Below are 113,508 nucleotides of genomic sequence, written 5' to 3'. Positions count from 1 at the left end.
GCACTACCTCACCCCCGATCTGTGTGACGCTTATCCAGACCTGGTACAGGTTGTCGAACCGATGTTCAGCAATTTTGGCGGACGCGATTCGTTTGGCGGCCAGATCGTCACCCTCAAGTGCTTCGAAGACAACTCGCTGGTCAAGGAGCAGGTTGCGCTGGACGGTAAAGGCAAGGTGCTGGTGGTCGACGGTGGCGGCTCGCTGCGTTGCGCAATGCTGGGTGACATGGTGGCCGATAAAGCGTCGAAGAATGGCTGGGAAGGCGTGCTGATCTACGGCTGTGTACGCGACGTGGACATGCTGGCCCAGACCGACCTGGGTGTGCAGGCGCTGGCCAGTCACCCGAAAAAAAGCGAGAAACGCGGCGTCGGTGAGCTCAATGTGCCGGTGACGTTCGGCGGTGTGACCTTCAAACCGGGCGATTACCTGTATGCCGACAACAATGGCGTGATCATTTCTCCTTCTCCTCTGACCATGCCGGAATAAGCGACGTATCAATGTTCGATGAAGCAAACGCGCAGTGGGGGCTGGTTCATGCCCTCGTGTTGGACGGTAAAGGCGGAGCGCGTTTCATTGCTCGAACCGAACTTCAGGATCTTCAGTTGCAGCCGCAGGAAAGCCTGTGGCTGCACTGGGATCGCAGTCATCCGCAAACCCACACATGGCTGCGCACTGCCAGCGGGCTGAGCGAGTTTGCCTGCAACCTGTTGCTTGAAGAAAACACCCGGCCCCGGTTGCTGGCCTTGCCGGATCAGGAACTGCTGCTGTTCCTGCGTGGTGTGAACCTCAACCCTGGTGCCGAGCCGGAAGACATGGTGTCGGTGCGTATTTTCGCTGCGGCCCAGCGGGTCATCTCGCTGCGGCTGCGTCCTCTGCGTGCGACGGAAGAGCTGATAGAGCTGCTGGGTCAGGGCAAGGGGCCAAAAACGGCCTCGGAGTTGATTCTTTACCTGGCTCAATACCTGACCGACAAGGTTCAGGATCTGGTCGGCGAGTTGACTGAATCGGTCGATGAGGAAGAAGAAAAGACAGATGCCGACGAATGGTACAGCCCTGAGCACGGCAAGCTGTTGCACATTCGCCGTCGCGCAGCCGGACTGCGTCGTTTTCTGGGGCCGCAGCGCGATATCTACGGCCAGCTTTCGCGCATCAAACTCACGTGGTTCTGTGACGATGATGCCGACTACTGGAATGAGCTGAACAACAGTCTGACCCGTTACCTTGAAGAGCTCGAACTGACCCGAGAGCGAGTCGGGCTGCTGCTTGAGTCCGAAGACCGGCGTCTGCGCGAGCACATGAACCGCACCATGTATCGCTTCGGCATCATCACCGGAATCTTCCTGCCCATGAGCTTTCTGACCGGTCTGCTGGGCATCAATGTTGGCGGTATTCCGGGGGCGGAAAACCCTTACGGTTTTCTGGTTGCGTGCGGCCTGATCGTCTCGCTGGCGGCGGGGCAGTGGTGGCTGTTCAGGCGATTGCGTTGGGTGTAAGGCGTGCATTCTAAAGATTTTTTCATGCTGCACGTGTGACTCGTCCTGAATGTGTCACGTCTTTGACTGACATTGCGTGAGGTGCCTGATGCACGATCCGTTCGAAGAATCTTTACGTGACATGCTTAAATCTTCATCCTCCAGCCGGGATGACGATGCATGTCTGGGGCGAGTCCTGAAAACCGCCAACCGCCAGGTCGGTGCAGGCGTGTTGTTCGGGCTTCTGGGCCGTTGGTCCGAGGCGATGATGATCGCACTCAATAACGGCTCCGCCCATGTCGCTCCCGTTTCCCGTCGCACCGTGAACGGTGCCCGTTCTACCGATAAGGCTGATTGAGCATGGAATTGAACCTCTGGACGCAGAGTCTTCTTGCTGCAATGACTGCATTGTGGACCAAAGTTGCAAACTTCATCCCGAATCTGTTCGGCGCGCTTGTCGTGGTGCTGCTGGGTTTCGCCGTGGCCAAGCTGCTGGACGCGCTGCTGTCCAAACTGCTCGCCAAACTGGGGCTGGACCGACTGGTCGGTGGCACCGGCCTGACCAAGATCATGGGGCGCGCCGGCGTCAAAGTGCCCATTTCCACGCTGATCGGCAAGATCGTTTATTGGTTCGTGCTGTTGATCTTCCTGGTTTCGGCGGCCGAGTCGCTGGGCCTGCAACGTGTTTCCGCGACACTGGACATGCTTGCGCTGTATTTACCCAAGGTCTTTGGCGCAGCGCTGGTACTGCTGGTGGGCGTGCTGCTGGCACAACTGGTCAACGGTCTGGTGCGCGGTGCAGCCGAGAGCGTGGGTGTCGATTACTCTGCAGGCCTTGGGCGAATCGCTCAAGGACTGGTCATTATCATCAGTATTTCTGTTGCGATCAGTCAGCTTGAGGTCAAAACCGACCTGCTGAACCATGTGATTGTGATTGCTTTGATTACCGTTGGTCTGGCAGTTGCCTTGGCATTGGGGCTTGGAAGCCGCGAAATCGCGGGTCAGATCATTGCCGGAATTTACGTGCGTGAGCTCTATCAGGTAGGCCAACAGGTGCAGATAGGCGACACCGAAGGCCAGATTGAGGAAATCGGTACGGTCAAAACGACCTTGCTGACAGACGAGGGGGAGTTGGTGTCTTTTTCCAACCGCATCCTTCTCGAGCAGAGAGTAAGCAGCCGTTAGGCGGCTAACCTGCTAACCTATGCCGCCCAGTTGCCGGAACGGGCCGTGGCGGACATTGACCTGACTGTCGGCAAGATTCGTTTTGAATAAACCTCAACCGCTTTCGACGCGCTACGAACCCCGCGATCTCTCTGATGAGGAGTTGGTTGCGCGCGCCCACGTTGAGCTGTTCAACGTGACCCGGGCGTATGAAGAATTGATGCGTCGTTACCAAAGAACACTTTTTAACGTCTGTGCACGTTATTTGGGGAACGATCGCGATGCTGACGATGTCTGTCAGGAGGTGATGCTTAAGGTCTTGTATGGCTTGAAGAATTTCGAGGGAAAGTCGAAGTTCAAAACCTGGCTCTACAGCATCACCTACAACGAGTGCATCACTCAGTACAGGAAGGAACGGCGTAAGCGTCGCTTGATGGACGCTTTGAGTCTGGATCCGCTCGAGGAAGCGTCGGAAGAAAAGACGCCAAAACCTGAGGAGCGGGGCGGTCTCGATCGCTGGCTTGTGCACGTGAACCCGATCGATCGGGAGATTCTGGTACTGCGATTCGTCGCCGAACTCGAATTCCAGGAGATCGCAGACATTATGCACATGGGCTTGAGCGCAACGAAAATGCGTTACAAGCGGGCGCTGGACAAATTACGAGAGAAATTTGCGGGTATCGCCGAAACTTAACGGCGAGCAAATATCTCTAACGAACTGGCAAGGTCTGGTAGACTTGCCGACGAGTTGTCCCCGGTTATGCGGGACTGCTTTATAATCATCAGATGGGGATTTAACGGATGAAACTGAAAAACACCTTGGGCTTGGCCATTGGTACTATTGTTGCCGCAACTTCTTTCGGCGCACTGGCTCAAGGCCAAGGCGCAGTCGAAATCGAAGGCTTCGCCAAGAAAGAATATTACGACAGCGCTCGTAACTTCAAAAACGACGGCAACCTGTTCGGCGGCTCCGTTGGCTACTTCCTGACCGATGATGTTGAACTGCGTCTGGGCTACGACGAAGTTCACAACGTCCGTAGCGACAGCGGCAAGAACATCAAGGGCTCCAACACTGCTCTGGACGCTCTGTACCACTTCAACAACCCAGGCGACATGCTGCGCCCTTACGTATCTGCCGGTTTCTCTGACCAGAGCATTGGCCAGGACGCTCGTGGCGGCCGTAACGGCTCCACCTTCGCCAACGTTGGCGGCGGCGCGAAGCTGTACTTCACTGACAACTTCTACGCCCGTGCAGGCGTTGAAGCTCAGTACAACATCGACCAGGGCGACACCGAGTGGGCTCCTAGCGTCGGTATCGGCGTAAACTTCGGCGGCGGCAGCAAGAAAGTTGAAGCCGCTCCGGTTGCTCCAGTTGCTGAAGTCTGCTCCGACAGCGACAACGACGGCGTGTGCGACAACGTCGACAAGTGCCCAGACACCCCAGCCAACGTAACCGTTGACGCTGATGGCTGCCCGGCAGTTGCTGAAGTGGTTCGTGTTGAGCTGGACGTGAAGTTCGATTTCGACAAATCCGTAGTCAAGCCTAACAGCTACGGCGACATCAAGAACCTCGCTGACTTCATGCAGCAGTACCCACAGACCACCACCACTGTTGAAGGTCACACTGACTCCGTCGGTCCTGACGCTTACAACCAGAAACTGTCCGAGCGTCGTGCAAACGCCGTTAAGCAAGTTCTGGTCAACCAGTATGGCGTTGGTGCTAGCCGCGTAAACTCGGTTGGTTATGGCGAATCCCGTCCAGTTGCTGACAACGCAACTGAGTCTGGCCGCGCAGTTAACCGTCGCGTAGAAGCAGAAGTAGAAGCTCAAGCTAAGTAATTAGCCGCTCCTACTGAAAAGCCCGGCTCAGGCCGGGCTTTTCTTTGCCTGCGTTTTGAGGATAAATAGCCGCTTTCATCCTGCCGAGCCCCCGCCATGCCCTTCGCTGACACGCTCCTTGCGTTTGCCTTTGCAGCGACTCTGCTCACGCTGACGCCTGGCCTCGACACTGCCCTGATCCTGAGAACTGCGACGGTAGAAGGCAAGCAGCAGGCGTTTCGCGCAGTCTTGGGCATCAATGCAGGCTGCCTGTTGTGGGGCGCAGCGGTAGCGTTCGGGCTGGGCGCGTTGATCGCGGTGTCGGAACTGGCCTACAACATCTTGAAATATTGCGGCGCGGCTTATCTGGCCTGGCTCGGATTGAACATGCTGCTTCGACCTCGAACATCGTTGTCATCGGTTCAGGCAAGCGAAAGACCGGGCGCCAATTGGTTTCTGAAAGGAATGATGGGCAATGTCCTGAATCCCAAGATGGGTGTTTTCTACGTCTCGTTTCTGCCGCAATTCATTCCACAGGGTCAGCCGCTGATTGCCTGGACGTTTGGCCTGGTCAGCATTCACATCGTCATCGGATTGCTCTGGTCGATGATTCTGATCGCCGCAACCCACCCGCTGGCCGCAGTACTGCGACGCGAGAAGGTGATTGCCTGGATGGATCGTGCGACCGGTATGATCTTTGTGTTGTTCGCTGCACGCCTGGCACTCAGCAGGCGTTAAGCGCGTGTCAGCCAACCTGCTGCTGCAGATCGCTGAGCAGGGCTTGATGGGGCTGACTGCACGCTGCCACTTTGCCTATCACCAGAATGGCCGGACTCTTGAGTTCAAACGCTGTCGCGTCGAGTTGCATGTTCGCCAGGGTGCTGCGGCATTCGCGTTGCCATGGTAGTGATGCGTTTTCGATCATGGCCACGGGCATGTCCGCGCTCATGCCGCCTGCCAGCAGGTTTTCGCGAATGTCCGGCAGTTTCGCCACGCCCATATACACCACCAGCGTCGTGCCGCTGTGTGCCAGCGCCTGCCAGTCGAGACTGCTGTCGTCCTGCGTATGGGCGGTGACCAGCGTTACACCACGGCTGATGCCGCGCAGTGTCAGCGAAATTCCGCACTGCGTAGCGCCCGCCAGACCCGCCGTGATGCCGTTGACCAGTTCCACGTCTACGCCGCGTTCCTGCAACCACTCGGCCTCTTCGCCGCCCCGACCAAAAATGCACGGGTCGCCGCCTTTGAGGCGCACCACGCATTTGCCTTGACGCACGTAGCGCAGCATCAGGCGATGGATAAACGCCTGTGGCGTCGAGCGACAGCCGCCGCGCTTGCCAACCGGGATGATCCGCGCCGCGGGACAGTGTTCCAGCACGGCGGTGTTGACCAGATCATCGATCAACACGACGTCTGCCTCACGCAAGGCGCGTACGGCCTTGAGCGTCAGCAATTCAGGGTCACCCGGACCTGCGCCCACCAGCCAGACTTTTGCGCTCATGCTGCGTTCCTCATTCAGTGACCATCAGGGTATTGATCAATCTTTTTATTTCAGGGACGCAGGACCCGCACTGGGTTCCGCAGCCTAATTGTTTCTTGAGTTGATTCAGGTCCAGGCCGTTTTCGATGCCTTTCTCGACCGCGCTTTGCCTGACGTTCATGCAGTTGCACAAGGTCTTGTCGCGTGTCGCGCAGCCGTCCTTGCCAGGCTCGCTGCTCAGCGGCGCGAGCAGCCAGCGGCGCAGCGGCGCATCGACGCGCTCTTCCAGCCAGAGCGTTTGCAACCAGTGCTGGGCTAACGTCTCACCGGCCAGGCGAATGGCCGTGATGCGCCCGTTATCGATCCGCACCCGTTTGCCGATGGAGCGTTTCGGGTCGTCGTAGGCCAGCACCGGGCCGTCATCTACGCCTAGCAGGGTATCGATTTCGCTTAACAGACTGGCTTCGGGGGCCATCGCGCTGGCGGCACGAATCACCAGTGCCGGGCGCTCACGTCCTGCCAGGCTCAGGCTCAGGTAAGTGAACGATCCGCACAGCGTGCGCAGGCGCTCCCATTGCGGTTGCACCTCACCTTCGACCAGTGCGAAGAACTGCCACGCCAGCTCGGCTTTCTCGATTCTGACCCCGGAATGTTTGAGCTCCGGCTGTTTCGAGACTGGATCAAAAGCCGGTTGCGTCAGGACATTCACGCCGCCCTTGAGGAAGCGATCACCCCAGTGCATGGGCAGGAATGGCTGGCCGGGACGCACGCTGTCATCGCTGCTCACGGGCAAATACAGCTCACCACGACGGCTGATCAGTCTGATCAGGTCGCCACTCTGCAACGCGTGAAGCTGCAGGTCATCAGGGTGCAGGCTCAGAACCGCTTCACTGACATGGCCAAATAGCCGTGCGGCAGTGCCGGTGCGACTCATGCCGTGCCACTGGTCACGAAGGCGGCCGGTGTTGAGCGTCAGCGGGAATCGGGTGTCTCGCTGTTCCTTGGCTGCGGTGTAGGGTTCGCTCACGAATTGAGCCCGTCCCGACGCGGTCGGGAAAACGCCATTGGCGTACAAGCGTGGTGTGCCGATGCTGGCACCTAGCGGGAAAGGCCATTGCTGCGGACCGTCGCGGTCGATGAGTGCGCGGTCGATGCCGGACATGTCCAGGTCGCGCCCGGTCGTCAGGCCTTTGAATTCATCGAACAGCGCTGCCGGATTCTTGAAGTCGAACAGGGCATGGGCATCGGGCTGCAGACGCTGTTGCAGGCGCTGGGCAAAATCCACGGTGATCGCCCAGTCCGGGCGTGCCTGGCCGGGGGGCTGGATGGCTTTGCGCACGTTGGAAAGGCGTCGCTCTGAGTTGGTGACCGTGCCTTCCTTTTCACCCCAGCTTGCCGCTGGCAACAGCAGGTCGGCAAAGCGCGCGGTTTCGGTGGTCTTGAAAGCCTCTTGCAGCACCACGAACGGGCAGGTCTCAAGCGCCGCCCGGATCCTGTTCTGGTCAGGCAAGGATTGCGCGGGGTTGGTACAGGCAATCCACAGTGCCTTGATCTTGCCGCTCTGCAGTTGTTCGAACAGTTCGATAGCGGAAAGGCCGGGATTGGCCGGCAGCTCGTCAACACCCCAGTACTGCGCCACTTCAGCACGATGCTCCGGGTTGGCGGCTTCGCGATGGCCTGGCAGCAGGTTGGACAGGCTGCCGGTTTCACGCCCGCCCATGGCATTGGGCTGACCGGTGAGGGAAAAGGGGCCCGCACCGACGCGACCGATCTGGCCTGTGGCGAGATGGATGTTGATGAGTGCGCTGTTCTTGGCGCTGCCGGCAGTGGACTGGTTCAGTCCCATGCACCACAGCGACAGGAAGCTTGGCGCTTCGCCAATCCAGCGGGCGCAGGTCAGCAGTTGTTCAACCTCAATGCCGCACCGTTGCGCAACGCTTTGCGGCGGGTAATCGCGCACCAGTGCTTCCAGCGCTTCGTAGCCCTGCGTGTGCGCGGCAATAAAGGCCGAATCCACAAGGCCTTCCTTCATCAGCACATGCACTATGCCGTGGAACAGCGCGACGTCGGTGCCCAGCTGAATCGCCAGGTGCATATCTGCCAGCTCGCAGGTGTCGGTACGACGTGGATCGATGACGATGACTTTCATCTCGGGCCGACGGCTTTTGGCTTCTTCCAGGCGACGAAACAGAACCGGATGGGCGTAGGCCATGTTGCTGCCGACGATCAGCACACAATCGCTCAGCTCAATGTCTTCATAGTTGCACGGCGGCGCGTCGGCACCCAGGCTGCGTTTGTAGCCGGCTACGGCCGAGGACATGCACAGCCGCGAGTTGCTGTCGATGTTGTTGGTGCCGATTAAAGCGCGAGCCAGTTTGTTGAAGGCGTAGTAATCCTCGGTCAGCAACTGGCCGGAAATGTAGAACGCGACGCTGTCGGGGCCGTGTTCGCGGATGCTGTCGGCGAACACCGTCGCGGCGTGTTCCAGTGCGGTGTCCCAGTCGGTGATGCTACGGGCCAGGCCTTTGCTCAAACGCAATTCCGGGTACAGCGCGCGCGCGTCGATGTCGCCGGTCAGGTGCAGGCTCGATCCCTTGCTGCACAATTTGCCGAAGTTGGCCGGGTGCTGGGGATCGCCGCTCACGCCCAAAATATTCTGTCCATCGTGCTCGATCAGCACGCCGCACCCTACGCCGCAGTAGCAGCAGGTGGAGGCCGTGATCCGAGTCGGCTGCAGAGTCAGGCAAGTCATGCGCAGGCTGCCTCGGCGAGGACGGGTTCGCCGAACATCAGGTGATTGCGAATCGCGTCAATGCCTTGGCCGTCACGAATCTGTTTCAAGTACCAACTGCCATCGGTGGTGTCGCCATACAGGCAAGCGCCCACCAGCACATCATTCTTGATCACCAGCTTTTTGTAGATGCCGCTGATGGGGTCCGACAAGGTGATGCACTCTGTGCCTTCGCCGCCCAGAAAATCACCAGCCGAGAACAGGTCGATGCCCGTCACTTTCAGCTTGGTCGACGTCACCGAGCCCGGATAGCGTGCAAAACCCAGTTGCGCGAGGTGATTGGCGCAGACCCTGGCCTGTTCGAACAGAGGCGCCACAAGGCCGTAAGCGATGCCGCGATGGCTGACACATTCGCCGATGGCGTAGATACGCGGGTCATAGGTCTGCAGCGTGTCGTTGACCAGAATGCCTCGGCTGCAGGGCAGGCCCGCCTGTTCGGCCAGTTCAGTATTAGGGCGAATGCCGGCGGCCATCACCACCAGATCGGTGCCGATCACTTCGCCATTCTGGAAGCGCACCGCCTGAACCCGGCCCTGATCGTCACCCAGCAAGGCGTCGGTCTGCTCGTTGAGGCGAAAGCTCAGACCGCGCTGCTCCAGCGCCGCTTGAAGCATTCGGCCGCTGGTCTTGTCCAGTTGACGCTCAAGCAGGGTCTGCCCATTGTGAACCACGGTGACCTGCATGCCGCGCATGCTCAGGCCATTGGCCGCTTCCAGGCCCAGCAGGCCGCCACCGATGACAACAGCGCGCTTGTGTGTGGCGGCTGTTTCGATCATTTCCCGGGTGTGGCCGATGTCGCGATAACCGATCACACCGTCCAGGGTGTTACCGGGAATCGGCAGGATGAACGGGCTCGAACCGGTGGCGATCAGCAGACGGTCATAATGGGCCTGTGTGCCGTCATCCGCGATGACCAGGCGCTTGATGCGATCAATCCTGACCACGCGGCGATTGAGCAACAATTGAATACCGTTGGTTTCGTACCAGGCCAGGTCGTTGAGCACGATGTCTTCGAACGTCTGCTCGCCCGCCAGCACAGGCGACAGCAAGATACGGTTGTAGTTGGGGTGTGGTTCAGCGCCGAAGACCGTGATGTCGTAAAGGTCTTCGCTCAATTTGAGCAACTCTTCGAGTGTGCGCACTCCGGTCATGCCGTTGCCAATCATCACCAGTTTGAGTTTTTTCATCGTGCCTCCGAGTCACCCTCAAGGGATGCTCGACAAATTGCGCGCAAACAAAAAAAGGCGTCCCGTCAGTAGCCTGACGAGGACGCCTTTGTCCGGTCCCGTTCTCTCGGGAAGCGCTGCCTTCATCGTTGAGGGCGGCGCGTTATGAAACTGCTGAGAGAGACTATGCAGTGGTTGTGCCAACTCGTTCGAAGCGGTTAAAGCAGGCCGTTGAGCCAAGAGTCGGGTTCGTGCCTGCACTGCCTTGAGGCGTGTTGCACAGAAGCGGGGCGGGCCTGTTGCTCAGTGCCTCCCCATCAACCAGATCACCGCGACCAGATTAATCAGCAGCGAAACCAGCGCCAGGGTGCGCCAGACCTTCAATGGCTCGCGTTCCAGCAGCGGACGCGGGCGCGCCACCACCGGGCGTTGTTCGGCCTGCTCCAGTTCCAGCAACCACTGCTCGGCCGTCTCATAACGCTGCGCCGGATTGGCCTGCACCGCCTTGTCCAGGCTTTGACTCAGCCAGAGCGGCAGGTCGGGCCGGTAACGGCTGGCCGAAATCGGTGTGCCGAAACGACGATGCTGAAAGGCTTCGATCTCGCCATAGGGATACTGGCCGGTCAGCAGGTAATAGAGGGTCACGCCGACCGCGTACAGATCCTGTTGCGGATCCGGCTCGGCACCGCTGAAGGCTTCCGGGGCAATGTAGCTCGGTGTGCCCGGCAGGTCATCGGCATTGGCCGCAGACAGACCTGGGCAGAACGCAAGGCCGAAATCCAGCAACCGCACTTCATTGTCGTGCGCCAATAGCAGGTTTTCGGGCTTTATGTCGCGATGAATGATGTTGCGTCTATGCAGCAGGCCAGCAGCCCGCAGCACGCGTGTGGCCAGATCCTGCCATTGTGCGAGTGGCAGCGGTCCGCTGAGGGCAAAGACCTCTGCAAGGGTGCGCCCGCTGTATTCGCGCATGGCGTAGTACAGGTGCTGGCGTTCGGGCAGCGGATGCACTTCGGGAAAGAAACGGCCGGCAACCCGGCGCAGAAACCACTCTTCAAGCAGAAGCCCCTGGCCTGCACCCGGTTCGTCATGCCGGGCACTCGGCAGGGTCTTGAGCAGCCAGGGCTGGCCATGGCTATCGTGGGCGCGGTACAGGATGGATTGGCGCGACTGGGCAACCACATTGCCGATGCTCCAGCCTTCGAAGGTCTGACCGGGCTTGAGCGCTGGCGGCAACGGCCATTGTTGCAATTGAAGCAGGGCATCGCCCAGATCGTCTTCACCCAGGCTGTCGACCTGAATAAGCAGGGCGCTCGCGTTGTCTTGACTGCCGGCCAGGTGCGCGGCGCTGACCAGCGTCTTCACAGCGGCATCAAGGTTATCCTGCTCGGTCAGGATCGAGCGGATGCTGGCATCGCCCAGCGTTGCCCAGACGCCATCGCTGACCAGCAGCAAGCGCTCACCCTCACACAGTTCGCCGTCCAGATAATCCATGACCACGTACTGGTCCAGGCCCAGCGCGCGCTTGAGCACGTGCTGCATGTCGGCCTGTTCCCACACGTGGTCTTCGCTGATGCGTTTGAGCTTTCCGGACTGCCAGCGGTAGGCGCGGCAATCACCCACATGGGCGAGAGTGAAGCGTCTGCCGCGCAGTACCAGCGCACTGAGGGTGGTCAGCAAGCCGTTGGCCAGCAACCAGCGGTTCTGGGCCAGCAGCAAACGATCCAGTGACTGGGCCACGCCCCAGGTCTCCGGGGTCGCGTAATAATCCAGCGCCAGGGCCTGCAGGGTCGACTGCGCGGCCAGTGCACCATCGGCGCACTGGCTGACGCCGTCGGCAAGGGCGAACAGATAGCCTTTGCTGGCGGCCAGCGCCGGAACCGGAGTGACCAGGCGCAGCGCGTCTTGATTCTCGGCTCGCGGACCGCTGGTGCTGTACTCGGCGAAACGCAGGTGCAGCGTCATCGGCCGATCACACCCGCGCTGCGGTGACGGCAGCCGAACCCCAGGTGGTTCTCCAGCGGCGCTTGACGTTCATCAGGCCGAACCAGGCCAGTACCGCCAGGCTTGCGAACAGCCACAGGCCAAGCTGATAGTCGCCGGTGTTCTGCTTGATGCTGCCCAGGCCCGCGGCGAGCAGGAAGCCACCGATGCCGCCTGCCATACCGATCAGGCCGGTCATCACGCCGATTTCTTTGCGAAAGCGCTGTGGCACCAGTTGGAAGACCGCGCCATTGCCCGCACCCAGGCCAAGCATCGCGGCGACGAACAGGGCCAGCGCAGCCCACGAGCTTGGCAGGTTGAAGCCCACCGCTGCGATGCCGATAGCGGCGACTGCATACATGACGGTCAGGGTGCGGATGCCGCCAAACCGGTCAGCCAGTGCGCCGCCCAGTGGGCGCATCAGGCTGCCGCCGAACACGCACGCTGCGGTGTAATAGCCTGCGGTGATCGGGCTCAGTCCGTATTGGTCGTTGAAATAGCCGGGCAGGGCGCTGGCCAGGCCGATGAAGCCGCCGAAGGTCACGCTGTAGAAGAACATGAACCACCAACTGTCCCGGTCGCCCAAGGCCTTGAGGTAGTCCGCCGTGGATTTGGGTTTGCTGCGTTCCGGTGCATTGCGTGCCATCAGCGTAAAGGCGATCAGCGTCAGCACCAGCGGGATAAGCGCCAGGCCGAACACGTTGCCCCAACCGAAGCTGGCCGCCAGGACCGGTGCGATCAGTGCCGCGAGTACCGTGCCCGAGTTGCCAGCACCGGCGATGCCCATGGCCTTGCCCTGGTGCTGCGGCGGATACCATTGCGACGCCAGTGGCAGTGCGACGGCGAAAGACGCACCCGCCATGCCCAGAAACACGCCCAGCAGCAGTGCCTGCTCGTAGCTGTGAATGCCCAGTTGCCAAGCGGTGAGCAGGGCACCGATCACGATGACCTGGCCGATGATGCCGGCGGTCTTGGGAGACAGCTGATCCGCCAGCAGGCCCATGAAGAAGCGCAGGATCGCCCCGGCCAGAATCGGCGTGGCAACCATCAGGCCGCGCTGTTGAGTGGTCAGGTGCAGGTCGGCGGCGATTTGCACTGCCATCGGGCCGAGCAGATACCAGACCATGAAACTCAGGTCGAAGTAGAGAAAGGCAGCGAACAGGGTCGGTTTGTGGCCGGCCTTCCAGAAGCTTGTATCCATTTGCACACCTCATCATCTGCTAGGGAGTCAGTCGGGTTCGAGACCGCGACACAGGAATGTCCAGACGTTGTGGTGGAGTGTTCCGAGTGCCGGCGACTCCACCGGCCCCATCGCCGGGGCCAAAACGCAAAAAACGTCGCCTCTCTGTCCGCAGTGGCGAAAAGAGATGAGCGACGTCTTTGTCGTAAGGGGTGGCAACCGCCGTTGGCTACCTGTGACAGGCATAAAGCAAGAGACGGGCCATATGAAAGGTTTATTCGGTAACAAGCGCCGCAGGCCTCAAGGCAAGCGCTTGAGGTGTGAGTGGAGCAGGCATCGGCGCGCAACGGCTATTGCCGTGGCATGACCTTGAAGCGGGCATCGATTGTGTGGAGCGCCGCAAATAGGTGCGGGGCCATCGGAGCGTGCCGGCGGCTCCGAGTACCGTCTTTGCGCGAACGCGCACGCCTTGAACGCTGCAGGTGCGTCTGTTTATTTTGCTGTAGGAGCCACTATCAAGGCAGTTTTATTAAAGCATAATGATAGTGTTTTGATCGTGTTGCATGATGATCCTCATAGTAGAGTGGATGCTAGTAATGCTTAATAGTTCAGCCTGGGTGAGTCTTTAATACCGTCGCTTAACGGTAGGGAATATTTAATTTACTTTCCATCTTGTCTCTGACAGGATCCCTCTTGTCTTGCAGGACACGGCCCGTCTCCAAGGGTAAGTATGGGCATTTAGTCAGCTTGTTATAAGTGGCTTATTGCAATCATTCGAAAAGGTGCCTTAATGCACCTTACATTAATCGTGCTGTTGTTTCGGTTCATGCCGCGATGGCAGGCGTATTCAAGTGCACTTCAGCGATGTGAAAAGTTTGCATGCTGCATTGTCTTCATCTAAGCACTCGCCTGGGCGAGCGCCAATAAAGGACATCAACATGAATAACGTCACTTATCCACCTACTGTGTGGACCCGGGCCGACGCGCTCAAGGTCAACGAAAACGACCCCACCACCACTCAGCCCCTGGTCAGTCCCGACTTTCCGGTCATGAGCGATACCGTCTTTATCTGGGACACCATGCCGTTGCGCGAGCTGGACGGCACGGTCGTGTCGGTCAACGGTTGGTCCGTTATCCTGACCCTCACGGCCGACCGACACCCCACGGACCCCCAATATCTAGGGGCCAATGGCCGCTATGATATCAAACGAGACTGGGAAGATCGTCATGGGCGGGCGCGTATGTGCTACTGGTATTCGCGTACCGGCAAGGACTGGATCTTCGGCGGGCGTGTCATGGCTGAAGGCGTATCTCCCACCACCCGCGAGTGGGCGGGCACTCCGATCCTGCTTAACGACAAGGGCGATATCGACCTTTATTACACCTGCGTCACACCGGGCGCTGCCATTGCCAAAGTTCGCGGCCGTATTGTGACGTCTGACAGTGGTGTCATATTGACGGACTTTACCGTAGTTAAAACATTATTCGAGGCCGACGGGACTTATTATCAAACCGAGGCACAGAATGCCACCTGGAACTTTCGCGACCCCAGCCCCTTTATAGATCCCCATGATGGCAAGTTGTATATGGTCTTTGAAGGTAATGTCGCGGGTGAGCGCGGTAGTCACGAAGTAGGTCCCACTGAACTAGGGCCTGTGCCACCGGGTCACGAAGAGGTGGGAGGTGCCAGATTTCAAGTGGGCTGTATCGGTCTTGCTGTGGCCAAAGACCTTAATGGCGATGAGTGGGATATCCTGCCGCCGCTTGTCACGGCAGTCGGTGTCAATGACCAGACCGAACGACCCCATTATGTGTTTCAGGACAACAAATATTACTTGTTTACCATCAGCCATAAGTTCACCTATGCCGATGGCGTCACCGGCCCTGATGGCGTTTATGGTTTTGTCAGTGAGCAGTTGTTCGGCCCTTATCGGCCCATGAATGCGTCAGGTCTGGTACTGGGTAATCCACCGTCCCAGCCGTTCCAGACCTATTCGCACTGCGTCATGCCCAACGGGCTGGTGACCTCGTTCATCGACAGCGTGCCCACGACGGGTCAGGATTTCCGTATCGGCGGCACTGAAGCGCCGACAGTGAGGATTCTGTTGCGGGGCGATCGTTCGTTTGTGCAAGAGTCTTATGACTATGGCTACATACCGGCGATGAAGGACGTGGTGCTGACTCAGTAATCCGGATGCATGCAGGCGTGAACGGCAAGCGTCAGCACAACGCGGCCTGCTGGCAGGTACTGTAACTGTGGGAGGCGGCTTGCCGGCGATGGCGTCGGCGCGGTTTAACATCCAGACCGCGTCATCGTTCATCGCCAGCAAGCCGCCTCCCACGATTAGTGTTTCGTCAGTATTTTCTCAATCTACATTTTCAGCCCAGCAGTTCACTCATCGCAATGATCTGTTCGGCGACCTGAATCAGCTTCTGCTGGCGGCTCATGGCCTGACGTCGCATCAGCGTGTAAGCCTCTTCCTCGTTGCAGTCCTTCATTTTCATCAGCAGACCCTTGGCCAGTTCGATGCGCTTGCGCTCAGCCAGTTGCTGGTCCCGGGCATGCAGTTGCGCGCGCAGGGCCTGATCGCTTTCGAACCGGGCCATGGCCACGTCCAGAATCGGCTGCAGGCGCTGGGCCTGAATACCTTCGACGATGTAGGCGCTGACCCCTGACTTGATGGCCTGACGCATGACCCCGGGGTCGTGTTCGTCGGTAAACATCACGATAGGGCGGGGCTGGTCGCGGCTGACCAGGACAACCTGTTCCATGACGTCGCGGCCAGGTGATTCAGTGTCGATCAGGATGACGTCGGGACGTACTGCATCGACGCGTGCCGGCAGGTCGATGATGAAGCCCGATTCGTCGATGACCTCGAAGCCAGCCTCGATAAGCGCGGACTTCAGGCGACCGACCTTTTTCGGGGTGTCGTTTATGAGCAGGATGCGCAGCATGTTCACGTCCTCCTTCAACGACGGGCGGCAATGGGCGCAGCATCCGCCCAGGCATTGAGCCTGAAACTACGCGCATAGGCGGCCGGATCGCTGCCGTCCCAGACCTTGCCGTCGATCAACTGGCTGCTGCGCAGGGTCGAATCCGGAACCTCGATGCCCAATGCAACGGCCGCTTCACGGTACAGAGCCAATTGCTGAACCCGATTGGCGACGGCCAGGTAATCCGGGTCTTCGCGCAACAGGCCCCAGCGCCGAAACTGGGTCATGAACCACATACCGTCTGACAACCATGGGTAATTGACCTGGCCCTCATTGTGAAACCTGACCGCGTGGCGGTCCTCCCAGTGATTGCCCAGGCCATCGCTGTAATGGCCCAGCAAGCGAGGTTCGATGCAATCGAGCGAGGTGTCCAGATACTCCGCGCCGCTGAGCAGTTGCGCGGTGCTGCGCCGGTTGTGTTCGCTCTGTTCGATGAAACGGCTCGCTTCCAGCACGGCCATGACCAGCGCTCTGGCGGTGTTGGGGTTCTGCTCGACGAATTCGCGGGTGCAACCCAGCACCTTGCCCGGATGATCGGGCCAGATTGCCTGGCTGGTGGCCATGCTGAACCCCAGTTGCTGATTGACAGCGCTGGCAGCCCAGGGCTCGCCGACACAGAAGCCGTCGATACGCCCGGCCTGCAGGTGTTGGACCATCTGCGGTGGCGGCACCACCACACTGTTCACGTCGTCCAGCGGATGAATACCCTGGCTGGCGAGCCAGTAATAAAGCCACATGGCGTGATTGCCGGTCGGGAATGTCTGGGCAAAGGTCAGTTTCGGGCCGCTTTGGTGCACACGTTTGTCCAGTGCTTCAGGAGTGACCACGCCACTGTCCTGAAGGCCGCGCGACAGGTTGATGCACTGACCGTTCTGGTTGAGACCCATGAGGATCGCCATGTCTTTGGCCGGGCCGCCGCTGATGCCCAGTTCTACGGCATAGATCATCCCGTAGAGGCTGTGGGCTGCCTGGAGCTGGCCGCTGATCAGCTTGTCTCGCAGGCTCGCCCAGGAACTCTGGCGCTTGAGGTTCAGGGTCAGTCCATACGGCTGGGCGAAGCCCTGTGTAGCCGCCACGACCAGCGAAGCACAGTCGGTCAACGCCATGAAACCCACATCCAGGCTGTTCATCTCGGGCGCATCGCTGCCGGTTACCCAGTCCAGCGCATTGCTTGTTGGTTCGTTCATACCGAGTGCTTCATCAGGGACATCCAGAAAAAAGGCGTCGCCCAGCCCGTTGCACGATGCAAGGGCTGGAGCGACGCCGTTGTCCGGGCACCGCTCCTTCGTTGGAACGCGTGCCGATAATGGTTTCAAGCAAGGCATATGCCAGTGCTCGATGAGTCAGGGTAACAAGTTTTTTGCATGCCTCGCGTGCGGGCCCTTCACACGGCTATAATCGCGGCCCTGAATTCAGCTTCTCACGAGCCTAGCCCGCCCATGTATAACCTGGCCCGCCAGTTACTGTTCAAACTTTCCCCGGAAACTTCCCATGACCTGTCGCTGGACCTGATCGGTGCTGGCGGGCGGCTGGGCCTCAATGGCCTGTTGAGCAAGGCGCCGGCGAAGGTGCCGGTCAACGTGATGGGGCTTGAATTTCCCAATCCGGTGGGACTGGCGGCAGGCCTGGACAAGAATGGCGCGGCCATCGACGGCTTCGCTCAACTGGGCTTCGGCTTTGTAGAGATCGGCACGGTCACGCCGCGTCCTCAGCCAGGTAACCCCAAGCCGCGGATCTTTCGCTTGCCTCACGCAGAAGCCATCATCAACCGGATGGGCTTCAACAACCTGGGCGTCGACAATCTGGTCAGCCGTGTCAAGGCTGCGAAATACACCGGCATTCTGGGCATCAACATCGGCAAGAATTTCGACACGCCGGTCGAGCGTGCGGTGGACGATTACCTGATCTGTCTGGACAAGGTCTACGACCATGCCAGCTACGTAACGGTCAATGTCAGCTCGCCGAACACACCGGGCCTGCGCAGCCTGCAATTCGGTGATTCGCTCAAGCAGCTACTCGAGGCGCTTAGCCTGCGCCAGCAGGAGCTCACGCAGCGCCATGGCAAGCGTGTGCCACTGGCGATCAAGATCGCCCCGGACATGACCGATGAAGAAACCGTGCTGGTCGCCACTGCGCTGATCGAATCCGGCATGGATGCTGTCATCGCGACCAACACCACCCTTAGCCGCGAAGGCGTCGAAGGGCTGCCGCATGCAGACGAGGCGGGCGGTCTGTCGGGCGCTCCGGTGCGCGAGAAGAGCACTCACACCGTGAAGATACTGGCGGGTGAGTTGGCAGGTCGCATGCCGATCATCGCGGCGGGCGGTATCACCGAGGGACGTCACGCTGCAGAGAAGATCGCGGCGGGTGCGAGTCTGGTGCAGATCTATTCTGGCTTCATCTATAAGGGGCCGGCATTGATTCGCGAATCGGTGGATGCAATTGCGGCGATGCCGCGCGAGCGGGGCTGAATCGCAGGCAAAAAAAGGGGCTCCTGAAGAGCCCCTGGGCTTTTGGCCCGCCGCCCGGATGGGGCGTGCATGGTATGGGTGTAGATGGTCAGTCAATAAAGCCTTGATGATGGACTGGTCGGGGCCTGTGTCTCCAGAAGCGCCTTATCCGACCGCGTGAAGTTCGTTGAGTCTGTGGATTCCCGCAGTGCCGGTCATACCGTCCCAGTTGTCGCCGCGTCCTTCTCGCCAACCATTGATCCATGCCTGGCGTACTGACGGTAGAGTAAAAGGGCAAAGCTCACGGGATTTACCATGAACGCCGTATTGATATCCGCGTAAAAATGCTCTTTCCAACGGATCACGCTTAAGTCTTCTCATAGGGTATTGCCCTCGTCTGTTGACTGTTATATCCCTGAGACCTCATGGTGAGGTCGGGCAGAAAGGTGCCCGCTGCCGGCGTCGCGGGCCTTGGTGTCAAATCCGTTGCGGAGATGACCTGAGGTGATTTCTAACCAAAGCGCCGTGTCCTGTGAATGACCGTTTTGTCATAAGCACGTCACATTTAGGTCTGTCGAGTGATAAGCAAGGTCGGGTTTCACTACCGATTTTTGACGTAAGCCTTTTGACGCGGGCGTTTCAGGCCGAACTGAGAGCGCGTCTCAGCTGCAGGTGATGGCTGAATGTTTTAACTGCAAATTCGACGAAGGGTCGGGATGTGACTTTTTGTTTCCCACTTCGTCGGGTTGAATGTTCGTTCTTCATATAGGAAAGCTATGTGAAGACAGAAATGTATTGAAAACTGCTGCACCGACGCTGCCTTGATCACATGGCAGGTTGATGCAGCGGACCGGCACATTTAACGTGCCACGCAGGCGTACTCCAAGAAAGGCGCCTGTTTAAAATCTGGTCGGGCAATGCGTTGCCCGCCGCTGACGGCTCAGGCCCTGGAATACACATGTCGGATCGCTACGAACTTTTCCTCACTTGCCCCAAAGGTCTTGAAGGACTGCTGGCTGAAGAGGCCACGGCACTCGGCCTTGAGGACACCCGCGAACACACCTCGGCGATTCGCGGCTCGGCCGACATGGAGACCGCTTACCGGCTGTGCCTGTGGTCCCGTCTTGCCAACCGCGTGTTGCTGGTGCTCAAACGCTTCCCGATGAAGGACGCCGAAGACCTGTACCACGGCGTTCTCGACGTCGAATGGCATGATCATCTCGAGTCGGACGGCACCATTGCCGTGGAATTCAGCGGTCACGGGTCGGGCATCGACAACACCCACTTCGGTGCGCTGAAGGTCAAGGATGCGATTGTCGACAAGCTGCGCACGCCTGACGGTGAACGCCCCTCGGTGGACAAGATCAATCCCGATCTGCGCGTGCACCTGCGCCTGGATCGCGGCGAAGCGATTCTGTCACTGGACCTGTCCGGCCATAGCCTGCACCAGCGTGGTTATCGTTTGCAGCAGGGTGCTGCTCCCCTGAAAGAAAACCTTGCTGCGGCCATCCTTGTCCGTGCCGGGTGGCCGCGCATCGCAGCCGAAGGCGGCGCGCTGGCCGACCCCATGTGTGGTGTGGGCACCTTTCTGGTTGAGGCCGGCCTGATTGCTGCCGATATTGCACCGAACATCAAGCGTGAGCGCTGGGGGTTCTCTGCCTGGCTGGGCCACGTTCCGGCCCTGTGGCGCAAGCTGCATGACGAGGCGCTGGCGCGTGCCGAGGCCGGCCTTGCCAAGCCCCCTCTGTGGATTCGTGGCTACGAGGCCGACCCGCGTCTGATTCAGCCTGCGCGCAACAACATCGAGCGCGCAGGGCTGAGCGACTGGATCAAGGTCTATCAGGGCGAAGTCGCGACCTTCGAGCCGCGGCCGGATCAGAATCAGAAAGGTCTGGTCATCTGCAACCCGCCGTATGGCGAGCGTCTGGGCGACGAAGCCAGCCTGCTGTATCTCTACCAGAACCTGGGCGAGCGTCTGCGTCAGTCCTGCCTGAACTGGGAAGCCGCCGTATTCACCGGCGCGCCTGACCTGGGCAAGCGCATGGGCATTCGCAGCCACAAGCAGTATTCGTTCTGGAACGGCGCGCTTCCCTGCAAGTTGCTGCTGATCAAGGTGCTGCCGGACCAGTTCGTCACCGGCGAGCGCCGCACCCCGGAACAACGTCAGATCGAGCGCGAAACCCCGGTCGAGGCCGAGGTTGAAGTCGAGAAGAAATTCAACAAGAACGGCAACCCGATCAAGCCTGCCCCTGTGGTGGTCGAGCAGGCCCGTTTGAGCGAAGGCGGGCAGATGTTTGCCAATCGTCTGCAGAAGAACCTCAAGCTGATGGGCAAGTGGGTGCGCCGCGAGGGCATCGACTGCTATCGCGTGTACGACGCCGACATGCCCGAGTACTCGATGGCCATCGACCTGTATCACGATTGGGTGCATGTGCAGGAATACGCTGCGCCCAAGTCCATCGACCCAGAGAAAGCCTCGGCCCGTCTGTTCGACGCGCTGGCGGCCATTCCCCAGGCGCTGAACATCGACAAGAGCCGTGTGGTGATCAAGCGTCGCGAGCGTCAGAGCGGTACTCGTCAGTACGAACGCCAGAGCGCACAGGGTCAGTTCCTGGAAGTCAGCGAAGGCGGCGTCAAGCTGCTGGTCAACCTGACCGATTACCTGGACACCGGGCTGTTCCTCGATCATCGCCCGATGCGCATGCGCATCCAGCGTGAGGCCGCTGGCAAGCGCTTCCTCAACCTGTTTGCCTATACCGCAACCGCTAGCGTTCACGCGGCCAAGGGCGGTGCGCGCAGCACCACCAGCGTCGACCTGTCGCGTACTTACCTGGACTGGGCGCGTCGCAACCTGTCGCTTAATGGTTTCTCCGACAAGAACCGTCTGGAGCAGAGCGACGTTACGGTCTGGCTGCAGGCTTGTCGTGAAGAGTACGACCTGATCTTTATTGATCCGCCGACGTTCTCCAACTCCAAGCGCATGGAAGGCGTGTTCGACGTGCAGCGTGATCAGGTCGAGTTGATCGACCTGGCCATGGCGCGTCTGGCACCGGGTGGCGTGCTGTATTTCTCCAACAACTTCCGCAAGTTCGTGCTCGACGAAAACCTGGGCCAGCGTTATGCCGTGGAGGAGATCACTGCGCAGACCATCGACCAGGATTTTGCCCGCAACAGCAAGATTCACCGGGCCTGGAAGATCACTGCGCGCGCGTGATGCACGGTGTGAACAACGAATCTGTGCACTGAGTGCACAGGTTCGTTCATCACCCACTAGGCAAATTACTGGCGAATAGCTATAAACAATGCACAGCCAGCGTGGCGCAACACCCTGTTGGCGTCATGAGTTGTGTCTATGGTGGCGAAAAGGTTCAGGCTCAGGGTGCTGGGCTTCATCAGCGAGCAGGTTTCAGCGTGGCTGGTTGCGGTCCTGACGTTTGTGGTCGGTGCCGCGCTGACGCTCATGCTGGCGCTGGCTGACCATGACCATTACCAATACCAGTTGCGGCAGCGTTTCGACATCCTGGCCTCCGAGCGCTTCAGCCGTATTCAGGAGCGTCTTGACCGTCAGGTCAGCAGGCTGGACACCGTCCGCCGCTTCTTTCTTTTCTCAGAGCAGGTCGATAAAGCCGAATACGACGGCTTCGTTGCACCACTGTTGGTGGGCACTCAGGCGTATGCCTGGAACCCAAGGGTGACTCAGGCCGAGCGGGCCGGGTTCGAGCAGTCGATGCGCAGCCGGGGATTGCCTGAGTTTTCCATCCGTGAGCTTGATGAGAATGGCCTGTTGACCCCCGCAGGCGAGCGTGCCGAATACTTTCCGGTCCTGTATATCGATTCGCTGAGCAAGATCCCGCCGCCGTTGGGTTTCGATATTTATTCTGAGCCGATACGACGTCTTGCGGTGGACCGGGCGCGACAGCTCAACCACGTCGTTGCGACGCCACGCATCAAACTGCTGGCACTCGATCCTACGGACAGTCTGGGCGTGCTGTTGGTCGCCCCTGTGTTTTCCGCCAGTCCTTTACCCGATCAACCACCCGCACTCCGAGGCATGCTTACAGCGGTCATCAGCCTTGCCCAGTTGATGAGTGTCGGACCCACTGAACGGGACAATCTGGCAATCACGCTTACTGACCTGAGCGTACAGCCGACACCTGAACAGGTTTACCAGTCGTCTGTTGTCGGCATTGCCGATGGCCTTTATCAGAGTACCGTGCTGAGCTTTGGTGATCGGGATTATCTGCTGGAAGTCCGGCCCTCCAAACTGTTCCAGAAAAACAACCGGATGACCACTGACAACATCATCTTGCTCGGTGGCTTGCTGAGCCTGATGCTCAGTGCACTGCTCTACAGCCTCATTGGCCAGCGTCAGCGAGCGCTTCTGCGGGTGGATCTGCGCACGCGTGAGCTGCGTGCGAGCGAGCAGCAACTGCGGGTCGCCAATGGCCAGTTGCGCAACGTGTTGGATGCCGCGACCGAGGTGGCGATCATTGCCACCGACCTGAATGGCGTCATCAGCACGTTCAACGTGGGCGCTCAGAGAATGCTCGGTTATTCGGATAAAGAGGTGCTGGGCCGGTTCATGCTCAAGGACTTTCAGCAGCCAGCGTCAACCGCCGCCAGTGGCGACGGCGACACTGTGCTCTTGCAGGACATGCTGACGGCGGCCTCGCAGGACGGAAGCCATTCGGCACGCGAGCTGATCTTTCGACGACGTGACGGGACGACGCTGGTGGTCAGCATGCTGGTCACTGCCATGCGTGATGATCAGGGGCATTGGACCGGCTGCCTGGCCGTGTGTACGGACATGACCGAGCATCGACGGGTGCACGACGCACTGGAGGCCCAGGGACAGCTGCTGAAGAAGCTGAGTTCGCAGGTTCCGGGCGGTATCTATCAGTTCCAGCTCGATGCCGATGGCCAATCGCGTTTCAGGTACGTCAGCGCTGGCATGTGCGAGTTGTTTGAGCTGGATGAGGCGCAGCTATTGGTCGATGCTGAAATCCTGCTGCGCCGTATTCACCCGACGGATCTGCTCAGGATCAGGGGGTCGATCGTTCCCAGCGCCCAACAACTGACACCCTGGAGCGAAGAGTATCGCGTGCAGTTGCCCAAGAAAGGCTTGCGCTGGCTGCGCGCTGCCTCAACGCCTGAACAGTTGGAGGGCGGTGCTGTGTTGTGGCACGGGTTCGTGTCCGACATCTCAGACCTCAAGCGAGTCGAGCAGGAGCTGCGTGCACTGTCTGTGACCGATGTACTAACGGGAGCCTTCAATCGGCGTTATTTTCAGGATCGGTTGCAGGCCGAGCTCAAGCGTATCGACAGGAAAGGTGGGGACCTGTCGATCATCATGCTCGATATCGACCATTTCAAACGCATCAATGACCGATTCGGGCATGGTATGGGGGATCTGGTGCTCAAGGCGGTCTCGCAGCGAATCACTCAGCGCCTGCGCACCGATGACGTTTTTTGCAGGTTGGGCGGCGAAGAGTTCATGGTGCTGTGCCCTGGAACACAAGGCAGCCACGCCTATCAGTTGGCCCTGAGCCTGCGAGACGAGTTGGGTTGTGCTGATATCGAGGGCGTGGGCCGTGTGACTGCGAGCTTCGGAATTGCCAGTTGGCGCGAAGGCGAAGGGATAGACGCGATGCTGCAGCGCGCCGATTCGGGCGTTTACGCGGCCAAGCAGTCGGGCCGTGACAAGGTAGAGCCAGAGCAGGCCTGATCGGAGTCAGGCCGCTGCGCTTTGTCGCAGGCTTTGTACGTAAAGTGGCTGCACTCGCCGACGTTACGTACAGCGCGGGTCAGGTGGTGTCAGGGCTGCTGGATCGACACCGTGGTATTGCCCAGCTTGGGCTGACGGTAGAGGTCGACCAGTACCTCGTCGAGCACCGAGGATGCACCGAACGGGCGTGGATCGTTGAGAATTGCCACGACAGCCCAAGTATTGCCGTTACTGTCGCGGCTGAAGCCTGCAATGGCACGTACAGTATTGAGTGTGCCGGTCTTGATGTGCGCCTCACCCAGCAACGGAGTGCGTTTCAGGCGTTTGCGCATGGTGCCGTCCAGACCCGCTAATGGCATCGAGCTCATGAACTCGGCGGCGTATGGGCTGCGCCACGCCGCTTGTAGAATCACGGCCATTTCACGCGCGCTGACGCGTTCGGCGCGGGACAGACCTGAGCCGTTCTCCATCACCAGATGTGGCGCTGTGATGCCTTTTTTCGCCAGCCAGCCGCGAATCACCCGCTGCGCGGCCTTGGCGTCATCGCCGTCTGCGTCACTGCGAAATTCTTCACCCAGGCTGAGAAACAGCTGCTGCGCCATGGTGTTGTTGCTGTACTTGTTGATGTCGCGAATGACTTCCACAAGGTCCGGAGAAAACGCCTTGGCCAGCAGCTTGGCGTTGCCCGGCACGACATCGACACGGTCCTTGCCCTGAATGGTGCCGCCCAGCTCCTGCCAGATCGCGCGTACGGCACCTGCTGCGTAGGTCGGGTGGTCCAATAGCGACAGGTAAGTCTGGGAGTTGCAGCCATTGCCCAGTTGACCGGTCACCGTCACCTTGACGCTGCCGTCAGGCTGGGTCACCGGGTTGTAGCGCACATCGCCCGTACACTGCCTGGACGCGACAGCCTTGACCTGATTGTCGACCTGAATCGTGGCGATGGGCGGTTCGACCGACACCAGGATGCGGCCGTCATCGTTGCGGGTAATAAAGCGCAGGGCCTTGAGGTTGACCATCAGCGAGTCCGGTTTGACCAGAAACGGCTTGTTGTCGTCGTTGCCGTCATCGTTGAACACCGGCAATTGCGGTTGTACGAAATGACTGCGATCCAGCACCAGATCGCCGGTGACCTGCTGCACGCCATTGGCACGCAGGTCGCGCATCAGCAGCCAGAGCTTTTCCATGTTCAGCTTTGGGTCACCGCCGCCCTTGAGGTACAGGTTGCCGCGCAGCACGCCGTTGCTCAGGGTGCCGTCGGTGAAGAATTCGGTTTTCCACTGGTGGGTAGGGCCGAGGATTTCCAGTGCCGCGTAGGTGGTAATCAGCTTCATGGTGGAGGCCGGGTTCACCGATACGTCAGCATTGAACACAGTCGGCGTGCCGGGACCATTGAGCGGCAGCATGACCAGCGACAGTGCGTCATCGCCGAGTTTGCTGGCCTTGAGGGCCTGTTGAACCTTGGGGGACAGTGTGGTGTTGATGACGGCCGCATTGACGGTAAAGGCCATGGGAACGAGCAAAGTAGCGATCAGAAGAGAGCGAAACGGCTTGATCATGAATAAAACCCTACTGCATAAGGGGAAACAAAAATGAGGGCGTGGATGAATGCCCTCGGTAACCAGTCGCTGACTATTGGGTAACTTGAACGGTTCGGGTCACTGCCGTGGCGTAACTATAGTGAAAATTCAAAACCGTTGAAAAATCAAAACCCGTGAAAAAATGAATACAACGAACGGCGAAAACGAATAGTCGAACACGCAAAAATGAACGTGCGAAAACGCAAAGGGTGCGCAGGGGGGGCGTTGCTCTGCTGCCACCTGCGCCCAGGCGTGCGGCATTATGCCCCAAGCAGGGTCGGCATGTGATGGGGCAGGCGTCAGGAAAACGCTATTTTTTCAAGCTTCTGACAGGCCATCTTCAGGTGATGCGCGTCTTGGGGCAGGCATCGACAGGATTTAAGGCAGGCGTGGCGCAAAAAAATAGGGCCATCACAGAGGATGGCCCTACCGAACATCAGTGCGCTTCGAAGGTATCAGGCAGCCTGATTGATCGGCTTTTCTGGGTACCAGGCGTCAAGCAACGGGCTGACTTCTACGCTGTTCACTTCGTCGCGGCCTTTGAGCCAGGCTTCAACGATGTGGCGCTGCTCTTCAGTGACCGAACCACGCTTGGCCAGGCAGACCAGACCGTAGTCATCGCCACCGACGTAGTCGAGCCCGTTTGCGTCCATCGCTTCAGTCAGGAACGCGTCGAGGAATGCATCGATTGCCTCGTCAGCCAGATCTTCCTTGAAGCCCAGGTTAAGTTCGAACCCCAATTCCTGGAACTCGTCCACACACAGTTTTTTGCGCAGACGGCGGGAGCGGTTAGTGGCCATGAAACATTCCTCTTGAGTAATTACGCGGCGCACTTTACCAGTTTCAAGGGGGTGATGCCCGAATGAGTGCACAGCGACCTGCATTTTGTTACCTGCAGGCGACTGTGATGCAGGTGTAGCTGGACTGGCAGATCCAGCGTCAAGGCGCGGTATGCCCGGGTGTTTCGGCCTTGCTTTGTTGGGCGACCAGTGCCCGTTCAAGTTCGATCATGGTCGTATTGACCACCTCGTGGGCAGCTTGCAGCTGGGCGTCAGTTGCGTCTGGCTCACAGGCCGCCTCAAGCGCGTCGCAGGCCTTGACTACCTGAGCGGCGCTGATGATGCGGGCGGCACCCTTTATGCGGTGGGCCATTTCACGAACATCGTCACGATGGCCTTCAAGCATGAGGGTAGTGAGCAATTGTCGATCCTCCCGGTTGCTCTGAAGGAGTTGGGCAAGCAGGCGCTTGACCATCTCGGGACGCTCGCCCGTCAGGCTGTGGACGCTGCTCAGGTTAAAGGCGGGTGCTGTATGTACAACCGGCTCCAGATGAGCCAGTTTTTCGCTGAGCAGCGCCAGGCTGATGGGTTTGAACAGGCAATCGTTCATTCCCGCGTCCAGGCACCGGTGGATTTCTTCAGGCTGAGCGTTGGCCGTGAAACCCCAGACCGGGCATGGCTCAAGCGTGAGGGATTGTTCATGAGCGCGTATGCCACGGGTCAGATCGTAACCGTTCATGACCGGCATATTGCAATCGGCGACCACCAGATCGAAGTGGTTGCCCATCCAGCGCTCCAGTCCTTGTGCACCGTTCTCGGCGACCTCGCAGCGATGCCCCAGAAAACCCAGTTGCTCGCAGAGCAGCAACCGATTGGCCGGGTGGTCATCGACGATCAGGATGTGCAGAACGTGGGCCGCTGCTGGCGGCGGATCACGCTGTACAGGAAGGTTGAGGGCCGGGTCCAGCGGAGTGAGCAGCAGGTGCATGTTGATCTGCGTGCCGTTTCCCGGTTCGCTGGTCAGCGTCAGGGTGCCACCCATCATCTCGCACAGGCTGCGACAGATGACCAGCCCCAGGCCTGCACCGGTACGGGCCATCTGGCCGTTGTTGTCGACCTGGGCAAAGGGCTCGAATAGCCTGCGCTGGTCTTCGGCGCTGATGCCGATGCCGCTGTCCTGCACGGTGACATGGAGCTTTAGCTGGCTGGAGTCGGGGATCTCGCTGGCTTGCAGCACGACCCTGACTTCACCTCGCTGGGTAAATTTGATGGCATTGCTGACCAGATTCGAGAGGATCTGCTTGAAGCGTAACGGGTCAAGCAGTACGTCGGTATTGATCCGGCTGTCCAGTTCAAGCGCCAGGACCAGATTTTTCTGTCGTGCCAACCCCTCGAAGACCCTCACGACCGATTCCACCAGTTGCCTGAGATTGGCGCGTTCCGGGTTTAGCGCCAATCGACCGGATTCGATGCGGGCGATGTCGAGAATATCGCCGATCAGGTCCAGCAGTTCCTTTGCCGACCCGTAGGCGACTTCGATCGCCGATCGGTCCAGTTCACCCTGATCGGCGCGCTTGAGCGCCAGTTCAAGCATGCCGATGACCGCATTCATGGGGGTGCGGATCTCGTGGCTCATGGTGGTCAGGAACGTGCTCTTGGCGCGGCTGGCGGCATCGGCCTGTTCCTTGGCTGTCTGCAGATCCTCGATGAGCTGGCGGCGCTCGCTGATGTCGATCCAGCCGCCAATGATGCCTTGCACTTCACCCAGCGTGTCACGGAAGGGCAAAATCCAGTGATAGATGGTCAGCTCCCGATCGCCGATATGCAACGTGCGATCCAGAACCATCGCGGTGTTGCTGTCCATCACGCGCTGGTAGTCGGCGGCGTATTCCTTTGCTTCGAATGTGTTGCTGAAAATACCCTCGGTGGCGCTCTTGCCAATAATGTCCTCGCGTTGCGCCGTGAACGCTGTCAGGTAGCTGTCGTTGCACATGCGCAGCAGGCCTTCCCGGTCACGCACGTAAATGGGGTGAGGCGTGCCATCGACCAGTGCCCGCATGAACTCGAACTGATCGCCAAGCGCTCGTTCCGCTGCCTCGCGCTGCTTGATCTGGCGACGCATGTAGGCGTTCCATGCCAGCAGGCCGATCAGCAGGAGTCCGGCTCCGGTCAGAATCTGGTAGATCAGTCGCTGGTAGTCGTGCCAGTTGGCACCGGCAGGTGAGTAGGAGCGCCAGCGATTGTTGATCACGGCCATTTCTTGGGGCGCGATACTGGCCAGCGCCTTGTCGAGGATCGAACTCAGTTCAGTGGCGTTGCGGGAGGTGGCCATGGAAATCAACGCCGGATCCTCGCCGGCTGTGGCGGTGATCTGCAATCGATCGCCGAAAATGCCCGATGACAGAAAGTAGTTGGCGCTGAGCAGCGAGGTGACGGTGCCTTCGGTTCTGCCAAGTGCCAGCATGTCCAGCGCCTGGAACGGATTGTCGACTTCAACCGCCACGATTTCAGGGTGCTCACGGCGTAGCCAGTTCAAAAGTGAGCTGCCTCGGGTGACCGACAGTCGCTTGCCTTTCAGTTGCTCCAGATGGATCGGCGAGCCGGTATCCTTGCGCGTTACGAGGACGAAAGAGGTGTCGATATAGGGGCGGCTGAACGTCAGCTGGTCCTCGCGTTCGTCGCTGGAATCCAGTGCACCGATCATGTCTGCCTGACCCTGACTGACCTGATTCATCATGTCGCCCAGACTTGCCGCGCGCTGAATTTCGAACCTCAGCCCGGTCCGCAAGCGTATCTGCTCAAGTACCTCTGCCGTGATGCCACGGAAGTTGCCCGAGGTATCGAAGAATGTCAGGGGTGCATAGACCTCGTTGACGAGGACGCGCACCGTCGGATGCTGGGCAATCCAGCGTTCCTCTCGCTGGGTCAGTTGCAGCTTCTGGTCAGTGAGCAGCAGGTCGCTGCCCGCGCTCCAGCGCTTGGAAATGTCGATGCGCTCTTCGACAGGTATGGCCTTGAGTGTCTGGTTGATGATGCCCAGCAATAGTGTGTTTTCCTGCCGGACGGCGAAACTGAAGCCATCGGCCTCATGCTTGCCAAAGTTGGCCATCCGTACATTGTTCAGATAACCCTTGTTGATCACGTACTGGGTCGAGATGGTATCGCCCAGAAATACGTCTGCCTGATTGAAGGCAACAGCGTTTATCGCGCTTTGAAAGGACGGATAGGTACGCAGGGTAGCGTTCGGGTAGGTCGCCTTGACGTCGGACAGGGGCAGGTAGTGATAGACCATGCTCAGACGCATGCCCAGCAGCCCATCAGTCAGAGGCCGCTTTTCCCCTATGCGTGTGACCAGTACCGGTTGATCCACCGAATAGGGTTGCGACAGAAGGATGTCACGGTCTTTGGCCTCGAATCCATTGGCCGTGCCCAGCAGATCGATCTGACCGTCGATCAGGGCTCTCATTGCCGCGTCCCGTGTGTCGAACCGCTGGATCCGGACGGGCAGGTCCAGTACTCGGGAAATGATGCCCGCGTAATCTGCCGTAATGCCTTCGTAGTCGTTGCCAGAGACAGTGATGTCGAAGGGAGGGTAGTCGGGTGCCGAGGTGCCGAGGATCAGCTCGCGCTTGCTGCGCACCCATTGCCACTGCGGGCTTTCCAGCTTCACGTCCATGTGAGCCGGGCTTGAACGGCCGAGCAGGGTGTAGCTGTCGGCGGCCTCGAGGCGGGCTTGCATGCCCCAGCCCAGGAACAGGCTGGTGGCCAGTATCAGGAAATGCTTGAAGCGCTTGGACATCCGGTCTCTCACACTAGCGCGTTGCGTTTTGCCATCTCGATAAGTTCTACCAAGGTCTTTGTTTTCAGTTTCTGCATCAGTCGCGTTTTGTATGTGCTGACCGTCTTGTTGCTGAGGAACATGCCTTTGGCTATTTCCTTGTTGGAACGGCCCTGCGCAAACAGTTGCAACACCATCAATTCGCGATCGTTGACCAACTTGAACAGTTCGATTTCGCTGGGATGCCCATCTTCACGAACAGCGGGCGCCAGTGCCTGGCTGGGGAAGTAATTGTAGCCGGATAATACCGCTTTCACCGAACTCAGCAATTCGCTGAGATCTTCCTGCTTGCACACGTAGCCGGCAGCACCTGACTGCATGCAGCGGATGGCGAACAGTTTGGGGGTCTGGGAAGTCAGCACCAGGATTTTGGAGGGCAGGCCCATGGTGTTGAAGCGGGCCAGTACTTCCAGGCCATCGAGCTTGGGAATGCTGATGTCGAGAATGATCAGGTCCGGCATGCATTCGCGGACCATCTGCATGGCATCCACACCATTATCGGTCTCGCCAACGACCTCGTAGTTCTCGTTCTCGAGTAGCATTCTCACAGCCAGTCGAACAACAGGGTGGTCGTCGATGATAAAAACTGAGTTCATATTTCAATCCATACAAGCAGCGAAGAAAGCGCGCACCTTAGCTCAGATGTTCGGGCAGGCACATGAAGAGACTTGGTCGGCAGGCATATATAGGAAAGTTCCTACAGTATTTAGAGTATCGGAGTACGTAAATGCCTACTTTTATTGCGCTTTGTTTAAAAGCATGTCGCGCTTCAGTGTGATGATTAGTTTAAGTGTTACACCCCTGTTTATTGCGTTTGGGAATTAGCCTTCATGGTTGTCGCCGATTTCCCGAGGTACTGTCGGTTATCCGGCGCAGGCATGTCCCCGGCCGACATTGCACTTCGCACGTCGGATCGTCGATAGCTGCAGGCCGTGTCAGGGCGTCAGAGGCGGTTCGGCCAGCAGGCGTACAAGATCCGGCCCATGCAGTGGTTTGCTCAGGCAGCCCAGCAACGGCACACCTTGCTCGCTTGCCAGTGACTCCAGATCCAGCAGTTGCGGAGCGGGCAAGCCACTCAGAACAATGGCCTGACGTGCCAGACCTCTTCTGAACGCTTCGCTGATCAGATCCAGGCCGGGCTGATCCGGCAGGCCCTGATCACACAGGATGAGGTCGTAAGGTTGCGGGCTTCGTTCCATGGCCGCCATGGCTTCGCCAGCCGTGAGCACCGGGGTAAGCAGAAAGTAGCCTTGGTTGTTGAGCAGGATTTGCGTGGCGATCAGCTGAAAAGGATGATCCTCCACCAACAGGATTCGCAGATTGTGCTTGAACATGAGTTTTCCGGCTGAGTGCTGACGAAGCAGGGAAGAAGCGAGCCGGGGCGATACCTGCCTGCGGCCTCCAGTGGCGCAGACAGTTGGGCACCTCACCGGTTCGGCCATTGAAGTGGCGGGATTATTGGGGGGTAGCCGGAAAGGCTGCGATAGGATTCGTCCTATAAGCATGTAGGACTCACCCTAACAGCTTGTAAGGCCTGTCGTGAGCGAAGGCAAGATGAGTTAAAAGCCGAAGAAAAACCGTTGGGGCCGCGAGCGACCCCAAGGGTTCAAATGAGCACTTCTTGCCTGTCCTTGATGCCGTGCCCTCCATCTAATGCCTGAGCACACACAGTGTGCTGCGCTCAGATTTGCCCTGAGCGGCCGGTCATTTCCCGGGCCATCTCTGTGGCATAACTGTCGGTCATGCCAGCGATGAAATCGATCATGCGCAGGAACGATGCGTGCAAGGAGGCTTTGGGATCGGGCGCACTGCTGCCCAGCAGGTCGAGAATGCGTCGATGCTTGAAAGACGGTGTGCGTCCACCGTACTGCTCCACCGCCGCACCGCAAAAGGCGTTGAGCAGGATTTCCAGCGTGGTGTACGCGCCGATCTCATGCAGGGTCTTGCGCTTGTCCTGGAAAATCTTTTTGCGCGCCATGTCCTTGGCGTCCAGCACGCAACGTTTTGCCGGACCGTGCATGTGTTCCACCAGATCGCCATGCAGCGTGCCTGCGAGCAGGGCGTCCTGTTGCTCGACGAAGGCGCTGGCGGCCGCATCGGTCAGGTGCTCGATGGCCTTGCCACGCAGGATGGCCAGTTTACGTCGCCGCGAACCCTCGGGACCGAGCTGTCGATAGGTCTCCGGCAGGTCATCGCCCACCAGGCCGAGCAGCAGGGATTCGACTTCTGCGTAATCCAGTAGGTCCATCTCCAGACCGTCTTCAAGGTCGATGAGGGCGTAGCAGATGTCGTCGGCTGCCTCCATCAGGTATACCAGCGGATGCCGCGCCCAGCGTTGTTCCTCAAGCTGCGGCAGGCCAAGTTTGGCTGCGATCTGCTCCAGGATCGGCAGCTCGCTTTGATAGCAACCGAATTTGTGTTTCTTGTAGCCCAGCGAGTCCGCGTGGCGGGCTGTCCACGGGTATTTCAGGTAAGTGCCCAGCGTCGCATAGGTCAGGCGGGTGCCGCCGTCGAACTGGTGGTATTCCAGTTGCGTCAACACGCGAAAGCCTTGGGCGTTGCCTTCGAAATTCAGGAAGTCGTTACGTTCGACTTCGCTCATTGCATCCAGCCAGCCGCGTCCGGCCGCGTGATTGAACCAGTTGCGAATGGCGTCTTCGCCCGAATGGCCAAACGGCGGGTTACCGATGTCATGCGCCAGGCACGCCGACTGAATCACCATGCCCAGATCGCTGGGGTCGCACCAGTCGGGCAGGGCGCTGCGCAGGGTTTCACCGACCCGCATACCCAGCGAGCGCCCGACGCAACTGACTTCCAGCGAGTGGGTCAGGCGCGTATGGATATGGTCGTTGCTGGTGACAGGATGAACCTGGGTCTTGCGTCCCAGACGGCGGAAGGCACCCGAAAAGATGATGCGGTCATGGTCCTTGTGGAAAGGACTGCGTCCCAGCTCTTCAGGGCTGTGCAGGGTCTTGCCGAGTCGTTCGCGGTTAAGCAGGGTTTGCCAATCCAAGGCGTTCACTCCGTCAGTCGTATGGGGCTAGCTTCCCGGTTCGACGCTCGCGCCGCAAGGCCTTCACATCCCGGCGGCGTCGATATCGATCAGAAGCAGGCGATTGCCGTCGTCAAAGAACTGGCCTGCTGTCAGGCAGTACTGGTTGCTGGTCGCGTCGCGGTAGGTGTTGGACAGGGTCAGCCGACGTTCGTGCCAGCCCTCGGCAAGCAGGTGATAGAAGTAGGGACGCCACGACCAATTGTGTCCCAGGTACCGGGCGTCGGCGTGCCAGGCATCGTTGCGCCATTCCAGGTTGGGGGTCAATTGCGTGCCATGCCGATCACACTGATAGAAACGCAGCAGCCAGGGATAGTCGTGCAGTTGCGGCAGGGCGCTGATCGGTGCCTGCGTCTGCGCCCAGCGCTGCAGGCTGTCCATCAAGGTTGCCAGGCTCTGGCGCAGGCTCATCAGGCGTGCACGCTCTGCGACTTTGTGCAGCACGTAACGATCGCGCAGCTCGGCGAATCGGGCGACAAAGGCGTCAGCGGCAAAAAACGCCAGCTCGCCTCTGGCGAACAGATAACCCTGAACATAGCGCGCACCGCATTCCAGTGCGAAATGCAGTTCGGCCTCGGTCTCCACACCCTCAGCGATGATCCAACAGCCGGTTTTCTCGGCCATCAACGCCAGTGCCTTGACCACATCGCTGCTTGGGCCGCCTTTAGCCGCGGCCTGAAACAGGCGCATGTCGAGTTTGAGAATGTCCGGTTGCAGCGCCAGAACCCTGTCCAGTTGCGAGTACCCGGCACCGAAGTCGTCGATCGCGATACGTGCGCCGGCTTCTCTATAACGAGCAACCACTTCGCTCAAGCGATGGATGTCGCCGCCCAGCTCGGTGATCTCAAACACCACCCGCTCGGCGGGAACCCCGTGCTGCGCCAGTTGCGCAAGGCTCGGCAATGCCTGGCCCGGCCGCAATCGGCTGATCCAGCGAGGCGATATGTTCAGGCTCAGGAACCAGTCGCGCGGGGCTTCATGCAGACGGCTCAGCGCATGGTCGCGAATCAGGCGGTCGAGGCGTCGCAGTGCTACGGCAGAGGTGTGTGGGTCGTTGAACAGCGGCCCGACCGATTGCAGCTGCCCTGCGCTGTCGCGCAAGCGCCCAAGGGCTTCTACGCCCGCTATGCGGCCGGTGGCGGTGTCTATGAACGGCTGAAAGCAGGCAAGAGGTTGCCCTGAAATCACGTGGCTTTCCTTAGTGAGGGGTGAAGGTGGTTGAGGGATAGCGATATACGAACCAGGCCCGCTGCGGTGATCCGCAGCGGGCCTGGTTTCATACGGCAGGAGTTAGCAAGAATGCAGCCAACAGGAGGAATTAGCGTTTGCGGGCGCGATTTTGCAGGGCTATTTTGATCAGCGGCGTCAGGGTAATGCCCAGTTTGAGCAGCTTGCCGAGAAAGGTGGTACGCCCGGTCTTGACCCGCTTGCCGCTCAGGAAGCCCAGCAGCGCGACCGAACCCACTCCCCACAGTGGCGCGTGGCGGATGCCCAGTGCGCTTTTCCAGTCATTTCTCAAACCCCTGAAACGTTGCAGGGGCTGCATCAGCGTGGTGGATTCGTGGCGTATTTCCTGGCGGTGCATTTCCATGCGCAGCCGGATCAGCGCCTTACGCAGCTCGCGGCGGGTGTTGCCCTGATGTGATTTGGGTTCGCTCATGGCAGCAGTCGCTCGCGGTCATTGGCCAGTTCTTCAAGGGTCGCGTGGAACGGTGAGGACTCGTCGAAAATCGCCGCTTTCAATCGAAGTCCGCAAAACACTGCGGCCAGAAAGTAGAACGTACACAGACCGACAATGCCGGCCAGCCGGTAGCTATCCCACAACACGATCAGCAGCAGCGCCGAAAGCCCGGTCAGCAGCAACAGACCGAACACCAGCGCCAGTCCTGCAAACAACAGCAGACTGACAGTGCGTGCTTTCTGCTCCTGCAACTCGATGCCGAACAACTCGACATGGCTGTGCAGCAAGCCCAGGAAAGCGGCACCCAGGCGCCGCGGTGAAGAGCCTTGGTCCGCGTTGGGCGGACCTGATTCCGTTCCCAAAGTCATGGTCTTAACGCCTTGAGGCCAGCAGGCCGATCAGGAAACCGGCACCGGCGGCAAGGCCGACCGACTGCCAGGGGTTGGTCTGTACATACTCTTCGGTGGCGATAATTGCAGCTTCACCGCGTTGGCGCAGTGAGTCTTCAGTCTGCTTGATGGTCTCTTTGGCGCGCAGCAGGCTTTCCTGGATCTGGGCACGCAATTCATCTGCCTGATCGCCTGCGAGGGTCGCGGTGTGCGCCAGCAGTTTCTCGGTGTCAGCGACCAGGACCTGGAAGTCTGCCATCAGGATTTCCTGAGCATTGTGTGCGGTTTGGCGAGGCATGGTGTTCTCCGTTTGGTGGCGTATGGATGGTTCGAGTACAGGGAATTGGCGAAGGTTCATTTCAATTACGGCACCTTATCAAGTCAGCTGCCGATGAGCATTTCGCCTTGCGCTGGTGCGCGATGCAGACGCCTTTGCGCCAGATCGGCGCATCCTTGCGATTGCAGCTGCGCAACCTTACTCCATAAGCGCATGACTCGAGAAAAAACCCGGGTGATGGTTTAGCAGTTTCATAATCGCTGCGGTTGGCTATGCTCGTTGTGCATGGGCAGGATTACACCGCGCTGCCTCGCAGCCGACACCGGAGTGCGGCAGGTGGCTGACCGGTGAGGCGGTCGATCAGGCACGAATCTGTGAGTAACCTGACGCGTTCGCGAGCAAACTCGCTGCGACAGAAAACAGCGGTTCTTCAACGGGCAAAGTGGTGTTTGACGAGCCTCGGTTCGCTTGAGCAGTACGCCGTGCCCGCACAAGGCAATTCTGGAAGTACCGACGCCGCGTCGGTCAGTGATTGGAGAGGGGCATGGAGCGGTTGTACTCGCTGCAAGGATTGAGGGGCCTGGCCGTTCTGGGTGTGGTGCTGTTTCACATAATGCCGATCGAGGCGCGATTCTCCGGTGGCGACATCCTGTTGCCGTCCTCGCTGGATTTCTTTCAGCTCGGGGTGGACCTGTTTTTCGTCATCAGTGGGTTCGTGATGGTGATTGTCAGTCGCGGGCGGTTTCAGAGCGGCGTCGAGGCCCGGCGCTTTCTGTTCAACCGGGTGTCGCGGATCTACCCGACCTATTGGCTGTACTTTTTCATCACCCTTGGGATTTATCTGGTGCAGCCAGGCATGGTCAACAGCGGCCATGGTTCATCCAACCTGCTGATGTCATTCCTGCTGCTGCCCAACGACAAGGTGCTGCTGGTGATGGTGGCCTGGTCGCTGCTGTTCGAGCTGTGGTTCTACCTGGTGTTTTGCGGGTTGCTGCTGTTCAAGGAACGTTATCTGCCCTGGCTGATGGGAGCATGGGCGTTGCTTATCGTGACGTTCAATCTCGTGCAGGACTGGCAGGACTATGCCCCGGCGTTAAAGATCATCCTGCATCCTTATTCCCTGGAGTTCATTATCGGCGTCGCGCTGGCGTTGTTCTTTTATGGTCGGCACAGCGAACGCGTGCCGACGTCTGCAACGTGGGCGTTGTTGTTCGCAGCCTTGCTGGTCGGCGTTCCGCTGATTGCGACTTATCGGCTTTACGACAGTCAGGGTGTGTTGCGCATGCTGACGGTGGGTAGCACCTTTGGTGTGTTGGTGTTGACGCTGGCCCTTCTAGAGCGGCGCAGGAAGATAACCGTCCCCGCGCCGCTAGTGGCCGTCGGTGACATGTCTTACACGGTCTATCTGTCCCACGTGCTGGTCATCGGAGTGATCGGGCGTGTCTGGAGTCTGGTCGGCGCATGGCCCGAGAGCTATCTGGATAACCTGTTCTTCGCCTTGCTCATGCTGTCGGCGACGGTGTGCTACGGCTGGGTGGGCTATCGTTGTTTCGAGAAACCGGTACTGGAGCGTGCCAACGCGTTCGGTAAACGGCGCTTTAAAGCTGACGCTGTCAGAGCGGGTGCATAGAAAACTTTGCGTGGCGTCAGGCACAGGTCTTCTGCTGTTATGCGTCGTTGAGACACGTACATCAAGGAGGCTGCGTATGGGTCCACACCTGATCACACCGTATGGCGGAATCACGGTCATGCTGCCCGCCGCGCTGGTGATCGGCGCATGGCTATGGACCGCTCGGTCGAAGCGCTCGGCGCTGCTGTGGGGCGCGACGATTTTCTTCGCTTATTCGACAGTCGTGCTCAGCAAGGTGCTGTTCAAGGGCTGGGGCATGGCCATCGAAAGCCTGGGCATCTACGTGCTCAGCGGCCATGCCATGAACACCTGTCTGATTCTCACCGTCAGCTTGAGCCTGCTGGCACGTCAGCTCAATCATCGGCTGCGCTGGGCGGGTGCGACGCTTGGGTTGACGTTGGGCTGGCTCTACAGTGCGTTTTGCGTCGCACCGTTCATTCATCCACTGGCCGAGGCAATCGCTGGAGCATTGGTAGGCTCGCTGGCCGCTGGCGCATTTCTGCTGGGCCTTGAGGGGCATGCTCCCAGAAGAATCCCGTCTTCGGCCGTGGTCGTGGGCCTGTTGTTCATCGCCATCAGCAGCACCACGACCAAGTACAACGCCGAACGACTGCTGGACCGAATTTCAGTAAAGATTTCAGGTTCCGAGCGCGCCTTTAAACAGCCCGACTGGCGTGCTCCGGCCGAGCCGTTGTAGACGCGCTCCGGCAGTCTGTCGCCTCGACGTTCGGTCGGGGCGGGCCTAGAATAGGGGGCAGTTTCCTTACGCGTTTGTACAGGAGGTCGCTCTATGCTGCCTGAGTGCCAACTGTTCGGCACACTGAACTGCCACTTGTGTGAAATCGCCGAAGCGGTGTTGCTGCCGTTCGTTGACGAGTGCGGTTTGCTGGTTGAGCGGCGCGACATCTGCGAGGATGAGTGGCAGTTCGAACGTTACGAGTTGCGCATTCCTGTGTTGCGCCGTGTCGACACCGGCGAGGAACTGGACTGGCCTTTCGATGCGCCCCAGGTGGCGTCCTTTCTGAGCAACTGACCGGCTCTTCTTTTCATCCTCAAGGCAAGACACGCAGTGAATATCGATACCCGAATCAAGTTTCGCCATCTGGTGTGCTTTCTTGAAGTGGCGCGCCAGGGCAGTCTGGCTCGGGCCTGCGATGTGTTGTCGATCAGCCAGCCCGCGCTGTCCAAAACCCTCAAAGAGCTGGAAACCCTGCTGGCCACCACGCTTTTTGTGCGCAGCAAAAGTGGCGCGGCGCTGACTGAGGCTGGCGTGGCGTTCATGCGCTTTGCCGGGCCCAGCGTTCAGGCCTTGCGCGAAGGCGTGAACAGCCTGCGCTCCGGTGAGCATGAGACGGTGACGGCGCGTCTGGGCGTACTCTCGACGGCCGAAAGTCTGTTGGTGCCCGAAGTCGTCGCCCGGTTGCACGCACAGCATCCGGCGTTGATCGTCAGCGTGATGACCGGTCCCAGCGCTTATCTGTTGTCACAATTGCGGGTCGGGGAGCTGGATCTGGTGGTTGGCCGAATGACTGACAGCCCGCAGATTCAGGGGCTGACGTTCGAGCACCTGTACAACGAATCGATGACGCTTGTGGTGCGCACCGATCACCCGCTGCTCGCTGCGCCTCTCCAGCGCGAGAGCCTGGAGCATTTCCCGCTGGTATTGCCGCTGGCCGGCACCACCATTCGCAAGTTTGCCGACAGCCTGTTCGTGCAGTGCGGCATTCAGCCTCCACGCCAGCGGCTGGAAACCCTGTCACTGACGCTGAGTCGTCGCTATGTCCAGTGCAGCAATGCGATCTGGATTGCACCGCTGGACGCGGTGTTGCAGGAATTGCAAAGCGGTACGCTGGTCGAGCTGGACATGGGCATCCGCGAGCCTGGCGGTTCGGTGGGGCTGTGCAGTAACCCGGCCTTGCCCCTGACCCGCGCGGCGCAATGGTGCGTGGATGAATTGAGGGTCGTCGGCGAGGCTTATCGCAACGGGCGCTATGCATAACCATTTGGTTATGGATGAAGGGCGTTATTTCAGTTTTCGATGATGCGTAAAGCACGCGACACTTCGCCACAGCCTGTCGCGCAAGTGCTAACGCCTGCGCGCTCATAAGAAAGCCAATAACAAGGAGAACGCCATGTCTGTCGCGGACAACAGCCGCTTCGTCATTCGTGATCGCAACTGGCATCCAAAAGCCCTCACGCCTGATTACAAGACCTCGATCCTGCGCTCGCCGCGCCAGGCGCTGGTCAGCATCCCTCAGTCCGTTTCCGAAGCCTCTGGCCCGGATTTTTCGCACCTTACGTTCGGCCAGCATGACAACGACCTGCTGCTCAATTTCAACCACGGTGGACTGCCGATCGGTGAACGCATTCTGGTTGCCGGGCGAGTCTGCGATCAGTACGGCAAGCCCATCGCCAACACGCTGGTGGAGATCTGGCAGGCCAACGCTGGCGGTCGCTATCGTCACAAGCGCGATGCCTACCTGGCGCCCATGGACCCCAATTTCGGCGGCGTGGGGCGTGCGCTCACCGACAGCGAAGGCAACTACAGCTTCCGCACCGTCAAGCCCGGCCCGTACCCTTGGCGTAACGGCCCCAATGACTGGCGTCCGGCGCACATCCACGTCTCGATCAGCGGCCCGTCGATTGCCACCCGGCTGATCACCCAGCTGTATTTCGAAGGTGATCCGCTGATTCCGATCTGCCCGATCGTCAAGTCCATCGCCAACCCTGATGCGGTGCAAAGCCTGATCGCCAGACTCGATCTGGGCATGGGCAATCCGATGGATTGCCTGGCATATCGCTTTGACATTGTTCTGCGCGGCCAGCGCAAGACCCACTTCGAAAACTGCTGAGGAGGCCCGACATGCCCGTTCAACTGTTGCAGGAAACCCCTTCGCAAACCGCTGGCCCTTACGTGCACATCGGCCTGGCGCCACACGTGGCCGGCAACCCGACCCGCGAGCTGGAGATCTGGAACGAAATGGCCAAACCCGGCGCGCCGGGTGAGCACATTGTTCTGCTGGGCAACGTCTTCGATGGCAACGGCCACCTGATTCGCGATGCCTACCTGGAGTTCTGGCAGGCCGATCACGAGGGGGCGTATCACAGCGAATACGATCCAGCGAACCTGTTCAACGGCTTCGGTCGTACGGCCACGACCGATGACGGTCAATGGATTCTGAAAACGATCAAACCCGGTACTGTGCGCAACGCGGCCGGTGTGCCGATGGCGTCGCACATCAACGTTTCCCTGTTCGCCCGCGGCATCAATATTCACTTGCAGACCCGGCTATATTTCGACGACGAAGCGCAGGCCAATGTCGTTGATCCGGTGCTCAACCTGATTGAGCAACCGCAGCGCCGCGAGACGCTGATCGCGCGCCGCTGCGAAGTGGAAGGCAAGCCGGCCTATCGGTTCGACATTCGCGTGCAGGGTGACGGTGAGACGGTGTTTTTCGATTTTTGATTAAGCTGCGTGCGTTACACGGTGCCTGCAAACGCAGGTGCCGCTAATAAAAATAAAAGGAAATGTTCATGACACTATCCGCTCGCGGGACTGCGACGGGCACGCTCGACGTGCAGGCTTTCATCAACGCTCAACCCTTGTCTGGCTATCAGTGGCGTGTCGTCGCGCTGTGCTTTCTGATCGTCTTTCTGGATGGACTGGACACCGCTGCGATGGGCTTCATCGCGCCCGCCCTGAGCCAGGACTGGGGCATCGACCGCGCCAGCCTGGGCCCGGTAATGAGTGCCGCGCTGATCGGCATGGTGTTCGGCGCGCTGGGTTCCGGTCCACTGGCCGACCGTTTCGGTCGCAAGGTGGTGTTGGTGGTTTCAGTGTTTCTGTTCGGGCTGTTCAGCCTGGCATCGGCCTATAGCGCCAACATTGATCAACTGCTGGTGCTGCGCCTGCTCACCGGTCTGGGGCTGGGTGCAGCGATGCCCAACGCGACCACGCTGCTGTCCGAGTACACCCCCGAACGTCTCAAGTCATTGCTGGTCACCAGCATGTTCTGCGGCTTCAACCTGGGCATGGCTTGCGGCGGTTTCGTGTCTGCCAAGATGATTCCGAGTCTGGGCTGGCACAGCCTGTTGCTGCTCGGCGGTATTCTGCCGCTGGTGTTGTCGGTCGTGCTGATGGTCTGGCTGCCGGAGTCGGCGCGGTTTCTGGTGGTGCGCAACCGGGGTGCCGAGCGGATTCGCAAGGTAGTGGCACCGATTGCGCCCAAGGAAGTGGCGGGTATAACGGCGTTCAGCGTGCCCGAGCAGAAGACTGTCAGCAGTCGCAACGTGCTGAAAGTGATTTTCTCGGGTACTTACAGTGCAGGCACCTTGCTGTTGTGGCTGACGTATTTCATGGGGCTGGTGATCGTTTACCTGCTGACCAGTTGGCTGCCGACGCTGATGCGTGACAGCGGCGCGAGCATGGAACAGTCGGCGTTCATCGGTGCGCTGTTTCAGTTCGGCGGTGTGCTCAGTGCGGTGGGCGTCGGCTGGGCAATGGACCGTTACAACCCGCACAAGGTGATAGGCGTGGCCTACGCACTGGCGGGCGTTTTCGCCTGGCTGGTCGGGCAGAGCCTGGGCAATGTGGCGGTACTGGCGACGCTGGTACTGGTCGCAGGCATGTGCATCAACGGCGCGCAATCGGCGATGCCGTCGCTGGCGGCGCGCTTCTACCCGACTCAGGGCCGCGCCACCGGTGTCTCATGGATGCTGGGCATTGGCCGGTTCGGTGCGATTCTTGGCGCGTGGGCCGGTGCAACCCTGCTGGGGCTGGGCTGGACCTTCGAGCAAGTGCTGACAGCGCTGGTGGTGCCTGCTGCACTGGCTGCGCTGGCGATCCTGGTCAAGGGCTGGGTCAGTCATTCGGACGCCACTTGAAACCTTTAACTCTGGAGCAGTGAAGTGAACCGACCGGGCAATCAACTTTTCGATGCGTATTTCACGCAGCCTGACATGCGCCGGATTTTTTCGGACGAAGGGCGCGTACAGGGCATGCTGGATGTCGAGGCGGCACTGGCGCAGGCTCAAGCCCGGGTCGGTCTGATTCCGCAGAGCGTGGTGGCGGATATCACGCAAAGCTGCCGTGCCGGGCTGTTCGATTTCGATGAGCTCGCGGTTGCCATCGGCAACGCGGGTAACTCAGCGATTCCGCTGGTCAAGGCGCTGGGCAAACACATCGCTGCACACAGCCCGGAAGCCGAACGCTATGTGCACATGGGAGCCACCAGTCAGGACGTGATGGACACTGGGCTGATTCTGCAGATCCGCAGCGCCATTGACGTGCTGGAGCGCGACCTGGCTCAACTGGGCGCTTCGCTGGCGCAACAGGCACAGGCCCATGCAGCAACGCCGCTGGCCGGGCGTACCTGGCTGCAGCAGGCTACGCCTGTCACGCTGGGGATGAAAATTGCCGGCTGGCTGGGGGCCGTCACGCGCCATCAAGAGCGCTTGCAGGAAATCAAGCCACGCCTGTTGTGCCTGCAATTTGGCGGCGCATCAGGCAGTCTGGCGGCTTTGGGCGATCAGGCGTTCGACGTGGCGCAAGCGCTGGCCGCCGAGCTGCAGCTGGCACTGCCCGAACAGCCTTGGCACACGCAACGGGATCGACTGGTGGAGTTCGCCGCGTGGCTCGGCCTGATCGCCGGCAGCCTGGGGAAACTGGGCCGCGATGTCAGTCTGTTGATGCAGACTGAGGTGGGTGAAGTGTTCGAGCCTTCTGCGCCGGGTAAGGGCGGGTCGTCGACCATGCCGCACAAGCGCAATCCGGTTGGGGCTGCTGTCATGATCGGCGCAGCGACACGTGCGCCGGGTCTGGTCGCGACGATGTTCGCGGCGATGCCTCAGGAGCACGAGCGCAGCCTGGGTTTGTGGCATGCCGAATGGGAAACCCTGCCGGAACTGTGTTGCCTGGTGTCCGGTTCCTTGCAGCAGGCGCTGCACATGGTGCCAGGCCTGCAGGTCGATGCCGAGCGCATGCGCGTCAACCTGGAGTCCACTCAGGGGCTGGTGCTGGCAGAGGCTGTCAGCATTGCGTTGGCCCAACGTATTGGCCGCGACGCCGCGCATCATCTGATCGAGCAGAGCTGTCGTCAGGCCGTGGAGCGGGGCGCGCACCTGCGTCAGGTGCTGGGCGAAAACCCTCAGGTGACGGCACAACTTTCTTCTGACGAGCTGGATCGTTTGCTCGATCCGGCCCATTACCTTGGCCAGGCCCGACGTTGGGTCGAACGCGCCGTGGCCGAACACACAAGGATCACGCAATGACCGAAGACGAACGTTACCAGGCCGGCATGCAGGTGCGCCGCGCCGTGTTGGGCGATGCGCATGTCGACAACAGCCTTAAAAAGTTGACGCCCTTCAACGAGGAGTTTCAGGAAATGATCACCCGGCATGCCTGGGGTGACATCTGGACACGTCCCGGCCTGCCAAGGCATACCCGCAGCCTGATCACCATCGCCATGCTCATCGGCATGAACCGCGAAGGTGAGCTGCGTCTGCACCTTAAAGCGGCCAAAAACAATGGCGTGACCCGCGAAGAGATCAAGGAAGTGCTGATGCAGAGCGCGATCTACTGCGGCATTCCAGCGGCCAACGCTACCTTTCACCTGGCTGAAGAGGTGTGGGACGAGATGGGTGTGGAGTCGCTGAGTCAAGCGTGAGTGGATTGAACTGAAAACGCCGCCGCCGTGTTGAACGGCGGCGGCGTTTTTCATGGAGCCAGCGGGGTCAGAGCAGCGAAAGCGGATAGCTGACGATCACGCGGTTCTCGTCGAACTGGTTGGTGCTGTAGTCGCGACGCATGGTCGAATTGCGCCACTTGAGTGACAGACTCTTGAATGTGCCGCTCTGGAACATATACGCCAGCTCGGTTTCGCGCGCCCATTCTTCGCCATCAGTGATCGCGCCGGTGTGCACGTTTTCGCCGCTGATGTAGCGGTTCATCAGGGTCAGACCGGGCACGCCCATGCCTGCAAAATCGTAGTCATGGCGCAGTTGCCAGGATTTTTCCCGGGCGTTGTCGAAGCTGGAGTTGTAGCTGTCGTTGGCCAGGGTGCCGCCGCTGGTGCCGTTGACGCGCATCCACGCGCTGTCGCCGCTGACCTTCTGCAGGCCCACGTAGAACGTGTTGCCGCCTTGGCGGGCCGAGAGCAGGGCCGACCAGGTCTTGTTGTCCAGATCGCCTGCCAGCGACTGGCCGTCGTCCTTGCCCTGGAAGTAACCGAGGTTGGCGCCCAGCGTCCAGCTGCCCAATGGCTGGCTGTGCAGCAGATTGACGTATTGCTGGTGGTAGATGTTTTCAAGCTCTGCGTACCACAGGCCGACCTGAGTGCGTTTCTCGTTGAAGACGTATTCGCCGCCACCGAAGTTGAAACGGTCGGAGGTGAAGGCCGCACGACCGTTCATGGACATGTCTTCCATGCTGGCGTCGTTGCGCGGGCTGTTGCCGCGGAACTGGCCGCCGTAGAGGGTCAGGCCATCGATCTCTTTGGACGTTATCTGACCGCCCTGAAACGTCTGCGGCAGGGATCGGCCGTCATCGGAGCGCAGAATCGGCAGCACTGGCATCCATTCACCGACTTTCAGTTCGGTCTTGGAAAAACGCGCCTTGCCTGCCACAGCCAGGCGTCCGAAGTCGTCCGCGGGACGTCCGTCGCTGTGGATCGGCAATAATTGTGTGCCGCCGGTGCCTTTGCCGCCGTCCAGCTTGAGCGAGTAGAGGCCCAGCACGTCGACGCCGAAACCCACAGTACCCTGTGTAAAACCGGAGCGAGCGTCGAGGATGAAGTTCTGGGTCCACTCCTCGGCATAGTTCTGCGCGTTGGCCGGGTCGACGAAGTTGCGATTGATGTAGAAGTTGCGTAGGTTCAGATTCACCTTGGCATCGTCGATGAAGCCTGCAGCGTGGCTGACAGTGGGCGTCAGGCTGGCCGAGATGGCCGCGGAAAGACCGCAAACGACTTTGCAGCGAAAAGATGGGCGCATGGTAGACCTTTTTTGTAGTTATTCAGTCGGTGGAACTGGCTGTGATAGTGAAAGGGCAGAAGACTGTCTGCAATTGTGAAAGCGTGGTTTTGGGCGATTACCGAACGTTAATGAACCGGTTCGAACATTTTGTTCGGGACGATGCGAAGGCAGGCTGCGATGCTCGTTGACGAGCGCTACCTGTACACATTCAGCCCGACGATAATTGAGTAAGGAAGCCCGATGAGCACTGCCAGTACGCCCCTGTCCGGCGTCAATCAACCTCTCAAAGGTATCGGTTTCATTCTGCTGGCCACGTTTCTGTTCGCCAGCCACGACACACTCTCCAAATACCTGTCCGGCTTTTACCCGATCATTCTGGTGGTGTGGGCGCGCTATCTGGTGCACACGCTGCTGATGGCCTGCATCTTCATGCCGTCTTCAGGCTTGCGTGTGTTGCGTACCAAGCGCCCTGGGCTGCAGGCATTGCGTGCGCTGGCCTTGCTGGGCACCAGTCTGTTATTCACCAGTAGCCTGATGTTCATTCCGCAGGCCGAGGCCACGGCGGTCAACTTTCTCGCGCCACTGTTGGTCACCGCGCTATCGGTGCCGTTGCTGCACGAGCGGGTGACGCGCGGGCAGTGGATTGCGGTGATTGTCGGCTTCATGGGGGTGATGATCATCATTCACCCGGGCGGTGAATTGTTTACGCCCGCGATTCTGCTGCCGCTGTCTTCGGCCTTGTGTTTTGCGCTCTATCAGTTGCTGACCCGACTGGTCAGCCCTTTCGACAGCCCCACCACCAGCAACTTTTTCGCCGGCTTGTTCAATACCTTGTTGATGAGCGCGCTGGTGCCGTTCTTCTGGGAAGTGCCTGCGCTCAAGCATTTGCCATTTCTGCTGGCGCTGGGCGCTTGTGGCATGGCGGCGCACCTGCTGCTGACCCAGGCGTTCCGCTTTGCTGCGCCCGCGATGCTGGCACCTTTCAGCTACTGCCAGATCGTGTTTGCCGGGTTGCTGGGGTTCATCGTGTTCGATCACATGCCCTCGCCGACGGCACAGGCAGGCATCGCGATCATCTGCCTGAGTGGCCTGGCGGCGGCGTGGCAGCAGCGGCGTAAAGGCGCTTAGCTCTATAAACACGGTGTTGGGCAGCCAGTACGGAGCGGGCTGGCTTGCGAAGACGACTGTTTATCCGCAGCAGGTGGCAAAAAAAGGCCCGCTCACTCGCGTGAACGGGCCTTTCTCGTGTGCCTCTACCTATCATTGACTCAGGTTCGGTACCTTGCGCGGGGCCATGAAATACATCCAGACCAGTGCGATGAAGTACATCGCCGGGATCATGGTGAACAACACGTTGTAGTTGTTGTTTGTAGCGGTCAGTACCGCGCCGACGATCTGGGTCATGAACATGCCACCGATGGCTGCACACATGCCGCCGAAGCCGAACACCGTGCTCATCATGTGTTTGGGCGTGTAGTCCATCACCAGGCTCCAGATGTTGGCGGTCCAGGCCTGGTGCGCACCTACGGCCAGCGAGATGGCCAGTACTGCAACCCACAGGCCGCTGGCGTTGGCAGCAAAGACCACGCTGCAGATGGTGATGGCGAAGATCAGCATCGAGACCAGTCGCGCCGTGGTGGCCCTTACGCCTCGTCCGATCAGCCATGAGGACAGAATGCCGCCGCCAATGCTGCCAAAGTCAGCGGTCAGCCAGATGAGAATCAGCGGAATGCCCATCTGAGTGACACTGATGCCCAGGTTGTATTGCTGATTGAGGAACGGTGGCAGCCAGTACAGGTAGAACCAGAACACCGGTGCAGTGATCGCATACGCCAGGGCGAAGGCCCAGGTGCCACGCATCTTCAGGATGGCCGAGAACGGCATTTTGACAGGCTCAGGCTCGACTTCCTGATTGATGTAGTCCAGCTCGCTCTTGCTGACGGTCGGGTGTTCTTCGGGGTTGTAGTACTTCAGGCGCCACAGGATGACCCAGATCAGACCGAGCGAACCCATCGCCACGAAAGCAGCCTGCCAGCCCCAGACCGTCAGGATCAGCGGCAACAGCGCCGGAGTCAGCATGGCACCGACGTTAGTCCCGGCGTTAAAAATGCCGGTGGCAACCGCACGTTCGCCGGCCGGGAACCAGAGGCGTGTGGTTTTGACGCAGGCCGGGTAGTTGGCTGCTTCTGTCAGGCCTAGAATAAATCGGCAGACCATGAAGCCGACTGCTGAAGTGGCCAGGCCGTGTGCGCCGGTTGCCAGGCTCCACAGCAAAACCGCCAGGAAGAACGCGCGCTTGACGCCGACACGGTCGATGAAGCGGCCCTGGAGCACGAAGCCCACCGCATAACCGACCTGGAACCAGAAGTTGATGTTGGCGTAATCCATCGCCGTCCAGCTCATCTCCTTGGCAAGAATCGGCTGCATGACCCCCAGGGCTGCGCGGTCGATGTAGTTCAGGGTAGTGGCGAAGAACACCAGAGCAAGCATGCCCCAGCGAGTCTTGCCCACGGCGAGTGCACCGCGAATCTTTTCGCCCATGCCCGCACGGGCGGCCTGGGCGACAGGGTTGGTCTGGGTATTAAGCATGATGTTCTAACCATCCGTTCCAAGACTGCGCTGCTGGCGACAGTCGGACTGAGAAGTCCACTCGATTCAAGCGTCAGGCATGTAAAGTGAAGTCGCCGGGTTCGAAAAGTCAGAGGCTCAAGGCCTTTTCGAGACGATCCTGCGGGCGGATAATTTACAGGCTGTTGCCGTCGAGTGCGCTGGATTGTTTCAGGCGATGAGGTGCGCGACCTGGCTTTTGGCCAGATGGCTTGTCAGAGGCTGCAATCGCGAAAGACGGATGGGCGAACTGGCGGACGGAGCGGGAAGGGTGCACATGAGCAATGTTCCTGTTGTTTGAATTGTTATGGTTGCTGCTGATGAAGCGTGATCAAAACCATTGATTGCGCTGCAAGGTGGAGCTGATGTTGAGCATTGCGCGGTACAGCGTCAATTGAGCAAGACGGCTTCTGTTCGATAATCGAACGTAAAACTAACCAGTTCGTACACTTTGTGTTGCTGTAGTATTTTGACAGGGAAATACTTTACTCGCACCTCTGAATAAGGCCGAGAAAGGCCAGGAATGCGGTGCTGTCCAGTCACGATCCATGGGGTCGTGTTCATCCAGGAGCTGAAAAGCATGCAGCGTTCAATTGCCACCGTATCCTTGAGCGGTACTCTGCCCGAAAAGCTCGAGGCCATCGCCGCAGCCGGCTTTGATGGCGTCGAAATTTTCGAAAACGACCTTTTGTACTACGACGGCAGCCCGCGCAACGTCCGGCAAATGTGTGCCGATCTGGGCATTGCCATCACGCTGTTTCAGCCGTTCCGCGACTTTGAAGGTTGCCGCCGTGATCGCCTGCAGCGCAACGTGGACCGCGCCGAGCGCAAATTCGACCTGATGCAGGAACTGGGCACCGATCTGGTGCTGGTCTGCAGCAACGCATCCGCCGATTCTGTGGGCGACGAAAATATCCTGCTCGACGACCTGAGCCTGTTGGCCGAGCACGCTGGCGCGCGGGGCCTGCGGGTCGGTTACGAGGCACTCGCGTGGGGGCGGCACGTCAACACCTGGCAGCAGGTCTGGAATCTGGTGCGCCAGGTGGATCACCCGGCGCTGGGTGTTCTGCTCGACAGCTTCCACACCCTGTCGCTGAAGGGCGACCCGAGTGCAATTGCACAGATCCCGGGCGACAAGATTTTCTTCGTGCAGATGGCCGACGCACCGGTTCTGGCCATGGACGTGCTGGAGTGGAGCCGTCATTTCCGCTGCTTCCCTGGCCAGGGCGAGTTCGATCTTGCCGGTTTCCTTGCGCCCATCCTGCGCACGGGCTACACCGGCCCGCTGTCGCTGGAAGTCTTCAACGATGGCTTCCGCGCGGCCCCGACGCGCGCCAATGCCGCTGACGGCTTGCGTTCGCTGCTGTATCTGGAGGAAAAGACCCGCCAGTTGATGGCCCGAGAGGATGAAGCGAACGTTCCGGACATCCTGTTCAGCCCGCCACCGGCCAGTTCTTACAACGGGGTGGAGTTTCTTGAGTTCGCCGTTGATGAAAGCCACGGCGCACGTCTCTCAGGCTGGCTGGAGCGGCTGGGTTTCGCCAAACTGGGTCAGCATCGCTCCAAGGCAGTCAGCCTGTTGGGGCAGGGCGACATCAAGATCGTGCTTAACGCCGAGCCCTATTCCTTCGCGCACAGTTTTTTCGAGGCCCACGGCCCGTCGCTGTGCGCGACCGCCTTGCGGGTCGATGACGGTCATCAGGCGCTGGAGCGTGCGCGGGCCTTTAAAGGCCAGCCTTATCGGGGGCTGGTCGGTCCCAACGAGCGCGAGATTCCATCGGTGCGTGCTCCCGACGGCAGCCTGATTTACCTGGTCGACAACGCCGCGCCGGGTGATTCGATCTACGACAGCGATTTCGTCGTCAACCCGCAGGCAGCCAGCAAAGGCGGCCTGCAACGCATCGACCACATGGCGATGGCGCTGCCGGCTGACAGCCTTGACAGCTGGGTGCTGTTCTACAAGAGCATTCTGGACTTCGAAGCCGACGACGAAGTGGTGCTGCCGGACCCTTACGGGCTGGTCAAGAGTCGTGCCTTGCGGAGCCGTTGCAGCACCGTCCGACTGCCGCTGAACATCTCCGAAAACCGCAACACGGCGATTTCCCACGCACTGTCGAGCTACCGCGGTTCGGGCGTTCATCACATCGCGTTTTCCTGTGAAGACATCTTTGCCGAGGTCAGCCGCGCCAAGGAAGCCGGTGTGCCGCTGCTGGACATTCCGCTCAACTACTACGATGACCTGGCGGCCCGCTTCGATTTCGATGACGAGTTCCTCAGCGAGTTGGCCTACTACAACGTGCTGTACGACCGTGACGCGCAGGGTGGCGAGCTGTTTCACGTCTACACCGACGCGTTCGACGGGCGTTTCTTCTTCGAGATTCTGCAGCGCAAGAACGGCTACATCGGCTATGGCGCGGCCAACGTTGCGGTGCGTCTGGCCGCGATGGCCAAGGCGCGTAGCGTGGCGGTGCGTCAGGCGCGGCTCTGACGTCGATCATGGCCGGTGTGTGGCTGCAGGCGCTCACGCGTCTTGCAGCTTCCCTGGCTATGCCGTCGGCGGCATACTCCGCGTATCACCCGTGGTCATGAGCCAATAATGAAAAAAACCGACGCCGCCGTTGCCCTCGAACCTGTCACGCCGCCCGCGAAGGGCCGCAAAAACAACCCGGAAAAGACCCGCGAAGACATTCTCCAGGCCGCTGTGGCCGAATTCGTTGCCCACGGGCTGTCAGGCGCGCGCGTCGATGCGATCGCCGAGCGTACCCAGACGTCCAAGCGGATGATCTATTACTACTTCGGCAGCAAGGAACAGCTGTATGTCGAAGTGCTGGAAAAGCTTTACGGCGCGATTCGCAACACTGAAAGCGAGCTGAACCTGGGCGAACTGGCACCCATTGAGGCGATTCATCGGGTCGTGGAATTCACCTTTGACCATCACGACAACAACGTCGATTTCGTGCGCATCGTGTGCATCGAGAACATTCACTACGGCGAAAACGTCAAACAGTCGGACACCATTCAGGCCAAGAGCCAGAACATCATCCGGGCGCTGGAAGACATTTTGCGGCGCGGCGAAGAAAGCGGCGCGTTTCGCGCAGGGGTTCATCCGATTGACCTGCACCTGATGATCAGCTCGTTCTGTTTCTATCGGATCTCGAACCGCCACACCTTCAGCGAGATTTTCCAGATCGAGCTGTGGAGCGATGAGGTCAAGCAGCGCCACAAGGCGATGATTTGCGACGCTGTGTTGCGCTACCTCAAGGCGTGATCCTCACAGCCTGATGTTTACAGGCTGTGGAAGTGTTGCATCATGCGCTCGGCATTCGCTGACCGGCCGCTGAACAGCTCGAAGGCTTTCACCGCCTGAAAGACCGCCATGGTCGTGCCGTCCAGCGTACGGCAACCCAGCGCACGGGCGTGCTTGAGCAGCTCGGTTTCCAGCGGGAAGTAAATGATTTCCGCAACCCACTGCGCGGCACGCAGCAGCTCGACCGGCAGCGGCGTGCCAGGCAGTTTGGCCATGCCGACCGGTGTGGTGTTGACCACGCCATCGGCTTCGGCCATCGCGGCAGGCAAGTCCAGGCCGACCTGCGCACGTCCCGCGCCGAAGTGGCTGTTCAGGTTGTCCACCAGGCCTTGGGCGCGCTGTGGCTCCACTTCGAACACACTCAGGCGCTCGACGCCTGCGCTCAGCAAGGCATAGGCCACCGCAGCACCGGCTCCGCCCGCGCCCATTTGCACCACATTCTGGCGAGGCGCTTTATCCAGGCCGCGCTTAAAGCCTTCGGCGAAACCCAGGCAGTCGGTGTTATGGCCGGTGCTTTTACCGTCCTTGAACACCACGGTATTGACTGCGCCGATGCCACGCGCTTCCTCGGACAGCTCGTCCAGCAACGGGATGACCGCCTGCTTGCAGGGAAAGGTGATGTTCAGACCGGTAAAACCGCAGTCACGCGCACCTTCAATCAGGCGGGGCAGGGCGTGGATGTCCAGCTTGAGTGCGTCGAGGTCGATCAGCCGATACAGGTAACGCAGGCCTTGGGCGTCACCTTCGTGTTCGTGCAGCGCCGGTGTGCGCGAGGCCTGAATGCCCGAGCCGATCAGGCCGGCGAGTACGGAAGTGTGTTCAGCGTGGTTCATGACAATATGTCTCTTGTTTTTGTCTTGCCGCCCGGTTTCGGGCAGGTTTTTAAAAAATGTACCAGATGGTTAATAGTGACGCAGTGACAGATCGGTTGTCATGTGTTGATTCTGTGCGGTGATCGCCCCGATCAGCGATAATGCCCGGCCAGCCGCTTCAGGCGCATTCAAACGTCACGAGTCCACGCATGTCCGAGTCCGTTTTTCACGCTGCCCGACAACAAGCCAGCACGTTGTATCTACCAGCAGGCCCGTGGACGACGGTGCTGGATTGCCTGTGTGCGAAATTCACCGCCATCAGCCGTGAGCAATGGCTGGATCGCATCGCCCGAGGCCGGGTTCTGGACGCCGGTGGTCAAGCCATCACGGCTGATCTGGCGTACCGCGAGGGCCTGAAGATTCATTATTTTCGCGAAGTGCCGAACGAAACGCCGATCCGTGTCGTCGAGACGATTCTGTACGCCGACGAGCACTTGGTAGTGGCCGACAAGCCGCACTTCCTGCCGGTGACGCCAGCAGGGGAATACGTCGAGCAAACCCTGTTGCGACGCCTGATCCATCGTCTGGACAACCCGGACCTGGTGCCCTTGCATCGCATCGACCGCCATACCGCCGGGCTGGTACTGTTTTCCGCGAACAGGCAGACGCGTTCTGCCTATCAGACGCTGTTTCCGACGCGACGTATCGAAAAGTTCTACGAAGCCATTGCGCCAGCGCTGCCGTCGCTGGAGTTCCCACGAGTGCATGAGAGTCGTCTGGTGGATGGCGAGCCGTTTTTCCGCATGCAGGAAGCTCCAGGCCAGGCCAACACCCGGACCCGCATTGAAGTGCTTGAGCGTAATGGGTCGTTGTGGCGTTACGGGTTGTATCCCGTCACCGGCAAGAAGCATCAGTTGCGTGTACACATGGCCGCACTGGGCGCTGCGATCTGCAACGATCCGTTCTATCCGCAGGTGATCAAGGATGCGGTAGATGACGCTCAGCAGCCGCTGAAACTGTTGGCCAAGGGGCTGCGTTTCTATGATCCGCTCAGCGACGAGCCGCGTGAATTTCACAGCCTGTTGCAGCTCGACTGGTAGCCATAAAGCGAGCAGGCAAAAAAAACCCGCACTCGGCGGGTTTTTTCAGATCAGTCACGTGGCGCGAGGATCACAGATCCTTGACGGTACGTACCTGATCCTTGTTGATGCGGGTCTGCTTGCCATCAAGTTGCTTGAACTCGTAGAAGCCGGAATCTTCATCGTACTTCGGCGTGTCGACAGACTGGATTTCACGACCATCATTCAGGGTAATCACAGTGGGCGATGCGCAGCCCGCCAGGGAGGCGATGCCCAGTGCAAGCAGAAAGGCAGCGGGAAGGGTCCGTTGTTTCATTACTGTGTCTCCAGATGGATTCTTGATTAACTGACCGTAAGACGTATACACCCGCAGCAAGTTCAATGACCAGTCACTTGTGTCGGTTGTCCTCTATCCCGGCCAGTAGACAGGGTGTGTTCAGGTTGGCCAGTCTCGGGTCGTCGGCGTCGACCTGCAACGCGATCGGCTGCAGCGGTGCCAAGGCTCGCCGCGGACTGCGTTCGCCGCTCTGCCATGCGGCTTCCAGCATGGCAGCGTGGGCGGTCGGGATGATACATAAAAGTGGCTGCCAGTGTTCGCCTTCACGCACCATCACCGGGTTATCCGGGTGCCTGCTGGCCGTTTCGCGTAGCGCCTGCAACAGCGACTCATCGATCAGTGGCACGTCGCAGGGCAGCACCAGAAGCGCTGCATGCCGTGCCAGCGGGAGCGCGGCGCGGATCCCGGCCAGCGGACCGTTGAAATCGGTGTCACTGTCTTGAATCACCTGGTCGGCGTAGGTGGCGTATCGATCCAGATTACGGTTGCAGGAAATAATCAGGTCATCGGTCAGCGGCCGGGTCAAGCGATGCAAATGCTGGATCATGGGCTCGCCCCGCCATTCGATCAGCCCTTTGTCGCGACCGCCCATGCGCTGCCCACGACCTCCTGCGAGCAGCAGAATCGAGCAGGGAGGCAGTGGGGCAGGGGCGTTCATCAGACACTCGACGGGCAGCGAAAAGGAGTGCTGTGATATAACACCGGCCTGTTCCCTTAACAACCGGATCGAGGCCATGAAAGCGAAGGCTGACACACCTTTTGTACCCCTGAATATCGCTGTGCTGACCGTCAGCGACACCCGCACCCGCGAAACCGACACCTCGGGCCAGATGTTCGTCGATCGCTTGACCGAAGCCGGTCACGGCCTGATCGAGCGCGTCCTGCTCAAGGATGATCTCTACAAAATCCGCGCCCAGGTGGCGACCTGGATTGCCGACGAGCAGGTTCAAGTCGTCTTGATCACGGGCGGCACGGGCTTCACTGGCCGCGACAGCACGCCGGAAGCCGTGGCTTGTCTGCTGGACAAGCAGGTCGATGGGTTTGGCGAGCTGTTCCGGCAGATTTCGGTTCCGGACATCGGCACCTCGACCATCCAGTCCCGCGCGCTGGCCGGGCTGTCCAACGGCACGCTGGTGTGCTGCCTGCCGGGTTCCACCAACGCGGTACGTACCGCCTGGGACGGCATCCTGGCCCAGCAACTGGACTCGCGTTTCCGTCCGTGCAATTTCGTCCCGCACCTCAAGCAGGCCGAGCCCTGCGCGACCCGTGGTTGACAGGTCATGAGTGCTGAGCCAAAGGCCTTGATGCCTGTCGAAGACGCCATCGCGCGACTGCTGGAAATGGCTGAAGCTGCGCCCATCAAACAGCGTGAACGGGTGGCGCTGGCCGATGCGCAAGGGCGCGTGCTGGCTACGGATCTGGTGTCGACGCTGGACCTGCCGCCCTGGCCCAACAGCGCGATGGACGGCTACGCCATGCGTCTGGCGGACTGGCAGGGGGAGCCTTTGCCGGTCAGTCAGCGCATTTTTGCCGGTCAGGCACCCGAGCCGCTCGCGGTGGGAACGTGCGCACGCATCTTCACCGGCGCGCCGGTGCCTGAAGGCGCGGACTGTGTGGAGATGCAGGAAAACGCCGAGGTGCAGGATGACCAGCGCGTCAGGTTCACCGAGCCGTTGAGCGTGGGTCAGAACATTCGCCCTCAGGGCCAGGAAACCCGCACAGGCGACACGGTGCTGGCCGCCGGTACGCGGCTGGGCCCGATCGAGCTTGGGCTTGCCGCATCCCTTGGTCTGGCCGCGCTGGACGTGGTCCGGCGCGTGCGTGTGGCGGTGCTGTCTACCGGCGATGAACTCATCGAGCCCGGCAAGCCGCTGGGGCCGGGACAGATCTACAACAGCAATCGCGTGCTGTTGTGCAGCTGGCTGAAACGCCTGCAGTGCGAGGTGGTAGACGCGGGCATCCTGCCGGATGATCTGGACCAGACTCGCGCTGCGTTGGCGAGTCTTAACGAGGTCGACCTGATTTTGTCCACGGGCGGTGTATCGGTGGGCGAGGCGGACTTTCTCGGTCATGCATTGCGCGAGGAGGGCGAGTTGTCGTTATGGAAGCTGGCGATCAAACCGGGCAAACCGCTGACGTTCGGGCACTTTCGAGGTGCGCCGGTGATCGGCCTGCCGGGTAATCCGGCGTCCACACTGGTGACCTTTGCATTGCTGGCCCGCGCCTATCTGTTGCGTCGTCAGGGCGTGCTCGACGTCGCGCCGCTGAAGTTTGCGGTGCCTGCCGGATTTGCATGGACACGTCCTGGCAATCGTCGCGAGTACCTGCGCGGTCGGCTGGAGCAGGGCAAGGCCGTGCCTTATCGTAATCAGAGCTCCGGCGTATTGCGCAGCGCGGCCTGGGCTGACGGGCTGATCGAGGTGCTTGAAGGCGCGACGGTTGCAGACGGCGACTGGGTCAACTTCATTCCCCTGAGCGAGGTCATGGGCTGACGTCATGGCTGGCTGACCGGGCATGAGCTACCCTCAATAACGCTGACAAATCGGGCATCCTGTTTTCGCCCCGGAGTATTGTTATGGCGTCATTGAGAGTGGCTTGTGTCATCCCGACCTACAACGGACGTAAGGACCTGGAGCGCCTGCTGGACTCTCTGGCCATGCAGACCGCGACGTTCGACACATTGATCGTCGACTCCAGTTCATCGGACGGCACGCTTGAGCTGGCGCACGCCCGCTGTGCGAATGTGCTGCGCATCGACAGCAAGGATTTCAACCACGGCGGCACCCGGCAGATGATGGTCGATTTGCATCCCGAGTATGACGTTTACGTCTACATGACTCAGGACGCCTACGTCGAAGACGTCGACGCAATTGCCAACATCCTGCTGCCATTTGCCGACCCCAAGGTCGGTGCCGTGTGCGGACGGCAATTGCCGCACAAGAACGCCAACCTGCTGGCCCAGCACGCGAGGCTGTTCAACTACCCGCCTACCTCGCAGATCAAGACCCTGGCCGACGCGCCGGTGCTGGGCATCAAGACGCCGTTCATGTCCAACTCCTTTGCTGCCTATCGCGGCGACGCGTTGCTGGCCATCGGTGGCTTCCCCCGGCACGTGATCCTGTCCGAAGACATGTACGTCACCGCGAAGATGCTGATTGATGGCTGGAAAGTGGCCTACGAAGGCTCGGCGGTCTGTCGCCATTCGCATAACTACAGCTTGCGTGAAGAGTTTCGTCGTTACTTCGACATCGGCGTGTTTCAGTCGCGTGAGTCTTGGATCTACGAGACCTTCGGTGGCATCGCGGGCGAGGGCATGCGCTATGTGAAATCCGAGCTGGCGTTCCTCGGCCCCAGACGCTTTCTCTGGTGGCCGATGTCGTTCGTGCGCAACGCCGTCAAGCTGCTGGCCTACAAATTGAGCAAACAGGAAAAGCGTCTGCCGACCGGCGTGAAGAAAAGGCTCGGGATGTACGCGCGATACTGGGACAGTCCGTATGCGTGAGCGCGTGGAGCCGTGACGCTCTGCGTCATGTTCTGAAGCCCGCGTGCTGTTCTCTGGCAAGTGCTTTCAGGCTCGGCACGACGCGCGATAAAACCCGAATGTCACTGATGCCTGTGCATTCGTGCGTCCCGTGCACTTATACGCTGTGCAAATGTAAATTTTCCTGAGCGGCACCGGTTTTTAAAATGCCAGGGTTTTCCTCGCTCTGGACCCCGTCGCTCATGTCTTCCTCTGTCGCCATCGATCCTGTCGCCCCGGCTGCCCAGCCCGCTAAAACTGCGTCCTTCGGCCTGCAGACCATCATCGGGCTAGTGGGTGTGTTGCTGGCTGTGCTGGTCGCCGGGATCAACGAAGGCGTCACGCGCATCGCCATGGCCGACATCCGTGGCGCGATGTTCATTGGCGCTGATGAAGCCAGCTGGCTAGTGGCGGCCTATTCAGCGACCTCGGTTGCGGCGATGGCGTTCGCACCCTGGTTTGCGGTCAGCCTTTCGCTGCGGCGCTTCACGCTGGGCGCAATCACGGCCTTCATCGTGCTGGGTCTGTTGTGTCCGTTTGCGCCGAACTATCCCAGCCTATTGGTCTTGCGCATCCTGCAAGGTTTGGCGGCAGGCTGTCTGCCGCCAATGCTGATGACCGTTGCGCTGCGTTTTCTGCCGCCCGACATCAAACTCTACGGGCTGGCCGGTTATGCGCTGACGGCTACGTTCGGCCCGAGTCTGGGCACACCGCTTACCGCGTTATGGACCGAGCACTTGAGCTGGCAATGGACGTTCTGGCAGGTCATTCCTCCATGCCTGGTCGCGATGATCGCCATCGCCCATGGCATTCCTCAAGATCCATTGCGGCTGGAACGCTTCAAAGCCTTCAACTGGCGTGGCGTTGTGCTGGGTTTGCCGGCAATCGCTGCAGTGGTGATCGGCATCCTGCAAGCCAATCGTCTGGACGGGTTGGAGTCTTCTCTGATCCGCTGGCTGCTGGGTGGCGGCCTGCTGTTGCTGGTGGCGTTCATGGTCAATGAATGGTTTACGCCCGTGCCGTTTTTCAAGTTGCAGTTGCTGGCCGGCCGCAACCTGTCGCATGCCTTGATTACCTTGGGCGGCGTGCTGATCGTGCTCACGGCCGTGGCGTCGATTCCGTCGTCCTACCTGGCGCAGGTGCAGGGTTATCGACCCCTGCAGACTGCGCCGTTAATGCTGATCGTGGCCTTGCCGCAATTGATCGCGCTGCCTCTGGTCGCTGCGCTGTGCAACCTGCGCCGGATCGACTGCCGCTGGGTGTTGGCGCTTGGGCTTGGCCTGCTGGCGTTGTATTGCGGTTTGGCTACGCAGATGACCTCCGAGTGGATCCGCGACAATTTCTACCGTCTGCAACTGCTGCAGATCATCGCCCAGCCGATGGCGGTGCTGCCGTTGCTGATGCAGGCGACGGGAGGGATCGCGCCGCCTGACGGCCCGTTTGCCTCGTCGTGGTTTAACACCGTGCGCGGGCTGTCGGCCGTCATTGCCACTGGGGTGCTGGAAGCCCTGACCACCTCACGCCAGCATTTTCACTCCAGCGTGCTGGTCGACCGGCTGGGCAATTCGCCCTGGCTGGCCGCCGACGACTCTGTGGCGTCGCTGACGCATCGTCTGCACGAGCAAGCGGTCGTACTGACCAGTGCCGATCTGTATTTCTGCATGGGCTGGCTCGCCGCAGGGCTGATTTTGCTGATTCCCCTGATGCCGACGCGGGTCTATCCGCCCCGTGCACTGAACTGATTTTTCGTCGAGACCTTTTCATGAACATGACCTCAAACCAGACCCTGGCCCTGTGTGGCGCAGCCATCGTGCTTGCCGCTCTGGGCATCTACACGCTGGTCGGTGACAGCACCCGTCAGGCGACCAACGATGCGTTTATCGCGGCGGACTACTCAGTGGTTGCGCCTAAAGTCTCAGGCTTCATCAGTCAGGTATTGGTCGATGACAATCAGTCGGTCAAAGCAGGACAACTGCTGGCGGTTATCGACGACCGTGATGTGCACACTGCGCTGTCCTCGGCAGAAGCGGGCGTCATGAGTGCCGAGGCGGAGCTTGAGCAGGTCACCGCGCTGCTGCAACGTCAGACCGCCATGATTGATCAGGCCAGGGCCGCGTTGACGGCCAGCACGGCGGCAGTGCGCTTTGCCGAGCAGGAGCGAACCCGTTACGAGCATCTGGCAGGCGCAGGCGCTGGCACGGTGCAAAACGCGCAACAGGCGCGTAACCGGATCGACACGGCCAACGCCCATCATGCCAGTACCAGCGCTTCGCTGGTGGCCGAGCGCAAACAGGTCGACATCCTGAGTGCCCGCCAGCACAGCGCCGAGGCGAGCCTCAAGCATGCACAGGCCGCTCGCGATCAGGCGTTGCTGCAACTGTCCTATACACGCATCGTTGCGCCGATTGACGGCGTGATCGGCGAGCGTGCAGTACGCGTGGGTAACTACGTCAATCCTGGCAGCAGGCTGCTATCGGTGGTGCCGCTGGCCGACGCCTATGTGGTGGGCAACTTTCAGGAAACCCAACTGACTCATGTGAGTGTCGGCCAAGCGGTTCAAGTGCGGGTCGATACCTACCCTGATGAAGTCCTGAAAGCGCACGTACACAGCATTGCCCCTGCTACCGGCGTGACCTTTGCCGCCGTGCGGCCTGACAACGCGACGGGTAATTTCACCAAAGTGGTGCAGCGCATTCCGGTGAAAATCACCCTTGATCCCGGCCAGCCGCTGGCTGCGCGGTTGCGCGTCGGCATGTCAGTGGAAGCCAGCATCGAAACGCAATCGCCGCGCATTGAACAAAAAATGGGTGCCTTGTGAGTCGCTTCATTGCATTGAGCACCCTGGCTTTGTTGACCAGCCTGTCGGGTTGCCAGGTCGGTCGGGATTTCCAGCGCCCGCAGAGCAGCGATGTGCAGTGGCTGCCGATTCAGGGAGAACAGGCCGTCAGTCACATTAATACCACCCCTTATAGTGTGCGTTGGTGGGAGATATTCCGTGACACGCAGTTGTCATCACTGGTTGATCGGGCAGCGGCTTCCAACCTTGATCTGAGAATGGCGCAGGCGCGGCTGACGCAAAGCCGTGCGGCGCGTCAGGTGGTTACCGGCGAGCAAGCGCCGAGCGTGGCGGGCACGCTGGGCTATCAGCGCAAACGCAACAGCGCCGAAGGGCTGAACGATCCGTCAGGTAACGAGGGCAGGGCGGCCTTCAGCCAGTGGGACGGCGGCGTCAATGCCAGTTGGGAAGTGGATCTATGGGGGCGCGTCAAGCGTGAGGTCGAGGCTGCCGATGCCAGCGTGGACGTTGCTGAAAACGAACGGCGTGCGGCGTTGTTGTCGCTTCAGGCTGAAGTGGCCAGGGACTATCTGCAACTGCGTGGCACTCAGGCTGTGCTCGCCGTGACCCGGCAGAATCTTCAGTTGTCACGTAACAGCCTGGAGTTGTCGCAGATCAGGCAGGGCAGTGGGGTCGCGACCAATCTGGATGTGGCTGAAGCGGCAGCACAGGTGTCGGCTGTCGAATCGCGTTTGCCAGTGCTTGAGCAGCGGCAAGCGCAATTGATCAACGCGCTCGGCTTGCTGCTGGCCCAGTCACCGAGAGCCTTACAGGCCGAGCTGGAGAAACCTCAACCCATGGTCGCCGTGCCTGCCACTGTGCCGGTGGGGCTGCCTTCAGAGCTGGCGCAGCGTCGACCGGACATTCGCCGCGCCGAAGCGCGTCTGCATGCGGCGACGGCGAGCATCGGTGTCGCGCAGGGTGATTTCTACCCGCGGATTGTGCTGTCGGGCAACGTGGGTTTTCAGGCCTTGCAACTTTCTGACTTCGGCAGTTGGGGCTCACGCCAGTTGGGTTTCGGCCCGCAACTGAGCCTGCCGATTTTCGAAGGCGGGCGCCTGCGTGGCATGTTGCGTTTGCGCGAAGCCCAAGAGCAGGAAGCTGCGCTGTCCTATCAACAGACCGTGCTGCGTGCCTGGCAGGAAATAGACGACAGCATGAGCCTCTACAACTCAACCCAGCTCCAACAGCGCAAGCTGGAGGAGGCGGTATGCCAGAACCGTATCGCGCTGGAGACCGCCAAGCGTCAGTACGCGGAAGGCGTGGTGGATTTCCTCAATGTGCTGACCGTGCAACGCACGCTTCTGGAGGTCGAGCAGCAATGGGTGCAAAGCTCCACCACCCAGGCGCAGGCCTTGGTCAGTCTGTACGCCTCACTGGGTGGTGGCTGGTAACGTCACGCTTTGGCAGCTTCCTCTTCCTCAAGACGGTCTGCTTCGAACAGCTGGGCGAGTTCTGCACGCGCCTCGCGGGCGGTTTGCAGCACTTTGACCTCGTCGTCGTAGACCTCATGCTGCGCGGCGAGCACCTGTTCGTCGTGGCGTTTGAAGCGGCTTATGCGCGCGTCGGCTTGCGCCTTACTCAGGCCCAGCCCCAATAACGTCTGCCGGGACATCTCAAGGCTTGAGTAGAACGTCTCGCGCACTGCGTGGGCTCCGACATCCATCAGCCTGTGAACGTGCTGGCGGTTGCGAGCGCGGGCGATGATCTTCATGTGCGGGTAGAGCTTGTTGACGAGTTCGGCGGTCTTGATGTTGATGTCCGGATCATCGGTGGCGATGATGAAAAACTCGGCGTCCTGCACCTTGGCGGCCCTGAGGATTTCCGGGCGCAACGGGTCGCCGTAAAAGACCGGCACATTGCCAAAACTGCGCGAGAATTCGATGGACTCCACCGCGGTGTCCAGCGCCACGAACGGAATCTTCTGCGCACGCAGGATTCGCGCGACGATCTGGCCCATACGGCCCATGCCAGCGATCACCACTCGAGGCTTGTCGGCCTGAATGTCGCGGTATTCTTCAGGTACTTCCACCGCTTTGGCCTTGGGCTTGATCCACCGCGCCAGGGCAATGAACAGCAATGGGGTGATTGCCATCGACAGGGTAATGGTCAGTACCAGCATGTCGTAGAGGCCTGCCTCGAACAGCCCTTGCGCGCTGCCGATCTTGAACACCACGAAAGCGAATTCGCCGCCCGCTGCCAGGACCAGGCCCAGACGCAGCGCGCTTCTTTTGTTCAGGCCACCTGCCGTGCGGCCGATGAAAAACAGCAGCGGCAGCTTGATTGCGACCAGCAACAGCGTAAGGCCCAACACCGCCAAGGGTGCGCTGAACAGCAGGCCGATATTGGCGCCCATGCCAACGCTGATGAAGAACAGCCCAAGCAGCAAACCCTTAAAGGGCTCGATCTGGGCTTCCAGCTCGTGGCGGTATTCAGAGTCGGCCAACAGCAGACCTGCCAGAAACGCACCCAGTGCCATAGAGACGCCGACCAGCTCCATCAGCCACGCCGTGCCGATCACCACCAATAGCGCCGTTGCAGTCGAGACTTCCTGAATACGAGTCTTGGCCACGATGCGAAATACCGGGCGCAGCAAGTAGCGTCCGCCTACCACCACGATGGCGATGCTACCCAGTACACGCAGTCCATGGTTGATGCTTTCCTGAGTGGTCGTTGCGTGGTCGGCGCCTGCGAGGAACGGCACCAGAGCGATCAGCGGGATGGCGGCAATGTCCTGAAACAGCAGAATGGCAAAGGCCATGCGTCCATGCGGGCTGTTCAATTCCTTTCGCTCGGCCAGACTTTGCAGGCCAAAGGCCGTGGAGGACAGCGCCAGGCCCAGGCCGAGAATCACCGCGGTGTTCAGCGTCTGACCGAACGCGAGCAGGGCAACAGTGCCGATTATCAGACCGGTCAACAGCACTTGCGCCATGCCGACGCCGAAAACGGCCTTGCGCATCACCCACAGGCGCTTGGGGGATAACTCCAGACCAATAATAAACAGCAGTAATACCACCCCAAGTTCCGAGATGTGACTGACGCTCTCCGTATCTCCTATCAACCCCAGCACCGATGGGCCGATCACGACACCGGCGAACAAATAACCGATGACAGCGCCGAGTTTGAGGCGCTTTGCCAGCGGCACCGCAATGACCGCGGCGAACAGAAACACAACTGCGGCTTGCAGCAGGCTGCCTTCATGGGGCATGTGAAACTCCTTGGCAATAACGGGAAACGATTTGAAACAGGTCCGCATTAAACCACGTGAGTTTTTCTCGGCAACGCTGAATAGGGCATGACGATCATCAGCGCAATTGATGAATAAGCCGATTGTGATCGGGTGAGGCGTGTGTCACGTAATGAGTGCAACGCATTGCAGCGATGCCATCGGACCGGCATCGGCGTAAGATGTCGGCGCGTTTGCACAGCGCCAATGCCGTTGACGAAGTATTCAGGAAAAGCCGAAATGACCAATAAACAGCGTTTGATGTATTCGATTCTGATCGCTCTGGGTGTACTGGCGATCATGCTGGGCCTGTCGCACCTGCAGAACAGCGGTGTGATCAGCGAGAAAACCTTTCAGTACATCGCCATCGGCGTTGCGGTTCTGGTCGTAGTCCTGAACGGGATCATGCGTCGCAAGGTCAAGCGCTGAGAACCAACGGGCGCGCCTTGGCGGGACGGTTTATCTGTCTGAGTTTCCCAGCCATTCCATCGCGCGAGGATGAAGGCTGTAGGTCTTGTCCTCGTTGAGGTGGATCACACCTTCATCGCACAAACGCTTGAGCACTTCGCGCACGCTGAGGAACGACAGGGGTACATCGAGCCTGAGCAGTTGACTGTGTACGCCTCGCACGCCGAGTGAATGTCCGCTTTCGCTGGCCACCAGCAAGGCGTCGAGCACCTTGAGCCTGACCAGGCTGGTACGCAGTCCGAAGCTTTTCAGCAGCAGACGGATATGGTCGTTGCCAGGACGTTCGATCTCTGACGCAGGCGACTGTGCCTGTGTAGCGATGGCCGTTTGCCTCAGCATCGTGCGGGTGGTGACTCCTTGACGGGTGAACATGCGCAAACTCCTTTTCAGGCTTTTTAGACAACTCTCACCTAATAAGACGAACGAGCCTCTAAAAACCTCAACGTTGCGCGAAAAAAAGGGCAGGCGATTGCGAGGCGGAGTTTGACGATGTGCCGGATCCCCCTTAAACACCAAGGGTATTGGCGTCATGAGCGCAGGCGGATGCAGTGTTTCTGAATGTAAGCTTGATGGCGTGACGAGGCTGCGCTGTCAGCCTTTGGGTGAGGCTGACGGACGTCGGCTGAGCACCGGGTTACCGTTCTGATTCTGGGTCACGAAGACCGGCAATACCTTGGGAAGGGACGTCAGCAGACTGGCTATATCGCGGGTGTTGTAGCTGCCGCCAAGACGAATCGCGCCGGTCGCGTTGTCTGCCAGCAGAATAGGCGTTTGCAGGTAACGATTGATCAGCGGCAGGGCCTGACTCAACGGCACGTCATTGAAGATCAGCTTGCCATTGCGCCACGCCAGGCTGGTGTCGCTGACATCTGTGCGACTAATGCCGGGGCGGGTGTCTCCTGCCTTGTAACTGGCCTGCATGCCGGGATCGAGGCGATGACTTGCGCGCGGCAGGGTGCGGTCACTCTCGACCTGCACCGAGCCTTCCACCAGCATGACTCGTACCTGATCCTGATACGTCCATACATTGAATCGGGTTCCCGTGACCGTGATGCTGCCCTGGCCCGCATCCACCACGAACGGATGGGTGCTGTCGTGGCTGACCTCAAAGAACGCCTCACCTTTGTTCAGGGTGACGTTGCGCCGGTCCTTGTAATTGGCGTAGGTCAGCTCGGTGCCCAGGTTCATTTCCACACGACTGCCGTCGTTCAGGGTAACAAGGCGGGTGGCATTCGTCGCACTGTAGGTTTCATACGCGTTGGGGATCAGGCCCTGGTTCCAGCCAATGTAACCGGCCACCGGAACCGCCAGGGCGCAAATAGCCGCAGCGGCGGCAAACGTGCGCCAGGATCGCGAGCGGCCTTGCCGACGGACTGCAGGTGCTGATTTTCCTGCTGCCGATGACAGGATTGGCGCCGTAGCGGCGACGGGCGCGGGATTGACTGGCTCGACCTGGCCGGACATGTCCCAGATTTCCTGCATGGCCTGGTACTCGACAGCGTGCGCCGGATGAGCTTTGAGCCAAAGCTCGAAGTGCTTTCTCTCCACAGGCGAGCAATCGTCAGCGTGCAGACGCATGCACCAATGCGCGGCGGCATCGGTGATCGCTTCGTATTCTGCTTCGCTGAGGTGAGGGTCGCTCATGGGCGCTCCGGTGTGTACCGTTGGCGCATTCTACCCTTGGATGACAGTGTGGGAGAACATCGCATGGCTGTTGCCTATCGTCGCAGCCCTTAATTCCTCGTGAATGTGATCGGCTCTCATTGATGTAAAAACGACACGCATGTTTCTCCCGTGTCTGCACAGCGTTACTCTCGGTGGTATTGATCGTCTTCCTGTTCTTATGCACCGGAGCTCAGATGCACACACCTCATCCCGATGACTCGATATGCACTCTTTCGTATCAGCAGTTGAATGACTTGCTCGAGCGAATCTTTCTGGCCCATGGCACATCGGCTCAGGTTGCAGGCGAGCTGGCGAAAAACTGCGCTGGCGCGCAGCGCGACGGGGCGCACAGCCACGGTATCTTTCGCATTCCCGGTTACCTGTCTTCGCTGGCCAGCGGCTGGGTCGATGGCAGGGCAGTGCCCGTGGTGGAAGATGTCGGGGCCGCCTTTGTCAGGGTCGATGCCGCCAACGGATTTGCCCAGCCGGCGCTGGCGGCTGCCAGGCCGTTGCTCATCCAGAAGGCACGTGATGCAGGCATCGCGATCCTCGCCATTCGCAGCTCACATCATTTTGCAGCGTTGTGGCCGGATGTCGAACCCTTCGCCGAACAAGGTCTGGTCGCGTTGAGCATGGTCAATAGCATGACGTGCGTTGTGCCGCATGGCGCACAAAAGCCGCTGTTCGGCACCAACCCTATCGCGTTCGCCGCGCCGCGTGCAGGTGCAGACCCTATTGTGTTTGACCTGGCCACCAGTGCCATGGCCCATGGCGACGTACAGATCGCTGCTCGCGAAGGTCGCCTGCTGCCGGAAGGCATGGGGGTGGACCGCAATGGTCAGCCGACGGTCGAGCCGGCAGCCATTCTTGCAGGTGGCGCGTTGCTGCCGTTTGGCGGGCACAAAGGTTCGGCCTTGTCGATGATGGTCGAACTGTTGGCCGCGGGTCTGACAGGTGGAAATTTTTCATTTGAGTTCGACTGGTCAAAACACCCGGGCGCGCAGACACCCTGGACCGGTCAGTTGGTGATTGTCATCGACCCGGACAAGGGCAGCGGCCAGTCTTTTGCGCAGCGCAGCGAAGAACTTGTGCGCCAGCTTCACGGCGTTGGCCAGACCCGCATGCCCGGTGACCGACGGTACAGCGAGCGAATGAAGTCGAGTGTCCATGGTATTCCGATTGCCGCACAGGACCTTGCGCGTCTGCAGGGGCTGGCTGGCGTCTCTTAGGCAGGCGAGCGGCCCATGACCATTCGTCGTGAATAGGCTTGTGTTAGCGCTTCGATCTAAATACTGTATGCATAACCAGTAAATAGAGAAGAGGTGTTTCATGTCCCTTAAGTCAGCGCAAAGCCCGGTTGCTCATCAGCTTCGTAGCAGTGCAACGGTCAATGAGATGCAGCGGGAAGACTTTCTTGCCCTGGCTGCCGCATTGCGCCAGTTCAACGCTTACGAAACCCAGGTTTGCATGGTCGTTGCCGCGGCTCAGGCAGGCAGTGAGTATCGCGAAGCGCGTGTCGAGTAAACGCCCGATAGACCAACATGTGTATTGGATGCAGCGTATGGTGAGGTGTCATTCCACTTTGGATACATCTGATGAACGATTTCGGCGCACGACTCAAAGAAGAGCGCCAGACAATGGGGCTATCACAGCAAAGGTTCGCTGCAATTGGTGGTGTCGAGGCCAATGCCCAAGGCAAATATGAAAACGGTCAGCGCATGCCGCGTTCCAACTATCTGGTGGCGCTGAGTGAAAGGGGGGTCGATGTTCACTACCTGCTATCGGGCAGCAGACTGCCAGTCTGCATGGACTCGCTATCAGTGGTCGAGCGAGACATCATTCTTCAGTTCAGGTTGCTCAGCGACATGGCCCAGAACGCGATAAGGCAGTTGGCGCTGTCCCTGCGCAAGCACTTCGACTGATCATCATTTCACTCTCGTTCAAGCCACCCGGTTGATTGTGAATATACGAAACATATATGATTCGTATATTCAACGTGAGGTGAGCGATGGGCCTGGTAAAAATTTCCGAAGAAATGCACGCGAATCTTCGCTGTGCGAGCGTTGCGCTCAGTCGTTCCATCAATGCGCAGGCTGAGCACTGGATGCGTATCGGCATGCTGGCCGAATTGCACCCGACGCTGGATTACAGCGAGATCTGTCAGATGCTGATTCGTCTTGAAGGTACCGACGGTAACGTACTCAAGTCTGACTCGTTCAAGATGTCCGAACTGTCGAAGGCGGCCTCATGAGCCATTCAATCAGCCTCAAGACCGAGCAAGACCTGGTCCATTTGCGCATTGCCGGCAGGCTGGCCGCTGATGTGCTGGCCATGATCACGCCTCACGTCAAGGCAGGTGTCAGCACAGAAGCGCTGGACGACATCTGCAACGACTACATCGTCAAGGAACTCAAGGTGATCCCGGCCAACGTCGGGTACCACGGGTTCACCAAGACGACATGCATATCGCCCAACGCGGTGGTTTGCCATGGCATTCCCTGCGCCTCGGACATTCTCAAGGATGGCGACATCGTCAATATCGACGTCGCCGTCATCAAGGACGGCTGGTACGGCGACACCAGCCGCATGTATCTGGTGGGGGAGGTCAGTCCTCTGGCTCGGCGTCTGGTCGAGACAACCTATGAAGCAACGCGAGCCGGGATACATGCGGTACGTCCCGGCGCGACGCTGGGCGATATTGGCCATGCAATCCAGACCGTTGCTCATCGCGAGGGATTCAGCGTGGTACGTGAATATTGCGGACACGGTATCGGTCGCAAGTACCATGAAGAGCCGCAAGTCTTGCATTACGGCGCTCCAGGCAAAGGGCTGAAGTTGAAAGAGGGCATGGTTTTTACCATCGAGCCCATGATCAACGCGGGAAAGGCCGGCACCCGCACACTGCCGGATGGCTGGACGGTTCTGACCAGCGACATGTCGTTGTCGGCACAGTGGGAGCACATGGTCGCGGTCACGGCAACGGGTTTCGAGCTGTTGACGCCCTGGCCCGAAGGCACAGGTTCCTATCCGGCGATATGAATCGCGTTGGGAGCTGTACGAAAAAAACGACCTTGAACAGGTCGTTTTTTCTGTGGGCGTTTTGGGTGTGCGCTTTATAAGGTGCATCTTTTCCAGTGGACGTCTGTCACCCCGAAACCTTGCGCCTGCTGCGTTGCCAGACGAATAGGCCCTGCTGCAATGTGATCGCTGACTGTCCCCACGCCGGCATGCAATGTGGCGCAGTGCAGCGCGTCGCTTTGGCAGAGATGCATTGCCTGGTGAAGGAAGTAGCGGGTTTCGCCCTTGAACCGGTAGTGAATTTCAAATTCCATTTGATTCATCGTTAGTCGCCTGCAGGGCGTAGACGCTACGCCATCTTAAAATGAGTACGTTCGGGTACGGGCAATGTGAAGCGGAAGACGCCTCAGGACTGCTATTTCATTTCGAGGTCGATACTGGCTTGAACCGCTGGAAGTGGCCTTGATCGGACTGCTGTCTCTAAAAACCGCAGGTCGAGAATTGCATCTTTATTCAGTAAGGTGAACAGTCGTCCGATAAGTGGCATCAGGTCACATTCATTTGCGTACACATACTGTCGGATAGCTGCTCAAATGGAGGTATGGCGTCCGGTCAGTTTGTAGTCAGGTGCAGGATTTCAGGTCGACAGGACCTACAAACTCGTTGCCGTGGCCCATCACGCAGGCAACTTACTGGTGCTTACCAGCGTACTCGGCATCGACGAAGGTCATTTGCTTCATTGAACAGCTCGGCGATTGGTGTTCGAGGACTTTGCCGAATCAGGAAGTCTTTTTCAGGATTGCCTGGATCTGTATGCACCTGGTGAACAGCCAAACCATCGAGTGCAAGCTTTGTGGAAACTGCTTGCGCTGCTGAAGCTCAATTTTTCTGCTATTGATAAAAACGTAATTTTAGAATTGAGCAAGAGTTCGCAAGCTAATTCACGTCTACACTCATCTAATAAGTCTTTGAAGCATGTCTTTTCCTCACCGAGTCGGCCTTGAAGTGTGCGCGAGCTGAAGTTAAGCTCGCGTGCAGCCTTTTTTAAAGAGGTTACGTGGCTTGAGTTGAGGTCTGTAAAAATCAGATTTTTGACGATGGGTGATATTTTATTTTGTCGCTCGGAAAGCAGCTCGTTGATTTGGCTTAAATGATATATTTTGAGCTTTGGGTTTGCGGTGTCCAGTGGTTTTGTTAAGTCGTGATTTGCGTAGGTAATTGTATTGAGTGCGCTGGAGAATTGAAGGTTGTTTCCGAAAATAAGTTTCAGCTTGGTTTGGTCGGCTGGAGCCTCGTAGCTGAAGGTTACAGCAGCTGGTGTAGGCCGCTCCCAAGGGAGTAGCCAGTGGGTTATCCCTATCATTGTGGTTAAGCAGCAATCAATGTACTGTCGGGTGACACTCATTGATTCAACCCTTAGAAATTGCAGTGTTAATGAGTTTTCATCCTGGACGTAAGAAATGGGCATGCCATCCGCTAGCAACGTTGAGTACTTTACTATGACTCTGAGCGCTTCTCCTAAGTTTTCACTCGACATGATCGCGTACAGTTGAGCGTTGAGTTGCGCTGGTTTGAAGAGTTCATACGCATTTAAACCAATGTCGAGATCGCCAGAGGTGCGTGCAATTTCTTCTACTAAGCTTGCGGCTTCAGTGATGTCGACTCTCAACCCTGCAATCACTTTGGCGTTTACGCTTGAGCAGAGATCTTTAAGGTGGATCGAAGGCGCTGGTACGTATCCAGCAAGGCGTAAAAATACATGGGCGCAAGAGGGCGCTAGTGTAGGCATGTAAGGACTCAAGGGCTACCGTATTCCACCAGCATGCCAAATATAAAAGAGCGTGCCAAGCCCTGGGCTTTAAAAACACAGTTACAGCGATAACGTTTTGGGGGAGGGTCTAACTGCCACACTGCGCTGCATTTATTTTTCCTGTTTTTGCGCCTGTGGACATGGAAAATTGCGCCTCGGGAGGCTGCGGCGTTTGACAAAATATGCTGAAATTCCTCCGGTGTGTTCGTATGTATTTAAGGTCTCTCTTGGGGAGAAGGTCGCTGCGTGCGAGAAATAAGAGACATTTCATGGGGTTTTGAATGTTGTCTGCAATGTTTGTTCTGCTTCGTCGAAATCGGCGATTCTTCGACAATAGTGGGCGTGTTAATTTAGCCTCCTATTCGGGCACCCTATACCCATAGGCTGTGCGGGTGCGGTGTATTAGTCTTATTGTCGATCTATATCAAGCTGGGTGGCGATCGCTAAAGTCATGATTCATAAAGGGTCTTTAGCGCTGATTGAAGGTGAGCGGGGATCGGAGCTTGTTGCCTTTTCTGTCCTTAGTCTAATGGTTGAAGCGACGCGTAGTGAGGTTGCTTCCTGATCTGTCGCGTCATGTGTCAGGGAACGGTATGATCTTGGCAGTTACGGCGGGTTTAGTTTGCCAGGTCTTTGGGCAGTGGATGACAAGTCTCGGCAGCCAGCTGTATTTTCGGTGCAGTGGTTGACCAAACGCCACGTAAAAACCCAGGATCTGTAACTGAAATTCGTATTTAGCGTTATCGCTGTTCGCGGGGTTTGCTAGGCGGAGACGTCGCTATTTTCGGTCTTTTTAGGGTGAAGCCTGAACGGCGTAGTCGCTCAGTTAAGCGTCGCTGTCTTGAGGGATTTTTATGAGTGCCTCTCCCTTGTTTTTTTTTGGTGAGCGTTTTTATAGCTTTCGCAGTGGAGTTAACTATCAGTGGGGTTGCTGATATCGAGAGGTTTATTAAAGTTTCTCGTGGGAGGGTTCTGATACAAAAATTCAAATGCGCCGTGTTTTTGGTGTTGGGCCTGAGTAAAGCAAAGGCGTTGCCGTTTTATAGCGTTCCATAAAACATGCGCGCCGCATAGGTTTAGGTAACAAACGCTGTTAGATATCTTGGACAGATGCTGATCGGATACATCATTGGTCATTAGAGGGATTTTCATGTTACTACGCAATATTAATATCGCGCCTAGGGCTTTTCTCGGTTTTGCATTCATCGCTCTATTGGTGATTGTGATGGGGGTGTTCGCGCAATCCCGCTTGACCGCTATCCGTCAGGCGACTATAGATATGCAAACCAATCAATTGCCCAGCGTAAGTTATTTGGGCAATCTGCTCGAGGCGGTGTTGCGGATGCGCTTAGTGTCCTTTCGTGTTCTCAATGATCGGGAGCCTGCAGCCCTGGATGAGGCCTACAAACGCAATGCTTTTCTGGTGGATAAACTGCGCAACGACCAAAAAAGTTATGCGGCTCTGCCTGCAGGAAATGATGAACTGGCAAAATACCGGGAGTTTTCCGCGACCCTTGAAACCTACCTAAAGGATCAGGAGCGTATGACGGAGTTATCCCGAATGAATAAACTCGAAGAGCTTCGCAAGCTTATAAGCAACGAGATTAAGGCTGGCACGGATCTGATGGGTACACAGCTCAATCAGCTGGTAGACATCAACAAGGCAGGGGCCAAGGCTGCGTCGGATGAAGCCGACACGCAGTTTGAGAATGCAAGCACCGGTATTGTTATCGTCTCGGTGATGGCTGCCCTGTTGACTGTATTGTTGGCCTGGCTGCTGACTCGCAGCATCGTCACTCCACTCAAAATAGCTGTCGAAACTGCCCAGACCATAGCCAGCGGTGATCTTACTAAGCCGATTCTGGTGGAGGGTACTGATGAGCCGGCTCGTTTACTGCTCACGTTGTCCACCATGCAAGGTAACCTGTGCAAGACAATCGAACAGATCTCTGGCTCGGCGACACAACTGGCGTCGGCGGCGGAGCAATTGAGTGCTGTTACCGAAGAAGCTTCGCTTGGTCTGCAACAGCAGAATAATGAGATCGATCAGGCGGCCACTGCGGTCAATGAGATGACCACTGCAGTGGAAGAGGTGGCGCGCAATGCCGTTTCCACCTCTGAAGCGTCCCAAGAGTCCAATCACAACGCTCGCGAAGGACGTGACCGGGTCGTGGAAACCGTTGAGGCGATCCAGGCCATGGCTCATGATGTTCAGGCAACTTCGTCCATGATCGAAGGGCTTGCTGCCCAAGGGCGTGATATTGGGCAGGTGCTAGATGTGATTCGAGCGATTGCCGAACAGACCAACCTGCTGGCGCTCAATGCCGCGATCGAGGCGGCCCGTGCCGGTGAAGCCGGTCGCGGTTTTGCGGTTGTGGCCGATGAAGTAAGGGCCCTTGCACACCGTACCCAGCAGTCCACACGCGAGATAGAGCAGATGGTGGCCGGGATCCAGAATGGTACGGGTGAAGCCGTTCGGTCGATGCAGCAAAACAACCAGCGTACTCATGAAACACTACAGCGAGCCCGGGCAGCAGGGAGCGCGCTGGACCAGATCACTCAGTCTATTAACATGATCAATGAGCGCAATCTGGTGATCGCAAGCGCATCGGAAGAACAAGCACAGGTGTCCCGAGAGGTTGACCGTAATCTGGTGAACATCCGGGACCTGGCCTCACAGTCAGCTGCTGGCGCCAACCAGACGACCGCTGCCAGCCATGAGTTGGCGCGCTTGGCGTCAGATCTACGCACAGTTGTGGGTCGCTTCGCCATCTGACGGTATGCAGTTGCTTCAGCCACGATCAGTACGATGCTTTGCGTGAAAAGTGTGGTGTTTCAAAATCAAAATGCTTTATGCCTGCGGGGGTATCCTCGCGGGCCCACTCATATTGATCTTATATTAATGAAACGCCGCGCCAGGCCAGCCTTGTCATTCGGCCAACGCCATGACGAGTGCCCGGCCATTTCAACACGCTGATCGACAGGCCCACTGTTCATGCACATGTTGTTCGACGGTGAACACGCCTGGCGTGTAACCCAGCTTCTAGATCAGTGTTAAGCAGATCGTCGTGCAAGCTGCCTTGCTCTGCTCTGCGCGTGCATGCGTGGCGTCTCAGCCAGGGCGGGTAGAGAGGAAGTGACGAGCAGGCCGAGGCAAAACAGCCTGGAGAATCTGAACGCGATGCCGTCAGTCGTCCTTGGGCACTGTCCAGAATATCTGCACGCCACCATCGTCGCGCCAGGCGAGCGTGACGTTATCGTTTTCTGCAATTTCTTCAAGCAACTGTGCCCAGTCGTCTTCCGACTCGTCCTGCAATCGAAAGAGCAGGGCGGTTCTGGATTTCTGGGCTGTCGGCGAATTGATGATCTTCTGTACCCGAAGGCCCATGCGCTGATAGGCATCGGGAGCGGAGGTCGCTGCGGATTGATTTGCCACGAAAAAGTACCTGAATTGGCTGTATGTGCGTACAGTATTTCAGTGTCTGATCTTTCGCAATACTTACGTAGGATAATGTTTGCGGCGCATCCGCAAGCCTGTATGGTTTTGCCGACACCTTCGCTATCTGACTTGAGGAGTGACACATGAACTTCAAATGGTTGCTGTTACCCGCTGTGGTGGCCGCTTCGCTGGTGCTGACGGGTTGTTCCACACCTTCGGTTGTCACGTTACAGAATGGTACGCAGTACATCACCCAGGATGCTCCCAAGACCAAGAGCCGCGATGGCTTCTACGAGTTCGAGGATATCTCGGGAAAAACCATCAGGATCAAGGCCGATGAAGTGGCCACTATCAAGCCAAAAGACTGAGACAGCGCTGCCCGGGGCAATCCCTTGGGCAGACTTCATTCAAGCGATTGACAAAGCTCGCGACATTTTTCATAGTTCGTTTCTCGCAAACGTTTGCGTATCAGTCCGCCGGATTGATCCTGCGTCGTTCGCCCGAACAATAATCACAAGATCGGAGATGAACTCATGAAGCTGCCATTCGCTGGACGCCTTCTCGCTGTTGCCATGTTTTCTGCCCTCGCGGCAGTGGTCCCCCTCTCTGCCGTGCACGCCCAGACGCCGGAAAAGCCCAAGGTCGCGCTGGTCATGAAATCCCTTGCCAACGAATTCTTCCTGACCATGGAGGATGGTGCCAAGGCTTATCAAAAAGAACACGCCAGCGAGTTCGACCTGATCACCAACGGTATCAAAGATGAGTCCGATACCGCCGCCCAGATCAGCATCGTGAATCAGATGATCGTCTCCAAGGTTGACGCGCTGGTCATTGCGCCTGCTGACTCGAAAGCGCTGGTATCGGTCCTGAAGAAAGCCACCGACGCGGGCATCAAGGTCGTCAATATCGACAACCAGCTTGATCCCGACGTGCTCAAAGGCAAGGACCTGCAGATTCCGTTCGTAGGTCCGGACAACCGCAAGGGTGCCGCCCAAGTGGGTGACTACCTGGCCACGAAACTCCAGGCCGGTGATCAGGTCGGCATCATCGAAGGTGTGCCGACCACCACCAACGCTCAGCAGCGCACGGCCGGTTTCAAGGATGCTATGGACAAAGCCCAGATGAAGGTCGTCTCGGTGCAATCCGGCAACTGGGAAATCGATAAGGGCAACGCTGTTGCTTCGGCCATGCTCAATGAGTACCCGAACCTCAAGGCGTTGCTGGCGGGCAACGACAGCATGGCGCTGGGCGCGGTCTCGGCTGTGCGTGCTGCCGGCAAGGCAGGCAAGGTCATGGTGGTCGGTTACGACAACATCAATGCCATCAAGCCGATGCTCAAGGATGGTCGCGTGCTTGCCACTGCCGATCAGTTCGCTGCCAGACAAGCTGTGTTCGGCATTGAAGCGGCGCTGAAAGCCGTCAAGGGCGAGAAGGTCGATGTCAACGACAAAGGCGTTATCGAAACGCCAGTCGAGCTCGTTACCAAACCTTGATCCACGCCGGGTAAAGGCGTCTGCCCGAACAGGGCAGGCGCTGGGAGAAATGTATGTCAGCGTCTGCTCAGACGGCTGTTCTTTCGGTCAGTGGCATTGGTAAAACCTACGCTCAACCCGTGCTTGGCGATGTCGACCTGACGTTGATGCGCGGCGAAGTGCTGGCCCTGACCGGGGAAAACGGTGCCGGTAAAAGCACCTTGTCAAAGATCATTGGCGGGCTGGTCACACCGACCACCGGCCAGATGCAGTATCAGGGCCAGCCTTATCAACCGGCGAATCGTACCCAGGCTGAAAAGCTTGGAGTCCGTATGGTCATGCAGGAGTTGAACCTGCTGCCGACCCTGACCGTTGCCGAAAACCTGTTTCTTGATGACCTGCCGCGCCGTGCGGGCTGGATCGATCGCAAGCGCCTGCGTGAAAACGCAATCAAGGCCATGGCTCAGGTAGGCCTGGAGGCCATCGACCCCGATACGCTGGTGGGCGATCTGGGGATCGGACATCAGCAGATGGTCGAAATCGCCCGTAATCTGGTGGGCGACTGCCATGTACTGATTCTCGATGAACCGACGGCGATGCTCACCTCGCGTGAGGTCGAGATGCTGTTCGAACAGATTACCCGGCTGCAGGCCCGCGGTGTCTCGATCATCTACATTTCCCACCGTCTCGAAGAGCTGGCCAGAGTGTCCCAGCGTATTGCTGTGCTGCGTGACGGCAAGCTGGTCTGCGTCGAGCCGATTTCTCGTTACAACAGCGAGCAACTGGTCACTCTGATGGTCGGGCGCGAGTTGGGTGAGCACATGGACATGGGCGCGCGACAGATTGGTGAAGTTGCACTCTCTGTTAAATCGCTTAACCGAAAAGGCAAGGTTCAGGACGTCTCGTTCGACGTGCGCCGTGGCGAAATCTTTGGTATTTCCGGCCTGATCGGCGCAGGGCGTACCGAGCTGTTGCGCTTGATCTACGGTGCCGATACTGCCGACAGCGGCAGCATCGAAGTGGGGCAGCCACTGCAGGCGGTCAGCATTCGTTCGCCCGCCGATGCAGTCGAGCATGGCATCGCGCTGATTACCGAAGACCGCAAAAGCGAAGGTTTGCTGATGTCGCAATCGATCAGCGCCAACATCGCGCTCGGCAACATGAAAGCGATCTCCAGAGGCGGCATCGTCAACACAAGCGATGAGCTTGAGCTGGCACAGCGGCAAGTGGATGCCATGCGCATTCGCAGCTCCAGTCCGACCCAACTGGTATCGGAACTGTCTGGCGGCAATCAGCAAAAGGTCGTGATCGGTCGTTGGCTGGAGCGTGACTGTCCGGTGATGCTGTTCGACGAGCCGACGCGTGGCATTGATGTCGGTGCCAAGTTCGACATCTACGCGTTGCTGGCGGAACTGACCCGTCAGGGCAGGGCGTTGGTGGTGGTTTCCAGTGACCTGCGCGAGCTGATGCTGATTTGTGATCGTATCGGCGTGCTGTCGGCCGGTCGACTGATTGAAACATTCGACCGTGACAGCTGGAGCCAGGACCAATTGCTTGCTGCCGCTTTCGCCGGATATCAGAAACGTGACGCGCTGCTCAATGAAGCTGCGCCCAGGAACGACTCATGAAAAACACTACACCCTCGACGCCGACAATGCCTGTGCGCCGCGGCGGGAATTACCTCGGGCTGGGTACCTACCTGGGTCTGGCGGGCGCATTGCTGGCGATGATCGTGCTGTTCTCGCTGCTCAGTGATCACTTCCTGTCGTACCAGACCTTCAGCACGCTGGCCAACCAGATCCCCGACCTGATGGTGCTGGCGGTAGGCATGACCCTGATCCTGATTATCGGCGGCATCGACCTGTCGGTAGGCTCGGTACTGGCGCTGGCCGCTTCTGCCGTCAGCGTGGCGATTCTAGGCTGGGGCTGGAGCGTTTTCCCGGCTGCGCTGCTGGGCATTGCCTGTGCGACCCTGGCCGGCACCATCACCGGCTCGATTACCGTCGCCTGGCGTATCCCATCGTTCATCGTGTCCTTGGGTGTGCTGGAGATGGCACGCGGTGTGGCGTACCAGATGACCAACTCGCGCACGGCCTACATCGGTGATTCATTCGCCTGGTTGTCGGACCCCGTGGCATTCGGCATTTCACCTTCGTTCATCATCGCGCTGATGGTGATCTTCATCGCTCAGGCGGTGCTGACGCGCACGGTATTCGGTCGCTACCTGATCGGTATCGGCACCAACGAAGAAGCGGTGCGCCTGGCAGGCATCAACCCCAAGCCTTACAAGATCCTGGTGTTCTCGCTGATGGGGCTGCTGGCCGGTGTGGCAGCGCTGTTCCAGATATCCCGTCTTGAAGCTGCCGACCCCAATGCCGGTGCCGGGCTCGAATTGCAGGTCATTGCGGCTGTGGTCATTGGCGGTACCAGCCTGATGGGCGGGCGCGGCTCAATCATCAGCACGTTTTTCGGCGTGTTGATCATCTCGGTGCTGGCGGCTGGTCTGGCTCAGATCGGTGCCACCGAGCCCACCAAACGCATCATCACCGGTGCCGTTATCGTGATTGCTGTGGTGCTGGACACCTATCGCAGCAATCGGGCGCGGCGACAGGGCTGACATGGCAACCATCAAGGACGTAGCAGCACTGGCCGGGATTTCCTACACCACGGTCTCCCATGTGCTGAACAAGACCCGGCCGGTGAGTGAGCCGGTGCGGCTCAAGGTCGAGGCGGCCATTGCACAACTGGACTATGTGCCCAGTGCAGTGGCCCGCTCGCTAAAGGCCAAGAGTACCTCGACCATCGGGCTGCTGATTCCCAATGGCATGAACCCTTATTTCGCCGAGTTGGCCAGGGGCATTGAGGATTACTGCGAACGTAACGGTTTCTGCGTGATTCTTTGCAACTCGGATGACAACCCCGACAAGCAGCGCAGTTACCTGCGCGTACTGCTGGAAAAACGTGTCGATGGATTGATCGTGTCTTCGGTCGGCGGCGATACCAGCATCCAGGGTGGCCTGACGGAAGTTCGCACGCCGCTGGTGATTGTCGACCGCGAACTGGCAGGCATAGAGGCCGACATGGTGCGTATCGATCATGAGCAGGGTGCCTATCTGGCCACGCGTCATCTGCTGGATCTGGGTCATCGGCGAGTCGCCTGTATCGGTGGGCCGCAAAACAGTCTGGTGGCCGCGATGCGGCTGGCTGGCTACCGGCGTGCCATGCAGCAGGCTGCTGCCGAAATCGTTTCGGGTTGGGCGGTACACAGCGAGTTCACCAGTTCCGCAGGCTATGACGCCGCGGGTCAGTTACTCGCCGAACACCGACCGACCGCGATTTTTGCCGGCAACGACGTGATCGCCATCGGGGTGCTGCGTGCGGCCGCCGAGCGGGGTATCAGCGTGCCTCGGGACTTGTCCGTCATCGGTTTCGATGACATCGAAATGAGTCGTTATGTGTATCCGGCGCTGACGACGGTCGGGCAATCGATCATGCAACTGGGTGAAACAGCCGCTGAAATGCTGCTGTGCAGAATCGCCGCGCCAAAGGCTTCACCGGTTGAAAAACGCCTCGTGACGCCCGTCGTCATAGTGCGAGAATCCACAGCGGCACCCAACAGCGCTCCGAATGAATGACGAGCACGCACAGCAACGAGTGAATCAGCCATGCAAGCAAAAATCGTGATAGTGGGCAGCCTCAACATGGACCTGGTCATCCGCGCCCAGCGTCTGCCGCGCCCTGGCGAAACACTGACTGGCCAGACCTTCGACACCGTGCCCGGTGGCAAGGGTGCCAACCAGGCCGTTGCAGCAGCGCGCCTGGGGGCAGAGGTCGCAATGATCGGCTGCGTGGGTGCAGACGCCTATGGAGAGCAATTACGTGCTGCGTTGCTGGCCGAGCACATCGATTGCCAGGCTGTGACCGTAGTGCCAGGTGTGCCCACCGGCATCGCGTCGATCGTGGTCGATGCCAACAGCCAGAATGCGATCGTTATTGTCGCCGGTGGCAACGGTCAACTGACGCCTGAACTTATCGAGCGTTTCGATGCGTTGCTGGCAGGCGCCGAAATCGTCATCTGCCAGCTTGAAGTGCCGACCGAAACCGTTTTTCGTACCCTGAATCGCGCCCGCGAACTGGGCAAGATCGTTATCCTCAATCCTGCCCCGGCAAGCGAGCCGTTGCCTGCGCACTGGTATGGGTTGATTGATTATCTGATTCCCAATGAAAGCGAGGCGCGCGCGCTCACCGGCATCAATGTCGACTCGCCAGCCTCGGCCGAACAAGCGGCCAGCGCGTTGCTGGCCGCAGGCGCCCGCAACGTGATCATCACGCTCGGCGAACACGGTACGTTGTTCGCCAGTGCGCGCGGTGCCGAGCATATTGCCGCACGGCGTGTCCAGGCCGTGGACACCACCGCAGCAGGTGATACCTTTGTCGGTGGTTTTGCAGCAGCGCTCGCCCGAGGGCAGAGTGAATTGCAGGCCATCCGCTTTGGTCAGGCCGCCGCCGCGCTGTCGGTCACCCGCGCCGGTGCGCAGCCGTCCATTCCGACGTTTGAGGAAGTACAGGGATTCAATCCAACATGAAAAAAACACCGCTACTCAATATTGCCTTGTCCCGCGTGATTGCATCGATGGGGCATGGCGACATGCTGATGATCGTCGACGCCGGTATGCCTGTGCCGCCTGGCGTCGAACTGATCGACCTGGCGTTGACGCGCGGCGTACCGGATTTCGTCAGTGTGCTGGACGTCGTGTTAAGTGAGATGCATGTGGAAAGCCACGTGCTTGCCAATGAAATGGCTGAAGCCCAGCCGCCCGCGCTGCAGGTGATCGAGAGCCTGAACCTGGACGATCAACTGGGCCAGCAACGCTGGATCAGCCATGCGGATCTCAAAATCCTGAGCCGCAAGGCCAAGGCCATCGTACGTACCGGAGAGTTTCAGCCGTACAGTAATGTCGCGTTGATTTCCGGGGTTGTGTTCTAGGCTCTAGGACGGGACAGATTTATTCATTAAAGGGAGTTTCATATGACGTTGATTCAGTTTTCCAGACAACTCATTCGGGGAGCACTGCTCTTGTCCATCCTCGGCGCGACCGCTGTGCAGGCGGCTGAAAAACGTGACTTGATCATTGACACCGATCCCGGTGCGGACGATGTCGTTGCCTTGTTGCTGGCACTGGCTTCACCTGAAGAGCTCAATGTGATGGCCATTACCACGGTCGCGGGCAATGTCCGTCTGGACAAGACGTCGCGTAACGCCAGGCTGGCGCGTGAATGGGCCGGTCGCGAAGACGTCCCGGTGTACGCGGGTGCGCCCAAGCCGCTGGTGCGAACGCCGATCTACGCAGAGAACGTGCACGGACAGGAAGGCTTGCCGGGCGTGCCTGTTCACGAGCCTGCCAAAGGGCTTGCTCAGGGCAACGCAGTTGACTACCTGATCCAGACCTTGAGCAAGGCCAAGCCGCACAGCATCACCATTGCAATGCTCGGACCGCAGACCAATCTTGCGCTCGCACTGGTGCAGGCACCGGAGATTACTCAGGGCATCAAGGAAGTGATCGTCATGGGCGGCGCGCATTTCAACGGTGGCAACATTACGCCGACGGCTGAATTCAACATCTTCGCCGATCCGCACGCTGCACAGGTCGTGCTGGCCAGCGGTGTGAAACTCACCTACGTGCCGCCGGACGTGACCCATAAGATCCTCACCAGCGAGCAGCGCCTCAAGCAGATCGCTGCACTGAACAATCAGGCCGGCAAGCTGGTGGAAGGCATTCTCAATGAATACGTCAAACTGGACATGGAGCACTACGGCCTGCCGGGTGGTCCGGTTCATGATGCCAGCGTCATTGCCTGGATGTTGAAACCCGAGCTGTTCTCCGGCAGGCAGATCAATGTGGCAATCGACAGCCGTGAAGGCATTGGTTTCGGTCAGACCGTCGCTGACTGGTACGGAACGCTCAAGCAGCCTCAGAACGTGTTCTGGGTCGAGAGTGGCGACGCTCAAGGGTTTTTCGATCTGCTTACCGAACGTCTTTCGCGATTGAAGTAAACCGTGTGTGCCAAGCCTTTACGCAGGCAGTTCTGCCGCCGCGTATCGGCTCAGCACCTGACCGATAAAGGCGCGGGCACCGTCGGTGCCCAGCTCCTTGATCAATAGATCAACCGCAATGATCATCAGCTCCTCCGGGGTTCCCGGGCTGTGCGAGCAATGCCCTTGAGGCCATTTGGCCTTGATGTCCGCATCGATTGAAATGGCTGTCATGTCTGTCTCTTCTCAAGAAGCACCGCTTTGCGAAGGCGGCCGTGCATCGCCGTTTTTCCATAATCTCCTTTCCAGTAAACCATTGTGCGAGCCTTTTGACACTTCTACTTACGCATCATGAGCGTCCGAGGCGGGATCAGTCTTCTGCTCGAAAACTTCTTGTGACGATTTGCTGACGCGCGAGCGTTTGTAGCAAGGCAGACTGCACGCGTCTTGCAGGCTCATCCGTTTCAGCATGGTTACGACGGACGTTGTGCAACCAATGCGCCGAGGCGCGGTCGCACAAGGTCTGGAAATGTTCATTGGCAAAGGAGGGTGTATGCCCTGGAAATTCGCAACATTGGGTTTTGTGGTCGTGACGTCGGTTCTTGCGGGGTGCAGCAGTACGCCTGGTTCTGCGCCCGAGGCCTACAGCAAGGCTGAGGCACCTGCCAGTAATGCCGTACCGGGTCGCTGCGACGCAGCACCCGCACAATTTGCTGTCGGCCAGCAGGCGTCCATCGAACTGCTGACCCAGGTGCGCAGCCGCTCAGGCTCCATGGATGCACGCATTCTGGGTCCCAACGACATGGTCACGCTTGAGTACCGTTCCGAGCGCGTCAACGTCAATACCGACGCATCCGGCAAGGTCGTGCGCGTCAATTGCGGCTGAGTCGTCTGATTCGGCAGGCATAAAAAAACCCCGTCAATGACGGGGTTTTTTCAAATCAAGTGGATCAGACCACAGTGACTTCTTCTGCTTGCATGCCTTTCTGGCCTTTAGCAGCAACGAAAGAAACGGTCTGGCCTTCTTTCAGGCTTTTGAAACCGTCGCTTTGAATTGCTTTGAAGTGTACGAACAGGTCGTCACCGCCACCTTGTGGAGTGATAAAGCCGAAGCCTTTTTCATCGTTGAACCATTTTACGGTGCCGGTTTGGCGATTAGACATGGTGTATCTCCAGAAACATAATTTTCAGTAACGTGCTGCTCAGGCCAACTGGGCACACCGGCCTATCATAGTCGAAATGTACGAAAAGACAGCTATTTAGGTAGGAACTTTGAGCGAAGGGCCTGTGTATGGGGGATGTCATACTCTGATGTGCCCGATTTGCGGAGTGGCCGCCCCGGTTTTTCGTTGAGCTGACGATGCGCTGAAAGCCCCGTCTTACGGGGCTTTTGGCGTTATTGGCAATATGATTTCAGTGCGCTCAAATGACGTCATTCGAGACGATGATGCAAAATTATTTTTTTGCGCTGGCGCAGTTTTCGGTCACTATTTTTTGCAGTTTTTGAGTCAATGCCGGGCTGGAATCGCTCGAAGGGCCATTGAGGGTCGCGATTTCCTTGTCCGTGAAATGGCTGTCCACCTGTTTTGCGCCGCAATCGCAATGCGCTTTGGCGGTCTTGTCGTCCAGGTTCTGCTGCTTGGCGGCGGCAATGCACTCTTGAGTGAAGGTATCGCGAGTGGTTTTGTCCATGGCTGCCTGGGCGCCCCAGGGGGCCAGGATTGCAGCGCAAGCGAGGAGTGCGGACAGGCTTGAAGGCTTCATGGTGTTCTCCTTTGCAGTGGAAGAGTCTTGCGAAGTAGCGACTAGTTCTGACGACCCTGGAGCGCGCCAGTTCAGATGCTGTGCAATTTCATGTTCATTTGCCTGCAAGTGCGACGTGATGCACTGCGCTGTGATAGGATGCGCGTCCTGTGAATTTCCAGCAGCCCGAATGGCCTGGTTTTCAGTCAGGTGCGAACAGGTTTTTGTACACTCCAGTCATCTGGTCCGTTTCAAGGTTGGCCGCAAGGCTCCTGCCACTGTGAGGCAGGCGTACCACCGGATCACGTACTGGCTCATCCCAACCCACGTGACCTTTGGTAGGGGTCACCACTAGGAGAGGAGGCGCCATGCCAACTATTACTCTTCCCGACGGCAGTCAACGTTCTTTCGATCATGCGGTTTCTGTAGCCGATGTCGCGCTCTCTATTGGCGCGGGTCTGGCCAAGGCCACTGTGGCCGGTAAAGTCGACGGCAAGCTTGTCGACGCCTGCGACCTGATCGAGCACGATGCCAGCCTGCAGATCATCACCCCGAAGGATCAGGAAGGACTGGAAATCATCCGTCACTCTTGCGCCCACCTGGTCGGCCATGCAGTCAAGCAGTTGTATCCGACTGCAAAAATGGTCATCGGCCCGGTGATCGACGACGGCTTCTATTACGATATCGCCTACGAGCGCCCGTTCACGCCTGACGACATGGCGGCGATCGAGCAGCGCATGCAGCAGCTGATCGAAAAAGATTACGACGTCATCAAGAAAGTGACCCCGCGCGCTGAAGTGATCGAGGTGTTCAGCGCCCGTCACGAAGACTACAAGCTGCGCCTGGTCGAAGACATGCCGAATGAACAGGCCATGGGTCTGTACTATCACGAAGAATACGTCGACATGTGCCGCGGCCCGCACGTGCCGAACACCCGTTTTCTGAAATCCTTCAAGCTGACCAAGCTGTCCGGTGCCTACTGGCGCGGTGATGCCAAGAACGAGCAATTGCAGCGCGTTTATGGCACTGCATGGGCAGACAAGAAGCAACTGGCGGCTTACATCCAGCGTATCGAAGAAGCCGAAAAGCGCGACCATCGCAAGATTGGCAAGCGTCTGGGCCTTTTCCATACCCAGGAAGAAGCGCCGGGCATGGTGTTCTGGCACCCTCAGGGCTGGACCCTGTATCAGGTGCTTGAGCAGTACATGCGCAAGGTTCAGCACGAAAACGGCTACCTTGAGATCAAGACGCCGCAAGTGGTTGATCGCTCGTTGTGGGAAAAGTCCGGCCACTGGGCCAACTACGCCGACAACATGTTCACCACAGAGTCCGAGAGCCGAGACTACGCTATCAAGCCCATGAACTGCCCGTGTCACGTGCAGGTATTCAATCAGGGCCTGAAAAGCTACCGTGAACTGCCGATGCGCCTGGCCGAGTTCGGTGCGTGCCACCGCAACGAGCCGTCGGGTGCCTTGCACGGCATCATGCGTGTCCGTGGTTTCACCCAGGACGACGCGCACATCTTCTGTACTGAAGAGCAGATGCAGTCCGAGTCCGCAGCGTTCATCAAGCTGACGCTGGATGTCTATGCCGATTTCGGCTTCAAGGACATCGAGCTCAAGCTGTCGACGCGCCCTGAAAAGCGTGTGGGTTCGGATGAGTTGTGGGATCGTGCGGAGTCGGCACTGGCTTCTGCGCTCGACAGCGCGGGTCTGCCTTATGATCTGCAGCCGGGCGAGGGTGCTTTCTACGGTCCCAAGATCGAGTTCTCCCTGAAAGACTGCCTCGGTCGTGTGTGGCAGTGCGGTACCCTGCAACTGGACTTCAACCTGCCGATTCGTTTGAGCGCCGAGTACGTCTCGGAAGACAACAGTCGCAAGAGTCCTGTGATGCTGCACCGTGCAATCCTCGGATCCTTCGAGCGTTTCATCGGTATTCTGATCGAGCATTACGAAGGCGCATTCCCGGCCTGGCTCGCGCCGACTCAGGCCGTGATCATGAATATCACTGATAAACAGGCCGATTTTGCCCTTGAAGTTGAAAAAACCTTGGCTCAAAGCGGGTTTCGTGCCAAGTCCGACTTGAGAAATGAAAAGATCGGCTTTAAAATCCGTGAGCATACTTTGCTCAAGGTCCCTTATCTCCTTGTGATAGGAGATCGGGAGGTTGAAATGCAAACTGTCGCTGTGCGGACACGCGAAGGCGCTGACCTCGGCTCAATGCCGGTCGCCCAATTCGCTGAATTTCTCGCACAAGCGGTTTCCCGGCGTGGTCGCCAAGATTCGGAGTAATTACTATTAAGCGTGAAATGAGACAAGATAAACGAGCTGCACCCAAGGCCCCGATCAATGAGAATATCTCGGCCCGCGAGGTTCGGTTAATTGGCGCTGACGGCGAGCAGATTGGCATCGTCTCGATTGATGAAGCGCTTCGTATAGCCGAAGAGGCGAAGCTGGATCTGGTAGAGATTTCTGCCGACGCACTACCTCCGGTCTGCCGTGTGATGGATTACGGCAAATCGATCTTCGAGAAGAAGAAGCAGGTGGCTGCAGCGAAGAAAAACCAGAAGCAGATCCAGGTTAAAGAAATCAAGTTTCGTCCAGGGACGGAGGAAGGGGATTACCAGGTAAAACTGCGCAACCTGGTACGTTTCCTGAGTGACGGGGACAGGGCCAAGGTATCGTTGAGATTCCGCGGTCGTGAGATGGCCCACCAGGAGCTGGGTATGGAATTGTTGAAGCGGGTTGAAGCTGACCTTCTCGAATACGGTTCCGTCGAACAGCATCCTAAGATGGAAGGACGCCAGCTGATCATGGTCATCGCCCCGAAAAAGAAGAAATAACCACCAGGGCACGGCAGGCCTTGCGGTTATGTTTATCAACTGAATGCGGAGTATCCGAACATGCCAAAGATGAAGACTAAAAGTGGTGCAGCTAAGCGGTTTCTGAAAACTGCTAACGGCATCAAGCACAAACACGCTTTCAAGAGCCACATCCTGACCAAAATGTCGACAAAGCGTAAGCGTCAACTGCGCGGAAGCAGCTTGCTGCATCCGTCCGACGTGGCAAAAGTCGAGCGCATGCTGCGCCTTCGTTAATTTTGATCAAGATATAGAGGAAGTAACTCATGGCTCGTGTAAAGCGTGGCGTCATTGCCCGTAAGCGTCACAAAAAAATTCTGAAACTTGCTAAAGGCTACTACGGCGCGCGTTCACGCGTATTCCGTGTTGCCAAGCAAGCGGTAATCAAGGCAGGCCAATACGCCTACCGTGACCGTCGTCAGAAAAAACGTCAGTTCCGCGCTCTGTGGATCGCTCGTATCAACGCTGGTGCTCGTGTTAACGGTCTGTCCTACAGCCGTTTCATTGCCGGCCTGAAAAAAGCGTCCATCGAGATCGACCGTAAGGTTCTGGCTGATCTGGCAGTGAACGAAAAAGCGGCGTTTGCTGCGATTGTCGAGAAAGCTAAAGCCACTTTGGCCTAAGTCCCCGACAATCACTGGCCCCGGTTTCCGGGGTCGGTGTTGAACGTCATAAATAGGGGAAGAGCCTTAAGCTCTTCCCCTATTTCGTATCTGGAGTCTGTACATGGAAAACCTGGACGCGCTGGTCTCTCAAGCTCTTGAGGCTGTGCAAAGCGCCGAAGATATCAATGCCCTGGAGCAAATCCGGGTTCACTACCTCGGCAAGAAAGGCGAGTTGACTCAGGTGATGAAGACCCTGGGGAACCTGCCTGCTGAAGAGCGTCCGCAAGTCGGTGCGCTGATCAACGTTGCCAAGGAGCGTGTCACAGAGGTCCTCAATGCACGCAAGGCATCGTTTGAGCAGGCAGAACTGACTGCCAGGCTCGCGGCCGAATGCATCGACGTGACCCTGCCGGGCCGCGGTCAGACCTCTGGTGGTCTGCACCCGATTACCCGCACTCTGGAGCGTATCGAACAATTCTTCACTCATATTGGCTACGGCATCGCCGAAGGCCCTGAGGTCGAAGACGATTACCACAACTTCGAGGCGCTCAACATCCCTGGCCACCACCCGGCGCGGGCGATGCATGACACCTTCTATTTCAATGCGAACATGTTGTTGCGCACCCACACCTCGCCGGTGCAGGTTCGGACTATGGAGTCGCAACAGCCGCCGATCCGGATCGTTTGTCCGGGCCGGGTCTATCGCTGTGATTCGGATATCACCCACTCGCCAATGTTCCACCAGATCGAAGGCTTGCTGGTCGACCGCGATATCAACTTTGCGGACCTGAAGGGCACGATCGAAGAGTTCCTGCGCGTTTTCTTCGAGAAAGAACTGGCCGTTCGCTTCCGTCCTTCGTTCTTCCCGTTCACCGAGCCATCGGCGGAAGTCGACATGGAATGCGTGATGTGCAGCGGCAAGGGCTGCCGTGTCTGCAAGCAGACCGGCTGGCTGGAAGTCATGGGCTGCGGCATGGTTCACCCGAACGTGCTGCGCATGTCCGGTATCGATCCTGAAGAGTTTCAGGGCTTCGCATTTGGCATGGGCGTAGAACGTCTGGCCATGCTGCGTTACGGCGTCAACGATTTGCGCCTGTTCTTCGACAACGATTTGCGGTTCCTCGCGCAATTTCGCTAGGTCGAACGTAACGAATCTTTCAGGAGAGCAGGATGAAATTCAGTGAACAATGGCTGCGCGGCTGGGTAAGCCCGCAGGTTTCCCGTGACGAGCTGGTTGCTCGTCTGTCGATGGCCGGTCTTGAGGTTGACAGCGTCACGCTGGCCGCCGGCGTTTTCACCGGTGTCGTGGTCGGCGAAGTGCTGAGCACCGAGCAGCATCCAGATGCCGACAAGCTGCGTGTTTGTCAGGTCAGCAATGGCACCGAAACTTTCCAGGTCGTCTGCGGCGCGCCCAACGTGCGCCCGGGCCTGAAAATTCCTTTCGCGATGATCGGCGCCGAACTGCCCGGCGATTTCAAGATCAAGAAAGCCAAGCTGCGTGGTGTCGAGTCCAACGGCATGTTGTGTTCCGCTGCCGAATTGCAGGCAGGTGAGGGCAATGATGGCTTGATGGAGCTGGCTGCTGATGCGCCAGTGGGTCAGGACATTCGTGTCTATCTGGGCCTGGACGATGCGAGCATCGAGGTCGACCTGACGCCGAACCGTGGCGACTGCCTTTCGGTGGCCGGTCTGGCCCGTGAAGTCGGCGCGCTTTACGCTGCTGAAGTGACACGCCCGCAGGTCGCAACTGTTGCTGCCGTGCACGATGAAGTCCGTCCTGTCGAAGTGCTGGCTCCTGCTGCGTGCCCGCGCTACCTGGGCCGCGTCATCCGTAATGTCGATCTTTCGCGCCCGACGCCGCTGTGGATGGTCGAGCGCCTGCGTCGTTCCGACGTGCGCAGCATCGATGCTGCAGTCGACATCACCAACTACGTGATGCTGGAGTTGGGTCAACCGTTGCATGCATTCGACCTGGCCGAAATCAATGGCGGGATTCGCGTGCGTATGGCCGAGGAGGGCGAGAAGCTCGTTCTGCTTGACGGTCAGGAAGTCAGTCTGCGCGCCGACACACTGGTCATTGCCGACCACCAGCGTGCATTGGCCATCGCCGGTGTCATGGGTGGCGAGCACAGCGGTGTCACCGCCGGTACACGCGACATATTCCTGGAGAGCGCGTTCTTCGACACCATCTCGGTGGCTGGCAAGGCGCGTTCCTACGGTTTGCACACTGACGCTTCGCATCGCTACGAGCGTGGCGTTGACTGGCAACTGGCACGCGAGGCCATGGAGCGTGCGACCGGTCTGTTGCTGGAAATTACCGGTGGCGAAGCAGGTCCTGTGATCGAAACCGTCAGCGAACAGCACTTGCCATCTGTCGCCCCAGTAACGCTGCGCGCAAGCCGCGTTGAGCAGATGCTGGGCCTGGTGATCGAGAACGCTGAAATCGAGCGTCTGCTCAAGGCGCTGGGTCTGGGTGTATCGGCTGAGGCCGACGGCCAGTGGCATGTCACCGTGCCAAGTCATCGTTTCGACATCAGCCTGGAAGTCGACCTGATTGAAGAGCTGGCGCGTCTGTACGGCTATAACCGGCTGCCGGTTCGTTATCCGCAAGCCCGTCTTGCACCACAGGCCAAGGCCGAAGCCCAGGGCGATCTGCCAGAGCTGCGCCGCCTGCTGGTTGCACGCGGTTATCAGGAAGCGATCACCTATAGCTTCATCGATCCCAAGTGGTTCGAGCTGTTCACGCCGGGCGTCAAGCCGTTGCTGCTTGCCAACCCGATCTCCAATGACATGGCGGCGATGCGCGCCTCGCTGTGGCCAGGTCTGGTCAAGGCGTTGCAGCACAACCTCAACCGTCAGCAGGATCGTGTGCGGATGTTCGAAAGTGGCCTGCGTTTCGTCGGTCAACTGGACGGCCTGAAGCAAGAGCCGATGCTGGCGGGTGTGGTGTGTGGCAGCCGCTTGCCGGAAGGCTGGGCGCAAGGTCGTGACGCAGTCGATTTCTTCGATGTAAAAGCCGATGTGGAAGCCGTGCTGGGCTTCGCCGGTGCGTTGGGCGATTTCAGCTTCACGCCAGGCGAGCATCCTGCGCTTCATCCAGGTCAGACCGCACGTATTCTGCGCGATGGTCGTGAAGTCGGTTTCTTGGGCGCGATCCATCCTGAGCTGTCGAAGAACCTGGGGCTGGATCGTCCAGTGTTCGTCTTCGAGCTGGTTCTGGGTGAAGTCGCAAAAGGTCGTCTGCCGAAATTCCACGAGCTGTCGCGCTTCCCGGAAGTTCGTCGCGACCTGGCACTTCTGGCTGATCGGGATGTCTCTTCCAGTGCGGTTCTGGACGTTATTCGTGAAAATGCAGGCGAATGGCTCACAGACCTCAGGCTATTTGATGTTTATCAGGGTAAAGGCATTGATCCGCATAGAAAAAGCCTTGCGGTCGGCTTGACCTGGCAGCATCCATCGCGCACTCTTAATGACGATGAGGTAAACGCAACGACACTTGCCATCCTCACCTCGCTTGAGGAGAGGTTAAACGCCACATTAAGGAAGTAGCGTATGGGGGCTCTGACGAAAGCTGAAATGGCCGAACGCCTGTACGAAGAGCTGGGCCTGAATAAACGAGAAGCCAAGGAATTGGTGGAGCTGTTCTTTGAGGAAATCAGGCACGCTCTGGAAGATAACGAGCAGGTGAAATTGTCCGGTTTCGGCAATTTCGACCTGCGAGATAAGCGCCAGCGGCCTGGGAGAAACCCCAAGACCGGCGAAGAAATTCCGATCACGGCGCGCCGTGTGGTCACCTTTCGTCCAGGGCAGAAGTTGAAGGCCCGAGTTGAGGCATATGCTGGAACCAAGTCATAACGACGAGCTGCCGCCGATCCCTGGCAAACGCTACTTCACCATTGGTGAGGTAAGTGAGCTCTGCGCGGTGAAACCGCACGTTTTGCGCTACTGGGAACAGGAATTTCCTCAGCTCAACCCCGTCAAACGCCGCGGAAATCGTCGGTACTATCAGCGCCAGGATGTGCTGATGATCCGCCAGATCCGCGGTTTGCTGTACGACCAGGGCTTTACCATCGGTGGCGCTCGTTTGCGCCTGATCAATGGCGAGGTCAAGGACGATGCCGAGCAGTACAAGCAGATGATCCGGCAGATGATTGCAGAGCTGGAAGATGTACTGGTAATGCTCAAGGCGTAACCGAGCCAACCAGATACTTCCATAATTCAAAAGCTTAGGGTATATTCCTCGAAGTTTTCGCAGCATGCGAAACAGATTCACGCCTAGTCGGGGCGTAGCGCAGTCCGGTAGCGCACTAGCATGGGGTGCTAGGGGTCGAGTGTTCGAATCACTCCGTCCCGACCATATTATTCAGTGATTTAGCCCAACCTCTTCAGGTTGGGCTTTTTCATGGGCGTGATTTTTGCGTGACTTCTGTTTTTGTCATGCATTTCTCCTTTGCAATATGGTCAGCACGGGACCGCGTGAATCCGTAGCTGAGACTTTGTTCGCAGCCTAAAGAGCAGGCAGCCAAGGACACGGCAGACGCGATAACGCTACTCATGACGAGACGGTCAGGGCTGCCAAAGAGGCGACCGACAAGACCATTGCTGAGATGGATCGAATTGCAGCGAAGACCTGACGGAGAAATCCGCAATTGCTACACAGAGCTTTCGAAGCTGGAACTGCCCGCCTGACGACTACAAATTCCAGCCATACCCCCGGCCACCAATGTGCGGTTTTTTTGCGCCTGCCTGGCCAGCGGCTTCACCTTAATACTGTTTTCTGCGAACTTTAATATCGCCTTTCTGGTACTGCTGGTAGCCCGTGTATGGCAGAACGACGGTATCGGCGATTCCAGAGACGATCAGGTCTAGGCCGATCGTTGGTGCGCTCCAGTGGGACCCGGATCTTTGACCAGGTTACAGAACTGATAAGCCGCTCCGCTGTAGGCTCGAGGAATCGTATTGCAGTTCGATTGCCAGCGCGCCAAGTCGTCCGCAGCGCCAGGTGCATCACTCAGTGTTTTAACGGTGCCGCAGCCCGACAGCAGCGCAACGGCACAACCTGTGATCAATAACCTCATGGAAATGTCTCCTTCGTTGTTTAACGAATCTTAACCTGCATTTGGATAGCCCGACGTGCAGCGGGTTTTTTAAGCGGGGAAAAAAGTATGACGACACCGATCGGCAAATTTGATGTGCGGCCGGACATTCGCTACATCAGCCGCTGGGAAGTGGAGATGCTGCAGGCCATGATCTTCAACGATCCGGTGCATGGCCTGATCACGGTCCCTGAAGGACTCATCAGCGACTTACCGGCCGCGCCAACTACGCCGAATGCGGTGAGGCGCTAGGGCTTGACCTGATCCGTCACCCGGAACTGCTCGAGCAGCCGCTGAAGGTGTTGGCGTGACTTCCCTCTAGGTATCGTTTGCAGTGAGCGCCTTGGCGTGAGTAACCGACCGTCTTGCGGGGAATCGCGGTGTCGCGCTTGACGAAATACCTGATCAGGTGCGGTTCCGAGTGGAGGCTGGCCTCCGTGGGTAATCCCAAGCTCTTTACGCACAATCTCGCGTTGAGCACGCCTATCGGCAGAGCGGCTTTTTCCTGTCGTCTGGCCTGCCGGACACCCGATGCCAGCTCGCGCGCCTCGATCGTGTCCACCTCATAAAAACCACGCCCACTTCCACAGACATCCGCTACTTTTCTGCACAGAAACAGGGAGTCATTGCGCCATCTGGTAGCACAAAGCACCGCCTGCCACCCGTATATCACTGGCACCTATTCAGACAACTGCATAGGAATCAGATGGTTAGTTTGAAGAGCTTCAGTTGGCACGCTCTCTGCTTGAGTGTATCCGTGGATAATTGGATACAAAAATACAGAGAGGCTGCTGATGCAATTTGCCCCCGCTTACGTTGACCGCCAGCCCCTCACTGCAGAGGAGGAGGCCTACAACTTCCTGCTTGACGCCATTTGCAGCGGCCGCTACCGCAAGGGTGACCGACTGATTGCAGAGGACATTGCCAGCGAGATAGGCATGAGCCGTATGCCGGTGCGCGAAGCGTTTCGCCGCCTGGATGCTCAGGGGTTGGTGACGCTGCGGCCCAATCGAGGAGCCATCGTCAGCGGTCTGGATATCGATGAGTTGCATGAGGTGTTCGAGATGCGCAGCGCCCTTGAAGGCCTGGCGGTACGCGTTGCGGTCAGCCGCATCGGCGAACGCCAGATGGCGGCGCTGGAGCGTCTGCTGGATGAGATGGATGACTACCGCGACGAGAGCGCCGCGTGGGTCCGCTGCCACCGCGCTTTTCACGAATACCTGTGCAGCCTCAGTGGCCGCCCGCGCTTGATGAAGCAGATTTCAGCGCTGTATTCGCTGGTTGAAGCTCCCATGCGCTTGTGGCTGCAGCACAGCGAAAAACCCCTCAGTGCGCGACAGGAGCACGCGGTGATCCTTGATGCGATTCGCGCCGGTGACGCCGCTCGCGCCGAGGCCGTAGTGCGCGAACACATCGAAAGCACCGTACCGGAGTTGAGTCAATTTCTGCAGTTGAAAAAATAAGAGAGGCGGGTCGAACCCGTCCGTGTTTTGACTTTAGTCCTGCCCCGTTATTCAACGAAGTGGAGTGTCTGGTCATGCATAAACAACGCCGCGCCTTGCTGGTGGCTGCAACCCTTGGTCTCTGTTCGCAGTGGGCGTTTGCCGCGCCCCGAGTGCCGGAGCGTCTGCAAAAGGTCGACAAACTCACGTACTGCTCCGGGATGGATTCGCCGCCCCTGGTGTCCTTCGACGAATCCCAGAAACCGCGTGGGCTCACCGTTGATCTGGGCCTGGAAATCGCCAAGCGTCTGGGCGGCAAGCAGGTGCAATGGCGGGTGATCCCGTTCTCCGGGCTGGTGCCGGCGTTGCTTGCCCAGCAGTGCGACATGATCGTCGACCAGTTGTTCGACAAGCCCGAGCGCCGGCAGGTGATCGACATCGTCAACTACATGTATTCCAGTCAGGCGGTGGTGGTACCCAAGGGTAATCCCAAAGGCATCAAGACCCTGGATGATCTGTCCACGCGCAAGGTAGCGGTGCTCAACGGCTCCACCATCAAAACCTTGCTCGACACACAGAACGAAAGCCTCGCCAAGGCCGGCAAGCCACCTATGAAGCTGGTGGTCTACAACACCGACACCGATGCGTTTCAGGCGCTGCGCATCAACCAGGTCGATGCCTATGGCACCACTGTGGAGACTGCCGGTTACTACGCGGCGATGGCCCCGGATCTGTTTCAGGAAGGCGTGCCGGCGTTCAGTCGCATCCTCACCGGCCTGGGCATGCGCAAGGACGACCCGCAATTGACTGCTGCCGTGCAGCAGATCATCAGCGACATGCGCAGCGACGGCAGCTATGCGCAATTGCTCAACAAATGGCATGTCAGCAGCGACACACTCGACTGAGGTTCTACAACGATGAATTTCAATTGGGATGTGTTCTGGCAGTACCTGCTGCAGCCTAGCGGCGTATACCTTACCGGGCTGTGGCTGACCTGTCTTATCAGCGTACTGGCGATGCTGCTGGGCTGTGCGCTGGGCCTGGCAGCGGCGCTGTTGCGCCTGTCGAAGAACCCGCTGTTGCACCTGCCCGTACGCTTTTACGTATGGCTGATGCGCGGCACGCCGTTGCTGGTGCAGATCGTGTTTCTGTACACCGCATTGGCTGCGGGCGGGATCTTTCGCTTCGAAGACGTCGAGCTGTTCGGCTTGATCATCCCCGGCAATATTCAGGCAGCAATCATCGCCCTGGGCCTCAACGAAGGCGCGTATATGGCCGAGATCATTCGCGCCGGAATCGGTGCGGTGGACAAGGGCCAATACGAAGCCGGACGCTCCCTGGGCATGGGCTTCGCCAAACTGATGCGGCGCATCGTGCTGCCCCAGGCGTTCCGCGTGATCGTGCCGCCGCTGGGCAATGAGTTCAACGTGATGCTCAAGAACACCACGTTGGTCAGCGTAATCGGTGTGCAGGAATTGCTCCTCAGCACGCAGATGATCACCTCGGCGACCTTCCGCGTGTTCGAGCTGTATCTGGTGGTCGCCCTCTATTTCCTGACGCTGACAACCCTGTGGGGCTTTTTCCAGCGCTGGCTCGAAAACCGCTTCGGCCAGTCCGATCGGCCTTCGGTGCCACCGCCGGCGGCCAGCCGTATGTTCGGTCGCAGCACCCTGAAACTGCTGAGGGGACGTTAACCATGGCGCACCAAAGTGACGAACTGATCATCGAGGCGCTGGACATCCACAAGTCGTTCGGCGATCTGCAGATCCTCAAGGGCATCTCCCTGCAAGTGCGGCGCGGTGAAGTGGTGGTGCTGATCGGCGCCTCGGGCTCCGGCAAGACCACTTTCATCCGTTGTATCAACCTGCTCGAAGACATCCAAGGCGGACGCATTCGCGTCAACGGCCGCGCCATGGGCTATCGCGAACGCAGCGACGGCAGTCTGGTGCGCGACTCGGAGCGCAATATCGCCCGCCAGCGCCGCGACATCGGCATGGTGTTCCAGCGTTTCAACCTGTTCCCGCACATGACCGCGTTGGAGAACATCATCGAAGCGCCGATCCAGGTGCTCGGTGTGCCACGTGCCCAGGCACTGGAGCAGGCGCGCGGCTTGCTGGCGCGTGTGGGCCTGGCGGACAAGGCCAGTCATTATCCATCGATGCTCTCGGGTGGCCAGCAGCAACGGGTAGCGATTGCCCGTGCGCTGGCGATGAAGCCCCAGGCCATGCTGTTCGACGAACCCACCAGCGCCCTCGATCCGGAAACCGTCGGCGAGGTCTTGCAGGTGATGAAGGAGCTGGCCGAGGAGGGCATGACGATGGTGGTGGTTACCCATGAAATGGGCTTTGCCCGCGAAGTGGCCGACCGCGTGGTGGTGCTCGATCAGGGTGAACTGATCGAGCAAGGGCCGCCGGAGCAGATCTTCAGTCGTCCCAGCCATCCGCGTACCCGGGCGTTTCTCAGCCGCGTGTTATGACCTCTTTGAAGAGCCTTTGCCATGTTGAAATTTTCTGCTCACGAGTATCCCTATCCGTCGCAGCGCCAGAGCGTATTTGCCCGTCGCGGCATGGTCGCGGCATCGCAGCCGCTGGCCGCCCAGGCCGGCATTCAGATCATGCAACAGGGTGGTAACGCTATCGACGCGGCAATTGCCACGGCGGCTGCCCTTACTGTGGTTGAACCCACCGGCTGCGGACTGGGCGGCGACGCGTTTGCCCTGGTGTGGTGCAAGGGCCAGTTGCATGGTTTGAACGGCAATGGCCACGCGCCTGCGGCATTGAGTGTCGAGGCGGTCAAGGCGGCGGGGCATGCGCAGATGCCGTTGTATGGCTGGACCCCGGTCACGGTGCCCGGCTGCCCGTCGGCGTGGGCCGAGTTGTCGCAACGTTTCGGCAAATTGCCGTTTGCCGATTTGCTGCAGCCGGCCATCAGCCTGGCGCGTGACGGTTTCCCGTTGTCGCCGGTGGTTGCCCATCAATGGCAGATATCCCTGAACGAATTCAGTCCGCACCGCGATGAAGTGTTGCAAGCCTGGTTCGACACGTTCCTGATTGACGGCCGCGCGCCACGCGCCGGAGAGATTTTCCGAAACCCGGCCCAGGCCCGCACGCTCGAAGAACTCGCCGCCACCCGCTGCGAGAGCCTGTATCGCGGTGCGCTGGCAGAGCGCCTGGATGCGCATTCGCGCGCCAGCGGTGGATACCTGCGCGCCAGCGACCTTCAGGATTACCGCGCCCAGTGGGTGGATCCGATCCACATCAATTACCGTGGCGTGGATGTCTGGGAAATCCCGCCCAGCGGCCAGGGCCTGGTAGCACTGATGGCGCTGAAAATTCTCGAAGGCTTCAGCTTTGATCACCGCGACAGCCAGCAGACCTGGCACCGGCAACTGGAGGCGATGAAGCTGGCCTATAGCGACGGCCTGCACTACATCACTGACCCGGCGCACATGCGAGTGGCAGTAGCCGACCTGCTCAGCGACGACTACAGCACCCGTCGCCGTGGCCAGATCGGCGATCAGGCGCAGCCGCCCAGGCCCGGCGATCCCCACGCCAGCGGTACGGTGTACCTGGCCACGGCGGACGCCGAGGGCAATATGGTCTCGTTCATCCAGAGCAACTACCACGGCTTCGGCTCCGGCGTGGTACTGCCTGACAGCGGCATTGCCCTGCAGAATCGCGGGCAGGAATTCAGCCTCGATGAGGCCCATGCCAACTGCCTGGCACCGGGCAAGAAAACCTTCCACACCATCATTCCTGGCTTCCTCAGCAAGGACGGCAAGGCCCTTGGACCGTTCGGCGTGATGGGCGGCTATATGCAGCCTCAGGGCCATGTGCAGATGGTCATGAACCTGGTGGACTTTGGCCTCAACCCGCAAGCGGCCCTCGACGCGCCACGCTGGCAATGGCTGGGCGACATGAAGGTCGGCATCGAACACGGTGCTTCCCGCGACCTGGTCAATGCACTGGCGCGGCGCGGGCATAAAGTACAGACCGACAGCGACCTGACCGACTACGGGCGTGGGCAGATCATCCTGCGTGACCCGGTCAGCGGCGTGTTGTGCGGGGGCACTGAGCCGAGGGCGGACTCACATATCGCGGTTTGGTAAGCGGCTGTACAGGCGCTGACCCCGACGGATCATTGAGCTGTTCGGGGTCAGTGCTATAAGTTGTCAGCGATAAGTTGTTTGAGTTTTCCGAAGTCGGATTCTCTCCCCTTTGGTTATTTGATCTTTCGATATATTTTTCGCGTACAAGCGCTTCAGAACGTGGCAGCGCAGAGTGGCCAGTCATGTTGACTCATCAAACACGACGAGGCTCGCCTTCGGCAATTTCGCGTATCAGGCTCAGGTAGCGAAGCGCGCCCAGCCCCAGAGGCCGGTTTTTTACCCAGATGATATCGACCCATAACCGCATCTGACTCGGCATGTAGTCAAACACCACCTCTGTCAATGCGCCCGACGTGATGAGAGGGTGTACCAGCGGTTGTGGAAGATAAGCCCAACCCAATCCTTGCTGCACCAGGTCCAGCGTGGCCAGATAATTGTCGCTGTGCCAAATCCGTCGCGATAGCACAACACGTGGGTCAGAGTCTGCAGGGCCTCCCGTAGCAACGATGATCTGCCGAACGTCGACCAGTTGCTCCTCACTTAAGGGGCTTTTCTTGCCGGCGGCCGCAGGGTGGTCTGGAGCGGCAACCGCTACTAACAACTGGCTCCCCGCTTCAAGAAACGTCTCGCGCTCGTCAAGCCCTGGACGTTCAAACCCCAGTGCCAATTGCACGCGCCCTTCATGCAACATGCGCATCGCCTCCGGATGGGAGGCGGAGCGAATCTCGATTTCAAGCGTGGGAAACTCCTTGGCGATGATGGCCAACGGACGATTCCATAGCCCTGTCTGCAACTCCGGCGCCATCGCAAGGACCAGGCGACCCTCCAGCCCCTGATGAAGCTGGAGCGCATGGGCGTCCAGCAGGTTTAGCTGGCTGGCAACCTGTCGTGCCTGAGGCTCCAGTGCTTTGGCGATTGCCGTAGGAATGGCTTTGCGGGTTGAACGGTCAAAAAGCAACAAATCCAGCTCTGCCTCAAGCTGCGACACCGCCATGTTGATGGCTGAGGGGACCCGACCTAATTTCCGGGCCGCCGCAGAAAAAGAGCCGCTGTCCATGACGCAGAGGAAGACTTTAAGGGACTCGCTGGTGAACGCCATAAGGGTCGTCAGTTTTTCTGATAATGGTCGTCTTTATTTATCAGGTTTACTGGCTTAGTTTCCACTCTGCTTTCAAATTAAATACGTGGGGCACACCATGTTGGGTATGGAGTTGATAGGGCATGTGGCACTTGTCAGTGGTGCCGGGAGTGAATCCGGGATCGGTATGGCCATTGCTCGCAGGCTAGGTTCATCCGGGGCGAAGTTGATCATTACTGCCAGCAGCAACCGCATCGTGCAGCGGATTGAAGCACTACGCCTTGAAGGGTTTGAAGTTGAAGGCCAACCCGCTGACCTCACCGATGAACGTCAGGTGCGTGAATTCAGCCTATGGGCAGAGTCGGTCTGGGGGCATGTCGATATTCTTGTAAATAATGCCGGTATGGCCATGCAAGGTAGCCCTGAGGTTTTCTCGGAATTGGCAACAATGGAACTGCAGGAGTGGAACCTTTCACTGGCCAGAAACGTAACCACGGCTTTTCTTCTGACGCGTGCCGTTCTGCCCGGTATGAAGGCGCGAAGTTACGGGCGCATAGTCAATATCAGTTCCACCACGGGCACCCGGGGGAGCAATCCGGGCGAAGCCGCTTATAGCGCCGCCAAGGCCGCGATGGTGGGCATGAACATGGGGCTTGCACTTGAGGTCGCCAGGCAGGGAATCACTGTAAATAGCGTGGCTCCCGGATGGATCACCACCGGTTCAACCACGCCCGTTGAAGCAGAGGCGGGTCGCTTTACCCCCATAGGGCGTGCAGGCAGCCCCCGCGAAGTGGCGGCGGCGGTCGCATTTCTGGCGTCGCCTGAGGCCAGTTACATCACCGGTGAAGTACTCGTGGTGGATGGCGGTAATTGTCTGGTCGAGAACAAAGCCGCTCAAGCCTGAGGTCATGACGCGGACGTTCCATCTTCTTTTGGCCGCAAGTCAGACAGGATCTTCCCCCTCCATTCAGCAACTGATCGAGGCGTGAAGAGGGCGATGAAGTGTTTTATCTGAGCGGCAACGAATTTCATTAATTTCATAGTAAACGTAGGGTTTTGATCATGTCGAACAGTGGTATTTGTGAATCAGCGATTGCTGCTTTTACCGCCTCCGAGCGCGCCCGTTTTATGGAAAACAATCCGACGTCAATGGCGCTGGCCCAGCGTGCCAGGGCCAATTTGTTCAACGGTGTTCCCATGCACTGGATGAGCGACTGGTCGATGCCTTCGCCGCTCTTCGTCCAGCGTGCCAAAGGTGCACGCTTCACCGATGTTGACGGTCATGAATACATCGACTTTTGTCTGGGTGACACCGGTACGATGTTTGGCCATTCACCTGATCCTGTTGCGCGCGCCATAGCCGAGCAGGCAAATAATGGCTTGACCACGATGCTGCCTGGCGAAGACGCGGTGGTCTGCGCCGAGTTGCTGGCTCAGCGGTTTGAGTTGCCTTACTGGCAGGTGACCGCCACTGCGACGGATGCCAACCGTTACGTTCTGCGCTGGGCGCGGGCTATCACCAAGCGCAAGGTCTTGCTGGTGTTCGACGGCTGCTATCACGGCACTGTGGACGACGTGATGGTGCGCTACCGCGACGGCAAAACAGTGCACCGTGCAGGTCTTGTGGGCCAGGCCTATGACTTGACGCAGTACAGTCGATCCATCCCATTCAACGATGTCGCCGCGCTGGAGGCGGCGTTAGCCCAGGGCGATGTCTGCGCGCTGATGTGCGAGCCGGCGATGACCAACATAGGCATGGTCCTGCCGGATCCGGGATTCATGCAAAAGTGCCGGGAATTGACGCTTAAATATGGCAGCCTGTTGGTCATTGATGAGACCCACACTATTTCCACGGGCCTGGGCGGATGCACCCGCCAATGGGATTTGAATCCCGACTTTTTCGTGATGGGTAAGCCCATCGCAGGTGGCGTGCCTTGCGCTGTGTTTGGCATGACCGAGTCAGTCGCCTTGGCAATGAAGGACGCTCAAAAGCGTGGCAGTGAAGAGAGTGGCGGGCATGGACACAGCGGCATGGGAACGACGTTGTCTGCCAATGCACTGGCGATGCGTTGCATGCGCGCCAGCCTCGAAGAAGTCATGACCGAGTCTGCCTACCAGCACATGCTGCCCCTGGCCTCAAGACTGGCGCAGGGATTTCGAGCGTTGTTCAAGCGCCACCAACTGAACTGGTCGGTCACAGAGTTGGGGGCTCGTTGTGAGTTTCAGTTCTGTGCCACATCACCACGAACAGGCGCACAAGCCGAAGCGGCTTTCCATGACAGCCTGCAAATGGCCCTGCATCTCTATCTGATCAATCGCGGCATTCTGATCACGCCTTTTCACAACATGACCCTGTGCTGCCCACAAACAAGTGAGGCGGATATCGACAGGCTGATCGGTGAGCTGGATAACGCGCTGACCACGCTGCTGGCCCTGCCTGGCGCGCGGGTCATCCCTTCATGACGGGACGTCTGACACCGCCACCTTTCTCAAGTACTGCCACGTCGCTTGAATGAGCGCCAAGAGGTTTGACATGCAATTTGCTGACAAAAAAGAGGCCCAGGATTATCTGGCCGCTCACCCTGAAGTACTGAGCATTGAGTTGTTCCTTATCGACGCCAATGGCGTTCCCCGGGGCAAACTCCTGCACCGTGACGAGCTACTGGCGATCTACGAAAATGGTCGTCCGCTGCCAAGTTCCATTCTCGCCTTGACCGTGCAGGGTGAGGACGTAGACGAGACTGGCCTGGTCTGGGATGTCGCAGACGCCGACTGCTGGACCTACCCCTTGCCGGGAAGCCTGACCCTGCAACCCTGGCGCACCAACCCCACAGGCCAGGTGCAGGTCAGCATGCACCCGACCCAAGGTATTCCCGCCGCCCCGGCCGACCCGCGCCATGTACTGGTGAACACCATCGAGCGGTTGAAAGCCGATGGATTCCATCCGGTCATGGCCGTTGAGCTGGAGTTTTACCTGCTGGACCGGCAACGCGACGTCAACGGCCGGCCGCAGCCCGCGTTGCAGGCCAATGGGGTACGCCCCGCTGCTCCGCAGGTGTATGGCGTATACGAACTGGAGCAGCTTCAACCGTTTCTAGATGACCTCTACGCAGCGTGTGCATTACAGGGATTACCTGTGCGCACGGCGATCTCCGAGTATGCGCCGGGCCAGCTCGAGTTGACGCTGGAGCATCGTTTCGACGCGCTCCAGGCCATTGATGAGGGCGTACGTTACAAGCGCTTGGTCAAAGGTGTGGCCAACAAACATGGGTTGCAGGCGTGCTTCATGGCCAAGCCATTCAGCGATCAGGCTGGCAGCGGGATGCATTTGCACGTCAGTCTGGCCGACGAGCAGGGCAACAACCTGTATGCGAGCGAAGACCCACAGGGCACGCCACTGTTGCGTCATTCCATCGGAGGGATGATGGCAACCTTGTTTGATTCGCTGGCGATATTTTGTCCCCATGCCAACTCATACCGCAGGTTCCAGGCCAGCAGTTACGCGCCGCTGGCCAAAAGTTGGGGCGTCAACAACCGTACCGTGTCTTTCCGCGTGCCTGGCGGCCCCGCGATAAGCAGGCATATCGAACACCGTATTTGCGGTGCCGATGCCAACCCCTATCTCGCCGCTGCCGCAGTACTTGCCGGCATTCATCACGGCATCACGCATCAAAGCGATCCTGGTGCGGCGATTCAGGGCAATGGGTATGAGCAGGCGACCGATTTCCTGCCCACCGACTGGCTGACAGCGTTGCAGGCATTGCAGCGTTCAACCTGGGCACGCGAGGCGCTGGGCGCTGAATTCCTCAAGGTGTTTCTGGCGATCAAGTGGTGCGAGTTCCGTGCATTCAATGCTGAAGTCGGAGAGCAGGACTGGCGCTGGTACCTCACTCACGCCTGAGTGTTCGCCCGTCAGCATGCCTTGAAACGGACCGCTGACGGCAGCGGCTGACCCTGTCCGCGCTGTTACCAGACGCGCGCGTTCCGGTTCGGTGTACCTGAACCACCCGAACCGGGACAAGTTCCTTGCACCCAACCGGCGCCGTACAGTCAGCGGTTGACAGCGAATACCCTCTGTCATAACGTCGGCGACACATAAGCATCGCGCAGGCCAAACCTTCATGCCCACCAGTACCCGCTTCGTCGTCGCTGTTCATACCCTCACGGCGCTCGCTGTGAGCGATGGCAAGCCGTTGCGCTCGGAAGATCTTGCCTATTCGGCGAACACGGGTGCGGTCGTGATCCGTGGCCTGCTGTCGCGCCTGAGTGATGCCGGGCTGACACGCTCCCAACTCGGTGCAGGAGGCGGGGCATTGCTGGCCAAACCTGCCGAACAGATCAGGTTGGTGGATATCTACAGGGCTGTCGAGGACACCGAACTGTTCTCGCTGCACCGTGTTCCGCCCTGCGAAGAATGTGCAGTCGGCGGCAATATTATCGAGGCATTACAGCCGGCGTTAGACCGTGCTCGCGCCGCGCTCGAAGATGAGCTTGCCAGCGTCACGATTGCCGATATTGCCGCTGATGTGGCTCGGTTGGGTAAGTTCTCCATCCCGTTGGTTTGGTAACGATTTGGTTTTAGGTGTTGTCACTTGCGCCGTACCTGCGGCACTACACCGGTCAGATGCAGCCGCGCTGCGGCCCAGGCCAGGTGCAGCGCATGACGCAAGGCCACTGCGTCAAGACTCATGACCCTTACCGAAACGCCGCAATCATTGGGCAGCGCACTGACGCCCACATAGCTGTCCGCCAAAGCAGACAACGCGGTGCGCAAGCCCTGTTTTACTTCATCCACCGGCAAGCCCTGTCCGATCAGCATGAAGGTGGCCAAGGCTTTGAACGATCCGCTGACGCCTGGCAGGCAACGCTGCAGGTCTTCGCCGGTGAGGGCCAGACGATCCGCAGCCAGCAAACGTCCGGCAGGGCAGCGTACTTCCAGGTGCGCTCGATAATAGCCCGGCAATCCCTCTGATCCTGATGGGGTGTGCACGCAAAACGCGTCACACATCAGCACTCGCGCGTCGGGGTGCAAGGTCAGCAGCACCTGGCTGTGCAGGCGAGCCTGCGGAAACAGGATGGTCGCCATGGGCAGGTATTCCAGCAGCGCGCCGCTTTCGGCCAGCAGGGTGACGGTCTGGCGCGCCGGTTGTTCGAGCATGCTGTGGACGATGGTCGCCGCACCCGTGCTGACATGGACCTGCGTGCCAGCCTCTGCATGCAGATGCAAGCGCACGTATTCACCGGCAAAAAGCCCTCCCGAGCAGGATTGCAGATAGATCGCTGCCATACCGGGTGGGTCTTGCGGCAGTTTGAGGGTGCGGCCCAGATGAAAGGGATAGCCCACTTCCTGACGAGAGACATAGCTGATCCCTGATGGCGCTCTGCTGAAGCTAATCTGCGCCGCGGGGCGCGTCTGCCCTGGCAGCATCGCTTGGCGGGCGTTCATGCTCGGTCGAACAGCACGGCCCGGCTGATCGCCTCGACCACTTCATCGACACCATCGCCCGTGCTGCAGTTGGTGAACAGCACCGGGCGACCGTCGCGTGCGTCGGCGCACTCACGGCGCATACGCTGCAGATCGACGCCGACATGGGGCGCCAGGTCGTACTTATTGACCACCAGCAAATCGCAGCTCAGCACGCCCGGGCCTCGTTTTCTCGGGATATCGTCACCTCCGGCCACATCGATGACGAAGATCCAGTAATCCACCAGGTCCAGCGAAAAGGTCGAGGCCAGGTTGTCGCCGCCGGACTCGATCAGCACCAGATCAAGGTTCTTGAAATGCGCCTCCAGCTCATCGGCCATTTGCAGGTTGAGCGTCGGATCTTCACGAATCGCCGTGTGCGGGCAGGCGCCGGTTTCCACGGCGCGAACTCTCATCGGGTCGATCAGGCCGCTGCGCTGCACACGTTCTGCATCCTCGCGGGTCGCCAGGTCATTGGTGATGATGGCCAGCTCTGTTCCGCGCGCGATAAAACGCGGGATCAACTGTTCCAGCAAACGGGTCTTGCCTGAGCCGACCGGGCCGCCGATGCCGACACGGGCGGCGCCAGGGTGCGGCTGTGCTGCAGCGAGGGTTGGCGCATTCAAGGGCAGGCTCATCGTCAATCTCCTTTAGAAAACAGGCTCAGCGCAGCATGTAGCGTTGGGCGAGCGGGACTTCGCTGACCGGGTCGCAGAACAGCCGCTCGCCGTCTGCGTAGACATCGAAGGTCTGCGGGTCGACGCGAATGTCCGGGCAGGCATCGTTGTGCAGCATGTCGGACTTGCGCAGGGTGCGCGTGCCGAACGCGGGCAGCAGCGCTTTTTTGAGGCCCAGCGTGCTGGCGGTGTCGGCTTCGATGGCCAGCCGGTTGACGAAATTGACCGACAGCGCCTTGCTCGCTTCGCCGAACGCGCCCCATTGCGGGCGCATCATCAGTGGCTCGCAGGTGTAGAGCGACGCCGCCGAATCGCCCATCACGCCATGCACGATGAAGCCGCCCTTGACCACCAGTTCCGGCTTGATGCCGAAGAACGCCGGTCGCCAGAGCACCAGATCGGCGAGCTTGCCCGGCTCCAGCGACCCGATGTAACTGTCGATGCCGAACACGCGTGCGGCGTTGATGGTGTACTTGGCGATGTAGCGCTTGATGCGTTCGTTGTCGCCCAGCGCAGTGGTTTCTTCCGGGAGACGACCGCGCTGGTCTTTCATCTTTGACGCCAGTTGCCAGGTGCGACAGATGACTTCGTTGATGCGGCCCATGCCCTGGCTGTCGGACCCCAGGATCGAGATCGCGCCGGTGTCGTGCAGGATGTCCTCGGCCGCGATGGTCTGCGGTCGCACTCGGGATTCGGCGAACGCCACGTCTTCCGGCACGTCCGGATTGAGGTGGTGGCAGACCATGATCATATCCAGGTGTTCGTCGAAGGTATTGACCGTGTAGGGGTTGGTCGGGTTGGTCGAGGAGGGGATGCAGTTGGGCTTGCCCGCCACGCTGATGATATCCGGCGCATGCCCGCCGCCCGCGCCTTCGGTGTGGTACATGTGGGTCGTTCGATCGCCGATGGCCGCCAGCGTGTCCTCCAGAAAACCGGACTCGTTGAGCGTGTCGGTGTGCAGTTGCACCTGAAAGTCGTATTCATCGGCGACTTTCAGACAGGTGTCGATCACTGTCGGCATCGCGCCCCAGTCTTCGTGGATTTTCAGTCCCAGGCAGCCGCCGCGCAGTTGCCCGAGCAGCGATTCGGGTTTGCTCGAATTGCCGCGTCCGAGAAAGCCGAAGTTGATCGGCCAGTGCTCGGACGCCTGGAGCATCTTGCCGACGTTCCACTCGCCGCCGCAGTCGATGCCCACCGTGATCGGGCCCAGCGAGCCGCCAATCAACGTGGTCAGCCCGGCCGCCAGCGCGTGATCGCACAGCTGCGCCGAGTCGAAATGCACATGCACGTCAATGCCGCCCGGCGTGACGATCAGGCCTTCGGCATCGCGCACGGTGGTGGCGACGCCGCAGATCAGTTGTGGATGGACGCCATCCATGATCTGCGGGTTGCCCGCCTTGCCGATGGCGACGATCTTGCCGTCCTTGATGCCGATGTCGCCTTTGACGATGCCGATCACCGGGTCAATGATCAGCGCGTTGCAGATCAGCATGTCGAGGGCACCGTCGTCGCTGTCGTGACCGGGCATCAGGCCCATGCCGTCACGCAGCGTCTTGCCGCCGCCGTGCAGGCACTCGTCGCCGGGCACCGCGTGGTCGAACTCGACTTCGGCCAGCAGCGAAGTATCACCCAGCCCGATAGCGTCGCCGGTGGTCGGGCCGTACATCGCGGCGTATTCCTTACGGGTCATTGTGGCCATGGGCTCAGGCTCCCTTGAAATGCTGGGCACGCGCGCGCTTCAGCGCCATGCGTTTGCAGGCCGGGTCGTGCAGGTTGCCGTTGGTGAGGCCGCTGAAACCGTGAATGTCGCCGGTACCGCCAAACTGCACCAACTGCACCTCGCGCAGCTCGCCGGGTTCAAAGCGCACAGCGGTGCCGGCCGGAATGTCCAGATGCATGCCGAAGGCGGTTTCGCGGGGGAAATCTAGCGCCTTGTTGACCTCGAAGAAGTGGTAATGGCTGCCAATCTGCACCGGGCGGTCGCCGGTGTTCAGGGCGCGCAGCGTCGCAGTGGGTCGGCCGCTGTTGAGCTGGATATCGCCTTCAGGCGCGAGGATTTCGCCGGGTGTGGGCATGACCGTCAGCGGCAGTCGGCCAGGCCGGATCGGTTGGTGAACCGTGACCAGCTTGGTGCCGTCCGCAAAGGTGCCTTCGACCTGCAACACCGGCAGCAAATCGGCGACACCGGGCATTACGTCATCGGTGTTGAGAATCGTCGAGCCGAAGCCGATCAGTTCCGCCACGCTGCGTCCCTCGCGAGCGCCTTCCAGAATCTCGTCGGCGATTAGCGCTGAGGCTTCCGGGAAATTCAGGCGTAGGCCCTTGCCGCGCCGTTTGCGCGACAGTTCGGCGGCGGTGTACAGGGTGAGGCGTTCAAGCTCGGTGGGGGTCAGCAGCATGGCGTGGCTCCTGCGGGCAGGTGATCAATTGGCGAACAGGCGCAAAGCCTGAACTTCATGGCGCATGACGGCGATTTCGGCCATGGGCGTGAAGCTGCTGGCGTTGTCCGGTTCGGGTGGGTCTTGAGCCAGCAGTTGCGCAATCAACGGTTGCATCGCGGTCAACACTCGCTGGGCGTCAATGTGGCCCATCACACCGAGGCGCACGGCGGCGCTGACCAGACCGGTGCACAGGCCGTGGGCAGCCGCCAGTTGGCAATGCTCCAGGTGCATGCCGAGGTGTTTCCAGATCAGGCCCTGCAACACGGGCAGGTGCCCCGGGGTGTCGCCCGCCAGTACCCGTTGCTGATAGGGCGCCGCGCCGGACGTACCCAGCGCAACGTGAACGCCCAGCAACGCCTGGCCGACACGCCGTGAGCCCTGACGCAGTTCTTCGGCCAGGGTCAGCGCTTCGACCTGTGCGTCCAGCGCCATCAACTGATCCAGATCATCGGCTGACTGCCAGGCAGCGACCAGAAAGGCCCGGTCGAAACTGTTCCAGCGGTGACGCAACTGGCCCTCTACAAAACCGCATACCTCAGCGCTGCGGTCCGGACGTGTTTCCCGCTGTCGGCGTCGCGGCGGAGCCCGTTCAATCGGACCAAGATGACCGTCCGCCTTGAGGGTCTCCAACCCCCATGACCAGGCCACTGCGCCTGTGGGAAAGAAACTGTCGGCCTGCTGCAAGGCCAGCAGGGCGCTGCCCAGGTCATCGAGAAGGGCGGTCATGCGCGCGACACCCGGCCGTCGGCGATCATTGGCGCAAGGCGTTCCAGATAGTCGGCTTCAGGTCCGTTGAGCGGGATCTGCAGAGTGTCGCCAGCAAAGCGCACCGCCCAGTGCATGTTGCCCGCGAAATAACCCAGTTCCAGCGCCGCGGCTGCATCGCGTGGCTGCAGACTCAGGTAGTGCTGATCCTGCATCTGCACGACGATGGCGCGCTTGTCGTCGAGCATCAGCACCGAGCCGTTGCGTAGCTGTTGATGCCGCTCCAGACGAATTGCGCAGTCGGTGCCCCGGTCGCTGGCCAGGCGCAGGCGATGGCGCTGAATGTCGTTGCCGGACAGGCTCAGGGTTTCCACCTGCCCGTTATGGCTCAGGTCATGAAGCCGGTCGGCGAGGGCTGGGTCGCTGGCCTGGCCGAGGATGCGGTCGAGTATCAGCATGGCGATTTCTCCTGTCCCGGTTCAGATCGTGAGGTAGCGCAGGATGCGCTCGCGGTCGACGGTTTCGCGCACTTCGCTGTGCACGAACTCGCCTTTTTCGATGATCAGGTAGCGGTCAGCCACCGCCATGGCAAACGACAGCACCTGTTCGGAGACGATCAGCGAGAAGCCACGTTCCTTCTTGAGCAGGTTCAGGGCCTTGGCAATGTCCTTGATGATCGAGGGCTGAATGCCTTCGGTGGGTTCGTCGAGGATCAGTACCTTGGGGTTGGAGACCAGCGCCCGGGCGATGGCCAGTTGTTGCTGCTGGCCACCGGACAGGTTGCCGCCCTTGCGCCTGCGCATCTCGAACAGCACCGGGAAGTACTCGAAGATGTAGTTGGGAATTGCAGCCGCGGGTGCGCCCTGCATGCCGGTGAGGATGTTTTCCTCGACGCTCAGGTAGGGAAAGATCATCCGGCCTTGTGGCACGAAGCCGACGCCTGCCGCAACGCGTTCGTAGCTCTTGCTGCCTGTGAGTTCCTGCCCGGCCAGCTTGATGCTGCCGCTTCGGGTCGGCAGCATGCCGACCAGGCTGCGCAGCAAGGTGGTCTTGCCCATGCCGTTGCGGCCCATGATCGCCAGCGATTCGCCTGGCGCAAGATCAAGGCTCAGGTTGCGCAGCACGTGGCTGTCGCCATAGTAGACGTTCAGTTCAGTGACATTCAGCATGTTCAGTGCCCCAGATAGACGTCGATGACGCGAGGATCGTTCTGCACCTGATCCATCGAGCCGTAGGCCAGGGTCTTGCCCTGATGCAGCACGGTGACCTTGTCGGCCACCGACTTCACGAATTCCATGTCGTGCTCGATGATCACCATCGCCCGGCCCTTGGCGATGAGCTTGAGCAGGCCAGCGGTCTTCTCCCGTTCGCCAGCGCTCATGCCCGCCACCGGTTCATCCAGTAACAGCAGTTCCGGGCGTTGCATCAGGAGCATGCCGATCTCCAGCCACTGCTTCTGGCCGTGGGACAGCAGCCCGGCTTTGCGGCCCAGTTGGTCCTTGAGAAAGATCATCTCGGCGGTCTGCTCGATCTCGGTCTGCAGGGCGGTGTTCTTGCCGGCGAACAGGCAGTTGAAAATGCCGCGTTTATCCGGCGAGGAGATGTCCAGGTTCTCGCGCACGGTGAGGTCTTCGTACACCGACGGGTTCTGGAATTTGCGACCCACCCCTGCGCGAGTGATCTGGTACTCGATCATGTTGGCCAGTTGCAGGTCCTTGAAGCGAATGCTGCCAGCGCTGGGGCGGGTCTTGCCGCAGATCATGTCCAGCAGCGTGGTCTTGCCCGCGCCGTTCGGACCGATCACCACGTGAACCTGGTTTTCCTCGACGTAGAAATTGAGGTTGTCCACGGCCTTGAAACCGTCGAACGACACGGTCAGGTCCTCGACACTCAGTAGTAGCGCACCCATCAGTTCGCCTCCTTGTTGTTCAGCCGTTGCAGCAGACCGGCCAGACCTGCGGGCAGGAACAGCACCACGCCCATGAACAGAAAGCCGATGAAGTACTGCCAGAAGCTGACGAAGTTTTCCGACAGATAGGTTTTTGCCGTGCCGATCAGCAGCGTGCCGTACACCGCACCAACCAGCGACAGACGTCCACCCAGGGCGGCGTAGATGACAATTTCAGTCGACGGAATGATGCCCACCAGCGAAGGAGAGGCCAGACCGACCTGCAGGGTGAACATCACGCCGCCCAGTGCAGAGATCAGCGCCGCCACGGCAAAGATGAAGGCTTTGAACAGCGCGGTGTTGTAGCCGGAAAATCGTACCCGGTCTTCGCGATCACGGATCGCCACAATGACCTTGCCCAGTCGGCTGCGCAGGATAAAACCGCACATCGCGACACAGGCCAGCAACAACAGGGTGGTGATCAGGTACAGGATCCAGGGTGTCTGCGGCGTTTGCAGGCTCAGGCCGAAAACGGTCTTGAAGTCGGTGAGACCGTTTACTCCGCCGGTGTAGCCTTGCTGACCGATGATCATGATCGACATGATCGAGGCCAGCGACAGGGTGATGATCGAGAAGTACACGCCACCCACACGTTTCTTGAAATAGGCGTAGCTGAACAGGAACGCCAGCAGCGCTGGAAGAATCAGGATCGCGACCAGCGTGAAGGTCGCTGATTCGAACGGTTTCCACCACCACGGCAACGCCTCGACACTGTTCCAGATCATGAAGTCGGGCAGGGCCGAGCCGTAAAAGGCGGCGAGGGCGCTGGCGGCTTCATCCGTGGCAGTGGCTTCCAGCTTCAAGTACATTGCCATCATGTAGCTGCCCAGGCCGAAGAAGATGCCCTGGCCGAGGCTGAGGATGCCGCCGTAACCCCAGATCATCACCATGCCGACCGCGCAGAACGCCAGGCTCAGGTACTTGCCCGCCAGCCCCAGGCGAAAATCGCCTAGGCACAACGGCAACACCACCAGCAGCAGAACCGATAGCCAGATCAGGCTGTAGCGCTCCAGCAGCGGCAGCCAGCCGCCGCTCAGCCAGCCGGGTCGCGACGTTGTTGTCTGGGGCAGGGCGGGCGGCTTTTCAGTCATGTCATTCATCTCAACGTCTCACTTTCGTGGCGAACAGGCCGTTGGGGCGGAAGAACAGCAGCACGATGACCACCAGCAGGGTCATGGCCTTGGCCATGGAACCGGTGGTGAGGTATTCCAGCGAAATCTGCGTCTGGCCGATGGCGAAGGCTGACAGGAAGGTACCGAGCAGGCTTTCGACCCCGCCGAACACGACCACGATGAAGGTGTCCACCAGGTACTGCTGGCCGCTGACCGGGCCGGTGGAGGCGAGCATGGTGAACGAACTGCCGGCGATCCCCGCCAGCCCACACCCCAGCGCAAAGGTCACAGAGTCCACCCGTGCTGTGTTAATGCCCGCAGCACCCGCCATGGCGCGGTTTTGGGTCACAGCACGAATGCGCAGGCCCCAGCGGCTGCGGTAAAGAAACAGGAACACGGCGGCGGCGATGACGAACGTCAGGCCGATGATGAAAATCCGGTTGATCGGCAGCTCCAGCCCTTCGCTGACTTTCCACGCGCCTTGCAGCCACTGCACGGTGGGCACGCTGACTTCCTTGGGGCCGAACACCTGGCGGAACACTTGCTGCAGTACCAGTGACAGGCCCCAGGTCGCCAGCAGGGTATCCAGCGGGCGGTTGTACATGAAGCGAATGAAACAGCGCTCCAGCAGGAAACCGAAAGCGAAGGTCACCACAAAAGCGACGCCAATCGCGACGATGAAATACCAGCCCATGAGTTCGGGCAGGTAGCGCTGAAACACCACCGACGTGACGTAGGTCATGTACGCGCCCATCGCCATCAGTTCACCGTGGGCCATGTTGATCACGCCCATCAGGCCGAACACGATGGTCAGTCCCAGGGCCATGAGCACCAGCACCGAGAACAGCGAGAAACCGCTGAAGACTTGCATTACCAGCGTATCGAGAGTCATGGCGTCGCCACCTGTCGCTGAAGGTTGAAAGAGGCGGGCGCGCGTCAACTCACGCCCCCGCAGGTGTCAGAGTTTCGGGAATGGATTGGGCTCGATGGGCGCGGACTCGTAGATCACGTCAACCTGGCCTTGAGCATTGAGGGTGCCGATACGTGCGCGCTTCCACAGATGATGGTTGTCCTTGTGGACTTTGATCTCGCCTTCAGGCGCATCCAGCTCCATTTCCGAGGACGCAGCGATGACCTTCGGCACGTCGAAACTGCCGGCTTTCTCGACGGCCTTTTTCCACAGATAAACAGCCGTGTAAGCGGCGGCCATCGGGTCGCCTATTACACGCTGCTGGCCGTAACGGGTCTTGAACGCCTGAACGAATTTTTCGTTGACCGGATTTTTCAGGCTCTGGAAATAGCTCATGCAGGTCAGAAAGCCGGTGAGGTTTTCGGCACCAATGCCGGTCACTTCTTCTTCGGTCACGGCCAGCGCCATCAGGGTCTGGTTGCTGCTGTCGATCCCTGCAGCCTTGAGCTGCTTGTAGAACGCGACGTTAGAGCCGCCGACGATGGTAGAAATCACGATGTCAGGTTTGGCGACCTTGATCTTGTTGATCACCGAGGAGAACTCGATAGCGCCCAGCGGCAGATAATCCTCGCCGACAATCGAGCCACCTTGCTTGGTCACCGCTACCCGGGCCAGCTTGTTGGTGGTGCGTGGCCAGATGTAGTCCGAGCCCACCAGATAAACGCTCTTGCCCTTGTTGGCCATCAGCCAGGTGACGGCTGCCAGGGTTTGCTGCGAGGCCTCGGCGCCGGTGTAGATAATCGCCGGGGATTTTTCCAGACCTTCGTAGAAAGTCGGGTAATAGAGCAGGCCCTTGTTGCGTTCGAACACCGGCAGCACGGCCTTGCGCGAGGCAGAGGTGAAAGCGCCGAAGGTCACCGCGACCTTGTCGTTTTCCAAAAGCTTGCGCGCCTTCTCGGCGAAGGTCGGCCAGTCGCTGGCGCCGTCTTCAACGATCGGCTCGATGGTTTTACCCAGCACGCCACCGCTGGCGTTGATTTCATCGATGGCCAGTTTTTCGGCGTCCACCACCGAGGCTTCGCTGATGGCCATGGTGCCGGTGAGCGAGTGGATGATCCCTACTTTCACGGTGTCGGCAGCCTGCGCCTGACCGATCAGGGAAAACGGCAGCAAGCTCATGGCGCTCAGCAACAGCGCATGCTTGATCAAACGGCGTTTGTCGTTACGCATTCACTTCTCTCCCAGGAATAAAAAAAGCCCGACGTTCCGTCCTGCGAACAGGCGGAAGGTCAGGCTTTTGTGCCGAATCTGGCGGGACAGACGATGTCCGATCCAGTCGTACGCGAGGTGTCTCCCTACTTGCCAAGAGGGCGTAGGGCAGGCAACTGGCGCGATGTCTCCAAAGAGTCATAGCAAGGCCGGTGCCAAGTGCCGAAAAGGTCGCGTCAGGCCGTTTTGCAATGCATTGCCAGAGCGTCCCTTCATTAATTGCACGCGCGCAAGGGCCTGCGCTGCTTTGGCGCGAAGCCAGGGCGGGGTGCACCAAAAACGTGACCGCAAACCTGTGACAGACGGCGTGGTGCCTGTCGATTCTCGATGTTACGGGCGCTGGCCCGCTCCCTGCATAGCCTTGAACGACACCTTCGCAGGGTGCCTTGTCACACGCCCATTCTCGGCAGGTGTGGAAGGCCTCTCGCATGCGCTGGCCCTGACACTGTCGTCACGCCAGCCCAGGCACAACCGCCTGAGAGCCACCGCTTGACCACGCGGTTTTTCGCTCAGCCCTTTTATGCATGGACCTCAAGACCCCGGCCAGTGGCGGGCGTCTCATCTCACGTTGAACAAGGTTTATAGGCATGGTTGACCAGTCGATCCGCATAGGCGGTCTGTTTTCCAACACCGGGGTCACGGCCGCAGGCGAGTGCTCGACGATGCGCGGCGCGCAGTTCGCCATTCAGCAGATCAACGCCGCCGGCGGCGTGGATGGCCGACCGCTGGAAATGATTACCCGTAACCCGGATTCCACACCTGCGCTGTTCGCCATGCACGTCGAGTCGCTGATTCGTGAAGAGAAGTTGAAGTTTTTCTTCGGTTGCTACACCTCGGCAGCACGCAAGGCCGTGTTGCCAGTCGTCGAACGCTACGATGCCTTGCTGCTGTACCCCGTTTATTACGAAGGCTTCGAGTATTCACGCAACATCATCTACACCGGTGCCACGCCCAATCACAACGCCGTGCCGCTGGGCAATTACATGTTCGATCACTTCG

At 59.1% G+C, this 113,508-nt stretch carries 108 protein-coding genes, 1 tRNA gene and 3 pseudogenes (2 of these 112 cut by a window edge); 67 read left to right on the top strand and 45 right to left on the bottom strand.

The features are described from left to right. The 7 genes from rraA to H8S56_RS03945 all read left to right on the top strand — a co-directional run. On the top strand, positions 1–487 hold the 3' portion of the coding sequence (gene rraA / locus H8S56_RS03975) for a ribonuclease E activity regulator RraA (protein ID WP_024695352.1). 2 nt of this gene lie to the left of the window's left edge; 487 of the gene's 489 nt are visible here — the last part of the coding sequence; its start codon straddles the left edge of the window (only 1 of its three bases is visible, at position 1); its stop codon occupies positions 485–487. An 11-nt stretch (positions 488–498) separates the two neighbouring features. Further along, positions 499–1,494, top strand: a complete 996-nt coding sequence (locus H8S56_RS03970) for a zinc transporter ZntB (RefSeq protein ID WP_024688567.1) — start codon at positions 499–501, stop codon at positions 1,492–1,494. Between the two features lie 88 nt (positions 1,495–1,582). Next, entirely contained in the window at positions 1,583–1,831 is a 249-nt protein-coding gene (locus tag H8S56_RS03965) for a hypothetical protein (protein ID WP_024688566.1), read from the top strand. Between the two features lie 2 nt (positions 1,832–1,833). Then, the gene (locus H8S56_RS03960) at positions 1,834–2,658 is read left to right on the top strand and encodes a mechanosensitive ion channel family protein (protein ID WP_024688565.1); all 825 of its coding nucleotides are present in this window, start codon (positions 1,834–1,836) and stop codon (positions 2,656–2,658) included. Positions 2,659–2,740: 82 nt separating this feature from the next. Beyond that, entirely contained in the window at positions 2,741–3,331 is a 591-nt protein-coding gene (gene sigX, locus H8S56_RS03955) for an RNA polymerase sigma factor SigX (RefSeq protein WP_024688564.1), read from the top strand. Between the two features lie 107 nt (positions 3,332–3,438). After that, entirely contained in the window at positions 3,439–4,476 is a 1,038-nt protein-coding gene (locus H8S56_RS03950; protein ID WP_024688563.1) for an OmpA family protein, read from the top strand. A 96-nt stretch (positions 4,477–4,572) separates the two neighbouring features. Then, positions 4,573–5,193 carry a LysE family translocator gene (locus H8S56_RS03945; RefSeq protein ID WP_187517920.1) on the top strand — a complete coding sequence of 207 codons (621 nt, stop codon included), beginning with the start codon at positions 4,573–4,575 and terminating at the stop codon, positions 5,191–5,193. Between the two features lie 7 nt (positions 5,194–5,200). Here the strand turns inward: H8S56_RS03945 and cobA are convergent, their stop codons facing one another. The 5 genes and pseudogenes from cobA to H8S56_RS03920 all read right to left on the bottom strand — a co-directional run bounded on the left by cobA (position 5,201) and on the right by H8S56_RS03920 (position 13,076). Then, complete coding sequence (cobA, locus tag H8S56_RS03940) at positions 5,201–5,956, bottom strand: uroporphyrinogen-III C-methyltransferase (protein ID WP_187517919.1); 756 nt, start codon at positions 5,954–5,956, stop codon at positions 5,201–5,203. A 10-nt stretch (positions 5,957–5,966) separates the two neighbouring features. Beyond that, positions 5,967–8,687 carry a nitrate reductase gene (locus H8S56_RS03935; RefSeq protein ID WP_187517918.1) on the bottom strand — a complete coding sequence of 907 codons (2,721 nt, stop codon included), beginning with the start codon at positions 8,685–8,687 and terminating at the stop codon, positions 5,967–5,969. 11 nt (positions 8,688–8,698) lie between these two features. Then, positions 8,699–9,913 (bottom strand): annotated as a pseudogene (locus tag H8S56_RS03930) (NAD(P)/FAD-dependent oxidoreductase); the annotation flags it as partial. 282 nt (positions 9,914–10,195) lie between these two features. Beyond that, positions 10,196–11,857, bottom strand: a complete 1,662-nt coding sequence (locus H8S56_RS03925; protein ID WP_187517916.1) for a bifunctional protein-serine/threonine kinase/phosphatase — start codon at positions 11,855–11,857, stop codon at positions 10,196–10,198. Between the two features lie 7 nt (positions 11,858–11,864). Then, the gene (locus tag H8S56_RS03920) at positions 11,865–13,076 is read right to left on the bottom strand and encodes a nitrate/nitrite transporter (protein WP_024688557.1); all 1,212 of its coding nucleotides are present in this window, start codon (positions 13,074–13,076) and stop codon (positions 11,865–11,867) included. Positions 13,077–13,993: 917 nt separating this feature from the next. Here H8S56_RS03920 and H8S56_RS03915 point away from each other — a divergent pair. Next, entirely contained in the window at positions 13,994–15,244 is a 1,251-nt protein-coding gene (locus H8S56_RS03915; protein WP_187517915.1) for a glycoside hydrolase family 68 protein, read from the top strand. A 190-nt stretch (positions 15,245–15,434) separates the two neighbouring features. Here the strand turns inward: H8S56_RS03915 and H8S56_RS03910 are convergent, their stop codons facing one another. Together H8S56_RS03910 and H8S56_RS03905 are read right to left on the bottom strand one after the other, a co-directional pair. Next, the gene (locus H8S56_RS03910; RefSeq protein ID WP_024688555.1) at positions 15,435–16,010 is read right to left on the bottom strand and encodes an ANTAR domain-containing response regulator; all 576 of its coding nucleotides are present in this window, start codon (positions 16,008–16,010) and stop codon (positions 15,435–15,437) included. Positions 16,011–16,024: 14 nt separating this feature from the next. Next, positions 16,025–17,236: a CmpA/NrtA family ABC transporter substrate-binding protein gene (locus tag H8S56_RS03905; RefSeq protein WP_024688554.1), complete on the bottom strand. Its 1,212-nt coding sequence runs from the start codon at positions 17,234–17,236 to the stop codon at positions 16,025–16,027. Positions 17,237–17,488: 252 nt separating this feature from the next. Between H8S56_RS03905 and H8S56_RS03900 the strand changes: the two genes are divergently transcribed. Further along, positions 17,489–18,520: a quinone-dependent dihydroorotate dehydrogenase gene (locus H8S56_RS03900; RefSeq protein ID WP_187517914.1), complete on the top strand. Its 1,032-nt coding sequence runs from the start codon at positions 17,489–17,491 to the stop codon at positions 18,518–18,520. A gap of 144 nt (positions 18,521–18,664) precedes the next feature. Here H8S56_RS03900 and rmf read toward each other — a convergent pair whose 3' ends face one another. After that, the gene (gene rmf / locus H8S56_RS03895; RefSeq protein WP_002553055.1) at positions 18,665–18,880 is read right to left on the bottom strand and encodes a ribosome modulation factor; all 216 of its coding nucleotides are present in this window, start codon (positions 18,878–18,880) and stop codon (positions 18,665–18,667) included. Positions 18,881–19,457: 577 nt separating this feature from the next. On the opposite strand from rmf, the gene rlmKL reads away from it, so the two are divergent. Together rlmKL and H8S56_RS03885 are read left to right on the top strand one after the other, a co-directional pair. Next, the gene (rlmKL, locus tag H8S56_RS03890) at positions 19,458–21,713 is read left to right on the top strand and encodes a bifunctional 23S rRNA (guanine(2069)-N(7))-methyltransferase RlmK/23S rRNA (guanine(2445)-N(2))-methyltransferase RlmL (protein ID WP_024695359.1); all 2,256 of its coding nucleotides are present in this window, start codon (positions 19,458–19,460) and stop codon (positions 21,711–21,713) included. Between the two features lie 138 nt (positions 21,714–21,851). After that, positions 21,852–24,224, top strand: a complete 2,373-nt coding sequence (locus H8S56_RS03885; RefSeq protein ID WP_187517913.1) for a sensor domain-containing diguanylate cyclase — start codon at positions 21,852–21,854, stop codon at positions 24,222–24,224. Between the two features lie 89 nt (positions 24,225–24,313). On the opposite strand, the gene dacB is transcribed toward H8S56_RS03885, so the two are convergent. The 10 genes from dacB to H8S56_RS03835 all read right to left on the bottom strand — a co-directional run bounded on the left by dacB (position 24,314) and on the right by H8S56_RS03835 (position 35,841). Next, positions 24,314–25,783, bottom strand: a complete 1,470-nt coding sequence (gene dacB / locus H8S56_RS03880) for a D-alanyl-D-alanine carboxypeptidase/D-alanyl-D-alanine endopeptidase (protein WP_024686569.1) — start codon at positions 25,781–25,783, stop codon at positions 24,314–24,316. Between the two features lie 476 nt (positions 25,784–26,259). Further along, the gene (locus H8S56_RS03875; RefSeq protein ID WP_024686568.1) at positions 26,260–26,604 is read right to left on the bottom strand and encodes a YggL family protein; all 345 of its coding nucleotides are present in this window, start codon (positions 26,602–26,604) and stop codon (positions 26,260–26,262) included. Between the two features lie 139 nt (positions 26,605–26,743). Next, positions 26,744–30,382: a transporter substrate-binding domain-containing protein gene (locus H8S56_RS03870; protein ID WP_187517912.1), complete on the bottom strand. Its 3,639-nt coding sequence runs from the start codon at positions 30,380–30,382 to the stop codon at positions 26,744–26,746. Between the two features lie 8 nt (positions 30,383–30,390). After that, positions 30,391–31,017: a response regulator transcription factor gene (locus tag H8S56_RS03865; protein WP_024686530.1), complete on the bottom strand. Its 627-nt coding sequence runs from the start codon at positions 31,015–31,017 to the stop codon at positions 30,391–30,393. Between the two features lie 339 nt (positions 31,018–31,356). Then, the gene (locus H8S56_RS03860) at positions 31,357–31,755 is read right to left on the bottom strand and encodes a response regulator (RefSeq protein ID WP_187517911.1); all 399 of its coding nucleotides are present in this window, start codon (positions 31,753–31,755) and stop codon (positions 31,357–31,359) included. 347 nt (positions 31,756–32,102) lie between these two features. Next, positions 32,103–33,434: a deoxyguanosinetriphosphate triphosphohydrolase gene (locus H8S56_RS03855; RefSeq protein WP_024686528.1), complete on the bottom strand. Its 1,332-nt coding sequence runs from the start codon at positions 33,432–33,434 to the stop codon at positions 32,103–32,105. A gap of 63 nt (positions 33,435–33,497) precedes the next feature. Further along, positions 33,498–34,661, bottom strand: a complete 1,164-nt coding sequence (locus tag H8S56_RS03850) for an EAL domain-containing protein (protein ID WP_024686527.1) — start codon at positions 34,659–34,661, stop codon at positions 33,498–33,500. Positions 34,662–34,791: 130 nt separating this feature from the next. Then, complete coding sequence (locus H8S56_RS03845) at positions 34,792–35,133, bottom strand: hypothetical protein (RefSeq protein WP_024688004.1); 342 nt, start codon at positions 35,131–35,133, stop codon at positions 34,792–34,794. Continuing rightward, positions 35,130–35,522, bottom strand: a complete 393-nt coding sequence (locus H8S56_RS03840) for a phage holin family protein (RefSeq protein ID WP_024688003.1) — start codon at positions 35,520–35,522, stop codon at positions 35,130–35,132. The genes H8S56_RS03845 and H8S56_RS03840 overlap by 4 nt, the downstream gene beginning before the upstream one ends. Positions 35,523–35,526: 4 nt before the next feature. Beyond that, positions 35,527–35,841 carry a DUF883 family protein gene (locus H8S56_RS03835; protein WP_024688002.1) on the bottom strand — a complete coding sequence of 105 codons (315 nt, stop codon included), beginning with the start codon at positions 35,839–35,841 and terminating at the stop codon, positions 35,527–35,529. Positions 35,842–36,364: 523 nt separating this feature from the next. Between H8S56_RS03835 and H8S56_RS03830 the strand changes: the two genes are divergently transcribed. The 9 genes from H8S56_RS03830 to pcaC all read left to right on the top strand — a co-directional run bounded on the left by H8S56_RS03830 (position 36,365) and on the right by pcaC (position 44,115). Continuing rightward, positions 36,365–37,450, top strand: a complete 1,086-nt coding sequence (locus H8S56_RS03830; protein WP_187517910.1) for an acyltransferase family protein — start codon at positions 36,365–36,367, stop codon at positions 37,448–37,450. Positions 37,451–37,526: 76 nt separating this feature from the next. Next, the gene (locus tag H8S56_RS03825; protein WP_187517909.1) at positions 37,527–38,147 is read left to right on the top strand and encodes a hypothetical protein; all 621 of its coding nucleotides are present in this window, start codon (positions 37,527–37,529) and stop codon (positions 38,145–38,147) included. Positions 38,148–38,240: 93 nt separating this feature from the next. After that, on the top strand, positions 38,241–38,483 hold the full coding sequence (locus H8S56_RS03820; RefSeq protein ID WP_024687999.1) for a glutaredoxin family protein: 243 nt from the start codon (positions 38,241–38,243) through the stop codon (positions 38,481–38,483). A 36-nt stretch (positions 38,484–38,519) separates the two neighbouring features. Beyond that, on the top strand, positions 38,520–39,449 hold the full coding sequence (gene pcaQ / locus H8S56_RS03815; RefSeq protein WP_187517908.1) for a pca operon transcription factor PcaQ: 930 nt from the start codon (positions 38,520–38,522) through the stop codon (positions 39,447–39,449). Between the two features lie 133 nt (positions 39,450–39,582). Further along, positions 39,583–40,302 (top strand): protocatechuate 3,4-dioxygenase subunit beta, encoded by a 720-nt coding sequence (pcaH, locus tag H8S56_RS03810; protein ID WP_024687997.1) that lies wholly within the window; start codon positions 39,583–39,585, stop codon positions 40,300–40,302. A gap of 11 nt (positions 40,303–40,313) precedes the next feature. After that, entirely contained in the window at positions 40,314–40,916 is a 603-nt protein-coding gene (gene pcaG, locus H8S56_RS03805) for a protocatechuate 3,4-dioxygenase subunit alpha (RefSeq protein ID WP_187517907.1), read from the top strand. 68 nt (positions 40,917–40,984) lie between these two features. Continuing rightward, positions 40,985–42,334, top strand: coding sequence for an MFS transporter (locus H8S56_RS03800; protein WP_187517906.1), 1,350 nt, complete (start codon positions 40,985–40,987; stop codon positions 42,332–42,334). A 24-nt stretch (positions 42,335–42,358) separates the two neighbouring features. Continuing rightward, positions 42,359–43,720 carry a 3-carboxy-cis,cis-muconate cycloisomerase gene (locus tag H8S56_RS03795; protein WP_187517905.1) on the top strand — a complete coding sequence of 454 codons (1,362 nt, stop codon included), beginning with the start codon at positions 42,359–42,361 and terminating at the stop codon, positions 43,718–43,720. Further along, positions 43,717–44,115 (top strand): 4-carboxymuconolactone decarboxylase, encoded by a 399-nt coding sequence (gene pcaC / locus H8S56_RS03790; protein WP_024687993.1) that lies wholly within the window; start codon positions 43,717–43,719, stop codon positions 44,113–44,115. Before H8S56_RS03795 ends, pcaC begins: the two co-directional genes overlap by 4 nt. Before the next feature lie 67 nt (positions 44,116–44,182). Here the strand turns inward: pcaC and H8S56_RS03785 are convergent, their stop codons facing one another. Further along, the gene (locus tag H8S56_RS03785) at positions 44,183–45,439 is read right to left on the bottom strand and encodes an OprD family porin (RefSeq protein WP_187517904.1); all 1,257 of its coding nucleotides are present in this window, start codon (positions 45,437–45,439) and stop codon (positions 44,183–44,185) included. A 222-nt stretch (positions 45,440–45,661) separates the two neighbouring features. Here H8S56_RS03785 and H8S56_RS03780 point away from each other — a divergent pair, with 222 nt between their 5' ends. Next, on the top strand, positions 45,662–46,549 hold the full coding sequence (locus H8S56_RS03780) for a DMT family transporter (protein WP_024687992.1): 888 nt from the start codon (positions 45,662–45,664) through the stop codon (positions 46,547–46,549). A gap of 132 nt (positions 46,550–46,681) precedes the next feature. On the opposite strand, the gene H8S56_RS03775 is transcribed toward H8S56_RS03780, so the two are convergent. Further along, a complete protein-coding gene (locus tag H8S56_RS03775) occupies positions 46,682–48,010 on the bottom strand; it encodes an MFS transporter (RefSeq protein ID WP_024687991.1) in 1,329 nt (442 codons plus the stop codon). Between the two features lie 598 nt (positions 48,011–48,608). Between H8S56_RS03775 and quiC the strand changes: the two genes are divergently transcribed. Together quiC and H8S56_RS03765 are read left to right on the top strand one after the other, a co-directional pair. After that, on the top strand, positions 48,609–50,516 hold the full coding sequence (gene quiC, locus H8S56_RS03770; RefSeq protein ID WP_024696122.1) for a 3-dehydroshikimate dehydratase QuiC: 1,908 nt from the start codon (positions 48,609–48,611) through the stop codon (positions 50,514–50,516). A gap of 108 nt (positions 50,517–50,624) precedes the next feature. Further along, a complete protein-coding gene (locus H8S56_RS03765; RefSeq protein WP_024687989.1) occupies positions 50,625–51,296 on the top strand; it encodes a TetR/AcrR family transcriptional regulator in 672 nt (223 codons plus the stop codon). Between the two features lie 17 nt (positions 51,297–51,313). Here the strand turns inward: H8S56_RS03765 and H8S56_RS03760 are convergent, their stop codons facing one another. Then, a complete protein-coding gene (locus tag H8S56_RS03760; protein ID WP_187517903.1) occupies positions 51,314–52,168 on the bottom strand; it encodes a shikimate dehydrogenase in 855 nt (284 codons plus the stop codon). A gap of 188 nt (positions 52,169–52,356) precedes the next feature. Here H8S56_RS03760 and H8S56_RS03755 point away from each other — a divergent pair, with 188 nt between their 5' ends. Further along, complete coding sequence (locus tag H8S56_RS03755; RefSeq protein ID WP_187517902.1) at positions 52,357–53,247, top strand: pseudouridine synthase; 891 nt, start codon at positions 52,357–52,359, stop codon at positions 53,245–53,247. 70 nt (positions 53,248–53,317) lie between these two features. Here H8S56_RS03755 and H8S56_RS03750 read toward each other — a convergent pair whose 3' ends face one another. Next, positions 53,318–53,542, bottom strand: coding sequence for a YgdI/YgdR family lipoprotein (locus H8S56_RS03750; protein WP_024687986.1), 225 nt, complete (start codon positions 53,540–53,542; stop codon positions 53,318–53,320). Between the two features lie 73 nt (positions 53,543–53,615). Next, a complete protein-coding gene (mobA, locus tag H8S56_RS03745) occupies positions 53,616–54,221 on the bottom strand; it encodes a molybdenum cofactor guanylyltransferase MobA (RefSeq protein ID WP_024687985.1) in 606 nt (201 codons plus the stop codon). A gap of 76 nt (positions 54,222–54,297) precedes the next feature. On the opposite strand from mobA, the gene moaB reads away from it, so the two are divergent. The 6 genes from moaB to H8S56_RS03715 all read left to right on the top strand — a co-directional run bounded on the left by moaB (position 54,298) and on the right by H8S56_RS03715 (position 61,313). Beyond that, positions 54,298–54,837 (top strand): molybdenum cofactor biosynthesis protein B, encoded by a 540-nt coding sequence (gene moaB, locus H8S56_RS03740; protein WP_024687984.1) that lies wholly within the window; start codon positions 54,298–54,300, stop codon positions 54,835–54,837. A gap of 6 nt (positions 54,838–54,843) precedes the next feature. Beyond that, positions 54,844–56,055, top strand: coding sequence for a molybdopterin molybdotransferase MoeA (locus tag H8S56_RS03735; protein WP_187517901.1), 1,212 nt, complete (start codon positions 54,844–54,846; stop codon positions 56,053–56,055). An 83-nt stretch (positions 56,056–56,138) separates the two neighbouring features. Continuing rightward, positions 56,139–57,065: a glycosyltransferase family 2 protein gene (locus tag H8S56_RS03730; protein ID WP_187517900.1), complete on the top strand. Its 927-nt coding sequence runs from the start codon at positions 56,139–56,141 to the stop codon at positions 57,063–57,065. Positions 57,066–57,286: 221 nt separating this feature from the next. Beyond that, positions 57,287–58,825: an MFS transporter gene (locus tag H8S56_RS03725; RefSeq protein WP_187517899.1), complete on the top strand. Its 1,539-nt coding sequence runs from the start codon at positions 57,287–57,289 to the stop codon at positions 58,823–58,825. A gap of 20 nt (positions 58,826–58,845) precedes the next feature. Next, positions 58,846–59,901: an HlyD family secretion protein gene (locus tag H8S56_RS03720; protein ID WP_187517898.1), complete on the top strand. Its 1,056-nt coding sequence runs from the start codon at positions 58,846–58,848 to the stop codon at positions 59,899–59,901. Then, positions 59,898–61,313, top strand: coding sequence for an efflux transporter outer membrane subunit (locus H8S56_RS03715; RefSeq protein ID WP_187517897.1), 1,416 nt, complete (start codon positions 59,898–59,900; stop codon positions 61,311–61,313). Before H8S56_RS03720 ends, H8S56_RS03715 begins: the two co-directional genes overlap by 4 nt. A gap of 2 nt (positions 61,314–61,315) precedes the next feature. On the opposite strand, the gene H8S56_RS03710 is transcribed toward H8S56_RS03715, so the two are convergent. After that, positions 61,316–63,127, bottom strand: coding sequence for a monovalent cation:proton antiporter-2 (CPA2) family protein (locus H8S56_RS03710; protein ID WP_187517896.1), 1,812 nt, complete (start codon positions 63,125–63,127; stop codon positions 61,316–61,318). Positions 63,128–63,385: 258 nt separating this feature from the next. On the opposite strand from H8S56_RS03710, the gene H8S56_RS03705 reads away from it, so the two are divergent. Then, complete coding sequence (locus H8S56_RS03705; RefSeq protein ID WP_024687977.1) at positions 63,386–63,574, top strand: hypothetical protein; 189 nt, start codon at positions 63,386–63,388, stop codon at positions 63,572–63,574. Positions 63,575–63,604: 30 nt separating this feature from the next. Here H8S56_RS03705 and H8S56_RS03700 read toward each other — a convergent pair whose 3' ends face one another. Beyond that, positions 63,605–63,985 (bottom strand): Fe2+/Zn2+ uptake regulation protein, encoded by a 381-nt coding sequence (locus tag H8S56_RS03700; RefSeq protein WP_024696114.1) that lies wholly within the window; start codon positions 63,983–63,985, stop codon positions 63,605–63,607. A 219-nt stretch (positions 63,986–64,204) separates the two neighbouring features. Beyond that, entirely contained in the window at positions 64,205–65,257 is a 1,053-nt protein-coding gene (locus H8S56_RS03695) for a FecR family protein (protein WP_187517895.1), read from the bottom strand. Between the two features lie 215 nt (positions 65,258–65,472). Between H8S56_RS03695 and H8S56_RS03690 the strand changes: the two genes are divergently transcribed. From H8S56_RS03690 to map, 5 genes are all read left to right on the top strand, one after another. Continuing rightward, positions 65,473–66,507 (top strand): Ldh family oxidoreductase, encoded by a 1,035-nt coding sequence (locus H8S56_RS03690; RefSeq protein ID WP_024696112.1) that lies wholly within the window; start codon positions 65,473–65,475, stop codon positions 66,505–66,507. 100 nt (positions 66,508–66,607) lie between these two features. Continuing rightward, positions 66,608–66,802 (top strand): hypothetical protein, encoded by a 195-nt coding sequence (locus H8S56_RS03685; protein WP_024687973.1) that lies wholly within the window; start codon positions 66,608–66,610, stop codon positions 66,800–66,802. Positions 66,803–66,873: 71 nt separating this feature from the next. Then, a complete protein-coding gene (locus H8S56_RS03680) occupies positions 66,874–67,200 on the top strand; it encodes a helix-turn-helix domain-containing protein (protein ID WP_024687972.1) in 327 nt (108 codons plus the stop codon). A gap of 86 nt (positions 67,201–67,286) precedes the next feature. Beyond that, complete coding sequence (locus tag H8S56_RS03675; RefSeq protein ID WP_024687971.1) at positions 67,287–67,529, top strand: ParD-like family protein; 243 nt, start codon at positions 67,287–67,289, stop codon at positions 67,527–67,529. Beyond that, positions 67,526–68,317, top strand: coding sequence for a type I methionyl aminopeptidase (gene map / locus H8S56_RS03670; RefSeq protein WP_024687970.1), 792 nt, complete (start codon positions 67,526–67,528; stop codon positions 68,315–68,317). Before H8S56_RS03675 ends, map begins: the two co-directional genes overlap by 4 nt. A 74-nt stretch (positions 68,318–68,391) precedes the next feature. On the opposite strand, the gene H8S56_RS03665 is transcribed toward map, so the two are convergent. Both H8S56_RS03665 and H8S56_RS03660 read right to left on the bottom strand, forming a co-directional pair. Continuing rightward, positions 68,392–68,619, bottom strand: coding sequence for a DUF6555 family protein (locus H8S56_RS03665; protein ID WP_032610765.1), 228 nt, complete (start codon positions 68,617–68,619; stop codon positions 68,392–68,394). A gap of 470 nt (positions 68,620–69,089) precedes the next feature. Beyond that, complete coding sequence (locus H8S56_RS03660) at positions 69,090–70,085, bottom strand: AraC family transcriptional regulator (protein WP_187517894.1); 996 nt, start codon at positions 70,083–70,085, stop codon at positions 69,090–69,092. A 1,171-nt stretch (positions 70,086–71,256) separates the two neighbouring features. Here H8S56_RS03660 and H8S56_RS24820 point away from each other — a divergent pair. Continuing rightward, positions 71,257–72,021, top strand: a pseudogene (locus H8S56_RS24820) (MCP four helix bundle domain-containing protein); the annotation flags it as partial. Continuing rightward, positions 72,019–72,882: a methyl-accepting chemotaxis protein gene (locus H8S56_RS24815; protein ID WP_408003772.1), complete on the top strand. Its 864-nt coding sequence runs from the start codon at positions 72,019–72,021 to the stop codon at positions 72,880–72,882. The pseudogene H8S56_RS24820 and the gene H8S56_RS24815, both read left to right, overlap by 3 nt. A gap of 411 nt (positions 72,883–73,293) precedes the next feature. Here the strand turns inward: H8S56_RS24815 and H8S56_RS03650 are convergent, their stop codons facing one another. Then, the gene (locus H8S56_RS03650; RefSeq protein WP_050586109.1) at positions 73,294–73,494 is read right to left on the bottom strand and encodes a DUF1654 domain-containing protein; all 201 of its coding nucleotides are present in this window, start codon (positions 73,492–73,494) and stop codon (positions 73,294–73,296) included. A 194-nt stretch (positions 73,495–73,688) separates the two neighbouring features. Here H8S56_RS03650 and H8S56_RS03645 point away from each other — a divergent pair, with 194 nt between their 5' ends. The 8 genes from H8S56_RS03645 to H8S56_RS03610 all read left to right on the top strand — a co-directional run bounded on the left by H8S56_RS03645 (position 73,689) and on the right by H8S56_RS03610 (position 81,072). Further along, the gene (locus H8S56_RS03645; protein ID WP_024696109.1) at positions 73,689–73,913 is read left to right on the top strand and encodes a YgdI/YgdR family lipoprotein; all 225 of its coding nucleotides are present in this window, start codon (positions 73,689–73,691) and stop codon (positions 73,911–73,913) included. 165 nt (positions 73,914–74,078) lie between these two features. Further along, positions 74,079–75,038, top strand: coding sequence for a sugar ABC transporter substrate-binding protein (locus H8S56_RS03640; protein WP_187517892.1), 960 nt, complete (start codon positions 74,079–74,081; stop codon positions 75,036–75,038). A gap of 53 nt (positions 75,039–75,091) precedes the next feature. Next, the gene (locus tag H8S56_RS03635) at positions 75,092–76,645 is read left to right on the top strand and encodes a sugar ABC transporter ATP-binding protein (protein ID WP_187517891.1); all 1,554 of its coding nucleotides are present in this window, start codon (positions 75,092–75,094) and stop codon (positions 76,643–76,645) included. Then, on the top strand, positions 76,642–77,634 hold the full coding sequence (locus H8S56_RS03630) for an ABC transporter permease (protein ID WP_024685852.1): 993 nt from the start codon (positions 76,642–76,644) through the stop codon (positions 77,632–77,634). The genes H8S56_RS03635 and H8S56_RS03630 overlap by 4 nt, the downstream gene beginning before the upstream one ends. 1 nt (position 77,635) lies before the next feature. Further along, a complete protein-coding gene (locus tag H8S56_RS03625) occupies positions 77,636–78,652 on the top strand; it encodes a LacI family DNA-binding transcriptional regulator (RefSeq protein WP_187517890.1) in 1,017 nt (338 codons plus the stop codon). Between the two features lie 30 nt (positions 78,653–78,682). Further along, positions 78,683–79,603: a ribokinase gene (gene rbsK / locus H8S56_RS03620; RefSeq protein WP_187517889.1), complete on the top strand. Its 921-nt coding sequence runs from the start codon at positions 78,683–78,685 to the stop codon at positions 79,601–79,603. Beyond that, positions 79,600–80,004 carry a D-ribose pyranase gene (gene rbsD, locus H8S56_RS03615; RefSeq protein ID WP_024685849.1) on the top strand — a complete coding sequence of 135 codons (405 nt, stop codon included), beginning with the start codon at positions 79,600–79,602 and terminating at the stop codon, positions 80,002–80,004. The genes rbsK and rbsD overlap by 4 nt, the downstream gene beginning before the upstream one ends. A gap of 42 nt (positions 80,005–80,046) precedes the next feature. Beyond that, a complete protein-coding gene (locus H8S56_RS03610; protein ID WP_187517888.1) occupies positions 80,047–81,072 on the top strand; it encodes a nucleoside hydrolase in 1,026 nt (341 codons plus the stop codon). A gap of 18 nt (positions 81,073–81,090) precedes the next feature. Here the strand turns inward: H8S56_RS03610 and H8S56_RS03605 are convergent, their stop codons facing one another. Beyond that, positions 81,091–81,285 carry a hypothetical protein gene (locus H8S56_RS03605; protein ID WP_024685435.1) on the bottom strand — a complete coding sequence of 65 codons (195 nt, stop codon included), beginning with the start codon at positions 81,283–81,285 and terminating at the stop codon, positions 81,091–81,093. Positions 81,286–81,604: 319 nt separating this feature from the next. On the opposite strand from H8S56_RS03605, the gene H8S56_RS03600 reads away from it, so the two are divergent. Further along, positions 81,605–81,937 (top strand): I78 family peptidase inhibitor, encoded by a 333-nt coding sequence (locus tag H8S56_RS03600; RefSeq protein ID WP_187517887.1) that lies wholly within the window; start codon positions 81,605–81,607, stop codon positions 81,935–81,937. A gap of 64 nt (positions 81,938–82,001) precedes the next feature. On the opposite strand, the gene H8S56_RS03595 is transcribed toward H8S56_RS03600, so the two are convergent. Further along, positions 82,002–82,214 carry a cold-shock protein gene (locus H8S56_RS03595; protein WP_024685433.1) on the bottom strand — a complete coding sequence of 71 codons (213 nt, stop codon included), beginning with the start codon at positions 82,212–82,214 and terminating at the stop codon, positions 82,002–82,004. 292 nt (positions 82,215–82,506) lie between these two features. Further along, positions 82,507–82,815 carry a hypothetical protein gene (locus H8S56_RS03590; RefSeq protein ID WP_024685432.1) on the bottom strand — a complete coding sequence of 103 codons (309 nt, stop codon included), beginning with the start codon at positions 82,813–82,815 and terminating at the stop codon, positions 82,507–82,509. Positions 82,816–83,162: 347 nt separating this feature from the next. On the opposite strand from H8S56_RS03590, the gene thrS reads away from it, so the two are divergent. From thrS to H8S56_RS03545, 9 genes are all read left to right on the top strand, one after another. Then, positions 83,163–85,085 carry a threonine--tRNA ligase gene (gene thrS, locus H8S56_RS03585; protein WP_024685431.1) on the top strand — a complete coding sequence of 641 codons (1,923 nt, stop codon included), beginning with the start codon at positions 83,163–83,165 and terminating at the stop codon, positions 85,083–85,085. After that, on the top strand, positions 85,085–85,636 hold the full coding sequence (gene infC, locus H8S56_RS03580) for a translation initiation factor IF-3 (protein WP_187518008.1): 552 nt from the start codon (positions 85,085–85,087) through the stop codon (positions 85,634–85,636). The genes thrS and infC overlap by 1 nt, the downstream gene beginning before the upstream one ends. 60 nt (positions 85,637–85,696) lie before the next feature. Beyond that, positions 85,697–85,891: a 50S ribosomal protein L35 gene (gene rpmI / locus H8S56_RS03575; protein WP_002553160.1), complete on the top strand. Its 195-nt coding sequence runs from the start codon at positions 85,697–85,699 to the stop codon at positions 85,889–85,891. Between the two features lie 29 nt (positions 85,892–85,920). Then, positions 85,921–86,277, top strand: a complete 357-nt coding sequence (rplT, locus tag H8S56_RS03570; RefSeq protein ID WP_002553161.1) for a 50S ribosomal protein L20 — start codon at positions 85,921–85,923, stop codon at positions 86,275–86,277. A gap of 103 nt (positions 86,278–86,380) precedes the next feature. After that, positions 86,381–87,397 (top strand): phenylalanine--tRNA ligase subunit alpha, encoded by a 1,017-nt coding sequence (gene pheS / locus H8S56_RS03565; RefSeq protein ID WP_024685429.1) that lies wholly within the window; start codon positions 86,381–86,383, stop codon positions 87,395–87,397. A gap of 32 nt (positions 87,398–87,429) precedes the next feature. After that, positions 87,430–89,808, top strand: coding sequence for a phenylalanine--tRNA ligase subunit beta (gene pheT, locus H8S56_RS03560; RefSeq protein WP_024696105.1), 2,379 nt, complete (start codon positions 87,430–87,432; stop codon positions 89,806–89,808). Positions 89,809–89,811: 3 nt separating this feature from the next. Then, positions 89,812–90,114 (top strand): integration host factor subunit alpha, encoded by a 303-nt coding sequence (gene ihfA, locus H8S56_RS03555; protein ID WP_002553164.1) that lies wholly within the window; start codon positions 89,812–89,814, stop codon positions 90,112–90,114. After that, a complete protein-coding gene (locus tag H8S56_RS03550; protein WP_187517886.1) occupies positions 90,095–90,451 on the top strand; it encodes a MerR family transcriptional regulator in 357 nt (118 codons plus the stop codon). The genes ihfA and H8S56_RS03550 overlap by 20 nt, the downstream gene beginning before the upstream one ends. Positions 90,452–90,539: 88 nt before the next feature. Further along, positions 90,540–90,616 (top strand) — tRNA-Pro (locus H8S56_RS03545). A gap of 407 nt (positions 90,617–91,023) precedes the next feature. On the opposite strand, the gene H8S56_RS24675 is transcribed toward H8S56_RS03545, so the two are convergent. Continuing rightward, entirely contained in the window at positions 91,024–91,119 is a 96-nt protein-coding gene (locus H8S56_RS24675; RefSeq protein WP_328803360.1) for a hypothetical protein, read from the bottom strand. A gap of 442 nt (positions 91,120–91,561) precedes the next feature. Between H8S56_RS24675 and H8S56_RS03535 the strand changes: the two are divergent. The 6 genes and pseudogenes from H8S56_RS03535 to H8S56_RS03510 form a co-directional block, all read left to right on the top strand. Further along, a pseudogene (locus H8S56_RS03535) lies at positions 91,562–91,648 on the top strand (glycoside hydrolase family 19 protein); the annotation flags it as partial. A gap of 501 nt (positions 91,649–92,149) precedes the next feature. Next, positions 92,150–92,818: a GntR family transcriptional regulator gene (locus H8S56_RS03530; protein WP_024689327.1), complete on the top strand. Its 669-nt coding sequence runs from the start codon at positions 92,150–92,152 to the stop codon at positions 92,816–92,818. Positions 92,819–92,892: 74 nt separating this feature from the next. Beyond that, positions 92,893–93,702, top strand: a complete 810-nt coding sequence (locus H8S56_RS03525; protein ID WP_187517885.1) for an ABC transporter substrate-binding protein — start codon at positions 92,893–92,895, stop codon at positions 93,700–93,702. A gap of 12 nt (positions 93,703–93,714) precedes the next feature. Next, positions 93,715–94,491, top strand: coding sequence for an amino acid ABC transporter permease (locus H8S56_RS03520; protein WP_024689325.1), 777 nt, complete (start codon positions 93,715–93,717; stop codon positions 94,489–94,491). Positions 94,492–94,493: 2 nt separating this feature from the next. Beyond that, positions 94,494–95,273 (top strand): amino acid ABC transporter ATP-binding protein, encoded by a 780-nt coding sequence (locus H8S56_RS03515; RefSeq protein WP_024689324.1) that lies wholly within the window; start codon positions 94,494–94,496, stop codon positions 95,271–95,273. Between the two features lie 21 nt (positions 95,274–95,294). Next, positions 95,295–96,905, top strand: a complete 1,611-nt coding sequence (locus H8S56_RS03510) for a gamma-glutamyltransferase family protein (protein WP_187517884.1) — start codon at positions 95,295–95,297, stop codon at positions 96,903–96,905. A 193-nt stretch (positions 96,906–97,098) separates the two neighbouring features. On the opposite strand, the gene H8S56_RS03505 is transcribed toward H8S56_RS03510, so the two are convergent. Continuing rightward, the gene (locus tag H8S56_RS03505) at positions 97,099–98,004 is read right to left on the bottom strand and encodes a LysR family transcriptional regulator (protein ID WP_024689322.1); all 906 of its coding nucleotides are present in this window, start codon (positions 98,002–98,004) and stop codon (positions 97,099–97,101) included. A gap of 97 nt (positions 98,005–98,101) precedes the next feature. Between H8S56_RS03505 and H8S56_RS03500 the strand changes: the two genes are divergently transcribed. The 4 genes from H8S56_RS03500 to H8S56_RS03485 all read left to right on the top strand — a co-directional run bounded on the left by H8S56_RS03500 (position 98,102) and on the right by H8S56_RS03485 (position 102,551). After that, positions 98,102–98,887 carry an SDR family NAD(P)-dependent oxidoreductase gene (locus H8S56_RS03500; RefSeq protein ID WP_187517883.1) on the top strand — a complete coding sequence of 262 codons (786 nt, stop codon included), beginning with the start codon at positions 98,102–98,104 and terminating at the stop codon, positions 98,885–98,887. Positions 98,888–99,045: 158 nt separating this feature from the next. Further along, the gene (locus H8S56_RS03495; RefSeq protein WP_187517882.1) at positions 99,046–100,446 is read left to right on the top strand and encodes an aspartate aminotransferase family protein; all 1,401 of its coding nucleotides are present in this window, start codon (positions 99,046–99,048) and stop codon (positions 100,444–100,446) included. A gap of 70 nt (positions 100,447–100,516) precedes the next feature. Then, complete coding sequence (locus H8S56_RS03490; RefSeq protein WP_187517881.1) at positions 100,517–101,884, top strand: glutamine synthetase family protein; 1,368 nt, start codon at positions 100,517–100,519, stop codon at positions 101,882–101,884. 220 nt (positions 101,885–102,104) lie between these two features. Next, complete coding sequence (locus H8S56_RS03485) at positions 102,105–102,551, top strand: Rrf2 family transcriptional regulator (protein ID WP_024696099.1); 447 nt, start codon at positions 102,105–102,107, stop codon at positions 102,549–102,551. Positions 102,552–102,571: 20 nt separating this feature from the next. Here H8S56_RS03485 and H8S56_RS03480 read toward each other — a convergent pair whose 3' ends face one another. From H8S56_RS03480 to urtA, 11 genes are all read right to left on the bottom strand, one after another. Continuing rightward, complete coding sequence (locus H8S56_RS03480) at positions 102,572–103,429, bottom strand: urease accessory protein UreD (protein WP_187517880.1); 858 nt, start codon at positions 103,427–103,429, stop codon at positions 102,572–102,574. Next, the gene (ureG, locus tag H8S56_RS03475; protein WP_187517879.1) at positions 103,426–104,085 is read right to left on the bottom strand and encodes an urease accessory protein UreG; all 660 of its coding nucleotides are present in this window, start codon (positions 104,083–104,085) and stop codon (positions 103,426–103,428) included. The genes H8S56_RS03480 and ureG overlap by 4 nt, the downstream gene beginning before the upstream one ends. 25 nt (positions 104,086–104,110) lie before the next feature. Then, on the bottom strand, positions 104,111–105,823 hold the full coding sequence (gene ureC / locus H8S56_RS03470) for an urease subunit alpha (protein WP_187517878.1): 1,713 nt from the start codon (positions 105,821–105,823) through the stop codon (positions 104,111–104,113). Between the two features lie 4 nt (positions 105,824–105,827). Further along, complete coding sequence (locus tag H8S56_RS03465; RefSeq protein ID WP_187517877.1) at positions 105,828–106,523, bottom strand: urease subunit beta; 696 nt, start codon at positions 106,521–106,523, stop codon at positions 105,828–105,830. A 24-nt stretch (positions 106,524–106,547) separates the two neighbouring features. Further along, positions 106,548–107,291, bottom strand: coding sequence for an urease accessory protein UreF (locus tag H8S56_RS03460; RefSeq protein WP_187517876.1), 744 nt, complete (start codon positions 107,289–107,291; stop codon positions 106,548–106,550). Continuing rightward, the gene (gene ureE / locus H8S56_RS03455; protein WP_187517875.1) at positions 107,288–107,728 is read right to left on the bottom strand and encodes an urease accessory protein UreE; all 441 of its coding nucleotides are present in this window, start codon (positions 107,726–107,728) and stop codon (positions 107,288–107,290) included. The genes H8S56_RS03460 and ureE overlap by 4 nt, the downstream gene beginning before the upstream one ends. Positions 107,729–107,749: 21 nt before the next feature. Continuing rightward, complete coding sequence (gene urtE, locus H8S56_RS03450; RefSeq protein WP_187517874.1) at positions 107,750–108,439, bottom strand: urea ABC transporter ATP-binding subunit UrtE; 690 nt, start codon at positions 108,437–108,439, stop codon at positions 107,750–107,752. Positions 108,440–108,441: 2 nt separating this feature from the next. Then, positions 108,442–109,179 (bottom strand): urea ABC transporter ATP-binding protein UrtD, encoded by a 738-nt coding sequence (gene urtD / locus H8S56_RS03445; protein ID WP_024696091.1) that lies wholly within the window; start codon positions 109,177–109,179, stop codon positions 108,442–108,444. Continuing rightward, positions 109,179–110,318 carry an urea ABC transporter permease subunit UrtC gene (gene urtC / locus H8S56_RS03440; RefSeq protein ID WP_187517873.1) on the bottom strand — a complete coding sequence of 380 codons (1,140 nt, stop codon included), beginning with the start codon at positions 110,316–110,318 and terminating at the stop codon, positions 109,179–109,181. Before urtC ends, urtD begins: the two co-directional genes overlap by 1 nt. 1 nt (position 110,319) lies before the next feature. Continuing rightward, positions 110,320–111,222, bottom strand: coding sequence for an urea ABC transporter permease subunit UrtB (gene urtB, locus H8S56_RS03435; RefSeq protein WP_024696089.1), 903 nt, complete (start codon positions 111,220–111,222; stop codon positions 110,320–110,322). A gap of 66 nt (positions 111,223–111,288) precedes the next feature. Then, positions 111,289–112,470 (bottom strand): urea ABC transporter substrate-binding protein, encoded by a 1,182-nt coding sequence (gene urtA / locus H8S56_RS03430; protein ID WP_187517872.1) that lies wholly within the window; start codon positions 112,468–112,470, stop codon positions 111,289–111,291. 626 nt (positions 112,471–113,096) lie between these two features. On the opposite strand from urtA, the gene H8S56_RS03425 reads away from it, so the two are divergent. After that, positions 113,097–113,508: the 5' end (the start) of a transporter substrate-binding domain-containing protein gene (locus tag H8S56_RS03425; protein WP_024696087.1), read on the top strand. The gene runs 737 nt beyond the window's last position; 412 of the gene's 1,149 nt are visible here — the first part of the coding sequence; its start codon is at positions 113,097–113,099; the stop codon falls past the right edge of the window.

Source organism: Pseudomonas triticifolii (assembly GCF_014358015.1).
Taxonomy (GTDB): domain Bacteria; phylum Pseudomonadota; class Gammaproteobacteria; order Pseudomonadales; family Pseudomonadaceae; genus Aquipseudomonas; species Aquipseudomonas triticifolii.
This window is presented reverse-complemented; position numbering and strand designations above follow the sequence as displayed.

Bases quoted from the DNA above. Each gene is read 5' to 3' on its own strand.
- H8S56_RS03970 (WP_024688567.1), top strand. From the start codon at position 499: ATGTTCGATGAAGCAAACGCGCAGTGGGGGCTGGTTCATGCCCTCGTG.
- H8S56_RS03965 (WP_024688566.1), top strand. From the start codon at position 1,583: ATGCACGATCCGTTCGAAGAATCTTTACGTGACATGCTTAAATCTTCA.
- H8S56_RS03960 (WP_024688565.1), top strand. From the start codon at position 1,834: ATGGAATTGAACCTCTGGACGCAGAGTCTTCTTGCTGCAATGACTGCA.
- H8S56_RS03950 (WP_024688563.1), top strand. From the start codon at position 3,439: ATGAAACTGAAAAACACCTTGGGCTTGGCCATTGGTACTATTGTTGCC.
- H8S56_RS03945 (WP_187517920.1), top strand. From the start codon at position 4,573: ATGCCCTTCGCTGACACGCTCCTTGCGTTTGCCTTTGCAGCGACTCTG.
- cobA (WP_187517919.1), bottom strand. From the start codon at position 5,956: ATGAGCGCAAAAGTCTGGCTGGTGGGCGCAGGTCCGGGTGACCCTGAA.
- H8S56_RS03935 (WP_187517918.1), bottom strand. From the start codon at position 8,687: ATGACTTGCCTGACTCTGCAGCCGACTCGGATCACGGCCTCCACCTGC.
- H8S56_RS03925 (WP_187517916.1), bottom strand. From the start codon at position 11,857: ATGACGCTGCACCTGCGTTTCGCCGAGTACAGCACCAGCGGTCCGCGA.
- H8S56_RS03920 (WP_024688557.1), bottom strand. From the start codon at position 13,076: ATGGATACAAGCTTCTGGAAGGCCGGCCACAAACCGACCCTGTTCGCT.
- H8S56_RS03915 (WP_187517915.1), top strand. From the start codon at position 13,994: ATGAATAACGTCACTTATCCACCTACTGTGTGGACCCGGGCCGACGCG.
- H8S56_RS03910 (WP_024688555.1), bottom strand. From the start codon at position 16,010: ATGCTGCGCATCCTGCTCATAAACGACACCCCGAAAAAGGTCGGTCGC.
- H8S56_RS03905 (WP_024688554.1), bottom strand. From the start codon at position 17,236: ATGAACGAACCAACAAGCAATGCGCTGGACTGGGTAACCGGCAGCGAT.
- H8S56_RS03900 (WP_187517914.1), top strand. From the start codon at position 17,489: ATGTATAACCTGGCCCGCCAGTTACTGTTCAAACTTTCCCCGGAAACT.
- rmf (WP_002553055.1), bottom strand. From the start codon at position 18,880: ATGAGAAGACTTAAGCGTGATCCGTTGGAAAGAGCATTTTTACGCGGA.
- rlmKL (WP_024695359.1), top strand. From the start codon at position 19,458: ATGTCGGATCGCTACGAACTTTTCCTCACTTGCCCCAAAGGTCTTGAA.
- H8S56_RS03885 (WP_187517913.1), top strand. From the start codon at position 21,852: ATGGTGGCGAAAAGGTTCAGGCTCAGGGTGCTGGGCTTCATCAGCGAG.
- dacB (WP_024686569.1), bottom strand. From the start codon at position 25,783: ATGATCAAGCCGTTTCGCTCTCTTCTGATCGCTACTTTGCTCGTTCCC.
- H8S56_RS03875 (WP_024686568.1), bottom strand. From the start codon at position 26,604: ATGGCCACTAACCGCTCCCGCCGTCTGCGCAAAAAACTGTGTGTGGAC.
- H8S56_RS03870 (WP_187517912.1), bottom strand. From the start codon at position 30,382: ATGTCCAAGCGCTTCAAGCATTTCCTGATACTGGCCACCAGCCTGTTC.
- H8S56_RS03865 (WP_024686530.1), bottom strand. From the start codon at position 31,017: ATGAACTCAGTTTTTATCATCGACGACCACCCTGTTGTTCGACTGGCT.
- H8S56_RS03860 (WP_187517911.1), bottom strand. From the start codon at position 31,755: ATGTTCAAGCACAATCTGCGAATCCTGTTGGTGGAGGATCATCCTTTT.
- H8S56_RS03845 (WP_024688004.1), bottom strand. From the start codon at position 35,133: ATGAGCGAACCCAAATCACATCAGGGCAACACCCGCCGCGAGCTGCGT.
- H8S56_RS03840 (WP_024688003.1), bottom strand. From the start codon at position 35,522: ATGACTTTGGGAACGGAATCAGGTCCGCCCAACGCGGACCAAGGCTCT.
- H8S56_RS03835 (WP_024688002.1), bottom strand. From the start codon at position 35,841: ATGCCTCGCCAAACCGCACACAATGCTCAGGAAATCCTGATGGCAGAC.
- H8S56_RS03830 (WP_187517910.1), top strand. From the start codon at position 36,365: ATGGAGCGGTTGTACTCGCTGCAAGGATTGAGGGGCCTGGCCGTTCTG.
- H8S56_RS03825 (WP_187517909.1), top strand. From the start codon at position 37,527: ATGGGTCCACACCTGATCACACCGTATGGCGGAATCACGGTCATGCTG.
- H8S56_RS03820 (WP_024687999.1), top strand. From the start codon at position 38,241: ATGCTGCCTGAGTGCCAACTGTTCGGCACACTGAACTGCCACTTGTGT.
- pcaH (WP_024687997.1), top strand. From the start codon at position 39,583: ATGTCTGTCGCGGACAACAGCCGCTTCGTCATTCGTGATCGCAACTGG.
- pcaG (WP_187517907.1), top strand. From the start codon at position 40,314: ATGCCCGTTCAACTGTTGCAGGAAACCCCTTCGCAAACCGCTGGCCCT.
- H8S56_RS03800 (WP_187517906.1), top strand. From the start codon at position 40,985: ATGACACTATCCGCTCGCGGGACTGCGACGGGCACGCTCGACGTGCAG.
- pcaC (WP_024687993.1), top strand. From the start codon at position 43,717: ATGACCGAAGACGAACGTTACCAGGCCGGCATGCAGGTGCGCCGCGCC.
- H8S56_RS03785 (WP_187517904.1), bottom strand. From the start codon at position 45,439: ATGCGCCCATCTTTTCGCTGCAAAGTCGTTTGCGGTCTTTCCGCGGCC.
- H8S56_RS03780 (WP_024687992.1), top strand. From the start codon at position 45,662: ATGAGCACTGCCAGTACGCCCCTGTCCGGCGTCAATCAACCTCTCAAA.
- H8S56_RS03775 (WP_024687991.1), bottom strand. From the start codon at position 48,010: ATGCTTAATACCCAGACCAACCCTGTCGCCCAGGCCGCCCGTGCGGGC.
- quiC (WP_024696122.1), top strand. From the start codon at position 48,609: ATGCAGCGTTCAATTGCCACCGTATCCTTGAGCGGTACTCTGCCCGAA.
- H8S56_RS03765 (WP_024687989.1), top strand. From the start codon at position 50,625: ATGAAAAAAACCGACGCCGCCGTTGCCCTCGAACCTGTCACGCCGCCC.
- H8S56_RS03760 (WP_187517903.1), bottom strand. From the start codon at position 52,168: ATGAACCACGCTGAACACACTTCCGTACTCGCCGGCCTGATCGGCTCG.
- H8S56_RS03755 (WP_187517902.1), top strand. From the start codon at position 52,357: ATGTCCGAGTCCGTTTTTCACGCTGCCCGACAACAAGCCAGCACGTTG.
- H8S56_RS03750 (WP_024687986.1), bottom strand. From the start codon at position 53,542: ATGAAACAACGGACCCTTCCCGCTGCCTTTCTGCTTGCACTGGGCATC.
- mobA (WP_024687985.1), bottom strand. From the start codon at position 54,221: ATGAACGCCCCTGCCCCACTGCCTCCCTGCTCGATTCTGCTGCTCGCA.
- moaB (WP_024687984.1), top strand. From the start codon at position 54,298: ATGAAAGCGAAGGCTGACACACCTTTTGTACCCCTGAATATCGCTGTG.
- H8S56_RS03735 (WP_187517901.1), top strand. From the start codon at position 54,844: ATGAGTGCTGAGCCAAAGGCCTTGATGCCTGTCGAAGACGCCATCGCG.
- H8S56_RS03730 (WP_187517900.1), top strand. From the start codon at position 56,139: ATGGCGTCATTGAGAGTGGCTTGTGTCATCCCGACCTACAACGGACGT.
- H8S56_RS03725 (WP_187517899.1), top strand. From the start codon at position 57,287: ATGTCTTCCTCTGTCGCCATCGATCCTGTCGCCCCGGCTGCCCAGCCC.
- H8S56_RS03720 (WP_187517898.1), top strand. From the start codon at position 58,846: ATGAACATGACCTCAAACCAGACCCTGGCCCTGTGTGGCGCAGCCATC.
- H8S56_RS03710 (WP_187517896.1), bottom strand. From the start codon at position 63,127: ATGCCCCATGAAGGCAGCCTGCTGCAAGCCGCAGTTGTGTTTCTGTTC.
- H8S56_RS03705 (WP_024687977.1), top strand. From the start codon at position 63,386: ATGACCAATAAACAGCGTTTGATGTATTCGATTCTGATCGCTCTGGGT.
- H8S56_RS03700 (WP_024696114.1), bottom strand. From the start codon at position 63,985: ATGTTCACCCGTCAAGGAGTCACCACCCGCACGATGCTGAGGCAAACG.
- H8S56_RS03695 (WP_187517895.1), bottom strand. From the start codon at position 65,257: ATGAGCGACCCTCACCTCAGCGAAGCAGAATACGAAGCGATCACCGAT.
- H8S56_RS03690 (WP_024696112.1), top strand. From the start codon at position 65,473: ATGCACACACCTCATCCCGATGACTCGATATGCACTCTTTCGTATCAG.
- H8S56_RS03685 (WP_024687973.1), top strand. From the start codon at position 66,608: ATGTCCCTTAAGTCAGCGCAAAGCCCGGTTGCTCATCAGCTTCGTAGC.
- H8S56_RS03680 (WP_024687972.1), top strand. From the start codon at position 66,874: ATGAACGATTTCGGCGCACGACTCAAAGAAGAGCGCCAGACAATGGGG.
- H8S56_RS03675 (WP_024687971.1), top strand. From the start codon at position 67,287: ATGGGCCTGGTAAAAATTTCCGAAGAAATGCACGCGAATCTTCGCTGT.
- map (WP_024687970.1), top strand. From the start codon at position 67,526: ATGAGCCATTCAATCAGCCTCAAGACCGAGCAAGACCTGGTCCATTTG.
- H8S56_RS03665 (WP_032610765.1), bottom strand. From the start codon at position 68,619: ATGAATCAAATGGAATTTGAAATTCACTACCGGTTCAAGGGCGAAACC.
- H8S56_RS03660 (WP_187517894.1), bottom strand. From the start codon at position 70,085: ATGCCTACACTAGCGCCCTCTTGCGCCCATGTATTTTTACGCCTTGCT.
- H8S56_RS24815 (WP_408003772.1), top strand. From the start codon at position 72,019: ATGCAAGGTAACCTGTGCAAGACAATCGAACAGATCTCTGGCTCGGCG.
- H8S56_RS03650 (WP_050586109.1), bottom strand. From the start codon at position 73,494: ATGGGCCTTCGGGTACAGAAGATCATCAATTCGCCGACAGCCCAGAAA.
- H8S56_RS03645 (WP_024696109.1), top strand. From the start codon at position 73,689: ATGAACTTCAAATGGTTGCTGTTACCCGCTGTGGTGGCCGCTTCGCTG.
- H8S56_RS03640 (WP_187517892.1), top strand. From the start codon at position 74,079: ATGAAGCTGCCATTCGCTGGACGCCTTCTCGCTGTTGCCATGTTTTCT.
- H8S56_RS03635 (WP_187517891.1), top strand. From the start codon at position 75,092: ATGTCAGCGTCTGCTCAGACGGCTGTTCTTTCGGTCAGTGGCATTGGT.
- H8S56_RS03630 (WP_024685852.1), top strand. From the start codon at position 76,642: ATGAAAAACACTACACCCTCGACGCCGACAATGCCTGTGCGCCGCGGC.
- H8S56_RS03625 (WP_187517890.1), top strand. From the start codon at position 77,636: ATGGCAACCATCAAGGACGTAGCAGCACTGGCCGGGATTTCCTACACC.
- rbsK (WP_187517889.1), top strand. From the start codon at position 78,683: ATGCAAGCAAAAATCGTGATAGTGGGCAGCCTCAACATGGACCTGGTC.
- rbsD (WP_024685849.1), top strand. From the start codon at position 79,600: ATGAAAAAAACACCGCTACTCAATATTGCCTTGTCCCGCGTGATTGCA.
- H8S56_RS03610 (WP_187517888.1), top strand. From the start codon at position 80,047: ATGACGTTGATTCAGTTTTCCAGACAACTCATTCGGGGAGCACTGCTC.
- H8S56_RS03605 (WP_024685435.1), bottom strand. From the start codon at position 81,285: ATGACAGCCATTTCAATCGATGCGGACATCAAGGCCAAATGGCCTCAA.
- H8S56_RS03600 (WP_187517887.1), top strand. From the start codon at position 81,605: ATGCCCTGGAAATTCGCAACATTGGGTTTTGTGGTCGTGACGTCGGTT.
- H8S56_RS03595 (WP_024685433.1), bottom strand. From the start codon at position 82,214: ATGTCTAATCGCCAAACCGGCACCGTAAAATGGTTCAACGATGAAAAA.
- H8S56_RS03590 (WP_024685432.1), bottom strand. From the start codon at position 82,815: ATGAAGCCTTCAAGCCTGTCCGCACTCCTCGCTTGCGCTGCAATCCTG.
- thrS (WP_024685431.1), top strand. From the start codon at position 83,163: ATGCCAACTATTACTCTTCCCGACGGCAGTCAACGTTCTTTCGATCAT.
- rpmI (WP_002553160.1), top strand. From the start codon at position 85,697: ATGCCAAAGATGAAGACTAAAAGTGGTGCAGCTAAGCGGTTTCTGAAA.
- rplT (WP_002553161.1), top strand. From the start codon at position 85,921: ATGGCTCGTGTAAAGCGTGGCGTCATTGCCCGTAAGCGTCACAAAAAA.
- pheS (WP_024685429.1), top strand. From the start codon at position 86,381: ATGGAAAACCTGGACGCGCTGGTCTCTCAAGCTCTTGAGGCTGTGCAA.
- pheT (WP_024696105.1), top strand. From the start codon at position 87,430: ATGAAATTCAGTGAACAATGGCTGCGCGGCTGGGTAAGCCCGCAGGTT.
- ihfA (WP_002553164.1), top strand. From the start codon at position 89,812: ATGGGGGCTCTGACGAAAGCTGAAATGGCCGAACGCCTGTACGAAGAG.
- H8S56_RS03550 (WP_187517886.1), top strand. From the start codon at position 90,095: ATGCTGGAACCAAGTCATAACGACGAGCTGCCGCCGATCCCTGGCAAA.
- H8S56_RS03530 (WP_024689327.1), top strand. From the start codon at position 92,150: ATGCAATTTGCCCCCGCTTACGTTGACCGCCAGCCCCTCACTGCAGAG.
- H8S56_RS03525 (WP_187517885.1), top strand. From the start codon at position 92,893: ATGCATAAACAACGCCGCGCCTTGCTGGTGGCTGCAACCCTTGGTCTC.
- H8S56_RS03520 (WP_024689325.1), top strand. From the start codon at position 93,715: ATGAATTTCAATTGGGATGTGTTCTGGCAGTACCTGCTGCAGCCTAGC.
- H8S56_RS03515 (WP_024689324.1), top strand. From the start codon at position 94,494: ATGGCGCACCAAAGTGACGAACTGATCATCGAGGCGCTGGACATCCAC.
- H8S56_RS03510 (WP_187517884.1), top strand. From the start codon at position 95,295: ATGTTGAAATTTTCTGCTCACGAGTATCCCTATCCGTCGCAGCGCCAG.
- H8S56_RS03505 (WP_024689322.1), bottom strand. From the start codon at position 98,004: ATGGCGTTCACCAGCGAGTCCCTTAAAGTCTTCCTCTGCGTCATGGAC.
- H8S56_RS03500 (WP_187517883.1), top strand. From the start codon at position 98,102: ATGTTGGGTATGGAGTTGATAGGGCATGTGGCACTTGTCAGTGGTGCC.
- H8S56_RS03495 (WP_187517882.1), top strand. From the start codon at position 99,046: ATGTCGAACAGTGGTATTTGTGAATCAGCGATTGCTGCTTTTACCGCC.
- H8S56_RS03490 (WP_187517881.1), top strand. From the start codon at position 100,517: ATGCAATTTGCTGACAAAAAAGAGGCCCAGGATTATCTGGCCGCTCAC.
- H8S56_RS03485 (WP_024696099.1), top strand. From the start codon at position 102,105: ATGCCCACCAGTACCCGCTTCGTCGTCGCTGTTCATACCCTCACGGCG.
- H8S56_RS03480 (WP_187517880.1), bottom strand. From the start codon at position 103,429: ATGAACGCCCGCCAAGCGATGCTGCCAGGGCAGACGCGCCCCGCGGCG.
- ureG (WP_187517879.1), bottom strand. From the start codon at position 104,085: ATGAGCCTGCCCTTGAATGCGCCAACCCTCGCTGCAGCACAGCCGCAC.
- ureC (WP_187517878.1), bottom strand. From the start codon at position 105,823: ATGGCCACAATGACCCGTAAGGAATACGCCGCGATGTACGGCCCGACC.
- H8S56_RS03465 (WP_187517877.1), bottom strand. From the start codon at position 106,523: ATGCTGCTGACCCCCACCGAGCTTGAACGCCTCACCCTGTACACCGCC.
- H8S56_RS03460 (WP_187517876.1), bottom strand. From the start codon at position 107,291: ATGACCGCCCTTCTCGATGACCTGGGCAGCGCCCTGCTGGCCTTGCAG.
- ureE (WP_187517875.1), bottom strand. From the start codon at position 107,728: ATGCTGATACTCGACCGCATCCTCGGCCAGGCCAGCGACCCAGCCCTC.
- urtE (WP_187517874.1), bottom strand. From the start codon at position 108,439: ATGCTGAATGTCACTGAACTGAACGTCTACTATGGCGACAGCCACGTG.
- urtD (WP_024696091.1), bottom strand. From the start codon at position 109,179: ATGGGTGCGCTACTACTGAGTGTCGAGGACCTGACCGTGTCGTTCGAC.
- urtC (WP_187517873.1), bottom strand. From the start codon at position 110,318: ATGAATGACATGACTGAAAAGCCGCCCGCCCTGCCCCAGACAACAACG.
- urtB (WP_024696089.1), bottom strand. From the start codon at position 111,222: ATGACTCTCGATACGCTGGTAATGCAAGTCTTCAGCGGTTTCTCGCTG.
- urtA (WP_187517872.1), bottom strand. From the start codon at position 112,470: ATGCGTAACGACAAACGCCGTTTGATCAAGCATGCGCTGTTGCTGAGC.